95 protein-coding genes, 5 tRNA genes and 1 other RNA gene (1 of these 101 running past the window's edge) are annotated in these 102673 nt (G+C 65.4%); 37 read left to right on the top strand and 64 right to left on the bottom strand.

Features of this window, described 5'->3' with window-relative positions:
- Positions 1–53 precede the first annotated feature (53 nt).
- From rpmA to ACSLGO_RS15930, 3 genes are all read right to left on the bottom strand, one after another.
- A complete protein-coding gene (rpmA, locus tag ACSLGO_RS15940; RefSeq protein WP_055240884.1) occupies positions 54–311 on the bottom strand; it encodes a 50S ribosomal protein L27 in 258 nt (85 codons plus the stop codon).
- A gap of 94 nt (positions 312–405) precedes the next feature.
- Complete coding sequence (gene rplU, locus ACSLGO_RS15935; protein ID WP_055240883.1) at positions 406–717, bottom strand: 50S ribosomal protein L21; 312 nt, start codon at positions 715–717, stop codon at positions 406–408.
- 351 nt (positions 718–1068) lie between these two features.
- Positions 1069–4461: an Rne/Rng family ribonuclease gene (locus ACSLGO_RS15930; protein WP_436401470.1), complete on the bottom strand. Its 3393-nt coding sequence runs from the start codon at positions 4459–4461 to the stop codon at positions 1069–1071.
- Between the two features lie 422 nt (positions 4462–4883).
- On the opposite strand from ACSLGO_RS15930, the gene ACSLGO_RS15925 reads away from it, so the two are divergent.
- Positions 4884–5534 carry a vitamin K epoxide reductase family protein gene (locus ACSLGO_RS15925; protein ID WP_377955393.1) on the top strand — a complete coding sequence of 217 codons (651 nt, stop codon included), beginning with the start codon at positions 4884–4886 and terminating at the stop codon, positions 5532–5534.
- Positions 5535–5556: 22 nt separating this feature from the next.
- Here ACSLGO_RS15925 and ACSLGO_RS15920 read toward each other — a convergent pair whose 3' ends face one another.
- From ACSLGO_RS15920 to ACSLGO_RS15890, 7 genes are all read right to left on the bottom strand, one after another.
- Positions 5557–6198 carry a maltokinase N-terminal cap-like domain-containing protein gene (locus ACSLGO_RS15920; RefSeq protein WP_436401469.1) on the bottom strand — a complete coding sequence of 214 codons (642 nt, stop codon included), beginning with the start codon at positions 6196–6198 and terminating at the stop codon, positions 5557–5559.
- 92 nt (positions 6199–6290) lie between these two features.
- Positions 6291–6710 carry a nucleoside-diphosphate kinase gene (gene ndk / locus ACSLGO_RS15915; RefSeq protein ID WP_091604219.1) on the bottom strand — a complete coding sequence of 140 codons (420 nt, stop codon included), beginning with the start codon at positions 6708–6710 and terminating at the stop codon, positions 6291–6293.
- A 53-nt stretch (positions 6711–6763) separates the two neighbouring features.
- Positions 6764–7222, bottom strand: coding sequence for a DUF4233 domain-containing protein (locus ACSLGO_RS15910; RefSeq protein ID WP_436401468.1), 459 nt, complete (start codon positions 7220–7222; stop codon positions 6764–6766).
- A gap of 4 nt (positions 7223–7226) precedes the next feature.
- A complete protein-coding gene (locus ACSLGO_RS15905; protein WP_263126983.1) occupies positions 7227–8606 on the bottom strand; it encodes a bifunctional folylpolyglutamate synthase/dihydrofolate synthase in 1380 nt (459 codons plus the stop codon).
- Positions 8606–11899 carry an isoleucine--tRNA ligase gene (gene ileS, locus ACSLGO_RS15900; protein ID WP_436401467.1) on the bottom strand — a complete coding sequence of 1098 codons (3294 nt, stop codon included), beginning with the start codon at positions 11897–11899 and terminating at the stop codon, positions 8606–8608. The genes ACSLGO_RS15905 and ileS overlap by 1 nt, the downstream gene beginning before the upstream one ends.
- Positions 11900–12196: 297 nt before the next feature.
- The gene (locus ACSLGO_RS15895; RefSeq protein WP_387006321.1) at positions 12197–12940 is read right to left on the bottom strand and encodes an SDR family oxidoreductase; all 744 of its coding nucleotides are present in this window, start codon (positions 12938–12940) and stop codon (positions 12197–12199) included.
- A 629-nt stretch (positions 12941–13569) separates the two neighbouring features.
- Entirely contained in the window at positions 13570–14025 is a 456-nt protein-coding gene (locus tag ACSLGO_RS15890) for a DUF559 domain-containing protein (protein ID WP_386916649.1), read from the bottom strand.
- 949 nt (positions 14026–14974) lie between these two features.
- Here ACSLGO_RS15890 and ACSLGO_RS15885 point away from each other — a divergent pair.
- Positions 14975–15418, top strand: a complete 444-nt coding sequence (locus tag ACSLGO_RS15885) for a PGPGW domain-containing protein (protein WP_419242651.1) — start codon at positions 14975–14977, stop codon at positions 15416–15418.
- On the opposite strand, the gene ACSLGO_RS15880 is transcribed toward ACSLGO_RS15885, so the two are convergent.
- Positions 15391–15768: a DUF488 domain-containing protein gene (locus tag ACSLGO_RS15880; RefSeq protein ID WP_436401466.1), complete on the bottom strand. Its 378-nt coding sequence runs from the start codon at positions 15766–15768 to the stop codon at positions 15391–15393. The two genes, ACSLGO_RS15885 and ACSLGO_RS15880, sit on opposite strands and share 28 nt — an antisense overlap.
- A 111-nt stretch (positions 15769–15879) precedes the next feature.
- Here ACSLGO_RS15880 and valS point away from each other — a divergent pair, with 111 nt between their 5' ends.
- Positions 15880–18495 carry a valine--tRNA ligase gene (valS, locus tag ACSLGO_RS15875; protein ID WP_436401465.1) on the top strand — a complete coding sequence of 872 codons (2616 nt, stop codon included), beginning with the start codon at positions 15880–15882 and terminating at the stop codon, positions 18493–18495.
- Between the two features lie 64 nt (positions 18496–18559).
- Here the strand turns inward: valS and ACSLGO_RS15870 are convergent, their stop codons facing one another.
- The 6 genes from ACSLGO_RS15870 to ACSLGO_RS15845 all read right to left on the bottom strand — a co-directional run bounded on the left by ACSLGO_RS15870 (position 18560) and on the right by ACSLGO_RS15845 (position 23878).
- Positions 18560–19213 carry a mycothiol-dependent nitroreductase Rv2466c family protein gene (locus ACSLGO_RS15870; RefSeq protein ID WP_386887094.1) on the bottom strand — a complete coding sequence of 218 codons (654 nt, stop codon included), beginning with the start codon at positions 19211–19213 and terminating at the stop codon, positions 18560–18562.
- A gap of 23 nt (positions 19214–19236) precedes the next feature.
- Positions 19237–20529 carry an ATP-dependent Clp protease ATP-binding subunit ClpX gene (clpX, locus tag ACSLGO_RS15865; protein WP_091604188.1) on the bottom strand — a complete coding sequence of 431 codons (1293 nt, stop codon included), beginning with the start codon at positions 20527–20529 and terminating at the stop codon, positions 19237–19239.
- Positions 20530–20764: 235 nt separating this feature from the next.
- Complete coding sequence (locus ACSLGO_RS15860; protein WP_226802483.1) at positions 20765–21436, bottom strand: ATP-dependent Clp protease proteolytic subunit; 672 nt, start codon at positions 21434–21436, stop codon at positions 20765–20767.
- A 47-nt stretch (positions 21437–21483) separates the two neighbouring features.
- A complete protein-coding gene (locus tag ACSLGO_RS15855) occupies positions 21484–22098 on the bottom strand; it encodes an ATP-dependent Clp protease proteolytic subunit (RefSeq protein WP_091604185.1) in 615 nt (204 codons plus the stop codon).
- 304 nt (positions 22099–22402) lie between these two features.
- Complete coding sequence (gene tig, locus ACSLGO_RS15850) at positions 22403–23749, bottom strand: trigger factor (protein ID WP_377955385.1); 1347 nt, start codon at positions 23747–23749, stop codon at positions 22403–22405.
- A gap of 55 nt (positions 23750–23804) precedes the next feature.
- Positions 23805–23878: transfer RNA gene (locus ACSLGO_RS15845), tRNA-Pro, on the bottom strand.
- Positions 23879–24028: 150 nt separating this feature from the next.
- Here ACSLGO_RS15845 and ACSLGO_RS15840 point away from each other — a divergent pair.
- Positions 24029–24102: transfer RNA gene (locus ACSLGO_RS15840), tRNA-Gly, on the top strand.
- Between the two features lie 92 nt (positions 24103–24194).
- Here ACSLGO_RS15840 and ACSLGO_RS15835 read toward each other — a convergent pair.
- Both ACSLGO_RS15835 and ACSLGO_RS15830 read right to left on the bottom strand, forming a co-directional pair.
- Positions 24195–25085 carry an Fpg/Nei family DNA glycosylase gene (locus tag ACSLGO_RS15835; RefSeq protein ID WP_436401464.1) on the bottom strand — a complete coding sequence of 297 codons (891 nt, stop codon included), beginning with the start codon at positions 25083–25085 and terminating at the stop codon, positions 24195–24197.
- A complete protein-coding gene (locus tag ACSLGO_RS15830; protein ID WP_091604177.1) occupies positions 25085–25561 on the bottom strand; it encodes a ribose-5-phosphate isomerase in 477 nt (158 codons plus the stop codon). The genes ACSLGO_RS15835 and ACSLGO_RS15830 overlap by 1 nt, the downstream gene beginning before the upstream one ends.
- 547 nt (positions 25562–26108) lie before the next feature.
- Between ACSLGO_RS15830 and ACSLGO_RS15825 the strand changes: the two genes are divergently transcribed.
- The 5 genes from ACSLGO_RS15825 (at position 26109) to ACSLGO_RS15805 (ending at position 33272) form a co-directional block, all read left to right on the top strand.
- A complete protein-coding gene (locus ACSLGO_RS15825) occupies positions 26109–28832 on the top strand; it encodes an FG-GAP-like repeat-containing protein (protein WP_436401463.1) in 2724 nt (907 codons plus the stop codon).
- A 141-nt stretch (positions 28833–28973) separates the two neighbouring features.
- Positions 28974–31526: an aminopeptidase N gene (pepN, locus tag ACSLGO_RS15820; protein ID WP_152274708.1), complete on the top strand. Its 2553-nt coding sequence runs from the start codon at positions 28974–28976 to the stop codon at positions 31524–31526.
- Between the two features lie 85 nt (positions 31527–31611).
- Positions 31612–32079, top strand: a complete 468-nt coding sequence (locus ACSLGO_RS15815; protein WP_091604167.1) for an OsmC family protein — start codon at positions 31612–31614, stop codon at positions 32077–32079.
- An 87-nt stretch (positions 32080–32166) separates the two neighbouring features.
- On the top strand, positions 32167–32829 hold the full coding sequence (locus ACSLGO_RS15810) for a mechanosensitive ion channel family protein (protein WP_377955380.1): 663 nt from the start codon (positions 32167–32169) through the stop codon (positions 32827–32829).
- Complete coding sequence (locus ACSLGO_RS15805) at positions 32826–33272, top strand: globin (protein ID WP_436401462.1); 447 nt, start codon at positions 32826–32828, stop codon at positions 33270–33272. Before ACSLGO_RS15810 ends, ACSLGO_RS15805 begins: the two co-directional genes overlap by 4 nt.
- Here the strand turns inward: ACSLGO_RS15805 and ACSLGO_RS15800 are convergent.
- Positions 33269–33931: a hypothetical protein gene (locus ACSLGO_RS15800; protein WP_436401461.1), complete on the bottom strand. Its 663-nt coding sequence runs from the start codon at positions 33929–33931 to the stop codon at positions 33269–33271. The two genes, ACSLGO_RS15805 and ACSLGO_RS15800, sit on opposite strands and share 4 nt — an antisense overlap.
- On the bottom strand, positions 33928–34413 hold the full coding sequence (locus tag ACSLGO_RS15795) for an acyl-CoA thioesterase (protein WP_433122038.1): 486 nt from the start codon (positions 34411–34413) through the stop codon (positions 33928–33930). Before ACSLGO_RS15795 ends, ACSLGO_RS15800 begins: the two co-directional genes overlap by 4 nt.
- 201 nt (positions 34414–34614) lie before the next feature.
- Here ACSLGO_RS15795 and ACSLGO_RS15790 point away from each other — a divergent pair, with 201 nt between their 5' ends.
- Complete coding sequence (locus ACSLGO_RS15790) at positions 34615–35508, top strand: acyl-CoA thioesterase (RefSeq protein ID WP_263126999.1); 894 nt, start codon at positions 34615–34617, stop codon at positions 35506–35508.
- Positions 35509–35590: 82 nt separating this feature from the next.
- On the opposite strand, the gene ettA is transcribed toward ACSLGO_RS15790, so the two are convergent.
- The 4 genes from ettA to ACSLGO_RS15770 form a co-directional block, all read right to left on the bottom strand.
- Positions 35591–37273: an energy-dependent translational throttle protein EttA gene (ettA, locus tag ACSLGO_RS15785; protein WP_091604150.1), complete on the bottom strand. Its 1683-nt coding sequence runs from the start codon at positions 37271–37273 to the stop codon at positions 35591–35593.
- 102 nt (positions 37274–37375) lie between these two features.
- The gene (locus tag ACSLGO_RS15780) at positions 37376–37843 is read right to left on the bottom strand and encodes a DUF6993 domain-containing protein (RefSeq protein WP_436401460.1); all 468 of its coding nucleotides are present in this window, start codon (positions 37841–37843) and stop codon (positions 37376–37378) included.
- 23 nt (positions 37844–37866) lie between these two features.
- Positions 37867–38433 carry a single-stranded DNA-binding protein gene (locus ACSLGO_RS15775; protein WP_436401459.1) on the bottom strand — a complete coding sequence of 189 codons (567 nt, stop codon included), beginning with the start codon at positions 38431–38433 and terminating at the stop codon, positions 37867–37869.
- Between the two features lie 215 nt (positions 38434–38648).
- Positions 38649–38724, bottom strand: a tRNA-Arg gene (locus ACSLGO_RS15770).
- A 211-nt stretch (positions 38725–38935) separates the two neighbouring features.
- On the opposite strand from ACSLGO_RS15770, the gene ACSLGO_RS15765 reads away from it, so the two are divergent.
- The 5 genes from ACSLGO_RS15765 (at position 38936) to ACSLGO_RS15745 (ending at position 42709) form a co-directional block, all read left to right on the top strand.
- Positions 38936–39766, top strand: coding sequence for a DUF4397 domain-containing protein (locus ACSLGO_RS15765; RefSeq protein ID WP_277665203.1), 831 nt, complete (start codon positions 38936–38938; stop codon positions 39764–39766).
- A 151-nt stretch (positions 39767–39917) separates the two neighbouring features.
- Entirely contained in the window at positions 39918–40589 is a 672-nt protein-coding gene (locus ACSLGO_RS15760) for a class F sortase (RefSeq protein WP_263127003.1), read from the top strand.
- A 68-nt stretch (positions 40590–40657) separates the two neighbouring features.
- Entirely contained in the window at positions 40658–41227 is a 570-nt protein-coding gene (locus tag ACSLGO_RS15755) for an RNA polymerase sigma factor (RefSeq protein WP_152274668.1), read from the top strand.
- Complete coding sequence (locus tag ACSLGO_RS15750) at positions 41208–41972, top strand: anti-sigma factor (RefSeq protein WP_436401458.1); 765 nt, start codon at positions 41208–41210, stop codon at positions 41970–41972. The genes ACSLGO_RS15755 and ACSLGO_RS15750 overlap by 20 nt, the downstream gene beginning before the upstream one ends.
- Entirely contained in the window at positions 41969–42709 is a 741-nt protein-coding gene (locus tag ACSLGO_RS15745) for a M50 family metallopeptidase (protein ID WP_091604133.1), read from the top strand. Before ACSLGO_RS15750 ends, ACSLGO_RS15745 begins: the two co-directional genes overlap by 4 nt.
- 35 nt (positions 42710–42744) lie before the next feature.
- Here ACSLGO_RS15745 and ACSLGO_RS15740 read toward each other — a convergent pair whose 3' ends face one another.
- A complete protein-coding gene (locus ACSLGO_RS15740; protein ID WP_400503881.1) occupies positions 42745–43218 on the bottom strand; it encodes a DUF3224 domain-containing protein in 474 nt (157 codons plus the stop codon).
- A gap of 121 nt (positions 43219–43339) precedes the next feature.
- On the opposite strand from ACSLGO_RS15740, the gene ACSLGO_RS15735 reads away from it, so the two are divergent.
- Positions 43340–44599 (top strand): glycosyltransferase family 87 protein, encoded by a 1260-nt coding sequence (locus ACSLGO_RS15735; RefSeq protein ID WP_436401457.1) that lies wholly within the window; start codon positions 43340–43342, stop codon positions 44597–44599.
- Here the strand turns inward: ACSLGO_RS15735 and mptB are convergent.
- A complete protein-coding gene (mptB, locus tag ACSLGO_RS15730) occupies positions 44562–46100 on the bottom strand; it encodes a polyprenol phosphomannose-dependent alpha 1,6 mannosyltransferase MptB (RefSeq protein WP_263127008.1) in 1539 nt (512 codons plus the stop codon). The two genes, ACSLGO_RS15735 and mptB, sit on opposite strands and share 38 nt — an antisense overlap.
- A gap of 305 nt (positions 46101–46405) precedes the next feature.
- On the opposite strand from mptB, the gene ACSLGO_RS15725 reads away from it, so the two are divergent.
- From ACSLGO_RS15725 to ACSLGO_RS15705, 5 genes are all read left to right on the top strand, one after another.
- On the top strand, positions 46406–46939 hold the full coding sequence (locus ACSLGO_RS15725) for a hypothetical protein (protein WP_263127009.1): 534 nt from the start codon (positions 46406–46408) through the stop codon (positions 46937–46939).
- Positions 46940–46976: 37 nt separating this feature from the next.
- On the top strand, positions 46977–47594 hold the full coding sequence (gene orn, locus ACSLGO_RS15720) for an oligoribonuclease (RefSeq protein WP_263127010.1): 618 nt from the start codon (positions 46977–46979) through the stop codon (positions 47592–47594).
- Positions 47595–47737: 143 nt separating this feature from the next.
- Positions 47738–47810 (top strand) — tRNA-His (locus ACSLGO_RS15715).
- A gap of 120 nt (positions 47811–47930) precedes the next feature.
- Positions 47931–49118, top strand: coding sequence for an acyl-CoA dehydrogenase family protein (locus ACSLGO_RS15710; protein ID WP_436401456.1), 1188 nt, complete (start codon positions 47931–47933; stop codon positions 49116–49118).
- Positions 49115–49687 carry a peptide deformylase gene (locus ACSLGO_RS15705; protein WP_091604120.1) on the top strand — a complete coding sequence of 191 codons (573 nt, stop codon included), beginning with the start codon at positions 49115–49117 and terminating at the stop codon, positions 49685–49687. Before ACSLGO_RS15710 ends, ACSLGO_RS15705 begins: the two co-directional genes overlap by 4 nt.
- Positions 49688–49768: 81 nt before the next feature.
- Here ACSLGO_RS15705 and ACSLGO_RS15700 read toward each other — a convergent pair whose 3' ends face one another.
- The 3 genes from ACSLGO_RS15700 to rnpB form a co-directional block, all read right to left on the bottom strand.
- The gene (locus ACSLGO_RS15700; RefSeq protein WP_386887615.1) at positions 49769–51199 is read right to left on the bottom strand and encodes a glyceraldehyde-3-phosphate dehydrogenase; all 1431 of its coding nucleotides are present in this window, start codon (positions 51197–51199) and stop codon (positions 49769–49771) included.
- Positions 51200–51422: 223 nt separating this feature from the next.
- Complete coding sequence (locus ACSLGO_RS15695) at positions 51423–52730, bottom strand: MFS transporter (RefSeq protein ID WP_325787253.1); 1308 nt, start codon at positions 52728–52730, stop codon at positions 51423–51425.
- A gap of 133 nt (positions 52731–52863) precedes the next feature.
- Positions 52864–53248: RNase P RNA component class A (gene rnpB / locus ACSLGO_RS15690), an RNA gene on the bottom strand.
- A 44-nt stretch (positions 53249–53292) separates the two neighbouring features.
- On the opposite strand from rnpB, the gene ACSLGO_RS15685 reads away from it, so the two are divergent.
- The gene (locus ACSLGO_RS15685) at positions 53293–54063 is read left to right on the top strand and encodes a YaaA family protein (protein WP_091604110.1); all 771 of its coding nucleotides are present in this window, start codon (positions 53293–53295) and stop codon (positions 54061–54063) included.
- Here the strand turns inward: ACSLGO_RS15685 and ACSLGO_RS15680 are convergent.
- The 3 genes from ACSLGO_RS15680 to ACSLGO_RS15670 all read right to left on the bottom strand — a co-directional run bounded on the left by ACSLGO_RS15680 (position 54060) and on the right by ACSLGO_RS15670 (position 56761).
- Positions 54060–54992: a reverse transcriptase-like protein gene (locus tag ACSLGO_RS15680; protein WP_400503886.1), complete on the bottom strand. Its 933-nt coding sequence runs from the start codon at positions 54990–54992 to the stop codon at positions 54060–54062. The genes ACSLGO_RS15685 and ACSLGO_RS15680 overlap by 4 nt on opposite strands.
- Positions 54993–55025: 33 nt before the next feature.
- A complete protein-coding gene (locus ACSLGO_RS15675; RefSeq protein WP_436401455.1) occupies positions 55026–55766 on the bottom strand; it encodes a zinc ribbon domain-containing protein in 741 nt (246 codons plus the stop codon).
- A 74-nt stretch (positions 55767–55840) separates the two neighbouring features.
- Positions 55841–56761: a Nif3-like dinuclear metal center hexameric protein gene (locus ACSLGO_RS15670; protein WP_263127014.1), complete on the bottom strand. Its 921-nt coding sequence runs from the start codon at positions 56759–56761 to the stop codon at positions 55841–55843.
- Positions 56762–56884: 123 nt separating this feature from the next.
- Here ACSLGO_RS15670 and msrA point away from each other — a divergent pair, with 123 nt between their 5' ends.
- The 3 genes from msrA (at position 56885) to epsC (ending at position 59060) form a co-directional block, all read left to right on the top strand.
- Entirely contained in the window at positions 56885–57409 is a 525-nt protein-coding gene (gene msrA / locus ACSLGO_RS15665) for a peptide-methionine (S)-S-oxide reductase MsrA (protein WP_091604098.1), read from the top strand.
- Positions 57410–57493: 84 nt separating this feature from the next.
- Positions 57494–58429: a cysteine synthase A gene (cysK, locus tag ACSLGO_RS15660; RefSeq protein WP_436401454.1), complete on the top strand. Its 936-nt coding sequence runs from the start codon at positions 57494–57496 to the stop codon at positions 58427–58429.
- A 46-nt stretch (positions 58430–58475) separates the two neighbouring features.
- On the top strand, positions 58476–59060 hold the full coding sequence (gene epsC / locus ACSLGO_RS15655) for a serine O-acetyltransferase EpsC (protein ID WP_152274679.1): 585 nt from the start codon (positions 58476–58478) through the stop codon (positions 59058–59060).
- A gap of 62 nt (positions 59061–59122) precedes the next feature.
- Here epsC and gndA read toward each other — a convergent pair whose 3' ends face one another.
- Positions 59123–60559 (bottom strand): NADP-dependent phosphogluconate dehydrogenase, encoded by a 1437-nt coding sequence (gndA, locus tag ACSLGO_RS15650; protein ID WP_091605822.1) that lies wholly within the window; start codon positions 60557–60559, stop codon positions 59123–59125.
- Positions 60560–60731: 172 nt separating this feature from the next.
- Entirely contained in the window at positions 60732–62138 is a 1407-nt protein-coding gene (locus ACSLGO_RS15645) for a DUF2252 domain-containing protein (RefSeq protein WP_436401453.1), read from the bottom strand.
- A 291-nt stretch (positions 62139–62429) separates the two neighbouring features.
- Between ACSLGO_RS15645 and ACSLGO_RS15640 the strand changes: the two genes are divergently transcribed.
- A complete protein-coding gene (locus tag ACSLGO_RS15640) occupies positions 62430–63644 on the top strand; it encodes a cation:proton antiporter (protein WP_176697568.1) in 1215 nt (404 codons plus the stop codon).
- A gap of 1 nt (position 63645) precedes the next feature.
- Here the strand turns inward: ACSLGO_RS15640 and ACSLGO_RS15635 are convergent, their stop codons facing one another.
- The 5 genes from ACSLGO_RS15635 to ACSLGO_RS15615 form a co-directional block, all read right to left on the bottom strand.
- Entirely contained in the window at positions 63646–64521 is an 876-nt protein-coding gene (locus tag ACSLGO_RS15635; protein WP_091604086.1) for a serine hydrolase, read from the bottom strand.
- Between the two features lie 185 nt (positions 64522–64706).
- Positions 64707–64779 (bottom strand) — tRNA-Val (locus tag ACSLGO_RS15630).
- Positions 64780–64864: 85 nt separating this feature from the next.
- Positions 64865–65800: an NAD-dependent protein deacetylase gene (locus ACSLGO_RS15625; RefSeq protein WP_436401452.1), complete on the bottom strand. Its 936-nt coding sequence runs from the start codon at positions 65798–65800 to the stop codon at positions 64865–64867.
- Between the two features lies 1 nt (position 65801).
- Positions 65802–66290 (bottom strand): peroxiredoxin, encoded by a 489-nt coding sequence (locus tag ACSLGO_RS15620; protein WP_436401451.1) that lies wholly within the window; start codon positions 66288–66290, stop codon positions 65802–65804.
- A gap of 6 nt (positions 66291–66296) precedes the next feature.
- The gene (locus ACSLGO_RS15615) at positions 66297–66716 is read right to left on the bottom strand and encodes a DUF3052 domain-containing protein (RefSeq protein WP_091604076.1); all 420 of its coding nucleotides are present in this window, start codon (positions 66714–66716) and stop codon (positions 66297–66299) included.
- A gap of 304 nt (positions 66717–67020) precedes the next feature.
- Between ACSLGO_RS15615 and aceE the strand changes: the two genes are divergently transcribed.
- From aceE to fabF, 6 genes are all read left to right on the top strand, one after another.
- Entirely contained in the window at positions 67021–69759 is a 2739-nt protein-coding gene (gene aceE, locus ACSLGO_RS15610; protein ID WP_436401450.1) for a pyruvate dehydrogenase (acetyl-transferring), homodimeric type, read from the top strand.
- 105 nt (positions 69760–69864) lie between these two features.
- Positions 69865–71094, top strand: coding sequence for a PucR family transcriptional regulator (locus ACSLGO_RS15605; RefSeq protein WP_091604070.1), 1230 nt, complete (start codon positions 69865–69867; stop codon positions 71092–71094).
- Positions 71095–71214: 120 nt separating this feature from the next.
- On the top strand, positions 71215–72171 hold the full coding sequence (locus ACSLGO_RS15600; protein ID WP_436401449.1) for an ACP S-malonyltransferase: 957 nt from the start codon (positions 71215–71217) through the stop codon (positions 72169–72171).
- Complete coding sequence (locus ACSLGO_RS15595) at positions 72168–73229, top strand: beta-ketoacyl-ACP synthase III (protein WP_091604067.1); 1062 nt, start codon at positions 72168–72170, stop codon at positions 73227–73229. Before ACSLGO_RS15600 ends, ACSLGO_RS15595 begins: the two co-directional genes overlap by 4 nt.
- 79 nt (positions 73230–73308) lie before the next feature.
- Entirely contained in the window at positions 73309–73554 is a 246-nt protein-coding gene (locus ACSLGO_RS15590; protein WP_055240832.1) for an acyl carrier protein, read from the top strand.
- Positions 73555–73652: 98 nt separating this feature from the next.
- Entirely contained in the window at positions 73653–74894 is a 1242-nt protein-coding gene (fabF, locus tag ACSLGO_RS15585) for a beta-ketoacyl-ACP synthase II (protein ID WP_436401448.1), read from the top strand.
- 83 nt (positions 74895–74977) lie between these two features.
- Here the strand turns inward: fabF and ACSLGO_RS15580 are convergent, their stop codons facing one another.
- The 7 genes from ACSLGO_RS15580 to ACSLGO_RS15550 all read right to left on the bottom strand — a co-directional run bounded on the left by ACSLGO_RS15580 (position 74978) and on the right by ACSLGO_RS15550 (position 81229).
- Positions 74978–75481: a DUF3145 domain-containing protein gene (locus ACSLGO_RS15580; protein WP_091604061.1), complete on the bottom strand. Its 504-nt coding sequence runs from the start codon at positions 75479–75481 to the stop codon at positions 74978–74980.
- Between the two features lie 207 nt (positions 75482–75688).
- On the bottom strand, positions 75689–76576 hold the full coding sequence (locus ACSLGO_RS15575; protein WP_386887613.1) for a tyrosine recombinase XerC: 888 nt from the start codon (positions 76574–76576) through the stop codon (positions 75689–75691).
- A gap of 162 nt (positions 76577–76738) precedes the next feature.
- Positions 76739–77263, bottom strand: coding sequence for a methylated-DNA--[protein]-cysteine S-methyltransferase (locus ACSLGO_RS15570; protein WP_436401447.1), 525 nt, complete (start codon positions 77261–77263; stop codon positions 76739–76741).
- Between the two features lies 1 nt (position 77264).
- Positions 77265–78572: a DNA-processing protein DprA gene (locus tag ACSLGO_RS15565; RefSeq protein ID WP_325787274.1), complete on the bottom strand. Its 1308-nt coding sequence runs from the start codon at positions 78570–78572 to the stop codon at positions 77265–77267.
- Complete coding sequence (locus ACSLGO_RS15560) at positions 78569–80113, bottom strand: YifB family Mg chelatase-like AAA ATPase (protein ID WP_325787275.1); 1545 nt, start codon at positions 80111–80113, stop codon at positions 78569–78571. Before ACSLGO_RS15560 ends, ACSLGO_RS15565 begins: the two co-directional genes overlap by 4 nt.
- Positions 80113–80472, bottom strand: a complete 360-nt coding sequence (locus ACSLGO_RS15555) for a YraN family protein (RefSeq protein WP_152274689.1) — start codon at positions 80470–80472, stop codon at positions 80113–80115. Before ACSLGO_RS15555 ends, ACSLGO_RS15560 begins: the two co-directional genes overlap by 1 nt.
- Positions 80473–80590: 118 nt before the next feature.
- Positions 80591–81229, bottom strand: coding sequence for a hypothetical protein (locus ACSLGO_RS15550; RefSeq protein ID WP_436401446.1), 639 nt, complete (start codon positions 81227–81229; stop codon positions 80591–80593).
- A 51-nt stretch (positions 81230–81280) separates the two neighbouring features.
- Here ACSLGO_RS15550 and ACSLGO_RS15545 point away from each other — a divergent pair, with 51 nt between their 5' ends.
- A complete protein-coding gene (locus ACSLGO_RS15545) occupies positions 81281–81898 on the top strand; it encodes a GNAT family N-acetyltransferase (RefSeq protein WP_263127028.1) in 618 nt (205 codons plus the stop codon).
- On the opposite strand, the gene ACSLGO_RS15540 is transcribed toward ACSLGO_RS15545, so the two are convergent.
- The 15 genes from ACSLGO_RS15540 to ACSLGO_RS15470 form a co-directional block, all read right to left on the bottom strand.
- On the bottom strand, positions 81895–82218 hold the full coding sequence (locus ACSLGO_RS15540; protein ID WP_091604041.1) for a DUF2469 domain-containing protein: 324 nt from the start codon (positions 82216–82218) through the stop codon (positions 81895–81897). The two genes, ACSLGO_RS15545 and ACSLGO_RS15540, sit on opposite strands and share 4 nt — an antisense overlap.
- Positions 82219–82225: 7 nt before the next feature.
- A complete protein-coding gene (locus ACSLGO_RS15535; RefSeq protein ID WP_436401445.1) occupies positions 82226–83026 on the bottom strand; it encodes a ribonuclease HII in 801 nt (266 codons plus the stop codon).
- Positions 83023–83802, bottom strand: coding sequence for a signal peptidase I (gene lepB, locus ACSLGO_RS15530; RefSeq protein WP_436401444.1), 780 nt, complete (start codon positions 83800–83802; stop codon positions 83023–83025). The genes ACSLGO_RS15535 and lepB (ACSLGO_RS15530) overlap by 4 nt, the downstream gene beginning before the upstream one ends.
- A gap of 11 nt (positions 83803–83813) precedes the next feature.
- The gene (gene lepB / locus ACSLGO_RS15525) at positions 83814–84461 is read right to left on the bottom strand and encodes a signal peptidase I (protein WP_091605811.1); all 648 of its coding nucleotides are present in this window, start codon (positions 84459–84461) and stop codon (positions 83814–83816) included.
- A gap of 62 nt (positions 84462–84523) precedes the next feature.
- Positions 84524–84883 carry a 50S ribosomal protein L19 gene (rplS, locus tag ACSLGO_RS15520; protein WP_091604035.1) on the bottom strand — a complete coding sequence of 120 codons (360 nt, stop codon included), beginning with the start codon at positions 84881–84883 and terminating at the stop codon, positions 84524–84526.
- 230 nt (positions 84884–85113) lie between these two features.
- Positions 85114–85902, bottom strand: coding sequence for a tRNA (guanosine(37)-N1)-methyltransferase TrmD (trmD, locus tag ACSLGO_RS15515; protein WP_436401443.1), 789 nt, complete (start codon positions 85900–85902; stop codon positions 85114–85116).
- Positions 85903–86439: a ribosome maturation factor RimM gene (rimM, locus tag ACSLGO_RS15510; RefSeq protein WP_419243124.1), complete on the bottom strand. Its 537-nt coding sequence runs from the start codon at positions 86437–86439 to the stop codon at positions 85903–85905.
- A gap of 133 nt (positions 86440–86572) precedes the next feature.
- Positions 86573–86815: an RNA-binding protein gene (locus ACSLGO_RS15505; protein ID WP_091604027.1), complete on the bottom strand. Its 243-nt coding sequence runs from the start codon at positions 86813–86815 to the stop codon at positions 86573–86575.
- Position 86816: 1 nt separating this feature from the next.
- Positions 86817–87224: a 30S ribosomal protein S16 gene (rpsP, locus tag ACSLGO_RS15500; RefSeq protein WP_055240818.1), complete on the bottom strand. Its 408-nt coding sequence runs from the start codon at positions 87222–87224 to the stop codon at positions 86817–86819.
- A gap of 219 nt (positions 87225–87443) precedes the next feature.
- Positions 87444–88331 (bottom strand): VOC family protein, encoded by an 888-nt coding sequence (locus ACSLGO_RS15495; RefSeq protein WP_436401442.1) that lies wholly within the window; start codon positions 88329–88331, stop codon positions 87444–87446.
- 49 nt (positions 88332–88380) lie between these two features.
- Entirely contained in the window at positions 88381–88884 is a 504-nt protein-coding gene (locus ACSLGO_RS15490) for a GNAT family N-acetyltransferase (protein WP_091604021.1), read from the bottom strand.
- On the bottom strand, positions 88877–89590 hold the full coding sequence (locus ACSLGO_RS15485) for an alpha/beta fold hydrolase (RefSeq protein ID WP_263127034.1): 714 nt from the start codon (positions 89588–89590) through the stop codon (positions 88877–88879). The genes ACSLGO_RS15490 and ACSLGO_RS15485 overlap by 8 nt, the downstream gene beginning before the upstream one ends.
- Before the next feature lie 87 nt (positions 89591–89677).
- Positions 89678–91261, bottom strand: coding sequence for a signal recognition particle protein (ffh, locus tag ACSLGO_RS15480; RefSeq protein ID WP_091604014.1), 1584 nt, complete (start codon positions 91259–91261; stop codon positions 89678–89680).
- 313 nt (positions 91262–91574) lie between these two features.
- Positions 91575–91913, bottom strand: coding sequence for a P-II family nitrogen regulator (locus ACSLGO_RS15475; protein ID WP_091604011.1), 339 nt, complete (start codon positions 91911–91913; stop codon positions 91575–91577).
- Positions 91910–93205: an ammonium transporter gene (locus tag ACSLGO_RS15470; RefSeq protein ID WP_091605809.1), complete on the bottom strand. Its 1296-nt coding sequence runs from the start codon at positions 93203–93205 to the stop codon at positions 91910–91912. Before ACSLGO_RS15470 ends, ACSLGO_RS15475 begins: the two co-directional genes overlap by 4 nt.
- Positions 93206–93457: 252 nt before the next feature.
- Here ACSLGO_RS15470 and ACSLGO_RS15465 point away from each other — a divergent pair, with 252 nt between their 5' ends.
- Entirely contained in the window at positions 93458–95164 is a 1707-nt protein-coding gene (locus ACSLGO_RS15465; RefSeq protein WP_436401441.1) for a hypothetical protein, read from the top strand.
- 76 nt (positions 95165–95240) lie between these two features.
- Here ACSLGO_RS15465 and ftsY read toward each other — a convergent pair whose 3' ends face one another.
- Positions 95241–96443, bottom strand: coding sequence for a signal recognition particle-docking protein FtsY (ftsY, locus tag ACSLGO_RS15460; protein WP_091605803.1), 1203 nt, complete (start codon positions 96441–96443; stop codon positions 95241–95243).
- Positions 96444–96552: 109 nt separating this feature from the next.
- Here ftsY and ACSLGO_RS15455 point away from each other — a divergent pair, with 109 nt between their 5' ends.
- Both ACSLGO_RS15455 and ACSLGO_RS15450 read left to right on the top strand, forming a co-directional pair.
- Entirely contained in the window at positions 96553–97788 is a 1236-nt protein-coding gene (locus ACSLGO_RS15455; protein ID WP_091605801.1) for an MFS transporter, read from the top strand.
- The gene (locus ACSLGO_RS15450) at positions 97785–98540 is read left to right on the top strand and encodes a glutamine amidotransferase (protein WP_436401440.1); all 756 of its coding nucleotides are present in this window, start codon (positions 97785–97787) and stop codon (positions 98538–98540) included. The genes ACSLGO_RS15455 and ACSLGO_RS15450 overlap by 4 nt, the downstream gene beginning before the upstream one ends.
- A gap of 78 nt (positions 98541–98618) precedes the next feature.
- Here the strand turns inward: ACSLGO_RS15450 and smc are convergent, their stop codons facing one another.
- A complete protein-coding gene (smc, locus tag ACSLGO_RS15445; protein ID WP_436401439.1) occupies positions 98619–102218 on the bottom strand; it encodes a chromosome segregation protein SMC in 3600 nt (1199 codons plus the stop codon).
- Positions 102219–102431: 213 nt separating this feature from the next.
- On the opposite strand from smc, the gene ACSLGO_RS15440 reads away from it, so the two are divergent.
- On the top strand, positions 102432–102673 hold the start of the coding sequence (locus tag ACSLGO_RS15440; protein WP_152274698.1) for a 3-oxoacyl-ACP synthase III. The gene runs 784 nt beyond the window's last position; 242 of the gene's 1026 nt are visible here — the first part of the coding sequence; the start codon lies at positions 102432–102434; its stop codon lies beyond the right edge, outside the window.

Raw genomic sequence — 102673 nt, 5'->3', positions numbered from 1 at the left:
ACCCGGGGGGGGGGCCTTCGGCCCCCCCCCACCGGAAAAGCTGTGTGCCGAAATTACTCGGCTGCTGCGACGATGTTCACGACGCGGCGGCCACGACGGCTGCCGAACTCAACAGCGCCTGCCTCCAGGGCGAACAGCGTGTCGTCGCCACCGCGGCCAACGCCTGCGCCGGGGTGGAAGTGGGTGCCGCGCTGGCGAACGATGATCTCGCCGGCCTTGACAACCTGGCCGCCGAAGCGCTTTACGCCCAGGAACTGAGCGTTGGAGTCGCGGCCGTTGCGAGTAGAGCTCGCACCTTTCTTATGTGCCATTTTCTAAATCCTGCCTTTGCTATGACTGACTTTGATGCCTAGGTGCGGGCACAATTCCCGCGGTCCGGGACCGAGCGGTCCCCGACGTTAGGAATCAGGAGTTGATGGAGGTGACCTTGACCTTGGTCAGCGAGGAGCGGTAGCCCTGACGCTTCTTGTAACCGGTCTTGTTCTTGAACTTCTGGATGACAATCTTCGGACCCCGGAAGTTTTCGATAACTTCTGCCGTAACCGTAACCTTGGCCAGGTCCTTGGCGGCAGAGGTGACCTTGTCGCCATCAACCAAAAGCAGGGCAGGCAGCTCAAAGGTGCTACCGGCTCCACCGGGGACGCGGTCCAGGGTTACGAGGTCTCCGACGGAAACCTTTTCTTGGCGGCCGCCAGCGCGGACAATCGCGTACACCACTTGGGAACTCACTTCTCTCGACGTTTAATACTTGGATGCGCACTTCGCCGGACCAACAATGTGTCCGGCCTGCGCCATGCAGTCACGCCCTGTACCGAATAACGGCTTAGAAGGCGTTCGCACCGAAGTTCAAGGCTACGCTAAGGGACCCATGTGCCGCAAATGCACGGCAAGTCCAGCGTGCCATCCTCCGGGTGAACTGGGGACGTCACTGCGCTTAGAAACATTCTATAGCACTCCCGGACCGAGGCCGACCGGCGCTCCCGCGCGTTCGGACGGCAGCGCGCGGACAACCGTTAAACAGTTCAGCTCCCGGACGGTGCCGCCGGGAGCTGAACTGTTTGCTGACTGCTAGAGGTCAGAAGCCGGAACGCCGACGCCGAGGATCACCGGAGCCGAACCTTCCGTGCGCGGGGCTGCCGGAGCAGCCGGAGCTGCCGTGGTGCTGCTTCCCTGGGCACCCGCAGCCTCCTCGGGGCCCGCCTGAATGATCTGGGCGTCAGCCGAACCCTGCGGACTGCGTGCTGCACGGCGCCGCCGCGGCCGGCGGGCCGGTTCAGCAGAAACCGGTTCGGAGGACCCGGAGACGTTTTCCCGGGGATTCAGGCTGTCGCTGCCCGCGGGGACGCGCGCGCCTTCAGTTTCCCCTTCCGGCTTCCGGACCTGCGGCTCGGAAGATTTCGGCGACACCTCGTTGAACGCCTCGGTGAGGCTTTCGAGCGTCAGCTGCACGTCCTGGCGTACCGGCCGGCGGCGTTCGCGGCGCGGAACCACCACCGTCTCCCCCTGAATGCGCAGGACGGCGCCTGCTTCCGCCGGTGCGTCATCCTTGGGCTCGCGGATGAGGGGCTTATCCTCGGCACCGGCGTTGCCGCCTTCGCCTGCTGAAGGAGCGGACTCGGCAGCGCTGCGGTCAGCGTGCGGGGCATCGGCGTCGTGCGCTGCCGCGGTGGCCGCCGCAATGCTCGCGAGGGCTGCGCGGGCTGCCTCCGCCTTGGCCGCGCGCTCAGCATCCTCCGCCTGCGGCTCTTCTGCCTTGGGCTGCTCCGCCGGTACCGCCGGAGGCTGCTGGTTCTGCTGCTGGTTCTGGTTGCCTCCGCGGTTCCGGCGCTTGCGTTCCCCGCGGGAAGCCTTCTCCTGCTTCAGGTGCTGGGAGTGGTTGTCATCGGAGACAGCGTGACTCGTGCTGCGGCGGTGTTCCACCGGGATGTCGTGGGTGATCACGCCGCGGCCGGCGCAGTGCTCGCACTCTTCGCCGAAGACTTCCAGCAGGCCCGTGCCCATGCGCTTGCGCGTCATCTGCACCAGGCCCAGCGAGGTGACCTCGGCAACCTGGTGCTTGGTGCGGTCCCTGCCAAGGCACTCAACCAGGCGGCGCAGCACAAGATCCCGGTTGGCTTCGAGCACCATGTCGATGAAGTCGATGACGATGATGCCGCCGATGTCCCGCAGGCGCAGCTGGCGGACCACTTCTTCCGCCGCTTCCAGGTTGTTCTTGGTGACGGTCTCTTCGAGGTTGCCGCCGCTGCCGGTGAACTTTCCGGTGTTGACGTCCACCACGGTCATGGCTTCGGTGCGGTCGATGACCAGCGAACCGCCCGAGGGCAGGAAGACCTTGCGGTCCAGCGCCTTGGCGATCTGCTCGTCGATGCGGCTGGCCGCGAAGATGTCCTCGTCCTTGGTCCACTTCTCCAGGCGTCCCACGAGGTCCGGAGCCACATAGGTGACGTACGCCTCGATGGTGTCCCAGGCTTCCTCGCCGGAGACGATGAGCTTGGAGAAGTCTTCGTTGAAGACGTCGCGGACAACCTTGATGGTGAGGTCCGGCTCGCCGTACAGGAGTTCGGGCGGAAGGGTTTTGGTGGACTTCGCCTTCGCTTCGATGTTCTCCCACTGGGCGCGGAGGCGGTTGATGTCATTCATCAGCTCTTCCTCAGAGGCACCTTCAGCCGCCGTGCGCACAATGACGCCCGCGTTCTGCGGAAGGTGGTCCTTGAGGATCTTCTTGAGCCGGTTGCGCTCCACATCCGGAAGCTTGCGCGAGATACCGGTCATGGAACCGCCCGGCACATAGACCAGGTAGCGACCGGGCAGAGAGATCTGGCTGGTCAGGCGGGCGCCCTTGTGACCCACGGGGTCCTTGGTGACCTGGACCAGGACGGAGTCACCTGACTTCAGGGCAAGTTCGATGCGGCGCGGCTGGCCGTCCAGGCCTGCCGCATCCCAGTTGACCTCACCGGCGTAGAGCACGGCGTTGCGGCCGCGGCCAATATCCACGAACGCAGCTTCCATGCTGGGCAGCACGTTTTGGACCTTGCCAACGTAAACGTTGCCGATCAGCGAATCCTGCTGGGTGTTCGAGACGAAGTGCTCGGCCAGGACGCCGTCCTCAAGGACGCCGATCTGGATCCTGTCGTCGCGCTGGCGGACAATCATCTGCCGGTCCACTGACTCGCGGCGGGCGAGGAACTCGGCCTCAGTGATGACATGGCGGCGCCGGCCGGACTCGCGGGATTCGCGGCGGCGCTGCTTTTTGGCTTCGAGGCGGGTGGAGCCCTTCACAGAGGTGACACGGTCACTCACCGGGGCGTCTGCGTGCGCACGCGGGGCACGGACACGCGTGACGGTGTTGGGCGGATCGTCGTCGGATCCGCCGGTCAGTTCCAGGTCCGCGTCTCCGCGGCGGCGGCGCCTGCGACGGCGGGAGGTCACGCCTTCCGCGTTCTCTTCGCCCGAATCACCGGACTCAGTCTCCTCGCCGTCGGCGCCTGCTTCGCCTTCAGTTCGCGTGCGTCCGCGGCTGCGACGACGGCTGCGGCGGGACCGGTTCGTCTCCCGTCCGTCGTCCTCGGGTGCCTCGTCTTCATCGCTTTCGGCGGCTGCGGCCGCAGCGGCTGCCTGCACGGCAGTGAGGTCAGGGGCGTGGAAGAGCACGGAGGTGGGTGATTCAGGAATGGCAAAGGGGTCAAGCACGGATGACTGCGCGGGCTTGGTTTCTTCTTCGTCGACCGTGTCCTGACCGGACTCCCCGGTTTCGGTCTTGGGTTCGCCGGAATCGGCCGCTTCCGAGGCTGGACCGGCCTTGGCTGAGGCGCGGCGGCGCGTCCGGGTCTTCGCCGGGGCGGGCTCGGCCGCTTCAGCACCAGCGGCTGCTTCTGCGGGGGCTGTTTCAGCGACGGGTTCCGGTGCGGAGTCCTTGTTACCGGCACCTTCTGCGCCTGCAGCTGCTTCGGCGGCCTCAGCTGCCTCGGCAGCTTCGGGGGCAGCCTTCTTGGCCGACGCGCGGCGGCGCCGGACGGTCTTGGCCGGCGCCTCAGCGGCGGAAGCCTCAGAAACCGGGGCCTCGGCGGGTGATTCGGCGTCGGGCGATACAGTGGCAGCTTCTTCGGGCGCGCCTTCGGATGCGGTTTCGTCAGAGGCGGTTTCTTCAGCCTTCGGCTCTGCTGCGGCCTTGCGGCGGGGAGCCCGGGTGCGCTTGGGCTTCGCTGCGGGCTCGGAAGCTGCCGTTTCCGCAGACTCCTGTTCCGCCGGGGTTTCCAGCAGGGCCGGTTCCTGCGCAGCAGTCGGCACTTCCGCTGCTTCTGCGGCTGCCGGCTTGCGGCGGGCACGCGGTGCCCGCTTCGCGGGTGCCTTCGCCGGCGCGTCCGTCTCCGTGGCCTCGACGGCAGCCGAACCCGGCCCGTCAGCTGCCTGGACCTCTGCGGCTGGTTCGACTGCTTCTTCTGTTGTGCGGTCAGTATTCATATACAGCTATGCTCCGGCCCCCGCGGCACTGGCCACATTCCAATGCCCGGAGGGCAATGTATCGGCTGTGCGGGGGCATCGGAGCCTGCGCCAGCCGGAAGTCGTCTAAATGTCTTCCAAGGTCGCACCATCTTGAGGGCGCGGCATCACTTGCAAGACCAGCGGCGCTTTTCCTGCTACCTGCTCGGAACGGCTAGGCGTTTTGGGCTGTGGTAGGGCTGTTCAGCGGATTCCCCTGCCCCATCCGGATTGATGGGCATTCCTACTTGGGAAGCATCGCCGACAGCACCGGAAGCCTGTCGCTGGACCAATGACGGAATGTGGATCCGACACCAGCCACAGCCATTATCTCACACGGAGGTCATTTAGGTATCTGGAACACATAGAATCGGACCACCGATACCCGGCAAAAGGAGCAGCACGTGCCTTCCAGTTCCACCAGCACCACCAGCGGAGCCGATCTGGGCGGGAGGACCGGCGAGGCAGGACTGGTCCGCTCCGTTCAGCAAAAGCCGTTTGCCTGGCTGGTGCTCATCACCTCGGTCATCGGCTGGCTGGGCTCCGCAATCCTGGTCATTGAGCGCCTGAAGGTCTACGCCGACTCCAGCTATATTACGAGCTGCGATATCAGCCCGTGGGTTTCCTGCGGAACCGTCTTTCAGACCTGGCAGGCTTCGCTGTTCGGTTTCCCGAATCCCCTGATCGGCATCGTGGCCTTCGCCGTGATGATCACCGTTGCCATGTCCATGCTCGCCGGTGCACGCTTCAGCCGCTGGTACTGGGCTGCAGTACAGGCGGGAGTAACGCTGGGCATGGTGTTCGTGGTCTGGCTCTGGAGCCAGGCACTGTTCGACATCTATGTGCTGTGCATCTACTGCATCGTCGTGTGGACCGCCATGATCCCACTGTTCGTCTTCACCACGGTGCGTAACCTGGCACACGGCGTCATTCCGGCACCGGCGGGCCTCGTGCGTTTCGTTTCGGAATGGGCCTGGGCCATTACGGCCCTCATCTGGGTCGCGACGGCCGCTTCGATCTTCTTCCGATTCATGAACGCATTCCTCGGCAGCTAACCAGTTCCCGCCAGGACGTTCCCTACCCCAGAGGCAGGCCCCAGCCGAGGACGACGGGTTCGCGCTGGCCCTCCCACGTACCCACCAGCGACGGAGGCGGCGCGGCCCGTCCGCCCAGGTCCAGCACCCGGACCAGGGACAGCTCCCAGCCATCGTGGTGCATAAGGGTGGCAGTCCACCCCGCCGGTTCACGTTCGGGTGCTTCCACGAGTTCCTCGCCGTCGGGCATTCCACTCGTTTCGAGCTTCATGGACTGCGGCAGCTCACGGCGCACCCCGCCCTCCTCGGCATACAGCGGAGCCTGGTCCATGCCGTCGACCACCGCCGCAGTGAAAGCCCTGACGTACTCCGGGTCCCCGCAGCCGTCATAGACCCAGCGGCGGCCCAGGACAGAGTGCTCCATGGTGCCCACCAGGTATCCGTCCCCGCCTTCCAGGGGCCCGGCGCGGTAGGTCAGCGGCACCTGCAGGGTCAGGTTCCCGCTGCGCACGATGTGCGTCTCCATGCCTACCTGGCCCTCGGGGTCATCGAAGCGGTACGCCGCCAGCGGCTCAGCCCGGTTCCCCGTGCCGTCCGCAGCGGTGAACCAAGGCACCGTTGAGAGCCAGCCGGAGATCAGTTCAATTTTTGTCGGGTTCAGGTCTGCCTTGTGGATGAGTGCCATGCGCCCCAGCCTAGCCAGCGCACCACGGATGTACAGGAGGCCGGCACCCGTGGCGGGTGTCGGCCTCCTGAGGAACTGCGTGGATCCGTGGACTACTTGCCGAACCAGATGCCAATCTCGCGTTCAGCGGACTCGGGCGAATCCGAGCCGTGAACGAGGTTCTGCTGCACCTTGGTGCCCCAGTCGCGGCCGAAGTCGCCGCGGATGGTGCCGGGTGCTGCCGTGGTGGGCTCGGTTGCGCCGGCCAGGGACCGGAAACCTTCAATGACACGCTGGCCTTCGAAGACGGCTGCGACAATCGGACCGCTGAGCATGAACTCGACCAGCGGCTCGTAGAACGGCTTGCCGACGTGTTCCGCGTAGTGCTCTTCGAGCAGTTCCCGGGTGGCGTCCATTTTCTTCAGCTCGGCCAGGGTGTAGCCCTTGGCTTCGATGCGGGCCAGGATGGCGCCGGTCAGGTTCCGCTTGACGCCGTCCGGCTTGATCAGGACGAGAGTGCGCTCGGTGCTCACGCTTGGTTTCTCCTTGGAGGTTGAGTGGGAATGCGGTTCAGCTGTTCCTAAGCCTAGCTGCTGGCTTCGCCGGATTCCGTACCAGCCGGGTGGGCAGCTTCCCATTCCGCCTGTTCACGGTCCCGTTGCCGGTTTTCCCTGTCCAACCGGGCGCCGGCGCGGAGTCCGTACCACCAGGTTCCGGCGAACAGAGCTCCTGCCAGGAACATCATGGGTTCCAGGAAGCCGGTGGCGATGATGGCCAGCTGCAGGATCCAGCCGATCGCCGGGCCGGCCGGCTTGGACAGCAGGGCGCAGGTGAGAACCAGGGCAGCCGCCAGGACGATTCCACCAGCCAGGATAGCCGCCGGTGCCACCCGGTCCCGCTGCAGGCCAAACACCGCCAGCGTGCCGAAGAGCACCACGAAGGCCTCCAGGCTCAGGACGGTGGAAGCAAACATTACGCGGATGGACCGGCGCTTCTTGGGCATGCCGGGACGCCATTCGCGCTGTGCCTTGGTCATTCGTGCCATGTGCTTACTTTCCGAGAAGGGTGCGCGCTTCCGCGACCACCGTGATGGAGCCAATCACCAGGACGCCGCCGCCGAGGTCGTTATTCTCCTCGGCCTTGGCTACGGCCCACTCGATGGCGTCATCGAGAGCCGGTTCAACCTGGATATCCTCATCCGCGAAGCCTGCGTCTACCGCGTCCTGCACCAGCTCGTCCGCCGGAATGGCCCGCGGAGAGCTGGACTGGGTGAGGCAGACGCCGGAGACAATGTCACCGAGTACTTCGCGCAGCTCAGCCAGGATGCCGACGGCGTCCTTCTCACCCAGGACGCCGACGACCAGCACCAGGGACGAGAGGTTGAAGGATTCAAGCACCGCCTGGGCGCTTGCCTTCGCTCCGGCCGGGTTGTGCGCCGCGTCCACGATGATGGTCGGTGCCGTGCGGACTACTTCAAGGCGTCCGGGGGACGTGACGGTCCGGAAGCCGGTGCGCAGCAGGTCGGCATCCAGTTCCTTGGCTCCTCCCCCAATGAAGGCTTCCAGTGCGGCCACGGCGACGGCCGCGTTCTGTGCCTGGTGTTCACCGTGCAGCGGAACCAGCAGGTCCTCGTAGCGTCCGGCGAGTCCGTTGATGGTGACCATCTGGCCGCCCACGGCCATGGTGCGGGACTCGACGCCGAACTCGATGCCTTCGAACCGGAAGGGGACTCCTGCCTCGTTGGCCTTCTCCAGGAGTACCTGGGCGGCCTCGACCGGCTGCGCCGCGCTGACCAGGAAGCCGTTTTCCTTGATGATTCCCGCCTTCTCGAAGGCGATGTCCGCGACGTCGTCGCCGAGCAGTTCGGTGTGGTCCAGGGAAATGGGGGTGACCACCGAGACGGTTCCGTCCCCCACGTTCGTAGCGTCGGTGATGCCACCCAGGCCCACCTCGATCACGGCCACATCCACGGGTTCGTCCGCGAAGACCGCGAAGGCCAGGATGGTTACGCACTCGAAGTACGTCAGGCGGGGCTCACCGGCGGCGTCCAGTTCGGCGTCGACCATGGCCAGGTAGGGGCGGATTTCGTCCCAGATGCGCACGAACGTCTCATCCGCAACGGGCTCGCCGTCGATGCTGATCCGCTCGGTCACCTTGCTCAGGTGCGGGCTCGTGTAGCGACCGGTGCGCAGGCCATAGGCGCGCAGGCCGCCCTCGATCAGCCGCGCCGTCGAGGTTTTGCCGTTGGTGCCGGTGATGTGGATGATGGGGAACGCCTTGTTCGGCTCGCCCAGGATCTCCATGGCCCGGAACAGCGGAGCCATACGCGGCTCCATCTTGTTTTCGGGGGCGCGGCTGAGCAGCTCGGCGTAGACGCTTTCCACCGAGAAACCGTCAATTGAACCCGAGGGGGTGTCTTCGGTGCTCATCAGATCTTCTCCACGGTCACGGTGAATGAGTCGTCCTGGTTTCCGGAGCCGTCAACCACCAGTTCTCCGGTCAGGGTTTCGGCCTTGACCAGGCCTGCGTTGGCTTCCAGCGCTGCCGCACTCTGCGCTCCGGTAACCACTGTGGTGCGGATGCGGTCGCTGATGTGCAGGTCTGCGTCGCGGCGGGCCTGCTGGATGGCGCGGATGGCATCGCGGGCGGTGCCTTCCGCTGCCAGCTCGGGCGTGACCTCGGTGTTCAGGACCAGGAACCCGCCGCCGGGCAGGACTGCAACGGCCTTGGAAGACTCGCCCTCGCCGGATTCAACCACGGTCTCCAGGGTGTACTCGTGCGGTTCCAGGGCCAGGCCGCCGGCAGTGACGGTTCCATCCTCGGCAACGGACCAGTCCCCCGTTTTGGAGGCCTTGATGGCGCTCTGCACGTTCTTGCCCAGCCGCGGTCCGGCTGCACGGGCGTTGACGACCAGCTTCTGCGTGATCCCGAACTCGGCCGGATCAGCGGAGCCGGCTTCAACCAGGCGAACGGACTTCAGGTTCAGTTCATCGGCGATGATGGCCGCGAACTGGCCCTTGAGTGCTTCAGCGTCCGGTGCCACCACGGTCATTTCGGACAGCGGAAGCCGTACGCGGAGGTTGGCGGCCTTGCGCAGCGAGGAACCAACGGACGCGATCTTCCGGGTCAGGTCCATGCGGGCCACCAGGTCCGGATCCCGAGGGAAGGCACCGGCTTCGGGCCAGTCGGTCAGGTGTACGGAGCGGCCGCCAGTCAGCCCGCGCCAGATCTCCTCGCTGACCAGGGGCAGCAGCGGAGCAGCGACGCGGCAGAGCGCTTCGAGGCAGGTGTAGAGCACGTCGAAGGCCTGGGTGTCTTCCTCGAAGAACCGGGTGCGGCTGCGGCGGACGTACCAGTTGGTGAGCGTGTCCATGTAGGCGCGCAGCATCTCGCAGGCGACGGACACGTCATAGGTGTCCAGCGCCGTCGTCATGTTCCGGATGAGGTCTCCGGTGGCGGCCAGCATGTAGGTGTCCAGCGGCTCGGTGGACTCATGGCGCAGGGTTGCCTCGTAGCCGGCGCCGTTGTTCGCGGCGTTGGTGTAGAGGGTGAAGAAGTGCCACACGTTCCACAGCGGCAGGATGACCTGGCGGACGCCGTCGCGGATGCCCTGCTCGGTAACAACCAGGTTGCCGCCGCGCAGGATTGGGGAAGCCATCAGGAACCAGCGCATGGCGTCGGAACCGTCGCGGTCCAGGACCTCGGAGACATCCGGGTAGTTCCGCAGGGACTTGGACATCTTCTGCCCGTCCGAACCGAGGACGATGCCGTGGCTGATGACGTTGCGGAACGCCGGGCGGTCAAAGAGTGCCGTGGCGAGGATGTGCAGCGTGTAGAACCATCCGCGGGTCTGGCCGATGTACTCCACGATGAAGTCGCCGGGGTTGTGGTGCTCGAACCAGTCGGCGTTCTCGTGCGGGTAATGCACCTGCGCATAGGGCATCGAGCCGGAGTCGAACCAGACGTCCAGCACGTCCTCGACGCGCCGCATGGTGGACTTGCCGGTGGGGTCGTCCGGATTGGGGCGGGTCAGTTCATCGATGAACGGACGGTGCAGGTCCGGCTGGCCCTCCTTGTTCAGCGGCAGCCGGCCAAAGTCGGCTTCCATCTCCGCGAGGGAACCGTAGACATCCGTGCGCGGGTAGTTGGGGTCATCCGAAACCCAGACGGGGATGGGACTGCCCCAATAGCGGTTGCGGCTGATCGACCAGTCACGGGCGTTTTCGAGCCACTTGCCGAACTGGCCGTCCTTGACGTTCTCCGGGATCCAGTTGATGTCCTGGTTCAGCTCGATCATGCGGTCCTTGATCTTGGTGACCTCGACGAACCAGGAGGAGACAGCCTTGTAGATCAGCGGGTTCCGGCAGCGCCAGCAGTGCGGGTAGGAGTGCTCGTAGCTGGCCTGGCGCAGCAGGCGGCCCTCGGACTTCAGCTCGCGGGTGATCGGCTTGTTGGCATCGAAGACCTGCAGTCCGGCGATTTCGGACAGCGGACCCTCACCGAACATGGGCAGGAACTTGCCGCCCTCGTCCACGGAGAGGATGACGGGGATGCCGTTGGCTTCGCAGACCTTCTGGTCGTCTTCACCATAGGCCGGGGCCTGGTGGACGATGCCGGTGCCGTCGGTGGTGGTGACGTAGTCGGCCACAACGATCCGCCAGGCGTTGGCAGTGCCCCACTTCTCGGCGTCGGCGTAGTAATCCCACAGCGGAACGTAGCGCAGGCCCTCAAGCTCCTTGCCGGTGTGCACGGAAGTGACAGCGGCACGCGCCGCATCGGCGTCGTCGTACCCCAGGTCCTTGGCGTAGGAGCCAACCAGGTCCTCGGCGAGCAGGAAGCGGCCTTCGCCGGCCGTTTCCTGGTCCAGCAGAGTGCCGTTGGGTCCGGCGGGCACGACGGCGTAGCGGACCTCGGGCCCGACGGCGAGTGCCATGTTGGTGGGCAGGGTCCACGGCGTGGTGGTCCAGGCGATCGCATTGACCCCGTCGAGTTCCGCGGAGAGCACGTTGTCCCCTGCGATGATCGGGAACGTCACTGTGACGGTCTGGTCCTGGCGCATCTTGTAGACGTCGTCGTCCATGCGCAGTTCGTGGTTGGAGAGCGGCGTCTCATCCTTCCAGCAGTACGGGAGCACCCGGAAGCCGCTGTAGGTCAGGCCCTTCTCATGCAGGGTCTTGAAGGCCCAGATGACCGACTCCATGTACTCGACGTTGAGCGTCTTGTAGTCGTTCTCGAAGTCCACCCAGCGGGCCTGGCGGGTAACGTAGTCCTGCCATTCGCCGGCGTACTTCATGACCGAGGCACGGCAGGCATCGTTGAACTTGTCGATGCCCATCTTCTCGATCTGCACCTTGTCGCTCATGCCGAGCTGCTTCATGGCTTCCAGTTCGGCCGGCAGGCCGTGGGTGTCCCAGCCGAAGCGGCGCTCAACGCGGTGTCCGCGCTGGGTCTGGTAGCGGGCCACCAGGTCCTTGACGTAGCCGGTCAGCAGGTGGCCATAGTGCGGCAGGCCGTTGGCGAAGGGAGGGCCGTCATAGAAGACGAACTCGTTGGAGCCGTCTTCGCCCGCAGGCCGGGCATCGATGGAGGCCTGGAAGGTGCCGTCCTCATCCCAGTACTTCAGGACCCGCTCTTCGATCTCGGGGAACCTGGGTGAGGAGGCTGCTGCTTCGGCGGAATCGCCCGTGGAGGCCTTGGGGTAGATCTGTGGCATTTTCGTCATCCTGGTAGCGGCAAGTGAATCTGGCTGTAAATACAGGATGCAAGGGCGAACTTTTCCTGCGCGAACGCCGGGGATAAGCCGCGGTACCACCTCGCTTGCCGCCGTCGTGCTCCCTGTACCGGGTGCGCGACGGCTGCCGCTCATTGACTGCTGTGACGGGCTTACCCGTCCGGTTCTACTGGGCGCCTGGATCGGCGCTGTTCTTCCGGAAGCTCACCGGTGATGGCCGGGTCAAAGCTGCTTGGGCCAGTTTAGGCTACGGCCGGGGCGTCTGTCGAAGCCCCGGCCGGCCACAGCTTAGCGGCGGATGACTTTGTGCTGTGCGGCCTGGGCCACCGGGCGGATGACCACCTGGTCCAGGTTGACGTGGTGGGGCGCGTTCAAGGCGTAGGCCATCACGTCCGCGACGTCGTCAGCGGTGAGCGGCTTCTCGACGCCGGCGTAGATTTTCTCCGCCGCAGCTGCGTCACCGAGCCGGTTCAGGGAGAACTCCTCGGTCTTGACCATGCCGGGCAGGATCTCGATGACGCGCACGTTGTGTTCGGCTTCCTCCAGCCGCAGTGCCTGTGTCATGGCTTCCTCTCCTGCCTTGGCGGCACAATAGCCGGCTCCGCCCTCGTAGGCTGCGAGCGCGGCGGTGGAGGTCAGCATGAGAATGGACCCCTCGCCGTTCTCGCGCAGGGCAGGAAGGAAGGCCTGCGTGACGTTCAGTGCGCCCAGGACGTTGACGTTGTACATCCGAACCCAGTCCTGCGGATCGCCGGTTGCCACCGGGTCCATTCCAAAGGCGCCGCCGGCGTTATTCACGATGGCGTCCACTCCCCCATCAGCGAGCACTTGGCTGGCCATGGACTCCACGGAGCTGCGGTCGGTGACGTCGCAGGCGATGGTCCGCGCACCGGTTTCCTCTGCGAGGTCCTTCAGCCGGTCTTCCCGGCGGGCGACGGCGATGACGTCCCAGCCCGTCTTCCGCAGGGCACGGACTGCTGCCGCACCGATTCCCGAGCTTGCTCCGGTCACTACCACGCGCTTGTTTGTCATGACCGCTACCCTAGCGAACCGCCTCAGGGTTGGCCCCGGTGCGCGTCATGCTGTGTCGCCGTGGGGTGCCGTCGGCGTGTGCTGCGCTGATTCCCAGCCGTCGTTGCTGGTGTGGCCGCCGGGACGCGTGCCGGCGCACATGCCGGCGCAGTTTCCCAGCCCTCGTTACTGGCCTGGCCGCCGGGACCCGTGACGGCCCAGTTTCCCAGCCCTCGTTACTGGCGTGGCCGCCGGGACCCGTGACGGCGTAGTTTCCCAGCCCTCGTTACTCCTGTGGCTGCCGGGACGCGTGACGGCGCAGTTTCCCAGCCCTCGTTACTGGTTTGGCAGATGAGACCCCAAGGGTCACTATCCGTCACAGACGCTGGGAAGGCGGGACAGCCCCAGGACGGATTCTGCCCCTAAGTGGGAGCGTCGAGTTCACCGCCCGAGGGGACATTTGCTAGGAAGGTCTGTCCTCTCGGAGACACTCTCCCGCGGCAGCAAGTCCTTTCCAGCGGCCGCAGTCTTTCACATCTGGGGATCTTCGTCCCCGTGCAGTTTCCCTGCCGTCGTTACGTGTGTGCGTGTGTGCGTGTGGCTGATGAGACCTCGTGCCCGTGCAGTTTCCCAGCATTCCCCGCGGTGCTTTAGGTACGGGCCAGGGCGGCCCGGACCAGACGGATGAACTCTTCCGGGCGGCGCAGGATCATCTCCGCGGTGATGCGCAGCGTTACGAGCCCACGGGCGGTAGCCCGGTTCCATCTGGCCCGGTCATTCCGGTATTCAGCGCGGCCGCTGTGGAACTCGTAACCGTCCAGTTCGACGATGAGCCGGTCACCAACCAGGAAATCGACCCTGCCCACTCCTTCCACCACCACTTCCCGCTGGACCATAAACCCCGCAGCGCAAAGGTGGTAGCGGGCGCAGACTTCCAACGGAGATGCCGTCCTCCGGCCGATTCCGTCGAGAAGTGCACGGACCCGCCAGTCCTGTGGCCGGTCAAAGGCCCGGATCAGTGCGGCTTTCGAGACGGCGTTGCGGGCGACGGCAGATTCGGCAATCACCAGCGCCTGCAGCGGAGGAAGGCACCGAAAGGCGTCCACGACGACGTCCGCCGGCAAACACACCAGCCTCGCCGCCGACCTTCTACCCCGATGGAGACAGATTCCGGGCATGTTTACAACCTTGTCGGCTCTCAGATGGAGGACCTCCGGCGGCTCCAGGACCCACCAGCCCTGGACTTGAGCAGCTGAGACACATGTGAGGGAGGTCCCGAGTGAAGCCGCCGCAACCAGCTCCGGAGGAGCATCTTGAAGCCTGTAGTACCCGCGCCCGGCGCGCTGGAGGACGCCGCTGCGCTGCGCAGCCGTCACCCTGGCACGGCCGAACCCGTTGGCTGCGAGCGCCCCGACGCTTATCACTCCATAGTGTGCCCGGCACACTGCTTCTATCGGGTGCACTGTTCTTAGCGCCTGTACGGCTTCCGGAGGCTCCACCATCCAAGCTTGGACCGGGCATGCGCAACGAGTGCGGCCTGGGGCCGAACCTGTGGACGCGGTGGGGATTCACTCCCTGGGTCCGGAGCCGTGGAGGAACACACGACGCCGGTGGACAACTCCCAGCTCGCGGCTTCCCACCCCTCGTTGTCATTGCATATCTGTGTGACCCCACCGGTCCCACCCGCAACAGAGAATGGGAACCACCGCACAGCCGACACCCCACCCGTCCCACCCGCAACAGAGAATGGGAACCACCGCACAGCCGACACCCCACCTGTCCCACCCGCAACAGAGAATGGGAACCACCGCACAGCCGACACCCCACCCGTATCACCCGCGCCACGCGCAACAGAGAATGGGAACCAGCGCACAGCCGACACCCCACCCGTCCCACGCGCAACAGAGACTGGGAACTCCCGCACGGCCGGCGGCAGGAAGCCCATCGAAGACAGGGACCCAGCGCGCAGCTCGCCCCAGGATTACCCCCCCAGGATTACCCCCTAGGCAGACCCGCCGCCTCGGTCCCGGAAGAGGGTTGTGTAAAGCTAGTTCCATGCCGCGCACCGACAGAATCCCTGCATGGGTCCGCCGCACGGGCATCGAAGTGGCCGGCTGGACCCTCATTGTGCTGGGAGCTGCCGCACTCGTCCTGCCGGGACCGGGTCTGCTGATGCTGGTTGCCGGCCTGGCCATCTTGTCCCTGCGCTACCACTGGGCCAACCGCTGGTTGCACCCGGTCAAGGTGCAGGCCTACCGTGCTGCCGAGCAGGGCGTGCAGTCCTGGGCCCGTATTATCATCGCCCTGGCAAGTGCTTCCACCCTCATCGCTGCCGGAATCACCTGGGGACTGTGGCGCACGGTGCCGGACTGGTGGCCCCTGGAAAATCAGTGGTGGCTTCCGGGCGGCTGGACCACGGGCACGGCGCTCATCCTCTCCGGCTGCATCGCGATTGCCCTGGTGGGCTACAGCTACGTCAGGTTCAGGCCCAGCAAATAGTCCCGCAGCACCACAGCCTCGTTCTCTTCCTCGTTCCGCGCAGCGAAGAGCAGGACAGTGTCCGGCCGGCCCACACACTGGGCTGCGAAGTCAGCCACGGCCCTGTTGCCCTCGAGCTTCTGGATATAGCGCTCCGTGAAGCCTTCCCAGCGCTCGGGCCGATGGCCAAACCACTGGCGCAGCTCGTTACTCGGGGCGGCGTCCTTGAGCCACTCGTCAAGCTCCGCCCGGGCTTTGGAAACCCCGCGGGGCCAGAGCCTGTCCACAAGTACCCGGAAGCCGCCGTCGGGCTCTGCATAGATGCGCCGAACGCGCACCTGGGACGGATCCAGCCTGCCGATATCAGCCATACACGGATGCTAGGCGGTTGCGCACGCACCGGAAAGGTCCAGGCGGGGCCATGCGGCACGGCGCCGCGACACAGATGACGGCGGCACCGGCGCCCGTGGGAGAATGGCACCATGGCTGACAATATCCCGGGCACAGACACGCCCGCTGCGACCGTTTCCGTTCCTGACAAACCCGCCCTCGAAGGGCTGGAAGAGACCCTGAGCCGCCGCTGGCGCGAAGAAGGCACCTACGCCTTCAACCCGGACACGGTCCGGGAAGAGGTCTACTCGATCGACACTCCCCCGCCGACCGCATCGGGTTCCCTGCACGTGGGCCACATGTTCTCCTACACCCAGACCGACGTCCTGGCCCGCTACCAGCGCATGAAGGGGAAGAACGTTTTCTACCCCATGGGCTGGGATGACAACGGCCTGCCCACTGAACGCCGGGTGCAGAACTACTACGGCGTGCGTTGCGATCCCACCAAGCCTTATGACCCGGACTACCGTCCCCCGGCAACGGCCCCGAAGAACCAGCGCGACTTCGACGTCATCTCCCGGCGCAACTTCATCGAGCTCTGCGAAGAGCTGGCTGTTGAGGACGAAAAGGTCTTCGAGAACCTCTTCAGCACCCTTGGCCTGTCCGTCGACTGGACCCGCACCTACCGCACCATCGACGACCACTCCCGCGCCGTCAGCCAGCGCGCGTTCCTGGAGAACCTGAAGGCCGGCGACGCCTACATGGCCGAAGCCCCCACCCTGTGGGACGTCACCTTCCGCACCGCCGTGGCCCAGGCCGAACTCGAAGACCGCGAACAGCCCGGCGCGTACCACCGCGTCAGCTTCCACGCGCCCGACGGCGAGAAGATCTTCATCGAGACCACCCGCCCGGAGCTCCTGCCGGCCTGTGTGGCCCTCGTGGCACACCCCGACGACGAGCGCTACCAGCGCCTGTTTGGCACCACGGTGACGTCCCCGCTGTTCGACGTCGAGGTCGAGGTCAAGGCGCACCCGCTGGCTAAGCCGGACAAGGGCTCGGGCATCGCCATGATCTGCACCTTCGGCGACCTCACCGACGTCACCTGGTGGCGCGAGCTGAACCTGCCCACCCGCGCCGTGATCGGCCGTGACGGCCGCATCCTCACGGAAACGCCCGAGTGGATCAAGACCCCCGCCGCGCAGGAAAACTACGCCGCAGTCGCCGGCAAGACCGTCTTCAGCGCCAAGGAAGCCGTCGTGGAGCTCCTCCGCGCGAGCGGCGACCTGGACGGCGAACCCAAGAAGATCACCCACCCGGTGAACTTCTTCGAAAAGGGCGACAAGCCGCTTGAAGTTGTCACCAGCCGCCAGTGGTACATCCGCAACGGCGGCCGCGATGCCGACCGCCGCGAACGGCTCATCACCCGCGGCAAGGAAATCGACTTCCACCCCGCGTTCATGCGCTCCCGCTACGAGAACTGGATCGAAGGCCTCAACGGGGACTGGTTGGTTTCCCGCCAGCGCTTCTTCGGCGTTCCCGTTCCCGTCTGGTACCCGCTGGATGCCTCCGGCAACCCGGACTATGACAACCCGATCCTGCCGTCGTTCGAGTCCCTGCCGGCTGATCCGGCAGCCGACCCGGCACCGGGGTACGAAGAGTCCCAGCGTAACCAGCCAGGCGGCTTCATTGGCGACGCCGATGTGCTGGATACCTGGGCAACCTCCTCCCTCACCCCGCAGATTGTGGGCGGCTGGGGTGTGGATGAAGACCTCTTCGCCAAGGTCTTCCCCTTCGACCTGCGCCCGCAGGGACACGACATCATCCGAACCTGGCTATTCTCCTCCGTGGTCCGCGCCGATGCCCTGCAGCACGCTGCTCCGTGGAAGCACGCAGCGATTTCGGGCTGGATCCTGGATCCCGACCGCAAGAAGATGTCAAAGTCCAAGGGCAACGTGGTGGTACCCACCGATGTGCTCAACGAGTACGGGTCCGACGCCGTCCGGTACTGGGCTGCCTCGGCCCGCCTGGGCGCCGACACGGCCTACGAGATCGCCCAGATGAAGATCGGCCGCCGCCTGGCCATCAAGCTGCTCAACGCCTCCAAGTTCGTCCTGAACCTGGGCGCCACCGAAGCCAACGTGGTTGATGCTGACACCTCGGCGATCACCAATCCGCTGGACCAGTCGCTGCTCGTGCAGCTGGTGGACGTGGTCAACAACGCCACCAAGGCGTTTGAGAGCTACGACTACGCCCGGGCGCTGCAGATCACCGAGTCCTTCTTCTGGTCCTTCACGGATGACTACGTTGAGCTGATCAAGGACCGCGCCTACGGTGCTGCCGGCGGCGCTGAGCAGGCCTCGGTGCTGGCCACCCTGGCCACCACCCTGGACTCGCTGCTCCGCCTGTTCGCCCCGTTCCTGCCCTTCGCCACCGAAGAGGTCTGGAGCTGGTGGCGCGCCGGATCCGTCCACCGCGCGTCCTGGCCCACCGTCGACGGCCTGGCCGCCGGCGTCTCCGGTGCCGACGCAGCAATTCTCGGAACCGTTGCCCAGGCTCTGGGCGGCATCCGCAAGGCCAAGTCCGAGGCCAAGGTCAAGCAGCGCACCGAGGTTCTCAACGCGGCCGTCACCGCCCCCGCGGCCCAGGTGGAACGCCTGCGTGCAGGCCTGCCGGATCTGCTGGCAGCGGGCAACGTGCGGAACCTTGACCTGGTGGCCGGCGACGGCGAACTGTCCGTCAGCGGCGTCGAGCTGGCTCCCGCGGAGTAAGCAGCACAAGGCACAAAAGTGCCCGGCCGGATTCGATCCGGCCGGGCACTTTTTTGTTCTGCGTTTAGTCGAACTGCGGGTCCTCTGTGCGGCTGCGCTTGATCTCGAAGAAGTGCGGGTTCGAGGCCAGCGCGAGAGCCCCGTCGAACATTTTCCCGGCTTCCTCGCCGCGCGGGATCCGGGTCAGCACCGGACCGAAGAAGGCCGTGCCGTTGAAAGCGACCACCGGGGTTCCGACGTCGTCGCCCACCTTGTCGATCGCTTCCTGGTGCGAGGCACGCAACTGGGTGTCGAACTTATCCGTGGCGGCGACGTCGGCCAGGTCGGCCGGCAGGCCTGCCTCAGCGAGGGACTCCGCGATGACTGCGTCATAGTCCTTCATCCCCTGGACGTGGATGCGGGTGCCCATGGCGTCGTAGAGCTTCTTGATGTTCTCCGGGCCATGCAGTTCTGCTGCCGCGATGATGACGCGGACCGGACCCCAGGCCTTGTCGATCCGTGCACGGTAATCCTCGGGAAGGTCACGGCCTTCGTTGAGCACGGAAAGGGACATGACGTGCCATTCGGTGCGGACGTCTCGAACCTGCTCGACTTCGCCCATCCAGCGTGAGGTCACCCAGGCGAACGGGCAGGTGGGATCGAACCAGAAATCGGCAACAGCAGTATTTTCGGGCACAGGCTTACTCCTCGTTAAGAATCGGTGCGGACCGGAAATCATGTCCCACTTGCGCCAGCGCGCAATCAGGCTGACTTATTCCGGCGCTTCGCAATGACGTCGTGGGAAATGAGCGTCGGTTCGGCCTTCTCCGTGACCGCCTCAGGGGTGATCACCACACGGGCAATGTCCTCGCGGCTGGGGAGATCGAACATCACCGGCAGCAGGACTTCCTCCAGGATGGCGCGCAGTCCGCGTGCACCGGTTCCGCGGCCCAGGGCCTGGTCCGCAATGGCGTCCAGTGCCTCCGGTTCAAAGACCAGCTCCACGCCGTCGAGCTGGAACATCTTCTGGAACTGCTTGACCAGCGCATTCTTCGGCTCGGTAAGGATCTGGATCAGCGCCTTGCGGTCCAGGTTGGACACGGTGGTGATGACGGGGAGTCGGCCTATGAATTCGGGGATCAGGCCAAACTTCAGCAGGTCTTCGGGCATGACGTCCGCGTAGGAGTCCGTGTCCTTGCTGGTCTCGTTCAACGGGGCACCGAAGCCGATGCCCTTGCGGCCCGAGCGGGACCCGATGATTTCCTCGAGGCCGGCAAAGGCACCGGCCACGATGAAGAGGACATTCGTGGTGTCGATCTGAATGAATTCCTGGTGCGGGTGCTTCCGTCCGCCCTGCGGCGGCACGGACGCCACGGTGCCTTCAAGGATCTTCAGCAGGGCCTGCTGGACGCCCTCACCCGAGACATCACGGGTGATGGAGGGGTTTTCACTCTTACGGGAAATCTTGTCGATCTCGTCGATGTAGATGATTCCCTGCTCGGCCTTCTTGACGTCATAGTCAGCAGCCTGGATGAGCTTGAGAAGGATGTTTTCAACGTCCTCGCCCACATAGCCTGCCTCGGTCAGGGCCGTCGCGTCCGCAACGGCGAACGGGACGTTCAGCCTGCGGGCCAGGGTCTGTGCGAGGTAAGTCTTGCCGCAGCCTGTGGGACCGATCAGCAGGATGTTGGACTTGCCAATCTCCACGTCCTCGGTGCCGACGGCGTCGCTGAGGTTGGCCGTGGAACGGCTGGCGTGGCCGGACTGGATGCGCTTGTAGTGGTTGTACACGGCGACGGCGAGGGAACGCTTTGCGGGTTCCTGGCCGATCACGTACTCCTGCAGGGAGTCGAAGATCTCCCGTGGCTTCGGCAGGACAAAGGAGTCACCTTCAGCAGTCTCCGAAAGCTCTTCCTCGATGATCTCGTTGCAGAGTTCGATGCACTCGTCGCAGATGTAAACGCCGGGACCGGCGATCAGCTTGCGCACCTGTTTCTGGCTCTTTCCGCAGAAAGAGCACTTAAGCAGATCTGTGCTCTCACCAATGCGAGCCATAATTCAGTCCCCTTTAGATGGTCCTCGTCAGGCGGGCGCCGTGCCGAAGAAAAAACGTGCCGGAAGGAAAACCATGCCAGTCAACCATGATCCACTCTAGGACACTTGGGTGAGGTAATCAGCAATTTCGGGCCCGTGGTGCGGCTTTTTACCTGCCGCCTGCACGCGCCCTGCCGCCCCAGACAGCACAGCCGTCCCCGTCCATGTCTGGGCGGGGACGGCTGTCATGATCCTGCTAGCCCTTGTTGATTGCCGGTGTCTTGATCTTGCGGGAGTCGAGGACCTGGTCAATCAGCCCGTATTCCAGGGCGGACGCCGCGGTGAGAATCTTGTCCCGCTCGATGTCCCGGTTGACTTCCTCCGACGTCTTGTTCGAGTGCAGTGCCAGGGTGTCCTCCAGCCAGGTACGCATGCGCATCACCTCGGCGGCCTGGATTTCGAGGTCCGAGGCCTGTCCGCGCTCTCCGCCGCCGAGTGCCGGCTGGTGGATCAGCACACGCGCGTTCGGCAGGGCAAGACGCTTGCCGGGGGTTCCGGCTGCAAGCAGGACGGCTGCCGCGCTTGCGGCCTGGCCCAGGCAGACGGTCTGAATCTCGGGACGGATGTACTGCATCGTGTCGTAGATGGCAGTCATAGCCGTGAAGGAGCCACCGGGCGAATTGATGTACAGCGTGATGTCGCGGTCCGGATCGGTGGACTCCAGGACCAGCAGCTGGGCCATGATGTCATCCGCTGAGGCGTCGTCCACCTGCACGCCGAGGAAGATGATGCGGTCCTCGAAGAGCTTGGTGTACGGGTCCTGGCGCTTGAAGCCGTAGGGCGTGCGCTCCTCGAACTGCGGCAGTACGTAGCGGCTGGACGGCATCTGCGGTGCCATGCTGCCCGGGGTTCCAAAATTGTGGTTCATTGCTTTACTCCTGAAGTCTGTGGTGCGCTGGCCGGCTGGGAGCTGGACTAGTCCTGCTCGCCGTCCTGGTCCTGGTTGGTTCCGCCGCCGCCGGTGACGCCGCCGGCATGAGCGGAGATCTTGTCGAAGAAGCCGTAAGCCAGGCCCTCTTCTGCGGTGAACCACTTGTCGCGGTCATTGTCCTTCAGGATCTGCTCAACGGTCTGTCCGGTCTGCTCGGCAGTGAGCTCGGCCATGACCTGCTTCATGTGCAGGATCAGTTCTGCCTGGATCCGGATGTCCGAGGCGGTGCCGCCGATGCCGCCCGACGGCTGGTGCATCAGGATGCGGGCGTGCGGGGTTGCGTAACGCTTGCCCTTGGTGCCGGAGGAGAGCAGGAACTGGCCCATGGAAGCAGCCAGTCCCGTGGCGACGGTGACGACGTCGTTCGGGATGAACTGCATGGTGTCGTAGATCGCCATGCCGGCAGTGACGGATCCGCCGGGAGAGTTGATGTAGAGGAAGATGTCCTTCTCCGGGTCCTCGGCTGAGAGGAGGAGAAGCTGGGAGCAGATCGCGTTGGCGTTGTCGTCCCGGACTTCCGAGCCGAGCCAGATGATCCGTTCCTTCAGCAGCCGGTTGTAGATGTAGTCATCCCGGCTGGCCGGGTCCACAGTAGCCATAGTGGGTGTGCTGGGTGCATTTGCCATACTGAGTGACCTCTCGCTCTGGCGGAGAGGGTCTGGTTTTGGTGCCCTTGATGCACCGCCCCAGCTCCCGCCGTTTATCTCTTCTTGGACACTAACCGTTCCCGCCGGTCTTTTGCTCCCGTTACGCGCGCTGTTCGCTGACGGCGCACGTTGCCGGGGCGGGGCGCGGGGCAGGCTGAATGCGCCGCTGGCTGGTGCCTTTAACGGGGTGGAGCACCGCAGCATGCTGCGGTGCTCCATCTCGCTGCGCCCGGAAAACGTCCCGGGCAGCCAGCGGCTATGCCTTTTCTTCGCTGGCCTCTTCCGTGGCTTCAGCGGCTGCTTCTTCGCCTTCCGGACGCACGAAGGCGGTCAGGTCGACGTCGGCACCGGTGGTGTCGGTGACCTTCGCCAGCTCCAGGACCTTGGCAAGGGCCTTGCGGCGGCGGACTTCGCCAACCATCATCGGGACCTGGCCGCCCTGATCGATGAGCTGGGCGAACTGGTTCGGATCCATACCGTACTGGCCGGCCATGGAAACGATGTAGTCGATGAGCTCGTTCTGGTTGACGCCGACTTCTTCCTTGTCAGCAACGGCGTCGAGGATGATCTCGTTCTTGAACGCCTGCTCGGTGTTCTCGCGGATCTCGGCGCGGTGTTCCTCGGTGTCGTGGTCTTCACCGGCCGCATGTGCCGACTCGGAGTTGAAGTGCTGGTCCAGCTGCTCTTCGATGACGGACTCCGGAACCGGAACCTCGATCATTTCGAGGAGCTTCTCGAGGACCTTGTCGCGGGCTTCAACGCCCTGCTCCATGACCTTGGCTTCGGCAGCGCGCTTGGCCAGGTCTTCGCGCAGTTCAGCGATGGTGTCGAATTCGCTGGCCAGCTGCGCGAAGTCATCATTGGCCTCGGGAAGCTCGCGCTCCTTGACGGCCTTGACGGTGACGGTGACCTCGGCGTCGGCGCCTGCGTGCTCGCCGCCTGCAAGCTTCGTGGTGAAGGTGGCGGATTCGTCGGTGGAGAGGCCGGTGACGGCTTCGTCCATTCCTTCGAGCATGGTTCCGGCGCCTACCTGGTAGGACAGATCCGAAGCGGAGTCGACCTCTTCGCCGTCGACCTTGGCAACCAGGTCCATGGTGAGGAAGTCATTTTCAGCCGCCGGGCGGTCGACGCTCTTGAGGGTGCCGAAGCGGCCGCGCAGCTCTTCGAGGGCCTTTTCTATGTCCGCGTCGCCGGCTTCGGCGGGCTCAACGGTGACCTCGATGCCGGCGTAGTCCGGAAGCTCGATTTCGGGACGGATGTCCAGCTCTACGTTGAAGACCAGCTGGCCCTCGTCGGAGGTGGGGTCCGGAACTTCGCTGATCTCGACCTCAGGGCGGCTCAGCGGACGGATGCCCGTCTCCTGGACTGCTGCCTGGTAGAAACCGTTCAGGCCGTCGTTGATGGCGGTTTCGAGGACGTAGCCGCGGCCAACGCGCTGATCGATGAGCTTGTTGGGGACCTTGCCCTTGCGGAAGCCGGGGACCTGCACCTGGGTGGCGATGGTCTTGTAGGCCTCGTCGATGCTCGGCTTCAATTCCTCAAGCGGAACTTCTACGTTGAGCTTTACCCGCGTGGGTGTGAGGTTTTCTACAGCGCTCTTCACAGCGTTAGTTCTCCTGAGGGTTCTGGGGTTGGTCTGCACCGTCGTTTATACAGAGTCGGGGTGACAGGATTTGAACCTGCGACTTCCTGCTCCCAAAGCAGGCGCTCTTCCAAGCTGAGCTACACCCCGTCAGTGCACCTGACAGCCTACCGGCATTGACTTCCACATGCACAATTCCGAGGCGCCGAGACCCTCCGCTGACCCGTCAGGAACGAGGGAAGCCGCCGATTATTCATCCGCCGAATTACCGTGCTAAGGTAAATCCTGCCTTACGGCGCCGGGGATGTAGCTCAATGGTAGAGCCTCAGTCTTCCAAACTGATTACGCGGGTTCGATTCCCGTCATCCCCTCCACGGATTTATTCCGCACAGGCCCCCGTTCCACCACCGAGACCAATGGTTACCGGAGGTGGACCGGGGCCTTTTTCGTGCCCGCCGAGGCCTGGTTAACCGGCCTGGCAGGAAGGGCACCAGTAGAGTTTGCGCGCCGCCATCTCCGTCAGGGCAATGTCCGTGCCGCAGATCCGGCACGGCAGGCCCTGGCGCTTGTACACGTAATGGGCCTCCGAGACCGGAACCGGCTCAGCCTGGTCACTCCGGTCCCCGGGAAGGGTCGTCACAATGCGGCCCTGCGCAACGCCGTCGGCCATGACATCGACGACGTCGTTCCAGAGTGCGTGCGCCTGTTCCGGCTGCACGGACCTTCCCGTCGTCCACGGAGAGATGCGCTGGCGGAAAAGCACCTCGGCCCGGTAGACGTTGCCCACCCCCGCCAGGACTTCCTGGTTCATCAGCAGCGCAGCTATGGGCGACCCGCGGCTGGCTAGACGGCGGGCGAAGTCCTCGGCACCGTCCTTGGCCTGCTGCAGCGGATCAGGACCCAGCCGTTGCAGCACCACGTGCCGTTCCGCGTCCGTTATGACTTCGCACGCCGTCGGCCCGCGCAGGTCCGCCCAGCCATGGGGCGAGACCAGGCGCACCCGGACGGCCCCCTTGGGCGGTGGCGGACCGGTGTAGGTGCCCAAGCCGCCGTCGTCCGGGGCTTCCTGCTCCCCCACCCGGCGCGGGGCACCAATGCTTGAGGCGCCGCGGAAAGACTCATCTCCGCCGAAATCGAAGGCACCGTACAGCCCCAGATGGATCCGCAGGAACAGGTCGTTGTCGAACTCGAGGAAGAGCTGCTTGCCGTGCGCCTGCGCTCCGGTCAGGACATGGCCGTCCAGCCGCGCGGCGCCGGCCGCGAAACGGCCCTGGGGGCTGGAAACCTGCAGCGCCTGCCCGGCGAACACCGAAGTGAACTGCCGGGCAAGGCGGTGGATCGAATGCCCTTCAGGCATTAGTGCGCTGCGATGGTGCCGTTGGCTTCAAATTCGGCGATCTGCGCGATCCGGCGAACGTGACGCTCGGCTCCGCTGAAGGGTTCGGCAAGGAACGCCTCGATGATTTCCGTTGCTTCCGGCAGTGAATGCTGCCGTCCGCCGACAGCGACGACGTTCGCGTCATTGTGCTGGCGTGCCAGACGGGCGGTGTCCAGATTCCAGGCCAGGGCGGCACGGATGCCGTGGACCTTGTTCGCGGCGATCTGCTCGCCGTTGCCGGAGCCCCCCAGGACAATGCCCAAGGCTTCGATCCCGGCCTCCTGGTCGGCCACCACGGCCTTTGCGGCGTCGATGCAGAAGCCGGGGTAGTCGTCCTCGGCGTCGTACTCCTTGGGCCCGTGGTCTACGACGTCGTAGCCCGCGGCTGCAAGGTGTTCCTGGAGGTGGGCGCTGAGTTCAAGTCCGGCGTGGTCGGTGGCGATGTGGACGCGCATGGTTTCCGTTCATAGATATGGGTTTGTTTCAACTTCTGGCTTTAGCTTAACTTTTTTGGCACTCCAGCCCCCAAACGTGTAACGCTAACCGCACGTCTGCCGATAGCAGAGAGTGCAAGTGGTTTCGCTGGGAACGAGTCTCGTCCGTCGGCAGGTCCGGCATTGGAGGTTCCCGGCGGAACCACGTCCACTGCCCCGCGCCGTTTAGCTATGCAAGGATTCACCATTGAAAACCGGAAAACTCGCCCTTCTGGCAACGCTGACCGGGGCCCTGGTCTTTGGCGGACTGACGCCTGCAGGGGCGGTGAGTACGGACCAGCCAGTATCTTCGCAGCAGGCTCCTGACACTGGCGTTGAATCCCCCGCGGCTACACCGGATGAGTCCGAGCAGCCAGTCCAGGAAACTCCCACGCTGCTGCCCAGCCCCTTCGCTACGGACCTCGTGGAGCCCCAGGAACCCAGCGAGCCTGCCGTTCCGTCCCCGTCTCCCAGCCCTGAGGACACGGGTGAATCTGACGGCGAAGATGACGGCTATGAGTATGTCCCCGTGGGTGAGGGACACGTTGTTCCGGGGCCGGACACTCCTCTGGTCACGGAACCGGACGGCAGTGTCCGCTCCGCCGTTGAGTCCGAACACGATCATGTGGAGCCGATGCTGGCCCGGGGTGGTGCGGCCAGCATGCTGGGGGCACCCGCGCGGGCCGGAAACATCAAGGTGACGCTGGTTCGCTCCACCGTTAACGGCAACGGTAATCTCGTCAACCTCACTGCGGCACGAAACTCCATCTACAGCGCCAACAGCTATTGGCGCTCGATGTCCGACAACCGTCTGTCACTATCCATTGCTTCCGAGCGGGTTCACTACAGCGCTTCCGCGAATGCCAACGACGACTACGCGACCGTGATGAACAAGATCGCCAAAGAATTGAAGTGGGTGGACAATCCCTACACTGCACTGGTGGTCTTCGTGCCGACGGGCGACCTGAAGTCTGGTGGGTACGGCGGCATCCTGGGAGGCGGATGGACAGTTGGTGGAACGGCAGGCCGAATTCTTATGCCTGCGCCTTCATCGTTTACCAACAATGTGGTCACTCATGAAGTGGGTCACGTCCTAGGTCTGTTGCACGCCAACAGCCTGCAATGCACCAACGGCCGATCAGACGTGGGTGCCGGTTCTAACGGCCGCTGGGCTGACGGCGCGTGTTCGAGTCGAGAGTACGGCGACACCACCGATCTCATGGGCTCCGCGCAGTACAACCAGCCCGTCATCAACTCGTATTTTTGGGACGCGGGCAATTTCGGCCGCGGTAACGAAATCACCGACGCCGGCCAGGCAAAAAATTCACGTACCTTCACTCTTTATCCTTGGGGCGGCACCGCTGCGAATAGGGCCGTCAAATTCACGGATCCTCTGTCCAAGGACGTCTACTATATCGAGCTGCGTCAGCCCGCGGGCTACGACCAGTACTTACAGGGCGGACCTGCAGGCAACCGAGGCGTCAAGATCGTTAAGGCTGATGAGGCGAACTCGTGGGCCGTCAATTCCCTGATTATCCCGCCGTCCACCCGACCCTTCTCCGGTTACTACAACGGCAATCATGCATGGCAAGCCGGACAGACTTTCACAACTCACGCGGGTACCAATGTGAAGATAAACTCCGTCTCGGCGACGAGTGCGAGCGTCACAGTATCCGGTCCCAGGACCGAGGACTGGACGCTACGGACATTCAGCACAGGAGATTTCAACGGTGACGGCGTAGGTGACATTCTCAGCAGGAGAGCAGACGGAACTCTGTGGCTCCATGCTGGTCGAGGTAACGGCTCGTTCGCTCCCCCGGTCCGAATCGGCCGAGGCTGGCAAATCTTCGATCAGCTGCTAGGCCCCGGTGATTATGACGGAGACGGCAAGAATGACATTCTGGCTCGCCATGTGGATGGCAGTCTGTGGCTGTATTCCGGCACCGGTGTTGTCAACGGCACCAACGAGGGCTACCGTCCTGGACGGATGATTGGAACGGGAGGCTGGGACCAGTTCCAACGGATCGTGGCCCTCGGGAATACGAACGGAGGCGGACCCGACCTCCTGGCGGTTCTTCCGAATGGACAGGCCTTCTTCTATTCCGGCACCGGCCGAGGTCAGCACGGACCATCATCGCCTGCCGGTGGCGGGTGGAATCAGTACAGCCTGCTAGTGGGCGCTGGCGACTTCGACGGAGATGGGCGTCCCGACATCATCGGACGCACGACGAACGGTGATTTGGTACTCCGGCCAGGCCGGGGAGGTTCCAGCTTCGCGGCAGGGTTCGTGATCGGCACGGGTTGGAATATCTACTCCGATCTTCTCGCCGGAAGCGACTTTGATCGCAACGGGAAACCCGATCTTGTAGGGCTTTTCCCTGATCAGTCACTGGTCTTCTACTCAGGAACGCAAAAGATCTCTGAAGGGTATGAGCCAGCCGTGAAAACCCACCTGCCAGGACTTAGGGGGGCATCGAAAACTCTGAGTGTTCGTGATTTCAACGGTGATGGCCGCCAGGATCTGCTCAGCGTCGATCCGGACGGCAGGCTTTGGTTGCACCGTGGACGCGGCGCAGGCAACTATGACGCCCGTACACCGATCGGGACAGGGTGGGACATTTACCGGGATGTCACCAGCCCGGGAGACTTCAACGGTAACGGGTTCTCCGATCTCATAGCAGTCAAGCACGACGGCTCTCTGTGGTTCTACGCCGGTACTGGCAAAGTGGACGGTAATAACGAGGGTTACCGCCCTGCCGTACGGATCGGATCGGGTTGGCAGGAATTCAATCAGATACTGGGTACTGCCGATCTTGATGGAGACGGTCTGCCTGATCTACTTGCTCGCCACCGTGACGGCACCCTCTGGTTCTATGCAGGCACGGGCAAGGTAGGCAACGGATCCGAGGGGTACCGGGCGGGCAGGAAAATCGGAACGGGGGGCTGGGAGAACTTAGTCCTTACGGCAGCCGGAACCTATGACCGAGGCGCAACAAACGATATTCTCGCCCGGACACCCGACGGTGCTCTTCTCCTCTACAGAGGGCAGGGAGACGGCATGCTGCGGGCCGGAGAAACCGTAGGCAGCGGCTGGAACATCTTCAGCGACCTCCTTGGAACCGGCGACACCACCGGAGATAAGATTCCAGACTTTCTTGGAATTACTGCCGATGGCACTGGATGGCACTATGCCGGCAACGGGATGAAAGACGAAGGCTATTTGTCCGGCAGGTCAGCGGGACGCCTCAACTGAGAGAACTCATGGTTGCCTTCCCCACTTGGCAGAACGGCCCCAAGTGAGAGATTGTTGCAATTGTTACTTTTGACGCCGGTGCCCTGGACACAAGGGCACCGGCGCTCTATCTCTCCTTCGAAAGGCTCTTCCTTGCCAGGTATGAATCTCACCCGCGCTGAAGCGCGTGAACGGGCGGAACTGATCAGTGTCGACTCCTACGACATCAATCTGGACCTGACCCGCGGCGACGAAGTCTTCGGCAGCACCACCGTAGTGCGCTTTGCCGCAACGCCGGGAGCCTCCACTTTCATCGACGCCGTCACCGCCAAAGTGCACCGCGTCACCCTCAACGGCGTCGGCCTGGACCCGGAGGAAGTCTCCGACGGCGTCCGCATCCAGCTGCCGAACCTGGCCGCCAGCAACGAACTGGTCGTGGAAGCCGATGCGCTTTACATGAACACCGGCGAAGGCCTGCACCGCTTCGTGGATCCGGTGGACAACGAGGTTTACCTCTACTCCCAGTTCGAGGTTCCGGATTCCCGCCGGATGTTCGCCGTATTCGAGCAGCCGGACCTGAAGGCCGCCTTCCGCTTTACGGTCACGGCGCCCGAGCACTGGGACGTCATCTCCAACTCCCCCACGCCCGAGCCCATCCGTGCCAGCGCGGAGGATGCAGAGACGCCCGCGGCGACCTGGTCCTTCGAACCCACACCGCGGATCTCTTCCTACATCACGGCCCTGATTGCAGGTCCGTACCAGTCCGTCCGTTCCGAGCTCACCAGCTCAGACGGCCGCACCATTCCGCTGGGCGTCTTTGCCCGCAAGTCCCTCATGGAGTACCTCGACGCCGAGAACATCTTTGAACTCACCCGCCAGGGCTTCGAGTTCTATGAGGCCCAGTTCGGCACGCCGTACCCGTTCGAGAAGTACGACCAGCTCTTCGTGCCCGAGTTCAATGCCGGCGCCATGGAGAACGCCGGCGCCGTGACGTTCCTGGAGAGCTATGTTTTCCGCGGCCGTGTCCCGGATGCAACCGTTGAGCGCCGCGCCATCACCGTCCTGCACGAGCTGGCCCACATGTGGTTCGGGGACCTTGTCACCATGCGCTGGTGGAACGACCTCTGGCTGAACGAATCCTTCGCCGAGTTTATGTCTGCCCTTGCAGCCGCCGAAGCCACCGAGTTCAAGCAGGCCTGGACCACGTTCGCATCCATGGAGAAGGCCTGGGCCTACCGCCAGGACCAGCTTCCCACCACACACCCGATCGTCGCTGAGATCCGCGACCTGGAAGACGTCCAGGTCAATTTCGACGGCATCACCTATGCAAAGGGCGCTTCGGTCCTCAAGCAGCTGGTGGCCTGGGTGGGCCAGGACAAGTTCATGCAGGGGGTGCGCGAATACTTCGGGAAGCATTCCTGGGGCAACACCGAACTCACCGACCTGCTTTCCGAACTCGAAGCTGCCAGCGGCCGCGACCTGGGCGAGTGGTCAGCCCAGTGGCTGGAGACTGCCGGAGTCAACACGCTCCGTCCGGTCATTGAAACGAACGACGACGGCGTCATCACCTCGTTCGCCGTCGCCCAGTCTGCCGTGGCCGAGTACCCGACGCTGCGCCCGCACCGCCTGGCCATTGGTTTCTACACCACGGCAGATGACGGACGGCTGCGCCGTGCCCACCGGGTGGAGCTGGACGTCGACGGAGAACTTACCCAGGTTCCCGAGCTGGCAGGCCAGCAGCGCCCGGACCTGATCCTGCTGAATGACGACGACCTGGCCTACGCCAAGATCCGCCTCGACGACGCTTCCTGGCACCTGGCCACCCGGCGCCTGCGTGACATCGCCGAGTCACTGCCGCGCACCCTCGTCTGGGCGTCGGCGTGGGACGCTACCCGTGACGGCGAAATCCCTGCACGGAACTATGTTGAACTGGTGCTGCAGAACATTGCCTCAGAATCGGATTCGTCGGTAGTGCAGGTCCTGCTGCGCCAGCTGGCTACGACGCTGGCTTTCTATGTCGCACCCCAGGACCGCGAACCGATGACGGCCGCTGCTGCTGACAGCCTCTGGGACCTTGCCCGGGCAGCTGCACCTGGCTCAGACTCCCAGCTCCAGTTCGTCAAGGCCTTCGCCGCCCACGCCCAGACCCCGGACCAGCTGGACGCGGTCGCGGCCCTGCTCTCCGGTGACCTGGTTCTGGAGGACCTGGAAGTCGGCTCCGACCTGCGCTGGGAACTGCTGACCGCGCTGGTGGCCGGTGGCCGGATGGGCGAGGCTGAGATCGCAGCCGAACTGGAACGCGACGCAACGGCCACCGGCCAGCTCGCTGCTGCCGGCGCCCGGGCAGCGCTGCCCTCAGCCGAGGCCAAGGCCGCGGCCTGGGACGCGATTGTGGTCCGATCGGACCTGCCCAACGCTGCACAGCGGGCAGCCATCGGCGGTTTCAGCCGAGTCCACGACACCGCCCTGCTGGAACCGTACTCCCAGCGCTACTTCGACTCCCTGCGTGAGGTCTGGGCTTCGAGGACCCACGAAATCGCCCAGCAGATCGTTGTGGGGCTCTACCCGGCACGGCTCACCACCCAGGAAACCGTCGACCGCACCGACGCCTTCCTGGACTCGCTCGGGGATGAGGCACCTGCGCTGCGCCGGCTGCTGCTGGAAAACCGCGACGGCGTCGTCCGGGCGCTCAAGGCCCAGGCGGCTGACCGCTAGCAGGCTGGTCCTCCAGCCCGCCGTATTCGTGCCGGATTCCGGTCCCAGCCCATGGGATGGGGATCCGGCACGGTAGCTTAAAGCTGTGAACCTCTCTGAACACCGTTACGGCGTCGGCCTCGAATGGACCGGGAACCGCGGCACAGGCACGCAGACCTACCGTGGCTACGGCCGGGACCATGTGCTCCGCGCCCCAGGCCTGCCGGACCTGCCCGGCACTGCGGACCCCACGTTCCACGGCGACCGGGACCGCTGGAATCCGGAGCAGCTGCTGCTCTCCGCACTCGCCCAGTGCCACATGCTTTCCTACCTCCACGTGGCCGTGAAAAACGGCATCAGCGTCATCTCCTACCGGGACAACGCAGAGGGAACGCTGCGGCTGAACCGGGATGGAAGCGGCGAATTCACCTCCGTGCTGCTGCGTCCCGAAGTCCACATCTCAGAGGGCTCCCCTGAACTGGCCACTTCCCTGCATGAGGAAGCTCACCGCCTGTGTTTTATTGCCCGCAGCGTCAACTTTCCGGTGGAGCACGAGGCCCGCACGATCGGCTGACCAGGCTGCCGGAGAACGTTCCGCGAGCGGTTCGGCAGTAGGCTAGGTATGGACCCCTCCCCCTATACCTAAGGACACCCAGCACCTGTGCAGCTAACGGCAACGACTGACACTCCGGGCATTGAAGTGAGCGAGTTCGATTTCAGCGGACTCCTGGAAGGCGGGATCATCGTCCTCGCCGCCTTGATTCTCTGGCTGGTGGCCCGCTTCCTCATTGCAAAGGTAGTAGCCCGCGCCCAAAAAGGCTCCACCCTCCTGCAGTCCCAGCGACTGCGCTGGGCCCAGCCGGTAATGCGCAACCTGGACAATAAGCGGCGGGCACAGCGCGCGGACACCATCGGCGCCCTGCTGCGCAGCTCCGTGAGCGTAGCCATCTGGACCGTGGCGGTCATCATGGTACTGGGCGCCATTGGTATCAACGTTGCGCCGCTGATCGCCAGTGTAGGCATTGTGGGCATCGCCCTGGGCTTCGGTGCCCGGGAAGTCATCCGCGATGCCCTGGCCGGTTTCTTCATCAGCATTGAAGACCAGTACGGTATTGGCGACGTCATAGAGGTGGGAACCATAACCGGCACCGTCCAGTCCGTAGGCATTCGCATCACCCGCCTGGTCGATGAACGCGGTGTTGTCTGGTACATCCGCAACGGAGAGCTCGCCATGGTCGGCAACCGGTCCCAGGGCACCTATGTCCCGCCGCGCGAACCCGCCACAGCAACCTCGCTGGCAGCACAGGAAGAAGACAGCAAATGACCGAGCCGTCCCGTCCCGGGCCGTCACTGCCGCTGTCGGCAGCCGCCTCCGGTACCGGTTTCAGCACCCCCGCCTACAACTTTTACGAGGCTGTGGGCGGCCATGACACGTTCGTGAAGCTCGTTGATGTGTTCTACGACGGCGTCGCTGAGGACCCGCTGATGCGGCCAATGTATCCGGAAGAAGACCTGGGGCCCGCCAAGGAGCGGCTCCTGCTGTTCCTTGAGCAGTACTGGGGCGGACCTAAGACCTATGGGGAACTGCGCGGCCACCCGCGCCTGCGGATGCGACACATGCCGTTTAAGGTCACCCCGGCAGCGAGGGACGCATGGCTGCGCCACATGCGCGACGCCGTCGACTCCCTCTCTCTCGCACCGCTGCATGAGGCAACGCTCTGGGACTACCTTGAGCGCGCCGCGCACTCGATGGTCAACTCGGCTTAGAACAGGACCGACGGCGGACGCACCAGCACGTGTCCGGTGCTGGTGCTCAGCCGCTGCCACCGCCCGTTGCTGAAAAGCGTGGCCGTCCCCGTGCTCGGCAGGAATCCGAGAGTCAGGGCCGCGAACGCAGCCCCCGCGGGAAGCTGGGCGTGCAGTCCGGCGACCGGTTCACTCCAGATCGGCACCCGGACGTTGCTGATCATCGCGGCGCCGGGGTTCTCCGGAATGCGTGCCGCTACCTCTTTAATGCCGCGGTGCGCCGCCTGTTCAAGCAGTGTCACGTCTACGTCCTCCCCCCGCTCCCACCCTGCACGGGGTGCACTGATCCCGGCCCAGTTTTCGGAGACGGTCACGGGCGGCACCGGCAGCTTAGTGCCGCCGTCGTCCAGCCTGGCCAGCCGGTCCGCCACAGCGGACAGCTGCACCGTCGTATCCAGCGCCGCGGGTACCGCCAGCGGCATTGCCCGCATACCGATCACCGTGGGCATCGGCTCGCCCAGCACCCGGGGACGCAGGACACAGACATACGCAGCCAGGACCCCGCCGACCGCCTGCAGCCGGACAGCGCCGTCGTCAGCGCTGCGGGCGCGGGAGACAAAGTTGCGCAGGTCCGCGGTCACCTGGGGATCGGCGAGAATGAGGCTGGGTGTTTCGGTCATCCGGCAACCCCCGCTGCTGCACGCCGGAACGGCACGTCGCCGCCGGACCATCCCGCGAGGATCTCCCGCTGCCGTTCCGTAAGCGGTACCGGGCGGCCGCTCTCGCGTTCGACCATCACCATGGCCGCTTCTGCTACGGCGTACACGGTTCCGCTGTCACCATCGGTCAGCCGGAACCCGTAGGAGAAGCTGGACCGGCCCAGGGCGCTCACCCAGATCTCGATCCACACCGGATCCGGACGGTAGAGCAGCGGCGTGAAGTACTCGATCTCCTGCCGCGCCACCAGCGTGCTGCCTGCCTCACGGGTCACGGAACGGAAGGTTTCGGGTTCTTCGCCGGCGCCTCCGGAACCAGGCAGCGGGACCAGGGACAGGCGGACCCGTGCCTCTTCCAGGAACTGGACGTAGCGGACGTTGTTGACGTGGCCGTTTGAATCCTCGTCGCCGAAGCGCAGCTGGATAGGAAAGCGGTTGACAGGCATACACCCCATCTTCGCAGGAGAACCGTTCCTGACGCGAAAGCCCGCCCACCGGTGCCCGGCGGATGTGACGTTCGTCTGGCACGGCCCGCGCCGGGGCTGAAATGTTGGGGCTAGCCTGCGGGTACGTCTAATCTCGAAATTGGTTCGCAGTCAACTGCAAACCGTGCTTGATGCATCCCGCCCGCTAGGAGACAGACCCACATGGCATCGAACTTTGACCCCACCGCAGCACTGATCGATCTACTTGATCTCAGCGACGCCGGAGGGGCTAAGACTGACGAGGACATCTTCGTCGGCGGCTCCCAGCACGAACCGCGCAAGAGGGTCTTCGGCGGCCAGGTCCTGGGCCAGTCCCTGGTCGCAGCCGCCCGCACTGTTTCCGCCGACCGGTTGATGCACTCCATGCACGGTTACTTCCTGCGCCCCGGGGACACGGAGGTCCCCATCACCTTCGGAGTCGAGCGGCTGCGAGACGGCCGTTCGTTCTCGGCACGGCGGACGCACGCGTACCAGAACGGCGTGCCGATCCTTTCCCTGATTGCCTCATTCCAGATTCCGGATGCCGGCCTGGACCACCAGGAGCCCATGCCGGAAGGCATCCCTGATCCCGAGTCGCTGCCGACCACGGCAGAACTGCTTTCCGGGTTCGACCACCCGGTGGCCAAGGCATGGTCCTACTACCGGCCCATGGACATCCGCCACGTTTCCCAGCCGGTTTATTTCCAGGCGGACCCTGAGCGGACTGCACGCAACGCGGTTTGGATGAAGACCTTCGGTCCCATGCCTGATGACCAGAACCTCCACCGGGCGGCGCTGGCCTACGCCACCGACTACACCATCCTGGAACCGGTCCTGCGCCGGCACGGGATTTCCTGGGCCACACGGGGAATGTCCGTCGCCAGCCTGGACCACGCCATGTGGTGGCACCGGCCGCTGCGCGTGGACGAGTGGCTGCTCTACGTCCAGGAGTCCCCCAGCGCCTCCGGCGCCCGCGGCCTGTCCACGGGACGCATCTTCAACCGGAACGGTGAGCTTGTTGCCACTATCGCCCAGGAAGGGATGCTGCGCCTGCCGGATCTGACCGCAGCCGGCTAGCCCTCCCGTCCCCGCACACCAAAAAGCGCCCTGCCGAATGGCAGGGCGCTTTTTCCTGTGACCAGCGGCCGGGAACCCCGGACTAATCGCGGGTCAGGCGGCGGTGCGTGACCCGGTGCGGCTTCGCCGCATCAGGTCCCAGGCGTTCAACCTTATTCTGCTCGTAGGCCTCGAAGTTGCCTTCGAACCAGTACCAGTTCGAGGGGTTCTCGTCAGTGCCTTCCCACGCGAGGATGTGCGTGGCGACCCGGTCCAGGAACCAGCGGTCGTGCGAGACCACAACGGCGCAGCCGGGGAATTCAAGCAACGCGTTCTCCAGGCTGGACAGGGTCTCAACATCAAGGTCGTTAGTAGGCTCATCGAGCAGCAGAAGGTTTCCGCCCTGCTTAAGGGTCATGGCGAGGTTCAGGCGGTTGCGCTCACCACCGGAGAGCACCCCGGCTTTCTTCTGCTGATCCGGACCCTTGAATCCGAACGCGGACACGTAGGCGCGGGACGGCATTTCAACCTGCCCAACCTGGATGAAATCATGTCCGTCGGAGACGACTTCCCACAGGGTCTTGTTCGGGTCAATTCCGCCGCGGGACTGGTCAACGTAGGAAATCTTGACCGACTCGCCGATCTTCAGCTCGCCGCCGTCCAGCGGTTCCAGCCCGACGATGGTCTTGAACAGCGTGGACTTGCCGACGCCGTTCGGGCCGATCACGCCCACGATGCCGTTCCGGGGAAGCGAGAAGGACAGCCCGTCGATGAGCTTGCGGTCGCCGAAGCCCTTCTCAAGGTCCTTCGCCTCAAGGACCAGGGAACCGAGCCGCGGGCCCGGCGGGATCTGGATTTCCTCGAAGTCCAGTTTCCGGGTGCGTTCTGCCTCGGCTGCCATTTCCTCGTAGCGGGCAAGACGTGCCTTGGACTTGGTCTGGCGGCCCTTGGCATTTGACCGGACCCAGTCGAGTTCATCGGCGAGGCGCTTGGCCAGTTTCTGGTCCTTCTTGCCCTGGACCTCCAGGCGGGCACGCTTCTTCTCGAGGTAGGTCGAGTAGTTGCCTTCGTAGGGGTACAGGTGTCCGCGGTCCACTTCGGCAATCCACTCGGCTACGTGGTCGAGGAAGTAACGGTCGTGGGTAACGGCCAGTACTGCGCCGTGGTACGAGGACAGGTGCTGTTCCAGCCAGAGGACACTTTCGGCGTCAAGGTGGTTGGTGGGCTCATCGAGCAGCAGCAGGTCCGGCTTCTGCAGCAGGAGCTTGCAGAGCGCAACCCGGCGGCGCTCACCGCCGGAGAGTACGGTTACGTCGGCGTCCGGCGGCGGGCAGCGCAGTGCATCCATCGCCTGTTCCAGCTGGGAGTCGATGTCCCATGCGTCGGCTGCGTCGATCGCTTCCTGCAGCTTGCCCATTTCTTCGAGCAGCGCATCGAAATCCGCATCCGGCTGGGCCATCTCTTCGGAGATCTCGTTGAAACGCTGGATCTTCGCGTAGATCTCGCCGACGCCTTCCTGGACGTTGCCCAGGACGGTTTTCTCTTCGTTCAGGGGCGGCTCCTGCAGGAGGATGCCGACGGTGTATCCGGGGCTGAGTCTGGCTTCGCCGTTGGACGGGGTGTCCAGACCTGCCATGATCTTCAGGATGGTGGACTTACCGGCACCGTTTGGCCCCACCACGCCGATCTTGGCGCCGGGGTAGAAGGACATACTTACGTCGTCGAGGATAACCTTGTCACCAACGGCCTTTCGGGCCTTGGTCATTGTGTAGATAAATTCCGCCATGCTCTCAGGCTAGTGCGTAGACGCCATTATGTGCCATTTTCGGCAGTACCGGCGAGCAACCGGGTTTACCCGCTCCGGGTCCGGACCGGAATCAGCAGTCTCCTAGCGGTCGTCACCCAGCAGACATTGGCCATTGGTGAGTGCGGGCGCGGTGCTCATGGCGAGTTTCCCGTCTCGGATTTCTCCGATCAGGCATTCCGTTCCGTCCGGTGCCGCAGAGACGATGGCGTCCACGGCCAAACCAGCTGGGGTGCCGTCCTGCGACACCTCTACTTCTTCGGTGCTGAATCCCGCGCTGACCCAGGCAGCGCGCACGGCTTCACGGGACGGTTCGGGACTCTCCGCGACCAGTTTGGCGAGGGCCGTCTGGGCGGTTTGGGACCGGCCCTCCGGAGATTGCCCAGGTGCTGCCGTCTCCGTATTCGCGGAGGTATCTGCGCCGGTATCCGCCGGCAGGGCAGGGCTGCTGTCCGCACCGGTACAGCCGGTCAGGACCGCCACCAGCAGTGCCGCCGCAGCCAGCCCTGCCCGCCGGCACGGTTGTACGTTGAACCCCTCCGCTGCCATCATGCTGACATTGTGCCATGCAGGGGTCAGTATGCCGCGGGCTCCGGTTCGGCCGTCCGGGCGTCGTCGAAGTCCTCTCCGAGGCCCGCCATGCCGCTTCCTGCGAATTCTGCCTCTGCACCGAGCAGCTCGCCAGTCGAAGGGTCAACATCGGCTTCGAATGAGCCGTCGCTCCCTTCACCCGGTTCTGCAAGCGCGGATCCGTCGCCTGCGCTGCGCAGCGGTGCCCTTTCCACGCTGTTGCGACGGAAGTTGGCAGTTCCCCACATGAGGTCGTGTCCGACTGAATCGGCATCGATGTCTACTGTTGTTCCGCTGCGTCCGGCGTCTGTGGCCCACTGCCGCACCCGGAGCCTCCCCGTGACGATTACCCGGTCCCCCTTGTGGATACTCACACCGGCATTTGTGGCCAGCTGCCGGAACATGGACACCGAATACCAGTTGGTGTGGCCGTCCTGCCACAGTCCTGTTTCCCGGTCGAAGCGGCGTTCGGTGGTGCACATCCGAAAGCCGGCAATCGCCAGCCCGCTGTCTGCCGTAGTGGTGCGGACCTCCGTTGCCACGAAACCCCGGAGGGTGATGTTGTCCGTCATCGCTCTGCCCTTCTGCTGCCGTTCGGTGCCGGCGGTTGGCCGGTTTCCCCAGTCTGGCCGCACCGAGCGGGACCAGGATTGGCTTCAACTCCAACGGTGGACAGGAGGGACGCGGTGCCTGACCGGGTACGTCTGTGGAGGAGAAGACGCGAGTCGGAGGCGGACCCCGGCACGCAAAAGCCTCCAGGCACACCGGTCCTGGAGGCTTCAGCGATTGGTGCCCCCGGCGCGACTCGAACGCGCAACCTACGGATTAGAAGGCCGTTGCTCTATCCATTGAGCTACGGAGGCAGACCAATAGATGATACTACGCACCGCCCGGCGACCCCCGCACCGGCATACCGGTTGCGGCCTGCGTGAACTGTCAGCCAGGGGCGGGGAAAAGTTTCCAGAAAAAAATCCATACATCTGCATCCAAACCACGGGGCCCGGAAGTAAAGGAGGTGTAGGCCACAAAGAGCCAGGGGCACAGCACCCGGCACCGAACCCAAGAGGAGAAGCCATGCGCAAGACCACCACACTTTTCGCAGCAGCAGGACTCGCCGCCGCAGCAGGACTGGCCGCCGCACCCGCAGCCTCGGCAGCGGATGAGGCCCAGCTCTCCGTATTCCATGCAGTCCCGGATACGACTGTGGACGTGTACGTCAATGGTGAACTGACTCTCGACGACTTCACACCCGGCAGCATGGCAGGGCCGCTCTCGCTTCCCGCGGGCAGCTATGAACTGGCCATCACCGCTCCGGATGCCGCTGATGCGTCTGCACCGATCATCGGCCCGGTAACGGCAGACCTGACCGCCGGCGGGAACTTCACGGCAGTAGCCAACCTCGCTGCGGACGGAACCCCGACTGCCAACCTCTACACGAACGACACCTCCACCCTCGAGGCAGGAAAAGCGGGCCTGACTGTCCGCCATGTAGCGGCTGCCCCGGCGGTTGATGTGTTGGCAAACGGCTCGCCGGTCATCAGCAACCTCGCCAACCCCGACGAGAAGACCCTCTCCGTAGATCCCGGAACGATTTCCGCTTCTGTCGCTGCAGCAGGAACCACCGAACCGGTAATCGGCCCCGCAGACCTGACGCTGCCCGAAGGCGTTCACACGATCGTCTATGCCTGGGGCTCACTGGACGCCGGTAACCTTGCCCTGGCAACCCAGACCATCGAAGGCATGGAAACCGCTCCGAACGCAGTTCCGGGCGCCCTGCCCGCTGCCCAGGACAACAACGGCGGCATCATGCTCGCGGCCGCCGGCGGCCTGACCCTGATGGTCCTGGCCGGCACCGCGGTTGCTGCCCGCCGCCGGAGCGCTGTAAGCGCAACCTCCGCGGAGTAGTCTCCGCGGGGCGTGTACTGCCGCCCTTACGAAGGTGCAGTGCGGCCGGCGGTCCGGCCGCACTGCACCTTCCGGCTTCCCGCTTTCCTCCCCGGCACCGGCCAGGCACCGGTCAGGCACCGGCGAACCGCAACACTCGAAAGGCTCCAACATGCACCAACCCGGACGCTCCCGCGGATACCTCGCTGCATGGCTGGCAGCCGGAGCACTGGCCCTGGGTTCCTGCGCTTCCGTTCCTGCCGCCAACGAGCCGGCCGAAACCGCCACCAGCGCAGGGCCGGCACAGCAGCAGTCCCCCGGCCCCGGCGCGGCCGTCGCTCCCGAGAGCTCTTCCGGAATCCCCATCCGCCAGGCCACGCCCGCGCCGGCCGAAACCATCCCGGCACCGGTCAGGGTCCAGGTAGAGGGCACCGGAATCGACCTCGAGGTCGTACCGGTGGGCATCGAGGACAACGGGGCCATGACGATCCCCAACAACCACGTCCAGGCCGGATGGTACAAATACGGCCCGGCACCGGGTTCCGACGCCGGGTCCTCCGTCCTGGCGGCCCATGTTGACTCCCGGACGGAGGTCCTGCCCATCGCCGGACTCAAGGACATCACCCCGGGGACACGGGTCACGGTGACGCGTGAAGACGGCTCACAGGTCGTCTACCAGACCCAGCAGGTCGAGAACATAGCCAAGCGGTCCCTCGACGGACACCGCCTCTTCGACCGGACAGGAGACCATCTGCTCAAGCTGGTTACCTGCGGGGGAAAGTGGCTCGACACGGAGAATGACTATGAGGATAACGTTGTGCTCACGGCGACACCGGTATCATAGGGAAAATCGGCACGCGCACCCTCAGGATCGCGGCCCCTACAAAGGCTTACGGCAGGAGAACCGCCCCGATGTCATCCGGTGTCCCCGAGCTCGACGACGGCCTGGACCGGGCCTTCGCCGCAGGTGAGGAGGCAGCACTTGCCGAGGCTTACCGCCGCTTTGCGCCGCTGGTCCGGACCATGTCCCTCCGCCGCCTTATAGATACTGACGCGGCAGACGACGCCGTCCAGGAAGTTTTCATCCGAGCCTGGAGGTATCGGGAGACCTACTCCCCCGAGCGCTCCACCCTTGCGGCTTGGCTCATCGGTATTGCGCGAAACGTATCAGCGACCATGACATCCTCAAGGCTGCGCGAGGAAGATGTATTGGAGGGTGCGGCAGCAGCCGGTGAGCGTGCCGGGAGCGGCGGCCCTGATCCGGAGGGCGTCGCCGATAAAGTCGTCCTGGATGCCGAACTCACCCGCCTGGGCGAACCCCAGCACTCGATTTTGAGGCTCGCCTTCCACGAAGACCTGACACACCAGCAGATCTCGGAGCAGCTTAGCCTGCCGCTGGGAACTGTCAAAAGCCACATACGGCGGGGACTCATGCAACTGCGGCAGCGATTGGAGGTAAGCGATGCAGCACCTGCACGATGATGCATTGGCCCTCCTGGCACTCGGTGAGGAGCCTACGGCCGAAGAAACCGCACACCTGGCCCACTGTGAACAGTGTGCAGGAGAGATCAGCGCCTACGGCCGCGTGGTCAAGGCAGGGCGAAGCCCGGTTGAGGCCGGGTCCGTCCCGCTGCCTGCCGTCTGGGCAGGCATCCACGCAGCTCTTGGACTGGACCCCTCGCTTCGGAGAGACCCGCTGGAAGACCAGCAGGCGGACCGCACCCCCCGTCAGGACACTGACAGCTCATCCCGCCCGGCAGAAACGGCGCCTCCGGTCTCACTGGCCGACGAACGGCGCAAACGCCGCGGTACAAAGTGGTTCGCTGCGGCAGCTGCCGCCGTCGTGGTAGCCGGAGCGGCCACCTGGGGCATCGTCCGCGGGTTCGAGCCGCAGCCGGAGGTCCTTGCCTCGGTTTCGCTGGAACCACTGCCCTCGTACAGCGACGAGGGAACAGCAACCGTGGATCTGCTGCCTGACGGCGAACGCGAACTGGTCATCACGTCCAGCAGCAGTGATGCTGACGGCTACCGTGAAGTCTGGCTGATCTCCCCCGACATCACCTCCATGGTCAGCCTCGGGGAGATGGAAGGGACCGAAGCCCGCCTCAAGATTCCGGATGGTCTTGACCTCAGTGCGTATCCGATCGTGGATATCTCCGACGAGCCCCACGACGGGAATCCGGAGCACTCGGGTAGGTCCATCCTGCGGGGCCAGCTGGAGCTTTGAGCTGGGCCGCTGACTTCTGGAACAAACTCACCGACGGATTCACCCGAGCGGAGGGCCTGGAGACCCAACCCTGGCTCCTGCTGCCGGTTGCTGCTGCCGCGGTCATCCTGTCCATTCCGGCGCCGACCTGGCGCTGGTTTGGACTCTTCGTCACATTCGTCCACGAACTGGGGCATGCCTTTGCAGCCCTGACTGCCGGGCATCGCATCACCGGCATCGAATTGAGGTTCGATCATTCGGGTCAGATGCGCAGCCTCGGCCGAACCCGCTTCGGCGCTGTCTGGGCGGGCTTCTGGGGTTATCCCGTTCCAGCGCTCACCGGCCTTGCCCTTGTCTGGGCAGCGACCACCGGCTGGGCTTCGGCCGCGTTGTCCGCGGGTGTGCTGGTGCTGGTGGCGGCCCTGGTCTTCATCCGGAATCTGCAGGGAGCGGCCATCGCGCTGGGCTGTGCCGCCGTCGCTGTCCTGCTGCTGTGGTTTGTGCCGCCGAGCGGGACAGCCTACGTCACGGCTGCGCTCGGAATAGCGCTCCTCGTCGGAGCGGTGCGCGACTGGCTGAACCTGCTCAGTGTCCACACCCGGCGGCGGAGTGCGCTGCAGTCCTCGGACGCCTGGATCCTCGCCCAGCGTTCGAGCGTTCCGTCCGCCGTGTGGCTTGTGCTGTTCGCTGCCGTAATCGCGGCCTGCGCCGCAGCGGCAGTATGGCTGCTGATTCCCGGCATGCTCCCGGTGAACTGAGCGCCGGCAGCTGGAGCGCGGCGTTCGGCAGGGAACTACAGTGCGTCCGCAGGCCGGTCTTCCGATAGCTCCGACGGCTGCGGACCGTTGGTGTCAGGGGCGTCCGGGAAGGAGACCCGCAGTTCAAGGCGGTGCTGCCCGTCCTCGGTCTGGGAGAAAACCGCCTTGCCGGAAATGCCGGCCAGGCCCGCCGTCCCGGATCCGGGAATGATGTGGCCGGAAGAGGCCGTTGCTTCGCCCTCGGCCAGTCCCCAGTGCTGGATCACCATGGTGCCCTCGCGTCCCTCGACGCTGCCGGCAAACACCTCACTCCCCACGTACCCGGCCCCGGTGGCGTTCCCTGCCAGCAGGAGGTCGGAAACGCTGGTGCCGGAGATTGGCCCTTCAAAGATCTTCACCGCACGAACGGTGGAGAGTTCGCTGTTGGTTCCCTCCACCACGTAGGGAGTCGGTTCCCAGGAGGAAACGTCAAAATCGGCAGTGATCGAATGTTCTGTTCGGTCGGACATGCCTACAGTATTCCGTGTTCGGCTGCCGATTGCATGCCGCCCACGCGCCGCAGGTACCCTTATCGCTGGGGTGCGGCAGCCTGCGCGCCTCGGAATCCCCTGCTAAGGAGTACCACCGAGCATGTCGTCCATCCCCGTTGCCGGCCAGCCCAGCTACACGCGTTCCGGAGTCCTGTGGCTGACCTTCGCGGGTGTGCACCTGCTCTTTTTCGGCCTCCTTTCGCCATTGATCTTCACCGGCGAAGTGCTCAGCGATATCCAGTTCTACCGCCAGTGGGCTTTCGAAGGACTGCAGGACGGTCAATGGCAGGGAATCAGCACAGACTGGGTCTACCCCATCGGAGCGCTGGCCCCCATGCTGCTCGCGGCCGTCTTCGGGTACGGCCCCTACCAGTTCGCCTGGTTCCTCATCTTTACCGGACTCAATGCTGCCGCATTCGCCGTCCTCACCGCCGGGCGCACCCGGGTGCGCTGCATCGCTGCGTACTGGTGGCTGGGCATTACCGCACTGCTGGGGCCGGTAGCCATCGGGCGCATTGACGGCCTCACCGCTCCCCTAGTGATCATGGGCCTGCTGTGGCTTGCCACCCGCCCGGTCATCGCGTCCCTTCTGTTGTCTGCCGCCACCTGGATCAAGGTCTGGCCGGCTGCCGTGATCCTGGCCGTCCTGGCCGTATCGAAGCAGCGCCTGACGCTCCTGGCCACCGGCGCCGCCTTCTCTGCCGCAGTGGCGGCCGTCGTCGCCGCTGCCGGCGGGCTGCCGCACCTGTTGAGCTTCATGGGCGCCCAGGGCGACCGTGGAATGCAGCTGGAGGCACCCTTCACCACCCCCGGCCTCTGGCAGGCCATCCTGGGGCAGTCAGATGCCCACATCTACGAAGACACGGTCATCAATACCCGCGAAGTGCGGGGCGCCCTTGGAGAACCCGTTGCTGCGCTGATGACTCCGCTCCTCGCCCTGGCCGCCGTCGCCGTCGTGCTCCTGCTTGTCTGGGCGGTGAAGCGCGGAGCCGACGCGGGCGCGCTGCTGGCAGCCGGTTCGCTGGCCCTCGTCAGCGCGTTCATCGTCTTCAACAAGGTTGGCTCGCCCCAGTTCATGCTGTGGCTGGGCGCGGTAGTTGCCGTGGGCGTGACCTGGGAAGGGCGCGCCTGGCGGCTGCCCGCTTCAATGATGATCGCCGTGGCAGCGCTGACCACGCTGGTCTACCCCGTGTTCTACGAGGCGCTGTACAACGACCTCAACGTTGCCGTGGCCGTCCTGCTGACGCTGCGGAACCTGCTCCTGATGGCCCTGCTGGCGTGGTCGCTCGGCAAGATCACTGCCCTGGCCCGTGCCGGGAAGATCAGCGAATCCGAAGTTCGCCCGGAACCGGCTCCGTAAGCTTCTTCCGGAACAGGATCTTCGTCTTCGGGTCCAGGAAGATCAGGTAGAGCGCAAAGGCGACGGCAGTCACTGCGGCAATCTGCCGGGCTGCGCTCAGGCTGAACTCGAAGTAGGGCCAGATGTCCAGCTGGTCGCTGATCGCGTAGACCATAAAGAAGGACACGAACAGGTACAGCGTCTTGACCTGCCAGTCATTGCGGATGCCGGTGACGGCAAACAGCGGAATCAGCCACACCACGTACCAGGACTGGATCATGGGGGCGAGCATGACAATCGCCGCGAATGCGAGGGCCAGGCGGCGGACCAGCCTGGAGTAGTCACCCACGAACATCAGCCAGACGGCGACGGCGAGGGAAGCCAGGCGCCCGATGGTATGCACGACGTCGGCGAAGGACCAGCCGGGCAGCCCCAGCGAGTTACCCAGTGTGGCCACGACCAGGCCGACGAAGCCGACGGGCGCGTACCAGATCCAGACACTGCCGGGGGTACTGAGCGCACCCACCCAGCCGAAGCCCAGCCCGTTCACGACGCCGAGAATGGCCAGCAGCCCCAGGGACAGCCCTGCGGTCATGAACCAGTACAGGAACTTCCGCGGCCACGAGGCTCCCTTGCCTGCCCACATCAGGCCGATGAACGGGAGGAAGATCAGGGTGATGGGCTTGATCCCCACGGACAGCGTGATGAGCACCGTCCCCAGGACGCCGCGCTTGTTTGCAGCGTAGTAGAGGCCGGCAAGGGCCAGGCCAATCATGAGCGCGTCGTTGTGGATGCTGGCAATGAAGTTGGTAAGGAAGAGCGGATTCGCTGCCGTGAGCCACAGCGCCCGGTTCGGGTTGATGCCGTGCAGCTCGGCGAGCTTGGGCACGTAGTAGATGCACATGGCCACGCCAATGAGGGCGATCAGCCGGAAAAGGAGGATGGAGAACTCGGTCTGTCCGCCGGTAATCCGCACCACGATCTCTTCGAGCCACAGGAAGATCGGCCCGTAGGGCGTGGGGCTCTGTGCCCAGAGGTCGTCCGCCCCCAGCTGGAGGTAGTTGGAGATCTGGGAATAGCCGTCTTTATAGGGGTTCAGGCCGCTAACCATGACCAGGCCCTGGGCAATGTAGGCAAAGACGTCGCGGCTAAAGAGCGGCAGCGTGAGGCACATCGGTCCGCCCCAGGCCAGGATGGCCTTGAGCACGTAAGGGCGTGACTGCGGCCCCCAATCTCCAATCCGCTGCCCGAAGCGCAGCCAGGAGCGCACCAGCAGCATGCCGCCCAGAGCCAGCAGGAGCACGGAAATCACCGCACCGGCGGGCTCGAAGCGAAGCCACATAATGAACTCAATACGGCGCAGCTCATAAGAGGATAGAGAGAGCCAGCCGACCCCGAAGGAGCCGGCAAGCATCATCACTGAGCCGATAAACCCATGGATGATCGCGACGTTGGGATGGTCGGTTTTCGTGCTCTCCGTTTCGGGAGACGAAGGCTCGGTCGCAGGGACCTGGGCGGTCATCGTGGGTCGTTCCAATCTCTGGTTCGTACGGCGGGTCCCAGCGAACGGGCACCAGGTTCGAAAGCAAACGCCTCCTCGGGCGGACGCAGGCGCCAGCCGCGGCGAAACCTTCCGGGCCCGGATTCCCTGTGCGGGGGCGGGTCAGGGCGGCTTCGTCAGGCCAAATATTAGCATCGCGACATGTGCATGCCCTCTGACGCGGCGCGCTGCGCGGCCAGTGGGGCGCGGCTCACATAGACTGTCTGGGTTGGATCGGACGAGGCAAGGCGGGACGGGCTGTGGGGCGCCACCGGGCAGAACCAGAAGTGAGGCGGCGCCGTCAGCGCGCCGCAAACCGGCCGGGCAGCGCACGCCGCAGCCCCGAGCTCCTCGGCTGGGGGCTGTTCATCTCCGCGACCACCCTTGCATCACTGCTGTGGGCCCGCATCCCGGTGCCTGTCGCCGTCGGCACCTCGGCGTTTGTCCTCGCTGCCTTCGGCACGGCCTGGTACGCCTCACGGGTCCCGGCACTTCCGGAACGTGTCGGCGCGGCTGCAGCACCCAGGCCTCAACCGACGGCGCCCGCCGCGGACCTCCGGCGAAGCATAGGTGCGCCGGGCGCACCGGAGCATCCACTGGCCCCCGCCATTCCCCTGGCTCCGGGCGCGGCCCGGGAATTCCTGAGTGCCCCGGTACCCGACGGGACCGGCTCGCAGGCCAGCCGCTGGACCCGCACCTTCGGCCCACCGGAAACCGGGTCCCTGCCCCTGCAGCCTTACGTACCCGTTGCCGGGAAGCCGGTCCAGACTGCGGATTCCGAGCGCCACGACCGCCGGCAGCGAAGCCACTCGAGCCTATAGCCAGCAGCGGTCCGGCGCCGCGGGGTACATTTATCCCGTGCCAATAACAAATGAACGCATTGTCTGGATCGACTGTGAAATGACCGGGCTGGACATCAGCGCCGACGCCTTGATCGAGGTTGCTGTGCTGGTGACGGACTCCGAGCTGAATATCCTCGGCGACGGCGTCGACGTCGTCATCAAGCCGGAAGACTCCGCCCTGGAACAGATGGGCGACTTCGTCCGCCAGATGCACACCACTTCCAAGCTCCTGGATGAACTGCCCGGCGGCATGACCCTGGCGGAGGCCGAGGCCGAAGTCATTGAGTACATCACCAAGTGGGTACCCGAACCGAAGAAGGCCCAGCTGGCGGGCAACTCGGTGGGAACAGACCGGATGTTCCTGGCACGCGACATGCCGGAGGTCATCGACTACCTGCACTACCGCATCATCGATGTCTCCACCATCAAGGAACTTGCACGGCGCTGGTACCCGCGTGCCTACTTCCAGTCTCCTGCCAAGAACGGAGGCCACCGCGCCCTGGGGGATATCCAGGACTCCATTAACGAGCTGCGGTACTACCGTGAAGCGATCTTCGTTCCGGCGCCGGGACCGGACTCGGCTGCGTCGAAAAAGATCGCAGCCCAGGTCACCGAATCGGCTGCCGGAAGTTAGCTGCATCACTTTTGGGCCGCTGCGGCGCACTTGTGTCAAAAGCACCCAAAAAACCGTGTAAGCTTGTATCCGCTGCCTCAGATAAATGAGTTTGCAAAGACCACTCGCCTGGACTTTGGAAATGAATAATCTGAGTGCACATGGTGGGTATAGCTCAGTTGGCAGAGCGCCTGGTTGTGGTCCAGGAGGTCGCGGGTTCAACCCCCGTTACTCACCCGGAAGAGGCTGGTTTCCAGCTTCACAAAGACCGCCTCGGATTTTTCCGGGGCGGTCTTTTACGTATCCCCCCAGCTGACTCGACGCGCACGGGCAGGACAGAACTTAGGAGGCGCCGCGTTGGAACGCACGCTTTTCGATGAGGACCACGGGCTTTTCCGTGAACTCGCCCGCGAATTCAACCAGCGGGAAGTGGCTCCGGGGTATTCCGGCTGGGAAACAGACCACCGGATGCCGCGGCGGTTGTGGAAGTCCGCCGGCGAGCAGGGCCTGCTGGGCCTTGCCGTGCCGGAGGAGTTCGGTGGAGCAGGCATGCCTGACTACCGTTACCGCGTGGTCATGGATGAGGAGTTCGCGCGCGCCAACCACCTCGCCGTCGGGCTGGCCTTCCACCTGCACGACGACATGGTGCTCCCCCATCTCCTGGCTTACGGTTCGGAGGACCTCAAGGAGCGCTGGCTCCCCCAAATGGTCAGCGGAGACATCGTGACGTCCGTGGCGTGGACTGAGCCCGGCGCGGGAAGCGATCTCCGGGGCATCCGCACCAAAGCCGTCCGCAACGCAGACGGCGACTGGCTCCTCAACGGCCAGAAAACCTTCATCGGCAACGGAATCACCGGTGACGCGGCCCTCGTCCTGGCACGGACCGACGGCGGTACCGGCCGCGGAGGGGCACGCTCCTTCAGCATGTTCATGGTGGAGAAGACCTCCGGCTATTCAACCGGCCGCCAGCTCGACAAGATGGGCCTCAAAGCCTCGGACACTGCCGAACTGTTTTTCGATGACGTCGTAATCCCCGCCGGCAACCTGGTGGGCGAGGAGGGGCGCGGACTTGAGTATGCCGCCGGACAGCTCCCCCAGGGCCGGTTGGCCATCGCCGTCGCGTCCTCCGCCGTGGCGCGGAGCGTCTACGACGCCACCGCCTTGTACACGGCGGAGCGGGGGGCCTTCGGCGCCAGGATCAGCGACTTCCAGAACACGCGCTTTGAACTGGCGGACGTCCTGACCGAAGTGGAAGTCACCGAAGCGTATGTGGACTCGGCCGTGCGGGCATTCAACCACGGCACCCTGGATGCAGTCTCGGCAGCTAAGGCCAAGCTCTGGGCATCTGAACGGGCCAAATCCGTGACCGACCGCTGCCTCCAGCTGCACGGCGGCTACGGTTACATCATGGAATACCCGGTGGCGCAGGCCTTCCTGGCTGCCCGTTTACTCACGATCTTCGGCGGAACCTCCGAAATCATGCGTGAAGTTATTGGCCGCAGCATCACTCCCCCTTTGCCCCAGCACGGAAAGCAGAACCCATGACCGTCCGCCCTATCACCATCTACGGGGAACCCGTCCTCCACCGCCGGGCAGCGGAGGTGACGGAGTTTGACGATGCACTGCGCACGCTCGTTGCCGACATGTACGAAACGATGGACGTCGCCAACGGCGTGGGCCTCGCTGCACCCCAGGTGGGTGTGGGCCTGCGGATCTTCACCTTTGACTACCCTAACGACGACGACGCTCCGGACCGCGGCGTCGTGGTCAATCCGGTGCTGACAACGTCCAAGGTGCCCGGCTCCGCGCCGGACCCTGACGACGACACCGAAGGCTGCCTGTCCGTGCCGGGTGAGAACTTTCCGCTGACCCGTGCGGACTGGGCCAGGGTCACCGGCTTCGATGAGACGGGATCGCCCGTTCAGTTCGAGGCCACCGGATGGTTTGCGCGCGTCCTGCAGCATGAATATGACCATTTGGACGGCAAGCTCTACGTTGACCGGCTGAACGAACGCTGGGGACGCAAGGCCCGCAAGGTCCTGAAGAACAACGGCTGGAACGTCCCGGGACTCACCTGGATGCCAGGCGTCGATCCGGATCCGTTCGGCCACTAGTTACGCCGCCGACATACAGCCTGCACAGCAAAACGCCCCGCCGGCAGAACCGGCGGGGCGTCTTGCTGTGCAGGAACTCCGCTACACGCTAGCGACGAGTTCTTCGGCCCGCGGGAACGCCGGCGGGTTCACATGCGCCATCTCTTCGAGCACGCGGATCACCTGGCAGCTGTAGCCGTACTCGTTGTCATACCAGACGTAGAGGATGGCGTTCTTGCCGTTGGAGATCGTGGCCAGCCCATCCACGATCCCGGCGCGCTTGGAGCCTACGAAGTCGGTCGAAACAACCTCAGGGGAATCGATGTAGTCGATCTGCTTGTGCAGCTCCGAGTTCAGCGAGGTCTCCCGGAGAAAGGTGTTCAGTTCTTCCTTGGTGGTCCCGGTTTCGAGGTTCACGTTCAGGATGGCCATGGATACGTCCGGGGTGGGAACACGGATGGCGTTGCCGCTGAGCTTGCCGGCGAGTTCCGGAAGGGCCTTGGCCACGGCCTTGGCGGCACCGGTCTCCGTGATGACCATGTTCAGTGCGGCAGAGCGTCCGCGGCGGTCGCCCTTGTGGAAGTTGTCGATGAGGTTCTGGTCATTGGTGAAGGAGTGGACTGTCTCCACATGACCGTTGACGATCCCGAACTTGTCGTTGAGCACCTTCAGCACGGGAGTGATGGCGTTGGTGGTGCAGGACGCTGCGGAGAGGATCTTGTCTTCGTCGGTAATGGACTGGTGGTTGATGCCGTGGACAATGTTCTTCAGGTCGCCCTTGCCCGGTGCGGTCAGGAGTACCCGGGAAACGCCCTTGGCGCTCAGGTGCTGGGCCAGTCCGTCCGCGTCGCGCCAGCGGCCGGTGTTGTCCACCACGATCGCGTCCTTGATGCCGTACTCCGTGTAGTCGACCGCAGCCGGGTCGTTGGAATAGATGACCTGGATCAGAGTTCCGTTGGCGAGGATGGTGTTCGTTTCCTCATCGACGGTGATGGTGCCGGGGAAGGCGCCGTGCACCGAGTCGCGGCGCAGCAGGCTGGCGCGCTTGACCAGGTCATTTTCGGCACCCTTGCGCACCACGATCGCCCGGAGGCGCAGGCCATGCCCGCCGCCTTCGTGGTCGATCAGGATCCGCGCCAGCAGGCGGCCGATCCGGCCAAAGCCATAAAGGACTACATCGGTGCTGGTCCGCTCGTCCGCGCCATGCTTGCCGGCAACCTCCGAGAGTTCGTCCCGCAGGAAGTCCACGAGCGGCGCACCGTTACCTTCGCGCTGGTACTTGGCGTTCATCCGGGCCAGGTCCACTGACGCCGCTCCGAGCTCAAGTTCGGTGAGGGCCTTCAGGATCGGCAGGGTTTCGGAAACCGGCAGCTCGACGTCGTCAATCTGGCGGGCGAACCGGTGCGCCTTCAGAATGTCGATGACTGAGCGGTTGACCAGCGGACGGCCGTGAACCGAGGTAACAACGCTGTTCTCCCGGTAGAGCCGGCCAATGAGCGGGATCATGGCTTCTGCCATAGCCTCCCTGTCCATCCACGCATCCAGGCAGGTATCGGACTTCTGGCTCACAGATCTTCACATCCTTTGTCTCAGCCGGCACTGCTTTGTGACCGGTTGGTAAGTCCTCCGGCGCCGGTGCCGGAGCAAGCCCGCTTGGGCCGTGTCTTGATGCTCCGCGGCGCTGGACACGGCCGCGAAACACTTACAAGTGTATTAGGCCACAGACCAACCTCAGGACGGGGATGGGAGATGTTCATCACAGCGTGGACTGCTCCTGGGCCGGCCTCCCGGGGTGCGCTGCGTCTGCAGGAGCCGGTTCGAGGTCCTCGAGGTGCCGGACGCCCCTCAGCGGTCCTCGCGAGGCAATAAACGGCGCCAGCACCGCGATGAGGATCCCGACGACGATACCGCCGCGCACTCCGATGGTGGTGGCAAGCACCCCGGCCAGGAGCGAAGCCACCGCCAGCATCCCCCAGCTCACCATCCTGGTGGCGGATCCCAGGCGCCCCATCATGTCCGGGGGACAAACCCGCTGCCGGAAACTTGTTGAAACCACAATGTTCATGGAGATGGCCAGCCCCGTCAGGAACATGCCGAAGAAGCCGGGCAGCATCCCCCAGCCGGGAGTCATCAGCAGCAGTGCGGCATATCCGGCTGCTGCCGGGAACATCGAGTACCGCCACACCACTCCCGAACCGAAGCGGTCGGCGAGCCGCTTCACGGTGAGTCCGCCCAGGGTGCCGCCCACCGCCGTCGCCGCCATCAGGAATCCGAGCCATGTTCCGTTCTCCCCCAGTGTGCGCACCACCAGCAGGACGATCAGGGACACAACAATGTTTCCCCCGAGGTTCCACAGCGCCGCCACGAGCAGCAGCACCCGCAGCGGAGTGGTACTGAGCGAGTAGCTCAGGCCGGATTTCATCTCCCGCCAGATGTGGCGCTTCTCGGAAGCGTCCGGGACGGCCTCTTCCACCTTGAGTCCAAGGATGGCTATGAAAGAGGCAACAGATGCGCCCAGCTGCACGAGGAGGGAATTCGACGCCCCCACGGCCTGGGTCATCCAGCCTCCCAGCCCGCGTCCGACGGCGTCGGCGGACGCACCCGAGCCGGTCATCAGCCCGTTGCCCTCAATAAGCTCATCCTTCGTGACCGCCCGCGGAATCAGGGCTGCTTCGGCGAGCGTGAAGTACACGGCCGCAAGTCCCGCCAGGAACGAAACGATGAACAGCTGCGCCGTGGTGAGCACGCCCATCCAATAGGCGATGGGAAGCGTTGCGAGCAGGACAATGCGGGCCACGAGCGAGAGCAGGATGACGGGACGGCGCCGGCGGCGGTCCACCACAACGCCAACCGGCAGGCCGAACAGGAGCCAGGGCAGGAACACCATCCCGGAGAGCGCCGCAACGGCGAAGTCGCTGGCCCCGAGTTCCACCGCCGCGATGACGGGCAGGACCACAGCGGTCACCGAGCCGCCCAGGATACCCATGGTGGAGGAAACCCAGAGTGCCCGGAAATTGGCGTTGCGCACCACGAGGTGCCTGCCGGGCGCGGGATGCGTGATCATCGACACAGAATAGCCGAGCTTCATGCAGGTGCATGACGCGCCCTACCGGTAGAAATAAGTCAGCCGAAATTCCCCTGGAACGCCTCAAGCTGCTTGTACGCGCAACAAGGGGTGTACATAATGCGCGGTGGGCGGGACGGGCTGGCCGATAAGCCGGGTTTTGTACCTGCGTACCGTTACCGGCGGTGCAGGCGGCAATCATCCATCTCCGGAAACCGTTACCGGTTTCCTCCAGCGGCCTACCCGGATGCTCGGGCGGGCAGCCCTCAAACGCACCCTGTATGGCCTTGCTCCGAGTGGGGTTTACCTAGCTGCCCCGGTCACCCGGGGCACTGGTGGTCTCTTACACCGCCGTTTCACCCTTACCCGCGGATAAACGCGGGCGGTCTGTTTTCTGTGGCACTGGCCTGCGGGTTTCCCCGAGTGGGCGTTACCCACCACCCTGCCCTGCGGAGCCCGGACTTTCCTCGGCAGGTCCGGTCCAAAGACCGTCCTGACGCGATTGCCTGGCCAACCCGTCCCGCGGTCAATGCTACCTGCCGCAGGACCTTACGATTAATCAGTGCTGATCCTCCTGCCCCCTTCCGAAGGCAAGACCCGCCCGCCGGCGGGTCCGACCCTGAACACTGACTCCCTGCACTTTCCGGAGCTGGCCGCGGCCCGTAAGGAAGTCCTCGCCGCCCTCATGGAGGCCAGTGCCGCCCCGGACGCGCATGCAGTACTGGGCGTCGGCGCTTCCCTCGCTGAGGACGTGCGCCGCAACACTGTCCTGGAGAGCGAACCCTGCGCACCGGCGCACCGAATCTACTCCGGAGTGCTCTACGACGCCCTGGGCTACACGACCCTCACCCCTGCCCAGCAGGACTCTGCCGAGAAAGCCGTCGTTGTCATTTCTGCGCTGTGGGGCGCCATCGGTTTTGGCGACGCCATCCCGGCTTACCGGCTCTCCATGGGCACGAGCCTTCCGGGCTGCGGACGGCTGGCTGCCTTTTGGAAGGCCGCGCTGGCGGACCCGCTGGGGCGACATGCCGAAGGCCGGCTGGTAGTGGACTGCCGTTCCAGCACGTATGCCGCTGCGTGGCAGCCACCGCAGCAGGACACCGCAGCCGTTAACGTCTTCCAGATCCGGAATGGTGAACGCAAGGTGGTGTCCCACTTTGCCAAGCACACCCGTGGAGAACTGGCGCGGCACCTGCTCACCCGTTCAGGGACTGCCCCGTCGTCCGCTGAGGAACTCCGTGACGCCGCTGCGGAGAAGTGGGAGGCGGAGCTGGTACCGCCCGCGGGCCGCAAGCCCTACCAGCTCAACCTGATCCTTCCGGAAGACCACTAGGGCCGGTCGGCCACCAGTTCGACTTCGAACCCGTCCCCGTTTTCAAGGTAGGCAGCGTAGTGACCCGGTCCCCCGGCGTGCGGGTGCCGGTCCTGGAACATCAGTGTCCAGCCATGGCTGGCAGCACGGCGGACCAGCAGATCAACTTCCGCGGCCGTTCCGGCACCGAAGGCCAGGTGGTTCAGGCCCGGGCGGCGGCGCTCGTGTTCGCCGGGAACGACGTCGGGTCCCGCCTCGATGACGATATATCCTCCGGTTCCCGTCCAGCTGGCGCCGGTTTTCCAGGAGTCCGTACGCACGAATCCGAGTCGTTCAAGCAGCCAGCCGATGCTGGTTTCGGCTCGGGGAAAGTCCCGCACCCAGATCTCCACGTGGTGCAGGCGTCCGGTCGGTACGGGCTCCGGCGCTGCCGGCGCCGACGACGCGTCGTCCGCACCGGTTCCAGTTCCGGAACCGGTGTCCGCGGCGCCGGGAAGCTGCCGCCCCTTCCACGGGACACCGGCGATCCCTGCGTCCATGGCTTCGTTTGACAGCCGGTCCGCGTCCTTATTAATTTCCCGCGGTATCCACTGGTACTTCACACGGTGCGGGTCGACGACGGAGCGGGCTTTGCGGGCCAGTCGCTGCATGTCTTCGTGCTTGATCTTCCAGCGGCCGCTCATCTGCTCAACCACCAGCTTGGAGTCCATCTTGGCCAGGATCCAGGCGTCCGGGTCGATCTCATGTGCCAGTTCGAGGGCAGCGATTAATCCTGAATACTCGGCAACGTTGTTGGACGCAATGCCCAGGTACTCTGCCTTTTCCACCAGGATCTGGTTCGTTTCGGGATCCCGCACCAGCGCACCGTAGCCGGCATGGCCGGGATTCCCGCGGGAGCCGCCGTCGGCCTCGACGATAAGGGTCCGCCGGGCACCCGCCGGTGCGGACACTGGCGTGTCCGAAGGGTCAAACAGGGTCACCGCTTAGCTGCCCCACTCCGATGAACGGACCAGGATGCACCCGGAGTCCGGGCAGAAGACGATGTCGTCTTCGGCTGCCTTGCGGATATCCGCAAGGTCGCCGGGGCTCAGCTGCATGCCGGAGCCTTCGGAGGTGCCGTGGAACAGCCGGGCTGCGCCGATTCCGTGGCGGGCCAGAGTCCGTTCGTAGACGGCGAGCAGATCCGGGGCGAAGCGCCCCGCCAGCTCGGTGCGCTGGCGTTGGGTTTCTGCACGCTCGGCTTCGATTTCCGCCAGCTCGGCGTCGCGCTTTGCTTCCAGGTCCGCAAGCTCAGCCTCGGCGGACACGGCCTCGGCGCGCCGCTCCGCTTCGGCCCCCCGGACAGCTTCGAGCCGCTCCATGACTTCGAGTTCGGTGTCTTCCAGGTCCGACCGGCGGCGGCTGAGCGACTCGATCTCACTCTGCAGGGCGGTCAGTTCCTTTGAACCGCCGGATCCGCTGTCCAAGTGCTTCTGGTCCCGCTCCAGGCGGGCGGTTACGGAGGCAACGTCTGCTTCGGCGCGGGCAAGCTCACGCTCAATATCGGCGCTCTGGGTCGCGGCTGTACCGAGAGCGGAACGCGCGGCGGCGGCCTTGGCGGCAAGGGCCTTGAGGTCGGGGTTTTCGCGGACGCTGCGGGCCCGCGAATCCAGCTGCCTCATCTTGGAATCCAACGCCTGCAGGTCGAGCAGCCGAAGCTGTTCGGCCGGTGATGCTTTTGCCACCAAATACCTCCACATATTCCGCTTGCCTGACTGGTGCGGCTTTCCTAGCCTATGCCACTGGCAGGCGTGATTGCCTAGCCAGGAGTGAGGATAAAGTCCCACGGGTCGGTGTTGCGCGTACTGACCCGGGTCTCCACACTGAACCCCTGGTCCGCAAGCACATTCTCCAGGGCACCCGCAGCGGGGGTCAGCCACAGCCACTCGCTGCCAAAGTGGGAGACATCAATCAGGTAGGGCCGGCCGTTGACCGCAGCTTCACGGGCTTCCGAGGCAGGATGATGGCGCAGGTCCGCGGTCACGTAAACGTCTGCCTGTTGTTCCCGGACAGCGCCGAAGAGGCTGTCCCCCGCCCCGCCGCACACAGCGACGCGCCGCACGAGCCCCTGCGGGTCTCCGGCCACGCGCACCCCGCCGGCAACGGCCGGCATGATGCTGAAGACCAGCTCGGCAAATTCGGCCAGGGTGGCGACCTCCGGAAGGTTGCCCACCCTGCCGATGCCTTCTTCCGGAAGGCCGTTGGCTGCAGGGGCCAGCGGAACGGTGTCCTGCAGGCCGAACGCGTCGGCGAGGACGTCGGAGACACCCCCGACGGCGCTGTCACCGTTGGTATGGGCTGTCACCAGGGCGCAGCCGCCTTCGATCAGCCGGTGTACGGCATCTCCCTTGAAACCCGTGCCGGCTACCGAATGCACGGGCTTGAGCAGCAGGGGGTGGTGCGTAATGAGCAGGTCTGCCCCCCACTCCAGGGCTTCATCGATAACCTCGTGCGTGGGGTCCACCGCAAACAGGATCCGTTCCACGCTGCGCTCGGGGCGGCCGGCAACGATGCCTACAGCATCCCAGTCCTCTGCGAGGGACTCGGGCCAGAGTTCCTCGACAGCCAGGAGCACGTCGCCGAGCCGGGCCTGCGCCGCCTCCTGTCCGGATTCACTGCCGCCTGCCCCGGCCGGTTCTTCGGCGCTGGCCCGGGCGTCTGGATTGCTTGGGGTTTCCATAGCAATAGTTCTACCGCACCGGCACCGCTGCCGGGTAAGGGAACACGGTGCTCCCGCGGGGGCGCCGCGGCGGAGGATTGCGGGCAGGGAATCTTTGCAGCGCGCGGAGGCTTATACATTGGCATGAAGACCTATGTTCTCGGCGGAGGCTGCTTTTGGTGCCTCGACGCCATCTACCAGAAGACCCGCGGCGTGAGCAGCGTCGTTTCCGGCTACACCGGCGGGTTTACCGCGCACCCGGACTATGAAAGCGTCTGCTCCGGCATCACCGGCCACGCCGAGGTTGTGGAAGTGACCTTTGACGAGGACGTTGTTCCCGCGGAGGTCATCCTGGACATGTTCTTCATCTCCCACGACCCGACCACCCTGAACCGCCAGGGCTACGACGTCGGCACGCAGTACCGTTCCTCGATGTTCTACCGGACCGAAGAGGAACGCGAAGAGATGGAGAAGGCGCGGGACCGTGCCCAGGCACTGTGGAGCGACCCGATCGTGACCGAGATTACCCGGCTGCCCGTGTTCCACCGCGCGGAGGAGTACCACCAGGATTTCTATGCGAAGCACCCGGAGCAGGGCTATTGCCAGGTGATCATTAATCCCAAGCTTGCCAAGGCCCGGAAATATTACGCCGAATGGCTTGACAACTGACCCTATGAATGCGTGCGGATACGCTTGAGGAAGAAAGCGTTCCGCATCCGGTTCACAGGCTCCGACGAACAGAGGACACACACCATGGCACGAATTTACGACGACGTCACCCAGCTGGTCGGCGGCACCCCGCTGGTCCGCCTGAACCGCCTCACCGAGGGCCTGCCCGGCGACGTCGCAGTCAAGCTCGAGTTCTACAACCCCGCTAACTCGGTCAAGGACCGCATTGGCGTGGCAATCGTCGATGCTGCCGAGAAGGCCGGCGCGCTGCGGCCGGGCGGCACGATCGTCGAAGGCACCTCGGGTAACACGGGGATCGCCCTTGCCATGGTGGGCGCTGCCCGCGGCTACAAGGTCATCCTGACCATGCCGGAAACCATGTCCACCGAGCGCCGGGTCATGCTGCGCGCCTTCGGTGCGGAGATTGTCTTGACCCCCGGAGCGGACGGCATGCGCGGTGCCGTGGAAAAGGCCAAGGAAATCGTGGCCACCACGGACAACGCCATCTGGGCACAGCAGTTCGCCAACGCAGCAAACGCGCAGATCCACCGCACCACCACGGCCGAGGAGATCTGGGCCGACACCGACGGCAAGGTGGACATCTTCGTGGCCGGCGTGGGCACCGGCGGCACCGTGACCGGTGTTGGCCAGGTCCTCAAGGAGCGCAAGCCGGGCATGCAGATCGTGGCGGTCGAGCCGAAGGACTCCGCCATCCTTAACGGAGGCTCCCCCGGACCGCACAAGATCCAGGGCATCGGCGCCAACTTCATTCCCGAGATCCTGGACACTGAGATCTACGATGAGGTCTTTGATGCCTCCATCGAGGACTCTGTTGCCACTGCGCGTGCGCTGGGCACCAAGGAGGGAATCCTGGGAGGCATTTCATCCGGTGCCATAGTCTGGGCGGCCCTTGAGCTCGCCAAGCGCCCGGAAAACGCCGGTAAGCTGATCGTGGCCGTTGTCTGTGACTTCGGAGAACGCTACATCTCCACCGTTCTCTACGACGACATCCGCGGCTAGCCAGCCCCGCCTGCGACGGCGGGTACCCCAAAGCAGAAAGTCACCCGTGAGTTTCCTGTCCCGCCTTCGCGAAGACCTCACCGCCGCCGCGTCCCATGACCCGGCGGCGCGCGGTTCCCTCGAGAACCTCATTGTCTACTCCGGACTGCACGCCATCTGGATCCACCGCCTGACCCACCGGATGTGGGCCAACCCGGCACTGCGTTTCCCGGCACGCGCACTCTCGCAGTTCGCGCGTTTCGCCACGGGCATCGAGATCCATCCGGGCGCCACCATCGGCCGGCGCTTCTTCATCGACCACGGCATGGGAGTGGTCATCGGGGAGACAGCGGAAATCGGCGACGACGTCATGCTCTACCACGGGGTGACCCTCGGCGGACGTTCCCTGGCCAGGGTGAAGCGGCACCCCACCCTGTGCAACGGCGTTGTCGTCGGCGCCGGCGCGAAGATCCTGGGGCCGGTAACCATCGGCGCCAACAGCGCGGTGGGTGCCAACGCCGTCGTGGTCAAGGACGCGCCTGCGGACTCGATCATCACCGGTATTCCCGCGACGTGGCGGCACCGTGACGCCAAGATGAACCAGCCTGCCGTTGACCCGGCGGAGTACGTGGATCCGGCGATCTACATCTAGCTACAAAAGCGAAAAGTCCGGCTGCCCCCTTTGGGGCAGCCGGACTTTTGCGTGCCGGAGGACTAGTGGGTGTCCACGGCTTCGATTTCGGAATGATCCCCGCTCCACAGCGTGTGGAAGGTGCCTTCGGCATCCACGCGGCTGTAGGTGTGCGCGCCAAACAGGTCGCGCAGGCCCTGGGTCAGGGCGGCAGGCAGGCGCTTGCGGCGCAGGCCGTCGTAGTAGGCCAGGGAGGACGAGAAGACCGGAACCGGGATGCCCAGCTGAACAGCCACGGACACCACCCGGCGCCAGGCCGGAAGAGCCTGGGCGATGGACTCGGCGAACGCCGGGGCGAGCAGGAGGTTGGCCGGAGCCTTGCCGTCCGCATATGCCTTCATGATGTCATCGAGCAGTTCCGCGCGGATGATGCAGCCGGCACGCCAGAGCGAGGCGATCTCATCCAGCTTCAGGTCCCACCCGTAGGTCTTCGCCGCCCCGGTAAGCATGTCCAGGCCCTGGGCGTAGCTGACCAGCTTGGAGGCGTACAGCGCCTGCCGCACGTCTTCCACGAAGGTCTCGGGAAGCTCGACGGCGGCTTCCTCGCCGGCAAGGACTCCCTGTGCTTCCTCGCGCTGGCCGCGCTGCGATGACAGTGCGCGGGCGAACACGGATTCCGCGATGGCAGAGACCGGGGAACCCAGGTCCAGGCCGGAGACAACCGTCCAGCGGCCCGTGCCCTTCTGGCCCGCGGAATCCACGACGACGTCAACGAACGGCTTGCCGGTCTTCGCGTCGGTGTGGGCGAGGACTTCGGCCGTGATTTCGATCAGGAAGGAGCTCAGCTGGCCCTTGTTCCATTCAGTGAAGATTTCTGCCTGCTCGGCGGGCTCGATGCCCGCAGCCGAGCGCAGCAGGTCGTAGGCTTCGCCGATGACCTGCATGTCCGCATATTCGATGCCGTTGTGGACCATCTTCACGAAGTGCCCGGCACCGTCTGTACCCACCCAGGTGCAGCACGGCTCGCCGTTGTATTTCGCTGAAATCTTCTCCAGCATCGGACCCAGCGAGTCGTAGGACTCCCGGGACCCGCCGGGCATGATGGACGGGCCCAGCAGCGCACCCTCTTCGCCGCCGGACACGCCGACGCCCACGAAGTGGAGGTCCTTCTCAGCGAGGGCTGCCTCCCGGCGCCGGGTGTCCTCGTAGTGGGAGTTGCCGGCGTCGATCACGATGTCGCCCGGTTCCAGCAGCGGAACCAGCTGGTCGATGACGGAGTCCACCGGGCCTCCGGCCTTGACCATGATCAGGACGCGGCGCGGCTTCTCCAGGGAGTCCACCAGTTCCTGCAGCGACTCCGTGCGGATGAAGTCGCCTTCGTCTCCGTGCGCCTCAAGGAGGGCGTCGGTCTTTTCGATCGAGCGGTTGTGCAGGGCAACTGTGTAGCCGTTCCGGGCCAGGTTGCGGGCGAGGTTGGCCCCCATCACGGCCAGGCCGGTCACACCGATTTGTGCGCTCAAGTTCACTCCAAGGATTCTTCAGGTGCCGCTGACTGCAGCACGGACTCGGCGCGGAAATACGCCGTCTTCAGCCTCCAGCCTATTCTTCCGGCGGACCTGCCGCCACATGGCTCGTCGCGGACGTCCGGAAGCCGGAGCTGCCGGGCGTTCCCGGCACGCCCGGCCGTTGCCCCTACACGCCTTCGACGGCGCTGATCCGGCCGGAACGGACTGCCTCCGCGAAGGACTGGTAGTCGGCGTCATTCTGGTCCGCGTACCGCCGGCAGAATTCGGATGCGGCCTTGTCGAACTTCGTGCCGCGGCCAAGATAGGCCGCCAGTGCCACCGGATCCCCCGTCCGTGCATGCGCCCGCGCCAGGGTCCAGCCGCACAAGTGCGCGTAGAACTCCATGCCGGCCGGCCGCATTGCTTCCACCTCTGCGCTCCCCTTCATGTCCCGCAGCTGCCGCCAGTACATGTACCTGTTGGCCTGCACTCCCCTGGTCCAGCCCAGGAAGGGGTCACTCGCCGCCTGCATGCTGCGCTGGCCCTGGACAACCCGTTCGCCCGGCTGCCGGTACTCACTGGCGGGCAGGTGGTCCTCCAGCACGGACCGCGTTGCCTCCTTGACCTGCAGGAACAACGGGTCCCCGGAGTCACGTCCCTGCAGCAGGACGATGAATGAACGGGTTCCAACGCTGCCCACGCCCACCACCTTGCGCGCAGCGTCCACTATTTCGAATCTCTCCAGCAGGTGCCGCCGATCGTCCTGGAGCATCTGCCGGTATGACGTGAACTGGTCGTTGACGGCACGCCGGAGCTCCGACGCCGACATACCGAACGACGCATGTGCCTCCCGTGCCGGAATCACGATGGGCGGCCGGCTGGCTATCCGGTACTTGCCGTCTACCAGCTCCGCCAGCTTGGACAGTGCCTGCAGGCTGTCCCTCGAGCGCGCCTTCAGGACGGTTTTCTCCGCGGCCAGCCCGGCCCGCCGGGCAGCTTTCTTCCGGTCCCGTCCCTTGCCGGTTCCGGCTGCGAGGCGGATGGCCCGGAGTACGTCTTCTTCCTCCAACCGCGCATACCAGATCTGGAGGACGCCCAGTGAGGCGAACCGGAGCATCGCTTCGCGGTAGGAGCGGACGGCGGCCTCCGTCACCTTCTGTGCCTTCTCCGGGCTGAAGAGGTTGTTCCTGGCTGCGACCGTGAAGCTGGCTCCCATCCGCAGCACGTCGTATTCGAACGGCCCCGGCAGGGTCTCGTCGAAATCGTTGAGGTCGAAGAGCATCCGCCGCTCGGGTGAAGCGAACAGGCCGAAATTGGATAGGTGGGCGTCCCCGCAGAGCTGGACATTCAGTCCGCTCCTCGGGATGTCCCGAAGGTCGGCTGCCATGATCTTGGCCGCACCGCGGTAGAACGCAAGCGGCGAGGCGAGCATGCGTCCGTGCCGCACGGGAACCAGGTCCGGCTCCCGAGTGAGGTTCTGCTCCTCCAGGAGCGCCACCGGATCCGGCCTGCGGGCGGCGGGTTCCCAGGCGGCGTGCAGGGACCGGGGCGTCTTCTCCCGGCGGGACCTGCCCCTCTCAGTGCGCGTCGACACGCTCGAATGGCTGATCCTGGTTCGAACCATGGCCGGCGACCTCCCGCCGCTTCGTGCTGTCCCTGGTATCAGCCCGGGCGGCGCTGCCGCGCCGCGGACTGCACCCACAGGATACCGGGCTGCACCCGGCGGCGGGAGGCCCCCCGCCGCAATCCATGCGGCAGGAAGAACCTGCAGCGCTGCCTGCCGGGCCGGCGAACCCTGTACTGGAAGGGCGGGTTCTCGTACGTTGGTGCAAGGACGCTCACCGTGCCCGGCCCGCGGAATAACCGCCGGCACTGGAGGAACAGCATGATTGCCTTACTGCTCGGCTCCGCAGCCCTGATCCTGCTGAGTGCCTTCTCCGGTCCGCTGGGCCGCCGCGGTATCACCTCAGCCATGGCATTCGTCCTGGCGGGGTTCCTCCTGGCGCTGGCGTTCGGTGACAGGCTGGGGATTTCACTTGAGACAAACTCGGTGCTGCGGGTGGCCGAGCTGGCCCTGGTGTTCCTCCTGTTCAACGACGCGGCCCGGTTGGACCTGGGTGGGCTCCGCCGCAGCCCCGGCTGGCCGGTTCGCCTGCTCGGCGTGGGGCTGCCGCTGACGCTGCTGCTTGGATTCGCGGCCGGGGCCGCCCTCTTTCCGGATCTCTCCCCCGCAAGCGTTTTTCTTCTCTCGGCAATGCTCTGTGCCACTGACGCCGCGCTCGGCCACCGGGTAGTGGAGGATCCCTCAGTGCCGGTTCCGGTGCGCCGCGCCCTGAACGTTGAAAGCGGACTGAACGACGGCGTCGCGGTTCCGTTCTTCCTGGTGTCCCTGGACCTCACCATGTCAGCGCTCGACGCCGGTGTGCCCTCCGCTATCGCGGCCGCCCTCGCGCAGCAGGTTGGCTGGGGCCTGGCTGCGGGAGTTCTTATCGGCTGCACCGGCGGGTACCTGCAGCGGCTGGCTGCCCGGCGGGGCTGGTTTGAAACCCGCTGGCGCCAGCCGTGCACGCTGGCAGTTGCCCTGGCAGCCTACGCCGCCGCCGTCACCCTGGGGGGAAGCGCGTTTCTGGCGGCCTTCGTGGCGGGCCTGGCCTTCCGACTCGCCCATGGTGCCGACGACAGTGACGCCACGCGCTTCACGGAAGAGACCGGAGGCATCCTCGCCGCCGCAACCTGGATGATCTTTGGCGCCGTGGCTGTACCTGCCGCCTTGTCCCATCTCACCTGGCAAATGGCCGTCTACGCGCTGCTGAGCCTGACAGCCGTGCGGATGCTGGCGGTGGGAGCCGCTATGGCCGGCAGCGGCGCACCGTGGCCGACACGCGCGTTCCTCGGCTGGTTCGGCCCCCGGGGACTAGCCTCGGTGGTGTTCGCCATCCTCGCCTTCGAGCGCGGCACTCCGGCTGCCGAAACCCTGCTGGCTATTGTCGCCGCAACCGTTGGGCTGAGTGTCTTCGCCCACGGACTCTCAGCGAAGCCGCTGGTGGCCGTGTACCACCGTTGGTCGGAGCCTGGACCACGCGGACGGCAGGCGCACTAGGCTATCCGTAGGCCCCAAGCTCCCAGCCGTTAACAATTGCGGCCGCTCCCTCAAGCAGTGAGATGCCCTCGTCCAGCGAATCCGTTCCTGCCGTGAGCACAACAATGCTGTACTCGGCGCTGCCTCCTACCACGAAGCCCGAGCTGCCGACGTTCCAGGCCAGGAGATCATCCTGCAGCCAGCCGTTCTTCAGTCCAACCTCCGCCACGGGGTTCAGGATCCCGGCGCTGATTCCCCAGGCCTGCTCCGGAACTACGTTTTCCAGCAGGACGGCCGCGTAATCCTGCAATCCGTCCCGGATCCAGTCCACCCCAAGCGCCACCGCCGTGGCGATCCTCAGCTGGTCTTCGGCATTGGTCTCATTGGCACCCCAGACTTCACCTGCTTCCGTGCCGGTGACTCCCAGCAGCCCGTAGGTTTTCTGCAGCTCTTCCGCCCCGCCCAGCATGGCATAAAGCTCATCTGTCGCCGCGTTGTCACTCTGGCAGATCATGAGCTCGGCAAGCTGCTCTTCCTCTGCCGTGAGTTCCCTTTCTTCCTCTGTTGCCTGGCGAAGCAGCGTCAGAAGAATCGGAACCTTCACAAGGCTAGCTTCCAGGTACCGGCCCTCCGGGTGGTAGGACCAGGCACGGCCCGTTCCGTGTTCGTAGATGGCTACCGAAAAGTCGGCTCCGGCTTGTGCCGCGTAGCTGTCAAGTTCGGCCCGCAGCGCCAGCTCCGGTTCGGAACCGGCAGAAGGAGTCTCAGGGCTGCCGGGAACAGTAACTGTGGTGGGTGCCGGCTCGCCGGTGCAGCCGGCCAGGGCAGCAGCACTGAGCACTGTGGCCAGCAGGAACGCAGCCGCAGTCTTGGGGAAGTTCGTGGGCAATGTGCTCATGTCTTTCACGTGCTCTGGTACGCGGTGCGTCAACCGCACCCGTTTAGTTTTACCGCCGGAGGCTTTGAACCGGGTGTGTGTACCCTCGGGATCCGCTTTGCATCCGGACACCGCAGCCCCACCCCGCAGGCAGTCCTGGATACGAAAAAACCCGCCTGCGGTGTTCCGCAGGCGGGTTTTGCCGGTGGGTCCTACCGGGATCGAACCGATGACATCCACGGTGTAAACGTGGCGCTCTACCAGCTGAGCTAAAGACCCAACGTGACCCGTTATGCCAGCTGGGATATTCCCGGCCAGCGCCGCATCACGAGGAATTACACTACCGGAAGATGCCCGCGATTACCTAATGCCCCTGTCCGGGCCAAGGGACGGGATCCGGCAGGGCCCGCGCCAGGTACTGCAGTGCCGTACCGACGCCCATATCGATCTTGAGGTCCGCCAGCGCATCCCCCCGGGTCTCACCCCGGTTGATGATCACTACCGGCTTACCTTCCTTGGCTGCATGCCGGACGAAGCGCAGCCCGCTCATGACGGTGAGCGAGGAACCGGCAACCAGCAGCGCACCGGCGTCGTCCACCGCCGCGTAGGCCAGCCGGACACGCTCCTTGGGCACGTTCTCGCCGAAGTACACGAAGTCCGGCTTGAGCATCCCCTCGCACACAGGGCAGTCAGCTATGGTGAAGCCTTCGGTGTCGGTGATCTCGGCGTCGGCGTCCGGGGCGATGTCCCCGTCCGCTGCCACCCGTTCCAGGAATCCCGGGTTGAGCTTCTCCAGTAGCCTGGCGATCCCTTCACGTGTGTACACAGCGCCGCAGGAGAGGCACAGCACCCGGTCATAGCGTCCGTGCAGGTCAATGACCCGGACGCTGCCCGCATCACTGTGCAGCCGGTCCACGTTCTGCGTGATGACACCGGTGAGCAGGCCGCGTTCCTCCAAATGGACTACGGCCTCGTGGCCGGCATTGGGTACGGCGTGGCGAAGGTGGTGCCAGCCCACGTGGTTGCGCGCCCAGTACCGCTGGCGGAGCACCGGGTCTCCCACGAACTGCTGGTAGGTCATGGGGTTCCGCGGCGGTGCGTCCGGGCCTCGGTAGTCCGGAATCCCGGAATCAGTACTGAGTCCGGCCCCGGTGAGCAGTGCGATCCTGCGGCCGGCAAGCAGCTCAACGGCCTGGTCCAGCTGGGCGCGTTCGGCCGCGGTCGGATCTGCCGAGGCGTCCAGGGCTTCCCGCGTCACGAATCCGGTGAGCCCCGTTCCCGGCGGTACAGGCTGGGTCATGTCAGTTCCGTTCTCTGGGCGGGAGCGCTGAAAGTGCCTGCAGGTAATCCGCGGCGCGGCGGGGTTCGTCCTGGCCGGAGCGGAGGATCTGTGCGATGCGCCCGTCCGAGTCCAGGATGAAGCTTGACCTGCCTGCCATGCCGCGGCTTTCCTCGAAGACTCCGAAAGCCCTTGCAGCGGCGCCGTGTGGCCAGAAGTCGGACAAAAGGTCGAATTCCCAGCCCTTCTCCGACGCCCAGGCGCGGAGCGAATACTTCGCATCGCAGGACACGGCCAGCAGCCTCGCACCGGCTGCGCTGAATTCGGGCTCCAGCCCTGCAAGCGCCTCAAGCTCGCCCGAGCAGACCCGGGAGAAAGCGAAGGGATAGAACACCAGGACGGCGGGAGCGCCCGCGAGGTCGGCTGACCGGACGGTCTCGCCGTACTGGTTGGACAGCTCGAAGGCAGGTGCCGGATCCCCGATGCCGGGGATCCCGGCTGCAGGTATCAAAAGCGGCTACTTCTTCCGGCGGCTGACCAGGCGTGTGGCGGCCCAGTCACGGCTCACGCCCGGTGACGTGGTGACGTGCAGGCCGGCAGTCGGAGCCGCCTCTTCGATGTCGGCGGGAGGAACATAGCCTTCCCGCCCGGACTTGGGCGTCAGGACCCAGACCACTCCGCCGTCGTCGAGCGTGGTCAGGGAGTCAACCAGCGCGTCGACCAGGTCGCCGTCATCCGAACGCCACCACAGGATGACCCCGTCAACAACCTCGTGGTCATCCTCAGTGAGGAGCTCGCCGCCCGAGAGGTCTTCAAGGTCCTCACGGAGATCGAAGTCCACGTCTTCGTCGTAGCCGAATTCCTGAATCAGGTCGCCGTCTTTGAAACCCATTCTTTCCGCCACGTTTTTCTCTGTGACGGCATCGGCCTCGCTCACTTCACTCCTCCTGGTTGACTGCATAAATACAAGGGAATCACATCTTGGCCAGAACTGCCCTTTTCCTGACTCAAGGGAACACCTTTAACCGGCAAGCTTCAAGGGTTCCGAGTCCGCCGGCAGGCCTTCCCGGGTGAAGGCTACGCAAGGCGGGGACGCCGGTCTACAGTGGCAGGAAGGACACGCACGGCGGTACGCGCGGCGCGTATGTCCCCCGGCATCCGGCCGCGGGCGGAGTGATCCGGCAGGCACAGGACCCCCGCAGCGGCAGGTTCCAGGCACCATCTGTGCATAGGAGAGATTCGTGGCCGCAGAAGACAGAACGGACATCCTCAGCGGGCTCACCGGCCAGCTGCCCGACACCGATCCCGAAGAAACCGCCGAATGGATCGAGTCCCTGGACAACCTGGTCAAGACGGAGGGAACCGAGAGGGCCCAGTTCATTCTGCGTTCGCTGCTGCAGCGCGCAGGGGCGCATTCAGTAGGCGTACCCATGGTCACCACCACGGATTACGTCAACACCATTCCCGTGGACCAGGAGCCCGAGTTTCCCGGCGACGAGGAGGTTGAGCGCCGTTTCCGGGCCTGGATGCGGTGGAACGCTGCGGTCATGGTGCACCGTGCGCAGCGCCCGGGAATCGGCGTCGGCGGCCACATCTCAACTTTCGCCGGTGCCGCCACGCTGTACGAGGTGGGGATGAACCATTTCTTCCGCGGCAAGGATCATCCCGGACGCGGGGACCAGGTCTATTTCCAGGGCCACGCGGCGCCGGGAATGTACGCCAGGGCGTTCCTGGAGGGACGGCTGAGCGAGGAAGACCTGGACGGGTTCCGGCAGGAGAAGTCCCGGGAAGGCCACGGCCTGTCTTCCTACCCGCACCCGCGGAACATGCCTGATTTCTGGGAGTTCCCCACCGTTTCGATGGGCATCGGCCCCATGAACGCGATCTTCCAGGCCCAGCTGAACCGTTACCTGCACAACCGCGGTATGAAGGACACCTCGGAACAGCACGTGTGGGCGTTCCTGGGCGACGGCGAAATGGACGAGCCGGAATCGCGCGGGCTGCTCCACGTTGCCGCGAATGACAAGCTGGACAACCTCACATTCGTGGTTAACGCGAACCTGCAGCGGCTTGACGGTCCGGTGCGCGGCAACGGCAAGATCGTGCAGGAGCTGGAGGCCTTCTTCCGCGGCGCCGGCTGGAACGTCATCAAGGTGCTCTGGGGCCGGGAATGGGATCCGCTGCTCGCTGCCGATGACGACGGCGCGCTGGTGGAGATCATGAATTCAACGCTCGACGGCGACTACCAGACCTACAAGGCCGAATCCGGCGGCTTCATCCGGGACCATTTCTTCGGCAAGAGCCCCCAGACCAAGGCGATGGTGTCACGTCTTTCCGACGACGACATCTGGAACCTCAAGCGGGGCGGCCACGACTACCGCAAGGTGTATGCGGCCTATAAGGCAGCCCTGGAATTCAAGGGCAAGCCAACCGTTGTCCTGGCCCACACGGTTAAGGGCTACGGCCTCGGCCCGCACTTCGAGGCACGCAACGCCACCCATCAGATGAAGAAGCTCACCCTGGACGATCTCAAGCTGTTCCGGGACTCGCTCCGGATTCCCATCACGGATGAACAGCTCGAAGCGGACCCCTACCGCCCGCCGTACTTCAACCCGGGACCCCAGGCACCCGAAATCCGCTACATGCTGGAGCGGAGGAAGGAGCTGGGCGGTTTCCTTCCCGAACGCCGCACGGACTTCAATCCGATCCACCTGCCGGGGGAAAAGTCCTACGAGGTAGCCAACCGCGGTTCGGGCAAGCAGCTGGCAGCCACCACCATGGCCTTCGTCCGCCTGCTCAAGGACCTGATGCGGGACAAGGAATTCGGCATGCGGATTGTGCCGATCATTCCCGACGAGGCCCGGACCTTCGGCATGGACTCGTTCTTCCCCACAGCGAAGATCTACAACCCGCAGGGCCAGAACTACCTCTCGGTGGACCGGGACCTCGTCCTGGCGTACAAGGAGTCCCCGCAGGGCCAGATTGTGCACGTCGGCATCAATGAAGCCGGTTCAATCGCTGCGTTCACCGCTGCCGGCACGTCCTACGCGACGCAGGGCGTGCCGCTGATCCCGGTCTATATCTTCTACTCGATGTTCGGTTTCCAGCGCACCGGCGACTTCATCTGGGCGGCTGCGGACCAGCTGGCCCGCGGGTTCATGATCTCTGCCACAGCCGGACGGACCACCCTGACCGGTGAGGGCCTGCAGCACGCTGACGGGCACTCCCCGATCCTGGCGTCCACCAACCCTGCAGTGAAGACCTACGACCCGGCGTACGGCTACGAGATCGGCCACATCGTGAGGCACGGGCTGGAGGAAATGTACGGGCCGGATTCGAAGGACCCGAACCTGATCTACAACCTCATGGCCTACAACGAGCCCATCCTCCAGCCCAAGGCGCCGGAGGACCTTGACGTGGAAGGCGTCATCAGGGGCATCTACCTCCTTTCCTCCGCGTCGATCGACGGCCCACGGGCGCAGCTGCTGGCCTCCGGCGTCGCGGTCCCCTGGGCGATGGAGGCGCAGCGGCTCCTGGCCGAGGACTGGAATGTCTCAGCGGACGTGTGGTCGGTGACCAGCTGGAATGAACTGCGCAGGGACGGCCTCGCGGCTGAGGAAGAAGCCTTCCTCCACCCCGATGCGGAGCCTCGGGTTCCGTTCGTGACCCGGCAGATGGCCGGAGCCACCGGACCCGTGGTGGCCTCCACGGACTACATGAAGGCAGTACCGGACCAGATCCGCCAGTTCCTGCCCAACGAGTTCGCGTCCCTGGGCGCGGACGGATTCGGTTTTGCCGACACCCGGGCCGCGGCCCGGCGCTACTTCAAGATCGACAGCCACTCAATGGTGGTCCGGACCCTCGAGATGCTGGCCCGGCGCGGTGAGGTGGATTCGTCTGCTCCCCGGGAGGCCATCAGCCGGTACCACCTGTTGGACGTCACGAAGGGCACCAGCGGCAATGCCGGCGGCGACGCCTAGGCGGGCAGCCGGATGCCGCACACGGCCATAGCCGGGCCCGAGGCTGCAGAGTTGTAGCCTTCACACAAAATGGAGGTTCGGCAGCCAAGGCCGTAAGCTTCGAGGATGCCAGTGACCCGCACAACGCCACCAGCAGCGGCGGCACCGGAGAACGGTGCCGACCCGCTCATCCTGGAACGGCTCAAGGCCAACATCGGCAAGCTCTCTACGGCCACGCTGAAGCAGCTTGATGTGTCCCTGCCCTGGTACCGGGGCCTTCGTCCGGACGAACGTTCTGCCCTGGGCATGGTGGCGCAGAAGGGCATCGCTTCCTTCGTTAACTGGTACGAACGCCCCGCCTCCCCGGCCTGGGTGCTCAGCGACGTTTTCGGAACCGCGCCCACAGAACTGACCCGCGCCATCAGCCTGCAGAAAGCCCTCGCCCTGATCCGCGTGGTTGTCCAGGTGGTGGAAGACCGCGTGCCGGAACTTGCCGCGGGATCCGTCCAGGGACCGCTGCGCGAAGCCGTCCTGCGCTACTCCCGCGAGGTTGCTTTCGCCGCTGCCGATGTCTACGCCCGGGCCGCTGAAACCCGCGGAGCGTGGGACACCCGGCTTGAGGCGCTGGTGGTAGATGCGATCCTGCGCGGCGAGAGCTCGGACGCCCTCCGCTCCCGGATCGCCGCCGTCGGCTGGACTTCGACGGCAGGAGTCACGGTGATTGTGGGCAGCTCCCCTGCTGATCCCAGCCCGTCCTTCGTCAACGAACTCCGCCGGGTGGCCGGACGGCTCGCCGAGGACACCCTGGTGGGCATCCAAGGCGACAGGCTCATCCTGGTGCTGGGCGGAATGAGCGAAAAGTCAGGTGCCCTGGCCCGCCTGGCGGATCTTTTCGGCACCGGCCCGGTAGTGTACGGGCCGCCGGCGGATTCCCTCGTGGACGCGGGCCCCTCGGCCCAGGCAGCCTTCGCCGGTCTCACTGCGGCGCGTGCCTGGCCGGCAGCTCCCCGCCCGGTGGCCGCGGATGATCTGTGGCCGGAACGGGTCATGTCCGGAGACGACTCGGCACGCAAGGCCCTGGTGCGCAGCATCTACCGGCCACTGCTGGCCGCCTCCAACGGTCTGGCGGAAACGCTTTCCGCCTATCTGTCCCTAGGACATTCGCTGGAGGCTACGGCACGGGAACTGTTTGTCCACGCGAACACCGTCCGCTACCGGCTGCGGCGGGTCTGCGACATCACCGGGTGGGACCCGATGCTCCCCCGCGAAGCCTTCGTCCTCCAGACGGCCCTGGTGGTCGGCAGGCTCGCGCCTGCCGGCAAAGCAGTCCCCGAACGCCCTGCGACCCGTTCCTGAGACCTCCCTTACCTGCCTTGCACCGCCGGGCCACCCTTGTAGACTTCCTACAATGCGCCCGGGCGAGCTTGGTTCACCTAAACACCCGGTAAATACGTCCCTCTTTGGAAAGCTTGTTACGTGCTAGCAATCGTCTGCCCCGGCCAGGGGTCACAAACGCCAGGCTTCCTTGCTCCGTGGCTGGAACTGCCCGGGGTACGGGAGCACCTCGAAGCGCTCTCCGACGCCGCGGGGCTAGACCTCGTAGCGCACGGCACCGTCTCCGACGAAGAGACCATCAAAGACACCGCCGTAGCGCAGCCGCTGATCGTGGCGGCTGGGCTTGTAGCCGCCCGCCTGCTTCTCGACACCGGCGCCCTCACCGCAGCAACCGTCGTCGCCGGCCATTCGGTGGGCGAGATCACCGCCTCCGCCGTCGCAGGCGCCCTTACCGAGGATGACGCCGTGACCTTCGTTCGGGAGCGCGCCAACGCGATGGCACGCGCTGCCGCTGCAGCGCCCACCGGCATGAGCGCGGTGCTTGGCGGCGACCCCGACGACGTCGCGCAGGTCCTTGCCGGCCTGGGCCTCACCGCGGCGAACGCCAACGGCGGCGGCCAGGTCGTGGCAGCGGGCACGCTGGAACAGCTGGCGGAGCTGACTGCCAATCCCCCCGCTAAGGCACGCGTCATTCCCCTGAAGGTCGCGGGAGCCTTCCACACTTCCCATATGGAACCGGCGCTCAGCGTCCTGGAAGCGCTGCGGCCCTCCCTGTCCCCCGCACAGCCCCTGCCCACGCTGCTCTCGAATTTCGACGGCGCCGCCGTGGTAAGCGGCGAGGCCAACCTGGACAGTCTGATCGCCCAGGTCTCCCGCCCGGTCCGGTGGGACGCCTGCATGGAGACCATGACAGGCATGGGAGTCACCGGCATACTGGAACTTCCTCCTGCCGGCACGCTGACCGGACTCGCCAAGCGCGGCATGCGCGGTGTGCCCTCCCTGGCCCTGAAGTCCCCCGAAGACCTCGCCGCTGCCCGTGCCTTCGTGGCCGAGCACTCCGGCGCGGCAGCAGTTACAACCCAAGAAGGTAATGCGTGAGCACGCCCACCCTGAAGCAAGCCCCCGTCAACGAGTTCAGCCGGATCCACGGTCTGGGCGCGTTCCGCCCGGACGTGATCGTCAGCAACGAGGACGTGTGCCAGTGGATCGAGTCCTCCGACGAGTGGATCCGCCAGCGCACGGGCATCGTCACCCGCCACCGGGCTGACAAAGGCACCTCCGTGGTGGACATGGCGGAGCTGGCCGGGCGCGATGCACTGTCCCACGCCGGCATCGACGGTTCGGAACTCGACGCCGTCATCGTCTCCACCGTGACCCACCCCTTCGCCACGCCGTCGGCAGCTGCGCAGGTCGCCGACAGGCTTGGAGCGACTCCCGCCCCCGCCTACGACGTCTCAGCCGCCTGCGCAGGCTACTGCTACGGCATTGCCCAGGCAGATGCACTGGTCCGCTCGGGTGCCGCCAAGTACGTGCTGGTCGTCGGCGTCGAAAAGCTTTCCGATTTCATCGACAACACCGAGCGCACCATTTCGTTCCTTCTCGGCGACGGCGCAGGCGCCGTTGTTGTGGGACCCTCTGACACTCCCGGAATCGGTCCGTCGGTCTGGGGCTCGGACGGAAGCAAGTCCGGTGCGATTGGCATGACACATTCAATGCTCGAAATCCGCGAGCTTTCACTTGCGGCCGAAGCCGACGGCGAGCTGCCGGCTTCCGTGCTGGCCGAGCGGGAAACCAAGTTGTGGCCCACCCTGCGCCAGGACGGCCAGACCGTATTCCGCTGGGCTGTCTGGGAGATGGCCAAAGCCGCACAGCAGGCTCTCGACGCCGCCGGCGTGACGGCGGAGGATCTCTCGGCCTTCGTCCCGCACCAGGCCAACATGCGGATTATCGATGAGATGGCCAAGCAGCTGAAGCTGCCGGAGTCCGTGGTTATCGCCCGGGACATCGCCGACGCCGGCAACACCTCGGCCGCTTCGATTCCGCTGGCCACGCACCGGCTGCTTGCCGAGCATCCCGACCTCAGCGGAAAACTGTCGCTGCAGATCGGCTTCGGCGCCGGGCTGGTGTTTGGCGCACAGGTAGTAGTCCTCCCCTAGTTTGCAAGACCACACCGCCTGCGGCGGTTGGAAAACCCATACCGGTCCAGCACCGGTACCACCGAAAAAAGGAGCCCCCATGGCTAGCAACGAAGAAATCCTGGCCGGTCTCGCCGAGATCGTGAACGAGGAAACCGGCCTGGCCCCCGAGGCCGTTGAGCTGGACAAGTCCTTCACGGATGACCTGGACATCGACTCCATCTCGATGATGACCATCGTGGTCAACGCCGAGGAGAAGTTCGGCGTTCGCATCCCCGACGAAGAGGTCAAGAACCTCAAGACCGTTGGCGACGCCGTCGACTTCATCTCCAACGCCCAGGCGTAGTTCGTGAAGGGCGGCCGCTGCGGCGGCCGCCCTTTCCAGTACTACCCGCTGCACCAGCAACCAGGTGCGCCCCCCAAATTTTCCCAAGAGAGTGAATCATGGCCCGCAAAGTAGTCATTACCGGCCTCGGCGCGACAACGCCGATCGGCGGAGATGTCCCGACCATGTGGAAGAACGCCCTGGTGGGCGTCTCCGGTGCCCGCACCCTCGAAGACGACTGGGTCGAGAAGTACTCCCTGCCGGTCACCTTCGCCGCACGTGTTTCCACGCCTGCCACTGAGGTCCTCTCCCGGGTGGAAGCCAAGCGCATGGACCCGTCTACCCAGTTCGCCGTCGTTGCCTCCCGGGAAGCATGGGCCGATTCCGGGCTGGATGACGCCGAGATTGACCACGACAGGCTGGCTGTTTCCTTCGCCACGGGGATCGGCGGTGTCTGGACCCTGCTCGACGCGTGGGACACCCTGCGCGAGAAGGGTCCGCGGCGGGTGCTGCCCATGACCGTTCCCATGCTGATGCCAAACGGCCCGGCCGCGGCGGTCAGCCTGGACCTGGGCGCCCGTGCGGGAGCGCACACGCCGGTTTCCGCCTGCGCCTCCGGTACCGAATCCCTGCACCAGGGCCTCGAACTGATCCGTTCCGGCAAGGCGGACGTCGTCGTCTGCGGCGGCGCCGAAGCTGCCATCCACCCCATGCCGCTGGCGTCCTTCGCCTCAATGCAGGCACTGTCCCGCCGCAACGACGATCCCGGGCGCGCATCACGCCCCTATGACAAGGACCGCGACGGCTTCGTCATGGGTGAAGGCGCAGGCGCCCTTGTCCTCGAGGCCGAGGAACACGCGCTGGCCCGCGGCGCACGCATTTACGCCGAACTGGCCGGTACGGCAGTCACGGCGGATGCTTACCACATCACCGCCCCGGACCCCGAAGGACTCGGTGCCACCCGCGCACTGAAGGCAGCTATGTACGACGCACGGGCCCAGGCCGAAGACGTGGTGCACGTCAATGCCCATGCCACCTCCACGCCGGTTGGCGACAAGCCCGAGTACACCGCGCTGAAGTCCGCCCTTGGCGCCCACGTGGACAACGTGGCGGTCTCCGCCACCAAGTCCCAGACCGGCCACCTGCTGGGCGCGTCCGGCGCCGTCGAAGCGGTACTGACGGCCATGGCGGTCTACACGCGGCAGGCACCGGCGACGATCAACCTGGACAACCAGGATCCCGAGATTCCGCTGGACGTGGTGACCACGGCCCGCGACCTGCCCTCGGGCGACATCGTGGCTCTGAACAACTCGTTCGGCTTCGGCGGACACAACGCCGTCGTAGCGCTGCGAAGCCACTAGTTCCGCAGCGAAAAGGCCGGGTCCCTGTCAGGGACCCGGCCTTTTTTGCTGCGGAAAAATGTTGCGGAGCGCGCTCCGGAGGATCAGCCCACCTGGTGAAGCCAGCGCACGGGCGCACCGTCTGCGGCGTGGCGGAAGGGCTCCAGTTCGTCGTCCCAGGCTTCGCCGAGTGCCAGCGAGAGCTCGTGGTACACGGCAGCCGGATCGCCGGCCCCGTTTTCGTAGGCATACCGGATACGGTCCTCAGAGACCATGATGTTGCCGTGGACATCCGTGGTGGCGTGGAAAATGCCGAGTTCAGGGGTGTGCGACCAGCGGCTTCCGTCGGCACCTGCGCTGGGCTCTTCGGTGACCTCGTAGCGGAGGTGGGCCCAACCGCGCAGCGCCGAGGCAAGCAGCGATCCGGTGCCCTGTGCCCCCGCCCATGCAAGCTCGGCCCGGACCATGCCCGGAGCCGCCGGCTGAGGGGTCCACTCGAAATCCGTCCGCTTTTCAACGACGGATTCGATGGCCCACTCGATATGAGGGCACAACGCAGAAGGGGCTGAGTGCACGAACAATACGCCGTGCGCCATCACAACAGTCATTCCATCCTCCGTAGCTGTAGGTGCGTCTTCCCCAACGACCTGCATGGACGGGATGGTTCCTGAAGTTCCAAGCCCTGAAGCTCTCGTTGCCTGCATACTTATGAGCTGCCAGCCGAGACCTAGCATCATTGTGCCGCATGTTACGCAATTACGCCAATGAAACTACTTGGTTGTAAGTGCTTTCTTCCCGGAGGCGCTGGGGCACCCCTAGGCCCTGGGGTGCGCCTGCTCGTAACTCCTGCGAAGGCGGTCCACGGAGACGTGTGTGTACAGCTGGGTGGTGGCCAGGCTGCTGTGCCCCAGGAGCTCCTGCACGCTGCGAAGGTCCGCTCCCCCATCCAGGAGATGGGTGGCAGCGCTATGGCGAAGGGCATGCGGTCCGCTTGCCGATGTATCCCCCAGTGCCTCGAAGAGCGCGGCTGTGACGCCCCGGACCTGCCGCTGGTCTATCCGTCCGCCGCGCTGGCCGAGGAACAGCGCAGGACCGCTGGATTCCCTGGCCAGTGCGGGCCGGCCGCGCCGCAGCCAGTCGTCGACGGCGAGCGCCGCGGGCAGCCCATAGGGCACGGTCCTTTCCTTGTTTCCCTTGCCCACGACGCGCAGGGTTCGCCTGTCCTGGTCCAAATCGTCCACGTCCAGGCTGGCGAGTTCCCCCACCCGAATGCCTGTGGCGTACAGCAGCTCAACCAGGGCACGGTCCCGCAGCGCAAGGGGGCCGCCCTCAGCGGCTGCCTCGGCGAGGGTTCCAAACAGGGCATCAATCTGCGCGGGACGGAGAACTCCGGGCAGGGTTTTGGTTCTTTTGGGCGCCTTGAGCCGCAGGGCCGGATCGGCCGGTATCAGTTCTTCCCGCAGCGCCCAGCCGGTGAAGGAACGCGCCGTCGCGGCACGCCGGGCGATGGTGGCGCGGGCCTGCCCGGAGTCGCTCAGCTGGCCGAGCCAGCTGCGCAGGACGGACAGGTCAATCTCGGCGAGCCTGTTGAGGCCCAGTCCGGCGGCAAAGTCCAGCAGCGATGCGACGTCGCCTTCGTAGGCCCGGACGGTGTGTTCCGAACGCGCGCGTTCCGAGGCCAGGTAACTGCAGAAACCTTCCAGGGCACGGGTGTATTCGGCCGGACGTGCTGCCGGCGGCTGGGTACGGCTGCCGTCTGGCTTGGAGTTGCTGGAATTGCCCACAGGTCCACCTTCGCCGCTTTACCCGGTTGCATCAAGCAGGCACACCGGACCCCACGCCAGGCCGGCGCAGCGGACCCCGCGCTAGGCGGGCACACCGGCGCCGGAACACTGCCGCCGGAGCACCTCGTTCGCGGGCGCTGCTTCGAGCTCCAGGAGCGCCCGCTTGGCGTCAATGCCTGCTGAATACCCGGTGAGTGCGCCCTTGGTGCCAACCACCCGGTGCGTCGGTATGACGATGCCCACCGCGTTGCGCGCCAGTGCGGCACCGACTCCGCGGGCCTTGGACGCATCGCCCAGCGCCATGGCGAGCTGCTTGTAGGTTCTCGTCTGGCCGTAGGGAATCGCCTGGACTGCGCGCCAGACCTGTTCCTGGAACGGTGTTCCCTTTTGGGACACCGGCAGATCGAAGCAGCACCGACGTCCGGCGAAGTACTCTTCGAACTGCCGTTCAACTGTTTCGAACCCGTCTTCCGCGGCCAGTCCCCACCGCGCGGTGTGCTGCGGCAGAAAGTTGGTCGGCGACGCCTCGACGCCAATGAGCATTCCGTCTTCTGCAACAAGCGTCAGGATGCCCAGCGGCGAGTAAATGACTTTGTGGGTGCGCATATCAGTCTCCTTTGAATGGCGGTCTGGTGGTTGACGGATGTATCGGGGGCCGCTCCCCGCGTTGCCACAGGCCGTCACCTGTCCTCCGTGCGAGCCCGGAAAGCTCAAGCCGTGCAAGTCCTGCTCGGACAGCGGCAGCGCTGAGTCCGGCTACGGCCGAAAGTTTCTGCGGCGGTACGGCTTTGCGCAGCGGCAGGGCGTCCAGCAGGAGGACGTCTTCGACGGACAGGCCGTCGTGATCCGCAGGTACGCCCGCGCGGTCCCGGCCACCGTCGTCCTCAGATGCCAGGGCAAAGGGGTTGGCAAGTTCCAGGGCTTCCGCCGCGTCAGTCACACAGACCGCGCTGCCGTCACGCAGGAGCCGGTGGCACCCGGCAGAATTGGCTGAGTAGACGGACCCGGGCACCGCGCCTACTCCCCTGCCCAGCTCCGCTGCGTGATGAGCCGTATTCAGGGCGCCGGAACGCCAGCGCGCCTCCACCACCACCGTGGCCGCGGCAAGTGCCGCGATGATGCGGTTGCGCTGCAGGAAGCGCCACCGGGTGGGGGCGGAACCCGGTGGAACTTCACTCAGGATGAGGCCGGTTTCAGCCACGGCCCGCAGCAGGTCATCATTCCCGGCGGGATACAACCGGTCCACGCCGCCCGCCAGCACCGCCAGGGTAGACGTTTCGGTGCTGCCCCCGGCGGAGGGACGGATACCGTCGGGGGCAGCACGCTTATCGGAACCGGTCCGGCTTCCACCCACGGCGAGAGCAGAGCGGTGGGCTTGCGCATCGATGCCGTAGGCGCCGCCGGAGATCACGGTCCGGCCGCGCTGGACAAGACCGGCAGAAAGGTCGCCCGTGGTCGCCAGCCCGTACGATGTCGCGTCACGTGAGCCCACCAGTGCCAGGCACTGCCCCAGTTCCGGGATGGTTCCCTGACCGCGGCTCCACAAACAGAACGGCATCGACTGGCCCAGGTCAGCCAGCGCGGCAGGCCAGTCACTATCCTCGGGAACGAGCATCCTGCCGCCAAAACGATGCACTGTCTGCAAATCCCGCTGCGGCGCCAGGTCTGCGGTGCGAGGCAGCCACCGTGCGAGTGCCTCAGCAAAGACGCGGTCCGTGCCGCGCACACCCCGTTCCTCCAGCAGGGACACCATGTCCCGGCGCAGTGTTGTTCCGGCGCGCTGGCGGCCTGATGCCACGAGTGCCGCCGTTTCCGGGCCTGCGGCTGCCACCAGGGCCTGCCCAACAGTATCCGAGGGCTCAATGAGCCGTGACAGGGCAGCCCGTGCCAACAAGACAGGTTCGACATGGCTCATGCCGCCACCGCCTGCTGCCGGAACCCCAGCGCCTGGCCGATGTCATCTGCGTCGGGGTAACCGTGGCCCGCCAGGTCCGCTACTGACCAGGCCACGCGCAGCACGCGGTCGTAGCCTCGCGCAGTCAGCGTCTGCCGGTCCAAGGCCCTGTCCAGGGCTGCGGTGCTGTTCCGGGGCGGGCGGAGAACGCCGCGCAGCACGGCCCCGGGCACCTCGGCATTGGTGTCGCAGCCCAGCGGGCCCAGCCGCTCCTGCTGCAGTTCGCGTGCCTGTGCCACCCTGGCGGCAACATGGCGGCTGGGTTCCGCTGTTCCTGCTGCAGCGAAGTCCTGCAGGGAGACGCGCCGGATCTCCAGCTGCAGGTCCACCCGGTCCAGGAGCGGGCCGGACAGCCTGCTGAAGTAACGGCGGCGCTGCTGCGGTGTGCAGGTGCATTCGGTGCCCTTGCCGCTGGCCAGTCCGCAGGGGCACGGGTTGGCCGCAAGCACCAGCTGGAACCGCGCGGGGTACACGGCGGTTCCAGCCGCCCGGTGCAGCACGAGCCGCCCGCTTTCCAGGGGCTGGCGGAGGGCGTCGAGCACACGCGCGTCGTATTCCGGAGCCTCATCCAGGAACAGCACTCCTCGGTGGGCCCGGGACGCTGCTCCCGGCCGTGGAACTCCGCTGCCGCCGCCGATGACGGCCGCGGCAGTTGCCGTGTGGTGGGGGCTTTCAAAGGGAGGACGCCGAATCAGGCTTTCGCAGTGCGAGGTTTGGCCGCTGACGGAGTGAATAGCTGTCACTTCCATCGCCGGTCCGTCCGGCAGATCCGGCAGCAGGCCGGGAAGCCGTTCCGCGAGCATGGTCTTGCCCGCGCCGGGGGGTCCTGTCATGAGCAGATGGTGGGCACCGGCCGCAGCGACTTCGAGGGCGAACCGCGCCTCGTCCTGCCCGGCAATATCCGCCAGGTCGAGCCCGGGCCGGACTGCCGGGGCATCCTCGGGATTTCCCGGCGCGGGCCTGGTGTCTTCCACGGGGAAGACCAAGCTGTCCGGGCGGGCGCCGAATGTATGGGCAACCTCAGCCAGGGACGCGAATCCGCGTACCTGTGCCCCCGGTACAAGGCCGGCCTCGGCGACATTGTCTGCCGCAACGGCGATGTCCGGGTAGCCTGCTTCAACTGCCGCCATGACGGAAGGCAGCACTCCACGCAGCGGCCGCAGCCGTCCGTCGAGTCCAAGCTCCGCCAGGAAAACGGTCCTGCCGGTCTGCCGGACGTCTCCGGCGGCAGCGAGCGCGGCCATGACGATGGCAAGGTCGAACCCGGAACCCCGTTTGTGCACGTCCGCGGGCATCAGGTTCACCGTGATCTTCCGGCGGCTCAGGGGCAGTCCGGCATTCTTTGCAGCCGATTTCACCCGGTCCCGGGATTCATTCAGCGACGCGTCGGGGAGCCCCAGCAGAATGAACGCAGGCAGCGACTGACCGATATCCGCCTCAACCTCGACAATCCGCCCTTCCAACCCGATGAGCCCAACCCCGTACGTTCGTCCCAGGCCCATCAGCCGATCCCCTTCAGGTGCTCGATGACCGGCGGCTGATTTCCCCCGGGCAGCAGGACGGACACCGCGTCTACCCGCCAGCTGCTCCGTGCCGCGGGATGGTCCCGGGTCCACGCTGCGGCCAACAGGTACAGCCGGGCAAGTTTGGCGGCGCTGACGGCTTCGAAGGGATGCCCGTAGTCCAGGGATGAACGGGTCTTCACCTCGGCAATGACCAGTGTGCTGCCGTCCCTCGCCACCACATCGATCTCCCCCTGCCGGCAGCGCCAGTTTCGTTCCAGGACTTCATACCCGGCGGAGGAAAGGTACCGGGCGGCCAGCTCCTCACCGTTGCGGCCCAGCAGGTCTTTGGCTTTCATGCACTGAGTCTGTGCCGGCACCGGGCCAGGTGCTGCCCGAGGAACGACGTGTGTGGAGACCGGCCGGTCCGCGGCGGTGCCGTACGCCTCCTGTGCAGGACAGGAGATGAAGTCCCGATCAGGTCCGGTACAGGACAGGCAGCGGTCTCAGGCGCAGTGCCTGCGGTGTCACCGCGGGCAGCTGGGCACCGGATGGCGGATGGAACCCGTGCAGGATGCTGACGTGCGGCCGGAGCACTGCCGAGAACGACAGGGCAGGATCCTGCGCCGCATATGCCGAAGGGTCCGGGACCCGGCACGCAGCCAGGAAATCAAGGAGAAGCCCGTAGAGACCGGCGTGCACCTGATCCAATTCCGCGGTGGAACGAAACTCGACCGCCAGGGTGGACCCATTGATTCCGAACCCGGTCAACGCGAGGGGGAAAAGCAGGAAGTCTCTCTCCGGGAGGGCCATCTTCGTCGCAGTGAGATAGGACTCTAGTGCCCGGCCGAACTCAGCCCTGGAAACCCCCGTGCTGTCCGCCAGCCGGGCGTACGCTTCGTCGGCCTTGCCGAAATGGATCAGCGTCAGGTGCAGCCGGCCCGGACTCACGGGATGGGCGCGGGGCGCCAGGACGCGCGCGGCGGACTGGAGCCGGACCAGCTCGGCCAGCCCGGCGGCGTCGGGCTTTAGCTGGGCGTAGAGGCGGACTCCGCCCAGCGCAGGCGGAAGGCCCTGGAACTCCCCGGACAGTGGATCAGGTGCAGCGGCTGCCATCTAGGCAGTCTAAGATGCCGCCGCACAAGGGCGGCGCGGTACCTTGGGAAAATGGTGTTCCAGATCCCGCTGCTGCAGGATGAGTCGCTGCTGCTCCGGCCGCATCGCACGGCTGACGCGGACGCTGTCGTCGCGCGGTCGAGGGACCCGCTGACAATCGCCTGGACCACGGTGCCGCTGGATTACACCCGGGACATGGCCCTGAATTACATCGCCGCCGTGGGTGTACCGCAGCAGGACACCATCTCCTGGGCACTTGAACTGAGCGGGCAGTACGCCGGGAGCATCGACCTGCGCTGGCAGGGCGCCGGAACCGGCGGACTCGGATTTGTTACTTCGCCGGAGTACCGCGGCCGCGGTCTAATGAGCCGGGCGGTCCGCCTCGCCGTGTCCTACGCGTTCGACACCCTTGGCTGGGAAGCACTGAACTGGACGTCGAACGTCGGTAACCTGGGCAGCTACAAGGCGGTGTGGCGCAATGGTTTTCCGCTGCCCGTCACCGTTCCGCGGCTGCTGGCCCATCGGGGGGAGATGGTCGACGGTTGGTTCTCCGAACTGGACGCGGCCGCACCGCGGATCCCGCGGATCCTGTGGAGCGACGCAGTGGCACTGCTGCCGCACGTCCCGCAGGCGCCGCCCGGAGACAGGCGCCCGCTGGAAGCGGACTAACCGAGCTCGTCGGCCTTGGGCAGCGTCAGGTCGTCATTGCGGGCGAGCTCTTCCACGTTGACGTCCTTGAACGTGATGACGCGGACGCTTTTGACGAACCGGGCGGAACGGTACACGTCCCAGACCCAGGCGTCCTGCAAGGTCAGGTCAAAGTAGATTTCACCGTCGGCACTGCGTGCCTGAAGGTCCACATGGTTCGCCAGGTAGAAGCGCCGTTCGGTTTCCACCACGTAGCTGAACAGCCCCACAACATCGCGGTATTCGCGGTAGAGCTGCAGCTCCATGTCTGTCTCGTAGTTCTCAAGGTCCTCTGCGCTCATGGGACCATCATCCCCCAAGCGGGCCGGCTGCGGGGCCATCCTGCGGCGACCGTGCCGTTCCCAGCCGCCAGGACAGCCGATGCAGCGGGGACGGTCCCAGCGTGTCGATCGCTGCCCGGTGGGCTTCGGTGGCGTACCCCTTGTTGATCTCCCAGCCGTAGGCGGGATGCTCGGCGGCGTATTGGACCATCATTTCATCGCGTTCCACCTTCGCCAGGACCGACGCCGCAGCCACGCTCAGGCAGGTCATGTCCGCCTTGATGCGGGTATGGACCGGTGCGGTACAGGCAGCGTCGTCAACCTCGTCCGGCTCGTCGAACAGGCTTCCCTGCAGTTCGGGCGAAAGCCAGTTGTGGTTTCCGTCCAGGAGCACGACGTCGGGTATGAGCGTCTCGCTCACCTGCGTCCAGGCGCGCGTCCCGGCCAGGCGCAGGGCACCCATAAGGCCAAGCAGGTCTATTTCGGCGGCGCTGGCGTGGCCAACACCCCAGGCAGGGCACCATTTCTTGATCTTCGGAACAAGCGCCTGCCGGTCGGCCGGCGTCAGCAGCTTGCTGTCCCGCACGCCCTTCAGCGCGCGGACAGACTCCAGCTGGACGGCTACCAGGCCCACGCTGACGGGTCCGGCAAGCGCTCCACGGCCCACTTCGTCGCAGCCGGCCAGCACTCGGTGGCCCAGGGCAGCGAAGGAGCGCTCATGGCGCAGGGTCGGTCCTTTCGCTGCCGTGCGGGTGCGTTGAGGGCGGGTGCTTTTCGTTGCGCCGGTCCCGGCCGGAATGGGCAGCACCGGCGTCTGCTGGGAAGTCACTTCGAGCCCGTCTGCGCCCCGGACGGTTCGGGAACGTTTTCAAAGACCTCAGGGTAGCTGCCGATGAATCCGGCGCGGCTCAGGGGCCAGGCGATCACCGCCGCCTTTCCTTCAATGTCTTCGATGTTGATGAAACCGCCATTGGGCCCGTTCTGGTGCTCCCGGGAATCCGCGGAGGCATTGCGGTGGTCGCCCATGACCCAGACCTTGCCTTCCGGTACCACTACGTCGAACGGGGTGTCCGAAGGCTGCGCCCCGGGATAGATGTACGGCTCGTCCAGGGCTTCACCGTTGACTGTGACCTTGCCGTCGGCATCGCAGCACGCCACGTGGTCTCCGGGCATGCCGATGATCCGCTTGACCAGGTGCTGTTCGGATTCGTCCGGCAGCAGGCCCACGAAGGTGAGCGCGTCCGCAATGAAGTTACGGTCGTTTTCCTGCGCTGCCGGCAGCCAGGCCTGCGTGTCCTTGAAGACCACCACGTCGCCGCGGGAAAGGTCGAACGGCTCGGGAACCAGCAGGTTCACGAAGATCCGGTCATCGATTTCGAGAGTCTCTTCCATGGACCCCGACGGGATGAAGAAAGCCCGGAAGAGGAACGTCTTGATCAGGAAGGAGAGCAGCAGGGCGATCACCACAATGATGACAACCTCGCGCAGCCAGGCGCCGAAGCCCCGCTTCTTGCCGTCCTTGCCCTTGGCATGGGAGGCGCGGTGCTGCGCTTCACCGGCGTTGGAGTCCCCGTTTGCGGGGTCGTCCGGGAAGTCCTGCGCCATGTGCGTTCCTCTTATTCCACGAATTGCCATACGGTGTCCAACTCTAGTCGTTCAATGCCCGTAGTTCTGTCGAACGGCCAAAGGATTCGCTGCGCACGGCCGATCACCCGGTCCTCCGGAATCAGTCCGCCTCCGGGCGCGCCGAGCAGGGTCCTTGAATCGGCTGAATCCGAGCGGTGGTCGCCCAGAAGCCACAGCCGGCCTTCCGGTACAACGACGTCGAACGGCATTTCGCTCCCGCGGTCACCGGGGAAGAGATAAGGCTCACGGATGGGCTGTCCGTTCACGGTCAACCCGCCCCCGTCGGTGCAGCAGGCCACCCGGTCGCCGGGCACGCCGATGACACGCTTGATGTAGACGGTGTCGCTGCCCGCCAGGCCCAGCCACTGCGCGGCGGCGTCAGCGGCCTGCTTCAGCGCTGGATCCGAACTGTGCAGGGGTGCCAGCGAACCGCGCCCGTCAAAGACGACGACGTCGCCGCGCTGGATCTCCGAGCCCCGGTACTCGGTGCGGGAAACCAGCACCCGGTCCCCCGGCTCCAGCAGCGGCTGCATTGAGTCCGAGGGAATGTAATAGACGTCGAAGATGAAAGCCCGGACCAGGCCTGCGAGGACAACTGCCCCCGCCAGGGCCCAGAGCACAAAACGCCAGCCCGCAATGGACCGGCGTTTTGTGTGTTTCCGGGGTCCAGCCCCGTCCGCGGATGTCTGCGGCAAGAAAATTACTTGGCGGGACGGAAGTCGCGCTTTTCCTTGATCTTGGCAGCCTTGCCCCGCAGGTCGCGCATGTAGTACAGCTTGGCGCGGCGGACGTCACCACGGGTGACAACCTCGATCTTGTCGATGACCGGGGAGTGCACCGGGAAGGTACGCTCCACGCCGACGCCGAAGCTGACCTTGCGGACCGTGAAGGTCTCGCGCAGGCCGTCGCCCTGGCGCTTCATGACGAAGCCCTGGAAGACCTGAACACGGGTGTTCTTGCCTTCAACGATGTTGACGTGAACCTTGACGGTGTCACCGGCGCGGAACTCGGGGATGTCCGAACGCAGCGAGGCTGCGTCGAGGGAATCTAGGATGTGCATTGTTACTCACTCCTGGTGAACGCCACAGGTCATTCACTTTGGTCACGGCGGCAAGGGTGGACCCAAGCGGTGCACAGATGCTGCCGAAGCTGTGAAACCGGCGTTCCGGGAATCGGTTGCCGGTGTGCCTTGCCTGTTGGCCTCGCTCCCCCTGTGGCAGGTGCGGACCCAGATGACACAACTACCCATTGTGCCACAGTGCCGGCGGGCGCCACCAATCGGCGGCGGGGTCAGGACTGCGGCAGGACTGCTTCCGCCGACACCGTCCAGCCGAGTCCCGCGAGCGTTGCCCTGTCCGCCTTGTCCAGCGTGGAGGGGTCCAGCCTTGCGATGAGGTCCGGCCGCCGTTCGGAGGTCCGGCGGAGCTGTTCGTCGCGCCGGAAGCGCGCAATTCTCGCATGGTTGCCGCTGAGCAGCACCTCGGGAATCGGCCGCTCACGCCACTGCGAGGGCTTGGTGTACACGGGGTATTCCAGCAGCCCGTCGGAGTGGGATTCCTCAACCAGGGATTCGGGATTCCCGACGACGCCGGGGACCAGCCTGCCAATAGCTTCAACCATGGCCAGCACCGCCACTTCACCGCCGTTCAGGACGTAGTCCCCCAGGCTCATTGGCCGGACGTCAAAGTGCTCCCCTGCCCATTCCAGCACCCGCTCATCGATGCCTTCATACCGGCCGCAGGCAAAGACCAGGTGGTCTTCGGCTGCCAGCTCGTACGCGGTCTTCTGGGTGAAGACCTCCCCGGCCGGCGAGGGAACGATCAGGGTGGCGCGCGCCCCTTCCTCCGCGGCGCCGTCGAGCGCCGTACCCAGGGCCTGCGCCCACGGTTCCGGCTTCATCACCATGCCCGCGCCGCCGCCGTAGGGCGTGTCATCGACGGTGCGGTGCCGGTCGTCAGTGAAGTCACGCAGGTCCCTGACGCGCACGTCGAGCAGGCCGTCCTGCCGGGCCTTGCCGATCAGGGAAAGATCGAGCGCGGCAAGGTACTCCGGGAAAATGGAGAAAACGTCAATGCGCACTTAGCGCCCGTCCTTGCCGGTGTCGGGCAGGTTCAGTTCGAACAGCCCGTCGGGCGGAGTCAGCAGCACGTAACCGTCTTCCGTGTTTACCTCGGGGACGATCGCTTCGACGAAGGGCACCAGGATTTCCTGGCCCTTGGTGTCTTCGACGATCAGCAGGTCCTGGACGGTGAGGGTGCGCAGGGCTGTGACGGTGCCTACGACGTCGTTGCCCACCTTGGCCTTGAGGCCCACCAGTTCGTGCTCGTACCAGCCCTCGGCGTCGTCGTCCTCGTCCTCTTCTTCGGTGTCGATGAAGAGCTTGGCCCCGCGGAGTTCCTCGGCGCCGTTGCGGTCTTCAACTTCCTCGAATCCGAGCAGCAGGATGTCCTTGTTCCAGCGGGCGCTGAGAACGGTGAGCGGTCCTTTGCCAACCGGCTCCACGGTCAGCACGGCTCCGGGCGCGAACCTGTCCTCCGGGGCATCGGTCAGCACCTGGACGGTCACCTCGCCCCGAATACCGTGAGGCTTGCCGATGCGTGCCACCTGTAACTGCATGGATTCTCCTTGGGTCGGTCTGGGCGCGGCGAAAATGGCCGGAGCCTAAAAAACATCCGGCCCCTTCACCATTATCTGGTGCCGGGGCCGGATGCTAGGAAACTGCTGTGTACTGCTGGGAATTGCTGGTGCGTCAGCGGCGGCGGTCGGTGTCGACGACGTCGACACGCACTGCCTCGCTGCCGGCCAGGGCGGAAATCACCGTGCGCAGTGCGCGGGCGGTGCGTCCCTGGCGGCCGATTACACGGCCCAGATCGTCCTGGTGAACACGGACCTCGAGGGTTTCCCCGCGGCGATTGTTCTTGGCAGACACCTTGACGTCCTCAGGGGAGTCAACGATGCCGCGCACGAGGTGCTCCAGCGCTTCGGCCAGCAATCTACTCAGCCTCAGCCTCGGTGGAAGCGGCTTCTGCCTCTTCCTTCTTGGCCTTCGGGGTGATTGCTTCGGGAACGATCACGGACTTCTTCTCGGGAGCCACGAAGGGCTCCTTCGGAGCCTTGGTACGCAGGGTACCTTCCTGGCCGTCGATGTTCTTGAACTTCTGCCAGTCACCGGTGATCTTCAGCAGTGCTGCGACCTGCTCGGTCGGCTGGGCGCCGACGCCGAGCCAGTACTGCGCACGGTCGGACTTGATGTCGATGTACGACGGCTCCTCGGTCGGACGGTAGAGTCCGATTTCCTCGATGGCACGGCCATCGCGCTTGGCACGGGAATCCATGACAACAACGCGGTAGTGTGCTGAGAACTTCTTGCCGAGGCGCTTAAGGCGAATCTTTACGGCCACTTTTGTGGTCACTCCTGATCTGAAATGGGGCGAACCCGAACTTCTGCTCCCGTGGGGCGGGCCATAACGTTTGGGGTTCAAAAGGACAAGATGCTGCACGGAGAGAGGGGCCACGCAGATCGAGTACCTGTCCATTGTGCCAGATGACTCAGCGTTTTGCGACTCGTGGCGCCCGCACGGACCGCACCCGGACCCGGGGCGGCTCCGCGGCCCGCCGAGCTACGCGGCGGCGACCCGGATCCGGTTGCGCCAGGGGTCCTCGAAGCGCAGTTCAGCTCCGGTGTGGTGGCTGGAAACGCCGGCGGACTTCAGCCGGTCAGCGAGGGCTCCGACGTCGTCCACGCCGGGGACGGTGATCAGCACTTCGCCCAGCCCCAGGGTGTCCCGGCGCGGCCCTGCCCCTCGGCTGTTCCAGACGTTCATCGCCATGTGGTGGTGATAGCCGCCTGCGGAAACGAACAGCGCCTGGCCGTGGAAGTCCGCGGTCCGTTCGAACCCAAGGGTATTCACGTAGAACGCTGCGGCTGTGGCCGTGTCACCCACCTGCAGGTGGACGTGCCCGACGCCGGCGCCGGCCACTGCAGTCCGGGCCATCGCCTCCTCGCTCAGGTGGGTGCGGAAGTACTGCTGCGGCGGCAGTGACAATGACGCCATGCGGACTGTGCGGCCCTGCGGCGCGTCATCCCAGGCCCAGTCTTCGCGTGGCCGGTCCCAGTAGAGCTCAATGCCGTTGCCTTCAGGGTCGGTGAAATAGAACGCCTCGCTGACGAGGTGGTCGGCGCTTCCAACGTAGGCTGATGGATCAAACTGTGCCGCCAGGGCCACGGTGGCAGCCAGGTCAGCCTGCGTGTCAAAAAGGATTGCCGTGTGGAACAGGCCGGCCTCGCCGCGGGAAGGAACCTGCAGGCCAACAGCCGGTGCTAAATGCACCAGGGGCACCGCACCGCGGCCCAGGTAGAGTCCGCCATCGGCTTCCGCCACAGTCTCCAGGCCAAGCGCCCGGCGGTAGTAGGTGGAGACTTTGTCCATATCCCCCACCTTGAGCATGACGGTTCCCATGGCAAGGTTCGCCGGCAACAGGTCTTGGGGATTTACTTGAAGGTTCATGTATTCGACTTTACTTGAAGCTTCAGCTAATTTCCAGTGCTCTTCCGTTTTAGGACTGCGGAGTCAGGTCAAAGCACATGGCTACGCGTTCTCCGATGCGGTCCAGCCCAAGTTCCGCTTCGTGCTCACGCACCCGAGCCAGCTCCCCCGACGGTTGAACGACGGCAAATCCGCAACTGCTGTAGAAGGGCGCGTTGAACGGGACCCGGGCAAAGGTGCACAGCGTCAGTGCCGGATATCCGGCCTCCCGCGACCACCTCACGGCGGCTTCCACCAGGGCCCGCCCCAACCCGGCACGGGCAGCAGCGGGGTGGACGGAAAGCTGCTCCAGGTGCGCGCAGCCGCCAACTTCCTCCAGCCGGACGAAGGCAACCGGTGGCTCCCCGGCAACCAGCACTTTCCGGGCCGCGGCCAGCTCCTGAGGGTCGGCGGGCCCGGGGAGGGGAAGGTCACCGCGGATCTCGGGCCTTCCGAAAAGCAGGGTGTCCGACGCCGCCTCCACCTCCGGAAGCAGTACCAGGTCCGCCGCCCCGGCGTCGCGGATCCTAGGCACAGCCGACCGTTTCCCCAGCGGCGGCCCGGGCCAGGAAAGCCGTGATCGCGTCTTGTCCCTCGGCGGTGTCCTGCGGCCTGTGGTTGCCGCCTACGGGCCGGTGTTCGGCACCCGTAGAGGCCAGGAAGGCGGCAACTTCCTCGTAAAGCGGCTCCCACTCCCCTGTCAGCACCAGAGTGGGAACGCCGGGAACAATGTCCAGCGGAGCGTCCCACGGCGGCGACTGCAGGCGCTGCCGTCCGGCGGCGCGGGGATCGTTGCCGGGGTCGGGTACGGATTCGGCCGAGACCACCAGGCGCTTGTACTCCCGGCTGTATTCTTCGTCAGTGAGATCCGCCGCAGCCCGGAAAAGCGGGTCCAGCAGGGCCCGGCGGGCGGTGGTTGCCGGAAGCTCGCGTGTGAGGGAGAAAACCGCGGGCTCGCACAGGATCAGGGAATGGACCCGGGCGGGGGCGCTGACCGCCGCCATCATCGCGGACACTGCGCCTTCGGCGTGGGCCACCACGTGCCCGCCGCTGCCGAGAGCTGAGAGGATCGCCGCGGTGTCCGCGGCGTGGTCCGTCGGGGACGGCGGAACCTGGAGCCCGTACCCGGAGCGGCGGAGGAAGAGGCAGTCCCAGCTGCGGGCCAGGGCATGCTGGCCCGGCCAGGCCGCTGCACCGAACCGGCCCGCACCGTGGACAAAGACAATGCGTTGCTGAGCCATTGAACCAGCCTATCCCCCGCCACCCCCTGCGAATGCGCACGGCCGGTCCGGGCAAACCCGGACCGGCCGTGCGACGGTGTGTGTCTGTTACTTGCCGAGGAACTTATCGAAGCCCTTGGGCAGGTTCAGCGAGGAGGGATCAAAGTCCCCTCCCTGCTGGCCGAACGCCGAACCGGTGGGCAGCGCCTTCGCCGCGCCGGCACGCCGCGCTTCGGCCTCGGCGCGCTCCTGCGCGGCCTTTGCCGGGTTACCCGAACGTGCTTTCTTCTTGCCCTTGGCAGCCTGCTGCTTCTTGCGCGAGCCGCCAAACCCGCCCGGGCCGGCCATTCCGGGCATGCCCGGGATGCCGCCGCCGGCTGCCATTTTCTTCATCATCTTCTGTGCCTGGGTGAAGCGCTCCAGCAGCGCGTTCACCTCGGAAACGTGGACACCGGAACCGCGGGCAATGCGCGCACGGCGGGAGCCGTTGATTATCTTCGGAGCCACCCTCTCATGCGGGGTCATGGAACGGACCATCGCCTCGACGCGGTCAATCTCGCGTTCGTCGAAGTTCTCCAGCTGCTCGCGCATGCCGGCAGCGCCGGGCATCATCATGAGCATCTTCTTCATGGAGCCCATGTTGCGCAGCTGCTGCATCTGGGCCAGGAAATCTTCGAAGGTGAAGTCTTCCTGGTCAACGAACTTCTTGGCCATGCGGGCCGCTTCGTCCTTGTCCCAGGACTTCTCCGCCTGCTCAATGAGCGTAAGGATGTCACCCATGTCCAGGATGCGGCTGGCCATGCGGTCCGGGTGGAAGACTTCGAAGTCCTTCAGGCCCTCACCGGTGGAAGCAAACATGACCGGCTTGCCGGTCACCGAGGCGACGGACAGCGCAGCGCCGCCGCGGGCATCGCCGTCGAGCTTCGTGAGTACGACGCCGGTGAAGTTCACGCCTTCGTTGAACGCCTGGGCCGTGGCGACGGCGTCCTGGCCGATCATGGCGTCGATGACGAAAAGGACTTCATCCGGGGTGATGGCGGCGCGGATATCAGCGGCCTGCTGCATCAGTTCCGCGTCAACGCCGAGGCGGCCGGCGGTGTCCACGATCACGATGTCATGGAGCTTGGTGCGCGCTTCTTCAACACCTTGGCGTGCGACAGCGACCGGGTCGCCCGTGGCTGCCTCGAATTCGGAGCTGACGCCGGGATGGGGAGCGTAAACCGGCACGCCGGCACGCTCACCGTTGACCTGGAGCTGCTTGACGGCGTTGGGACGCTGGAGGTCCGCGGCGACGAGCAGGGGGCTGTGGCCCTGGTCCTTGAGATAGCGGGAGAGCTTGCCGGCCAGGGTGGTCTTGCCCGCGCCCTGGAGGCCGGCGAGCATGATGACCGTGGGCGGGTTCTTGGCAAGGTTCAGGCGGCGGGTCTGGCCGCCCAGGATCCCCACGAGTTCCTCGTTGACGATCTTCACGACCTGCTGGCCCGGGTTCAGGGCCTGGGAGACCTCGGAGCCGAGGGCGCGTTCCTTGACGGACGCGGTAAAGGCACGAACCACGGGAACGGCAACGTCCGCGTCGAGCAGTGCACGCCGGATTTCCCGCACTGTGGCGTCGACGTCGGCTTCGCTCAGACGCCCCTTGCCACGCAGGTTCTTGAACGTGGAAGTCAACCGGTCAGACAGTGAATTGAACACGCGCTGCGCACTTCTTTCGTCGGGTAGTTCGCCATGTTTGCCAGGCCCAGCTGTTAAGGGTACCAAGCGCAGGTGGGTATTGGCCGCACGGCTCCCGGGCCGGCATCCGCTGCCGGCGCTTCGGTCCCGGATGTGATCCGCCGTACCCGCAGCTCCCCCGTCGAGATGGCAGAAACTGCCCGTATGAGCGCTCATACGGGCAGTTTCTGCCATCTCGATTCGGCGGGAGCGCCCGGGAAGCACAAAACCGCCCGGCCGGTTGATCCGGCCGGGCGGCCCTGTTCGGAGATGCCCTTTGTGCGTGCAGTACAGGCTAGAGTGCCGAGTCGCCCCGCTCGCCCGTACGGACGCGCAGCGCTTCCTCCACATTGGTCACCCACACCTTGCCGTCACCGGCCCGGCCGGTGTTGGCGGTGGAGACCAGTACGTCAACGATGTCGCTGACCCATTCGTTCGCGGCGAGGACTTCCACCCGGAGTTTCGGCAGCAGGTCAACCGTGTATTCAGCTCCGCGATAGACCTCAGTGTGGCCGCGCTGGCGGCCGTAGCCGCTGGCCTGGCTGACCGTCAGTCCCTGGACCCCGTAACTCTCCAGGGCGCCGCGGATGGAGTCGAACTTTTCCGGCCGGACAATTGCGGTTACGAGTTTCATGAGTTGACGCTCTCCTTGACGGGGACGGGGGTGTGCTCAGCTGCCGGGCGGAAGGAACCGCCGACGCCGATGCCGCCGAGTTCGTAGGCGGTCTCAGCGTGCTCGCTGAGGTCCACACCGTTGATTTCCTGTTCCTCAGTGACCCGGAAGCCCATGGTCTTGTGAATAGCCAGGCCGATGATGAGGGTCATGACGGCGGAGAAGGCAATCGCCACCACGGTCGCCACGATCTGGGCGCCGAGCTGCGCGAAACCGCCGCCGTAGAAGAGGCCGCCGCCTTCGCCGTCGACGGGCAGGGCAATGAAGCCCAGGGCCACGGTGCCAACCAGGCCTGCCACCAGGTGGACGCCGACGACGTCAAGGGAATCGTCGTAGCCGAGCTTGTACTTCAGTCCTACGGCCAGGGCGGCCAGGATGCCGGAGACCAGGCCCAGACCGAGTGCGCCGAGCGGGGAAACACTGGCGCAGGCCGGGGTGATTGCCACGAGGCCTGCGACGATGCCCGAGGCTGCGCCGAGGGACGTGGGGCGGCCGTCGCGGACACGCTCGGTGATCAGCCAGCCAACCATGGCGGCTGCGGGAGCGGCGAGCGTGTTGACCCAAATCAGGCCTGCTTCCTCGGCAGTGCCGGCGGCGCCGCCGTTGAAACCGAACCAGCCGAACCAGAGCATTGCTGCCCCGAGCATGACGAAGGGAATGTTGTGCGGTCGGTGGCTCGGGTCGGAGCCGAAGCCGCGGCGCTTGCCGATGATCAGCGCGAGGACGAGGGCCGCTACACCGGCGTTGATGTGGACTACGGTGCCGCCGGCGAAGTCGATTGCCTCACCCACAACGGAGCCGATCGCCCCTTCTTCCCCAAGCAGGCCTCCGCCCCAGACCATAAAGGCAAGCGGGCAGTAGACGAGGGTGACCCAGACGGGAACGAAGACGGCCCAGGCACCGAACTTGGCGCGGTCTGCGATTGCACCGCTGATCAGTGCCACCGTGATGATCGCGAAGGTTGCCCCGAAGCCGGCCCCGATCATGTCTTCGGTACCGATGAGGTCTTCCAGCGCGAAGGACGCGAAGGGGTTCCCGAAGAGCCCGGCAACGCCGTCGCCGCCGCTCATGGAGAAGCCCCAAAGGACCCAGACCACACCGACGAGTCCGATCGACACGAAGCTCATCATCATCATGTTCAGGGCTGCTTTCGCCCGGGTCATACCACCATAAAAGAATGCCAATCCGGGTGTCATGAGCAGCACGAGTGCCGCCGATACCATCACCCAGACGTGACCTGCGGTCAGATCCATCTCCATGTCCTTCCACGCTTTGCGGGCATCTCCCGCGCTGGGAAAAACATTGCCGGGGCGAAGTTTCGGTATTCGGCCCGGGGCATTGCCGGGATATTACAAACTTCCGCGCCGGGTAAAAGTGCGGTGTCCGGAGTGTTTCGGGAACGTTACCGGCGGCAGTGAACCGGCCGTGAGAGTTGCCGGAGGGCTTGCCCCGGCACGGCTAGGATGTTTCGGAGTCTCGTACACCTCCCGGAGGATGAAGCCCTTATGCCTGAGCAAACCCCGATGTCCGACAGGGCACCACAGTCCGGACCAGAGATCCGGACGCGGACCCGCCGCAAGCGGCGTCGAAACACCAAGCTGCTGGCGGGTGCCGCAGGCATAGCCTTGATCGCGGGCGCGGTGGTCTTCGTTCCGCAGCTGCTCGCCGACGGCGATGCATCCAGTGCCGGGCCCTCCACGGTAAGCCCGGACACGGAGACTACAGTCCAGGCTGACTCCGAAAAACTCGCCAGACCTGAGTACGCACAGGCCAGCCCGCCGGCGGATTCCGGTCTCTCCGCTGCGGATCCCTTTACCCTTAGGATCTCCGATACACCGACCGGGACGGAGCTGGGGTCGGTGGGGCTGTCTTTGGAAGCCACGGATCTGGCTGATCCTCGATTCAGTCCGGACAACCAGACCTTGGTAGCGCTTCTCAAGGGGCTAGGCAGCCCAACTCTCCGCTTCGGGGGAAACGCCGTCGATCGCCGGTTCTTTTGGACCTCCACAGGTGAGCAAGTACCGGACGGGTGGAACGCCTCCGGAGGGCCGTTTACGACCGTCACCCCTGCGGACCTGGACCGGGTCAATGGTCTTGCCGAGGCCGTAAATGCTTCGATCATCATGAACGTAACGCTGGGCCAGTTTGACCCCCAGCGTGCCGCAGACCAGGCAAAGCACGCCCGCGACATTTTCGGCGACCGCCTGATAGGCGTAATCGTGGGGAACGAACCCAACGGTCTCAGCGAGGCTGCCGGTGCTTATAAGGACCTTCGGCCGTCATCATGGGGCGTGGAGGAGTACCTCGATGAGCTGGAGGCTTATACCGCGGCCATCGAAGCTGCAGCACCAGGGACTCCCATCGCGGGGCCCGGCACCTTCACCCAGGATTGGTGGAAGGAATTCTCAACGTCAGATGTATCCAACAAAGTAGCAGTGGCGTACCACAACTATCCCCTCTCCAGCTGCTCCGGGTCTGACCCGGCCCAAGCGCCGACCATGGCCAATCTTGTGAGCCCTCAGACCGCTGAACGCAGCGTCAAATACAGCGAAGCTGCCGTGAAAGTCGCCTCCAGTGCAAATCTGGAGACCTGGCTCGCAGAGACCAGCGCATCCGCGTGCACCGGAAGTAACGAATACACCAAAACCCATGCGTCGGCGCTTTGGTCGGCCAACTTCGCGCTCACGTCTGCACGGTCCGGGGTCAGCCGGATTGCATTTCACAGTTCGTTGATGGCGTGCGGCGGCGGGCCGCCCATGTCGGTGCTGTGTTCCACCGGCGAGTGGGGTTCGGCAGGGTCCGACTTTGAACCCCGGGCAAATTACCACGGTGTGTCGCTCGTGGGACTTCTGGGAAGCGGTGATTTCCTCGCGGGCACAGCTGAGGGCGGCTCCAACGTCTATTGGTACGCCCTCGAACACGAGGACGAATCCATCAGTGTAATCCTCGTGAATCTCAACGATCCGCAGGCAGTCGCTCCCACCCCCGTCACTCTTGAAGTCCCTGCGGGCAGCCGCTACGGAAGCATGTCACAGCTAACCGGTACCAGCTATGCGTCTGTGGATTCCACACAAATCGACGGCGGCACGCAGGTGCCGGTGGCAGACCGCGACCGTATCCCTGGCTTTACGGCAGATACCGGGCGGACGGGGGAAGTCTCACTTCCCATCACTGCGGGCACCGTAACGGTGCTGAATTTCGAATACCGTTAGCACATCTGCAAAGGAAACTCCCCGCACCAACGAGGTGCAGGGAGTTTTCTTTACTTAAAGCGTGGCCTGCACATCGCTAGGACAGCAGCGCGTCCACGAAGCCTTCAGCGTCGAACGGCGCCAGGTCATCCGGGCCTTCTCCGAGTCCCACGAGCTTCACCGGCACGCCCAGGGTGCGCTGGATGGCGACGACGATGCCGCCCTTGGCGGTGCCGTCCAGCTTAGTGAGCACAATGCCGGTAATGTTCACGACCTCCGCGAAGACCTTCGCCTGGGTCAGGCCGTTCTGGCCGGTGGTGGCATCCAGGACCAGCAGCACTTCGTCAACCTCAGCCTGCTTCTCCACCACCCGCTTGACCTTGCCGAGCTCGTCCATCAGGCCAACCTTGTTCTGCAGGCGGCCCGCGGTGTCGATGAGCACCGTGTCCACTTCGCCGTCGATCCCGGCCTTCACGGCTTCGAACGCGACCGACGCCGGATCCGCGCCGTCCACGTCTGAGCGCACGGTGGGCACGCCCACCCGCTGGCCCCAGGTGGCAAGCTGCTCTGCCGCGGCGGCGCGGAACGTGTCTGCCGCTCCAAGCAGGACGTCCTTGTCCTCGGCGACCAGCACGCGGGCGAGCTTGCCGACGGTGGTGGTCTTGCCGACGCCGTTGACGCCGACAACCATCACGACCGCAGGCTTGTCTGCATGCCGGTCCACCGCCAGGGAGCGGTCCATGGACGGATCCACAAGCTTGATCAGTTCTTCACGCAGCATGGCGTGGACTTCCTGCGGGTCGCGGCTGCCGGAAATCCGGACCCGCTCGCGCAGCGCGTCGACCAGTTCGGTGGTCGGTTCTGTGCCGAGGTCCGCCAGGAGCAAGGTCTCCTCGATCTCGTCCCAGACGTCTTCGTCGATCTTGTCGCTGGAAAGCAACGCCAGCAGCGCCTTACCCAGCGCGTTGTTGGACTTCGCCAGCCGGGCACGCAACCGGGCCAGACGGCCCTGGACCGGTTCGGGGGTCTCCAGTGCCGGGGCCTGGGGCTCCGCGGGGGCTTCTTCCAGGTCACGCAGATCGTCCGGGACGATGACCCCGGGCTCAGCGTCCGGCGCGGCAGTTCCGGGACGGTCCAGTACGGAGGTGGCACCGGTGCCGCCCGGCAGGTCGTCCGCGTCCCGCTTGGTGGGGTACATGCCCTTGGGCGTTCGCCGGGTGCGGACCAGCAGGGCCGCCAGCGAACCGACAACAGCCAGGCCAATGACCACGTAGATCACAATTGAAAGAGTCTCATTCACGCTTTCCAGCATGTCACACGGCGCCGCCGCCGGGCACCCGCGGGACGGCGCGGGCGGCCACGCGGCACGGCACCTGGACTCCCGGGAAGTCTGCAAGAATCAGAGAATCATGGCCAGTTCACCCCGGATCCCGATCCCCCGCGAAATCAAAGTCCTCATTGCCGCAGCCTTCCTCATCGCCCTCGGCTTTGGCCTGGTGGCACCGGTACTTCCGCAGTTCGCGCAGAGCTTCAACGTTGGCGTTGCGGCCTCCTCGGTGGTGGTGAGCGCCTTTGCCTTCACCCGGCTGGTCTTCGCCCCCGCGGGCGGTGCGCTGCTTGAAAAACTCGGCGAGCGCCCGGTGTACGTGATGGGGCTCCTGATCGTGGCGCTGTCCACGGCAGCCTGCGCATTCGCCGGGAGCTACTGGCAGCTGCTGATCTTCCGCGGCCTGGGCGGCATCGGTTCCACGATGTTCACCATTTCCGCCATGGCCCTGATCATCCGGCTTGCCCCTCCCGCCATCCGCGGCCGGATCTCCGGCGCCTATGCCTCATCCTTCCTGCTGGGCAATATCGGCGGCCCGCTGCTCGGCGGCCTCCTGGCCGGGTTTGGCCTGCGCGTCCCCTTCCTGGTGTACGCAGCAGCGCTGCTGCTGGCCGCCGTCGTCGTCGCCTACCTGCTGCGCGAGGCCCGCGGCAGTGCCGATGCCAGGGAAAAGCCGGCGGAGCGGGTACACCTGACCGTGCGGGAAGCCCTTTCGGACTCCGCCTACCGTGCAGCGATGGTTTCATCCTTCGCCAACGGCTGGTCCTCGTTCGGGGTGCGGAACTCCCTGCTGCCGCTCTTCGCAGCCGCGGTGCTGTCCGCAGGTCCCGAAATTGCCGGCATCTCCCTCACGGCGTTCGCTGCCGGAACGGCACTGGCCCTGACCTTTTCCGGAAAGCTCGCCGACTCCTGGGGGCGCAAGCCCCTGGTCATCACCGGCCTGGCAATAAACGGAGCTGCCACCGCCGCGATCGGCTTCTCCGGGTCCGTGGCGGCGTTCCTGGTGGTCTCGGCAATAGCGGGCATGGGTACAGGCCTGCTCAATCCTGCCCAGCAGGCCGCGGTAGCCGACGTCGTTGGTTCAGAACGCAGCGGCGGCAAAGTCCTCGCGGCGTTCCAGATGTCCGCGGACACCGGAGCGATCATCGGTCCGATCCTGGCCGGTGTGCTGGCGGACACGCTGGGCTACACCTGGGCGTTCGCGGTCACGGGCGCAACGGCGCTGCTCGCCCTGCTGATCTGGCTTGCAGCACGGGAAACGCTGGCACCGGAGCAGAGAACGAAGGTGCACCCGGACCGCACTACCATCGAGGAATGAAACCCTTCCTGCTCCTGGCCACCCGCGCGGAAGACGGCGCTGCCGAGGAGGAATACGAGTCCTACCTGAACTTCGGTGGCCTCGCCCCGCACCAGCTGCACCGGGTGCGGATGGAAGCCGCTCCCCTGCCGGCGATCGACCTGGCACAGTACAGCGGGATCATTGTTGGCGGCAGCCCGTTCAACTCCTCGGACCCGGAGGCGGGCAAATCCGCGCTGCAGCTGCGGGTCGAAAAAGAGCTGTCGGCCCTGCTGGACACCGTGGTCGCGGAGGATTTTCCGTTCCTGGGTGCCTGCTACGGCGTCGGAACGCTGGGGCGTCACCAGGGGGCCGTCGTCAACCGCACCTACGGTGAGGCGATTGGCGCGGTTCCGGTCACCCTCACCGCCGAGGGACGCCGGGATTCCCTGCTGGACGGGCTGCCGGACACGTTCGACGCGTTCGTGGGCCATAAGGAAGCGGTCTTCACGCTTCCTCCGCACGCGGTGAACCTGGCTGGTTCACCCACCTGCCCGGTGCAGATGTTCCGGGTCCGGCAAAACCTGTACGCCACGCAGTTCCACCCCGAGCTCGACGTTGCCGGGCTGCTGACCAGGATCTCGGTCTACCGCAACGCCGGTTACTTCCCGCCTGAGGAAGCAGAGGCCGTGATGGACTCCGTCCGTCCGGCCCGCGTCACCGCTCCGCCGCTGATCCTGCGCAACTTCACCGCCCGCTACGCCCGCTACGGGGCGACGCGGTGTTCTGCGTAGCCCCGCATCGCCGAGCGAGGAACGAGCGAGGTGTCTAAGGGACGGCAGAACGCCGTTTCGCCCCAAGGAAGCGCAGGTTCAGCTGCGCGCCCCCGCCAGCCGCTGGCTAATCACCGCGGACACACCGTCGCCGCGCATGGACACCCCGTACAGAGCGTCCGCCACTTCCATGGTGCGTTTCTGGTGCGTAATGACGATCAGCTGGGAGGATTCACGCAGCTCTTCAAAAATGGTGATCAGCCGGCCCAGGTTGGTGTCATCCAGTGCCGCTTCCACCTCGTCCATCACGTAGAAGGGAGAGGGGCGGGCCTTGAAGATGGCTACCAGCAGGGCGACGGCCGTCAGTGAACGCTCGCCGCCGGAGAGCAGGGACAGCCGCTTGATCTTCTTACCCGCAGGCCGGGCCTCCACCTCAATTCCGGTGGTCAGCATGTCCTGCGGATCGGTGAGGACCAGCCGCCCTTCGCCGCCCGGGAAAAGCCGGCCGAAAACCCGCTCGAACTGGACTGCAGTGTCATGGAACGCCGCGGTGAAGACTTCCTCCACGCGCTGGTCCACTTCCCTGATGATGTCCAGCAGGTCCTTCCGGGTGGCCTTGAGGTCCTCGAGCTGGGTACTGAGGAAGGCGTGCCGTTCCTCCAGGGCAGCGAACTCCTCCAGGGCCAGCGGGTTCACCTTGCCCAAAGCGGAAAGGTCCCGCTGGGCACGCTTGAGCCGTTTCTCCTGCTCCGCCCGGTTGTAGGGGACCCCTTCGGTGACCGGGTTGCCGTCCTCGTCCACCGGCAGGTGAAGGGCCGCCCATTTCCCGGCGCCCTCCCCTGTCTCAGCGGGAACCGGTACAAGCTGGTCCGGCCCGTATTCGGCTACGAGGTTGTCCGCCGTGATGCCGAGTTCCTCTACGGCCCGGGTTTCGAGCGCTTCGATGCGCAGCCGTTTCTCCGCGCGGAGCAATTCGTCGCGGTGCACGGAGTCGGTCAGCCTGGCAAGCTCGGCCACGGATTCCGCGTTGGCGGCCCGCACCTCCGTGAGCTCCGCGTCGAACTGGGCGCGGACCGCTTCGGCCTGGTCACGCTCGGCTGCGGCAGCTTCCAGGGACACGTCTGCCCACTGTCCGGCCTGCAGCGCAGCCCGGGCCACCGCCTGGGCGCGCGCGGCCTGCGCAGCCCGCACCCGTGCCCGCTCTGCGGCCGCAGCCCGGGCACGGCGTTCGGCGACGGCGGCCCGCTCCAGGGATTCGGCCCGGCCGGATACGGCGGAAAGCTGTTCCTGTGCTGAGCGCAGCGAGAGCCTGGCATCCATTTCGGCCTGCCGTGCCTGGGCTGCCGCCAGTGCCAGGGCATCGCGGCGGTCGGTGGCAGGTTCGGCGGTGTCTTCGGGGCTCTCCTGCGCCGCTGCAAGCCGCTGCACGGCGTCGGCGAGCTTCTCCTGTTCTGCCCCGAGACTCGCTTCAGCCGCCTCGGCGAGCCGTGTCAGCCGTTCCGCTTCTCCGGAGGCTGAACGCAGCACCGAACCAAGGGCTCCCAGCCGCTCGCCCACGGCGGCGAGTCGGGCGTCTGATTCGTGCAGGACGGCGAGCGCGGCGTCGGCCCGGTTCCGCGCGGCGTCACGTTCGGCGCGCAGCGCTGCGATTGCGAAGCGTGCCTTTTCCGCGCGCGCCGAGGCTTCGTCGATCCAGGTCTGGGTTTCCTCCACTGCCGCCTGGATCTCGATCAGCCCCGGCGCCGTGCCCGATCCCCCGGCTGCGGTGAAGACCGTCAGCACATCCCCGTCAGCGGTGACCGCCGTCAGGTCCGGGTGCCCGGCCAGCAGGGCCGCAGCGCGTTCAAGGGAGTCGACGACGACGGCGCCGCGCAGGAGGGCGCCGACGGCGGGTGAGGCACCCCCGGCGGCCTCAACGAGGTCCGCGGCATAGATGCATCCCTCGGGGAGGGCTGCCCGGTTTCCAGCGGGCTCGGCGTCACCGGGTCCGGAAGCGAGGACCAGGTTTACCTGGCCCAGGCTGTCCTCCTTGAGGGTCTTCAGCGCCTGAAGCGCGGCTGCTCCGTCACGTACCGCGAGCGCTTCGGCTGCCGGCCCCAGGGCAGCGCTGACAGCGCGCTCGTAGCCGGGTGTGACGGAAAGCAGGTCCGCGAGGGGGGAAAGTACGCCGTCGAGCCCCGCTTCCAGCAGGGCCGCAGATCCGTCGCGACGGTCCAGCCCCACGGCCAGGGCATCGCGCCGGGCTGTGAGGGTCTCGCGGTCCCGCACTGCCTGCCGCTCTTCGTCCACCAGGGCTGCCAGACGCGCCTCGGCGTCTTCCAACGCCTCCGTGGCGTCCTCGTACTCGGCGTCCAGGCCTTCCTCACCGGATTCCGCTCCGGCGGCTTCCTGCTCCAGGGCGGCGAAATCGGCTTCAGCCTTGGCGCGGCGCTCCTCGGCCTGCGCAATCGAGCCGCGCAGCCTTCCCAGTTCAGCTTCCGCGCCCTCCACCCGGGAGCGCGCCGCGGAAACCGAGCCGGAGAGCCTAGCGAGGCCTTCGCGGCGGTCCGCCCCAGCCCGCAGGAGGGCGGTGAGGCGGCGCTCCTCGGCAGCGGCCTCTTCCTCCGCCGCCGCCCGAATTTCCACGGCGTCCTCCAGCATGCCCTCGCGTTCGGACACCTCAGCGGTGAGCTGTTCGGCTTCGGCTCGCACCCGCTGCGCCTGCGCCTGCAGTTTCTCCGGATCACGTCCCGGATCGGCGGCAGGTTCGGTCGAGCCGAGCAGCCGACGGCGTTCCTCGGCCAGGGCTGCCAGGGAGCGCAGCCGCTCGCGTGCGGATGAAAGCGCGTACCAGGCCTCGCGTGCAGCGTTGACCCGGGGAGTTGCCTCGGCGGCGAGCCGCTCAAGTTCCGCAAGGCGGGCGCCGCGTTCTGCTGCTTCCTGCTCAACCTGCGCCCGCCGGGTGCGCAGCGCTGCCTCGGCTGCTGTGTCTTCTTCGACGGCGGCGGCCAGGGCCACGATGTCATCGGCGAGCAGGCGGGCCCGGGCGTCCCGCACGTCCAGCTGGACCTGCTTCGCCCGGCGAGCCACAGCCGCCTGCTTGCCGAGCGGTCCAAGCTGCCGGCGCAGCTCCGCTGTCAGGTCGGTCAGCCGGGCGAGGTTGGCCTGCATGGCATCCAGCTTGCGCACGGTCTTTTCCCGCCGCCGCCTGTGCTTGAGGATTCCCGCCGCTTCCTCGATAAAGCCGCGACGGTCTTCGGGGGAGGCGTGCAGCACCTTATCCAGCTGGCCCTGCCCCACAATGACATGCATTTCCCGGCCCAGGCCGGAGTCCGAAAGCAGTTCCTGGATGTCCAGCAGGCGGCAGGGTGCACCATTGATGGCGTACTCCGACCCGCCGGCCCGGAACAGGGTGCGGGAGATGGTGACTTCCGAGTAGTCGATCGGCAGGGCGCCGTCGGAATTGTCTATAGTGAGCGAGACCTGCGCCCGTCCCAGCGGCGGCCGCCCGGAAGTACCGGCGAAGATCACATCTTCCATTTTTCCGCCGCGCAGGGTCTTCGCGCCCTGCTCCCCCATCACCCAGGCGAGGGCGTCCACCACATTGGACTTGCCTGAGCCGTTGGGACCGACGACGGCGGTCACTCCCGGCTCAAACTCAAAAGTGGTGGCCGATGCGAAGGACTTGAATCCCCGCATCGTGAGGGTTTTTAAGTGCACTGTCCTCTGTCTCTCGTTGGTGGAAGATTCCTTAAAGCCGGGGAGTGCCCCACACTTAAGCGCAGTACTCGCAGAGCGTAATCCGGGATTTCGCGCGTTCCAGGCCTGGCAGGAAAGTAGGCTTCTTAGAGAATCATATGGTTCAACGGCGCCGTTACGGGCTTTACCGGGCCCGGACCGCGATCTTTTTTGGCAGCAGACAAGGCAGGCATTTTGAGCGGGAACTTCAACTTCCATTCCACCAACACCGCACTCCTGAGCGTCAAGAGCGTAGAAGCGCCCGTTGTTGTCACCTCCCACGAGTTTGATGAGCGGCTCTCACCGTCGCTGAAACGGCTGCGGCTCTCCAAGGGCCTGCTGGAGCGGGTGGCAGGTGTCAGCGAGCGCCGATGGTGGGCCCCGGGTTCCACCTTCGAGGACGGGGCGATCGAGGCGGGAGCCAAGGCGATGGCCGA

Source organism: Arthrobacter sp. IK3 (assembly GCF_051337705.1).
Lineage (GTDB): Bacteria > Actinomycetota > Actinomycetes > Actinomycetales > Micrococcaceae > Arthrobacter_B > Arthrobacter_B koreensis.
Note: the sequence above shows the minus strand (reverse complement) of the source record. Positions and strands in the feature narration are given on the sequence as shown.

Bases quoted from the DNA above. Each gene is read 5' to 3' on its own strand.
- rplS (WP_091604035.1), bottom strand. From the start codon at position 84,883: ATGCACATCCTAGATTCCCTCGACGCAGCCTCGCTGCGTTCGGACATC.
- ACSLGO_RS15670 (WP_263127014.1), bottom strand. From the start codon at position 56,761: ATGGAAACCCCAAGCAATCCAGACGCCCGGGCCAGCGCCGAAGAACCG.
- ACSLGO_RS15635 (WP_091604086.1), bottom strand. From the start codon at position 64,521: ATGAGCACATTGCCCACGAACTTCCCCAAGACTGCGGCTGCGTTCCTG.
- ACSLGO_RS15790 (WP_263126999.1), top strand. From the start codon at position 34,615: ATGGCATCGAACTTTGACCCCACCGCAGCACTGATCGATCTACTTGAT.
- mptB (WP_263127008.1), bottom strand. From the start codon at position 46,100: ATGACCGCCCAGGTCCCTGCGACCGAGCCTTCGTCTCCCGAAACGGAG.
- ACSLGO_RS15885 (WP_419242651.1), top strand. From the start codon at position 14,975: ATGCCGCGCACCGACAGAATCCCTGCATGGGTCCGCCGCACGGGCATC.
- msrA (WP_091604098.1), top strand. From the start codon at position 56,885: ATGAAGACCTATGTTCTCGGCGGAGGCTGCTTTTGGTGCCTCGACGCC.
- clpX (WP_091604188.1), bottom strand. From the start codon at position 20,529: ATGGCTCGCATTGGTGAGAGCACAGATCTGCTTAAGTGCTCTTTCTGC.
- ACSLGO_RS15470 (WP_091605809.1), bottom strand. From the start codon at position 93,205: ATGGATCTGACCGCAGGTCACGTCTGGGTGATGGTATCGGCGGCACTC.
- valS (WP_436401465.1), top strand. From the start codon at position 15,880: ATGGCTGACAATATCCCGGGCACAGACACGCCCGCTGCGACCGTTTCC.
- ACSLGO_RS15450 (WP_436401440.1), top strand. From the start codon at position 97,785: ATGAAACCCTTCCTGCTCCTGGCCACCCGCGCGGAAGACGGCGCTGCC.
- ACSLGO_RS15465 (WP_436401441.1), top strand. From the start codon at position 93,458: ATGCCTGAGCAAACCCCGATGTCCGACAGGGCACCACAGTCCGGACCA.
- rimM (WP_419243124.1), bottom strand. From the start codon at position 86,439: ATGCAGTTACAGGTGGCACGCATCGGCAAGCCTCACGGTATTCGGGGC.
- ACSLGO_RS15750 (WP_436401458.1), top strand. From the start codon at position 41,208: ATGCAGCACCTGCACGATGATGCATTGGCCCTCCTGGCACTCGGTGAG.
- ACSLGO_RS15775 (WP_436401459.1), bottom strand. From the start codon at position 38,433: ATGACGGACAACATCACCCTCCGGGGTTTCGTGGCAACGGAGGTCCGC.
- ACSLGO_RS15705 (WP_091604120.1), top strand. From the start codon at position 49,115: ATGACCGTCCGCCCTATCACCATCTACGGGGAACCCGTCCTCCACCGC.
- ACSLGO_RS15560 (WP_325787275.1), bottom strand. From the start codon at position 80,113: ATGGGCCTGGGACGAACGTACGGGGTTGGGCTCATCGGGTTGGAAGGG.
- ACSLGO_RS15605 (WP_091604070.1), top strand. From the start codon at position 69,865: ATGCCAGTGACCCGCACAACGCCACCAGCAGCGGCGGCACCGGAGAAC.
- ileS (WP_436401467.1), bottom strand. From the start codon at position 11,899: ATGACGAAAATGCCACAGATCTACCCCAAGGCCTCCACGGGCGATTCC.
- ACSLGO_RS15590 (WP_055240832.1), top strand. From the start codon at position 73,309: ATGGCTAGCAACGAAGAAATCCTGGCCGGTCTCGCCGAGATCGTGAAC.
- ACSLGO_RS15495 (WP_436401442.1), bottom strand. From the start codon at position 88,331: ATGAACCTTCAAGTAAATCCCCAAGACCTGTTGCCGGCGAACCTTGCC.
- ACSLGO_RS15700 (WP_386887615.1), bottom strand. From the start codon at position 51,199: ATGGACAGGGAGGCTATGGCAGAAGCCATGATCCCGCTCATTGGCCGG.
- ettA (WP_091604150.1), bottom strand. From the start codon at position 37,273: ATGGCGGAATTTATCTACACAATGACCAAGGCCCGAAAGGCCGTTGGT.
- ACSLGO_RS15765 (WP_277665203.1), top strand. From the start codon at position 38,936: ATGCGCAAGACCACCACACTTTTCGCAGCAGCAGGACTCGCCGCCGCA.
- ACSLGO_RS15640 (WP_176697568.1), top strand. From the start codon at position 62,430: ATGATTGCCTTACTGCTCGGCTCCGCAGCCCTGATCCTGCTGAGTGCC.
- ACSLGO_RS15580 (WP_091604061.1), bottom strand. From the start codon at position 75,481: ATGACTGTTGTGATGGCGCACGGCGTATTGTTCGTGCACTCAGCCCCT.
- ACSLGO_RS15555 (WP_152274689.1), bottom strand. From the start codon at position 80,472: ATGAAAGCCAAAGACCTGCTGGGCCGCAACGGTGAGGAGCTGGCCGCC.
- ACSLGO_RS15880 (WP_436401466.1), bottom strand. From the start codon at position 15,768: ATGGCTGATATCGGCAGGCTGGATCCGTCCCAGGTGCGCGTTCGGCGC.
- ACSLGO_RS15540 (WP_091604041.1), bottom strand. From the start codon at position 82,218: ATGAGCGCAGAGGACCTTGAGAACTACGAGACAGACATGGAGCTGCAG.
- pepN (WP_152274708.1), top strand. From the start codon at position 28,974: ATGAATCTCACCCGCGCTGAAGCGCGTGAACGGGCGGAACTGATCAGT.
- ACSLGO_RS15550 (WP_436401446.1), bottom strand. From the start codon at position 81,229: ATGGCAGCCGCTGCACCTGATCCACTGTCCGGGGAGTTCCAGGGCCTT.
- lepB (WP_436401444.1), bottom strand. From the start codon at position 83,802: ATGGCGCAGGACTTCCCGGACGACCCCGCAAACGGGGACTCCAACGCC.
- ACSLGO_RS15910 (WP_436401468.1), bottom strand. From the start codon at position 7,222: ATGGCACGAATGACCAAGGCACAGCGCGAATGGCGTCCCGGCATGCCC.
- ACSLGO_RS15830 (WP_091604177.1), bottom strand. From the start codon at position 25,561: ATGCGCGTCCACATCGCCACCGACCACGCCGGACTTGAACTCAGCGCC.
- ACSLGO_RS15740 (WP_400503881.1), bottom strand. From the start codon at position 43,218: ATGTCCGACCGAACAGAACATTCGATCACTGCCGATTTTGACGTTTCC.
- ACSLGO_RS15545 (WP_263127028.1), top strand. From the start codon at position 81,281: ATGGTGTTCCAGATCCCGCTGCTGCAGGATGAGTCGCTGCTGCTCCGG.
- ACSLGO_RS15870 (WP_386887094.1), bottom strand. From the start codon at position 19,213: ATGATTTCCGGTCCGCACCGATTCTTAACGAGGAGTAAGCCTGTGCCC.
- ACSLGO_RS15475 (WP_091604011.1), bottom strand. From the start codon at position 91,913: ATGAAACTCGTAACCGCAATTGTCCGGCCGGAAAAGTTCGACTCCATC.
- ACSLGO_RS15780 (WP_436401460.1), bottom strand. From the start codon at position 37,843: ATGATGGCAGCGGAGGGGTTCAACGTACAACCGTGCCGGCGGGCAGGG.
- ACSLGO_RS15835 (WP_436401464.1), bottom strand. From the start codon at position 25,085: ATGCCTGAAGGGCATTCGATCCACCGCCTTGCCCGGCAGTTCACTTCG.
- ACSLGO_RS15565 (WP_325787274.1), bottom strand. From the start codon at position 78,572: ATGAGCCATGTCGAACCTGTCTTGTTGGCACGGGCTGCCCTGTCACGG.
- ACSLGO_RS15570 (WP_436401447.1), bottom strand. From the start codon at position 77,263: ATGCGCACCCACAAAGTCATTTACTCGCCGCTGGGCATCCTGACGCTT.
- ACSLGO_RS15455 (WP_091605801.1), top strand. From the start codon at position 96,553: ATGGCCAGTTCACCCCGGATCCCGATCCCCCGCGAAATCAAAGTCCTC.
- cysK (WP_436401454.1), top strand. From the start codon at position 57,494: ATGGCACGAATTTACGACGACGTCACCCAGCTGGTCGGCGGCACCCCG.
- ACSLGO_RS15485 (WP_263127034.1), bottom strand. From the start codon at position 89,590: ATGGCTCAGCAACGCATTGTCTTTGTCCACGGTGCGGGCCGGTTCGGT.
- ACSLGO_RS15855 (WP_091604185.1), bottom strand. From the start codon at position 22,098: ATGGCTACTGTGGACCCGGCCAGCCGGGATGACTACATCTACAACCGG.
- ACSLGO_RS15920 (WP_436401469.1), bottom strand. From the start codon at position 6,198: ATGGCACTCATCCACAAGGCAGACCTGAACCCGACAAAAATTGAACTG.
- ACSLGO_RS15795 (WP_433122038.1), bottom strand. From the start codon at position 34,413: ATGCCTGTCAACCGCTTTCCTATCCAGCTGCGCTTCGGCGACGAGGAT.
- ACSLGO_RS15895 (WP_387006321.1), bottom strand. From the start codon at position 12,940: ATGACAAACAAGCGCGTGGTAGTGACCGGAGCAAGCTCGGGAATCGGT.
- rpmA (WP_055240884.1), bottom strand. From the start codon at position 311: ATGGCACATAAGAAAGGTGCGAGCTCTACTCGCAACGGCCGCGACTCC.
- ACSLGO_RS15755 (WP_152274668.1), top strand. From the start codon at position 40,658: ATGTCATCCGGTGTCCCCGAGCTCGACGACGGCCTGGACCGGGCCTTC.
- ACSLGO_RS15760 (WP_263127003.1), top strand. From the start codon at position 39,918: ATGCACCAACCCGGACGCTCCCGCGGATACCTCGCTGCATGGCTGGCA.
- ACSLGO_RS15735 (WP_436401457.1), top strand. From the start codon at position 43,340: ATGTCGTCCATCCCCGTTGCCGGCCAGCCCAGCTACACGCGTTCCGGA.
- ACSLGO_RS15860 (WP_226802483.1), bottom strand. From the start codon at position 21,436: ATGAACCACAATTTTGGAACCCCGGGCAGCATGGCACCGCAGATGCCG.
- ACSLGO_RS15805 (WP_436401462.1), top strand. From the start codon at position 32,826: ATGACCGAGCCGTCCCGTCCCGGGCCGTCACTGCCGCTGTCGGCAGCC.
- ACSLGO_RS15625 (WP_436401452.1), bottom strand. From the start codon at position 65,800: ATGACCCAGCCTGTACCGCCGGGAACGGGGCTCACCGGATTCGTGACG.
- ACSLGO_RS15800 (WP_436401461.1), bottom strand. From the start codon at position 33,931: ATGACCGAAACACCCAGCCTCATTCTCGCCGATCCCCAGGTGACCGCG.
- ACSLGO_RS15695 (WP_325787253.1), bottom strand. From the start codon at position 52,730: ATGATCACGCATCCCGCGCCCGGCAGGCACCTCGTGGTGCGCAACGCC.
- ACSLGO_RS15905 (WP_263126983.1), bottom strand. From the start codon at position 8,606: ATGAGCACCGAAGACACCCCCTCGGGTTCAATTGACGGTTTCTCGGTG.
- fabF (WP_436401448.1), top strand. From the start codon at position 73,653: ATGGCCCGCAAAGTAGTCATTACCGGCCTCGGCGCGACAACGCCGATC.
- ACSLGO_RS15930 (WP_436401470.1), bottom strand. From the start codon at position 4,461: ATGAATACTGACCGCACAACAGAAGAAGCAGTCGAACCAGCCGCAGAG.